The sequence below is a fragment of the Nakamurella aerolata genome, assembly GCF_013002705.1.
Classification (GTDB): Bacteria; Actinomycetota; Actinomycetes; order Mycobacteriales; family Nakamurellaceae; genus Nakamurella; species Nakamurella aerolata.
In genome coordinates this window covers 1-115,343 of sequence record NZ_JABEND010000002.1, presented here as the reverse complement: position 1 = coordinate 115,343, position 115,343 = coordinate 1, and the positions used below count along the sequence as shown (strand labels likewise).

The 115,343-nt window shown below is 68.2% G+C and carries 89 protein-coding genes, 2 tRNA genes, 1 other RNA gene, 5 pseudogenes, 1 riboswitch and 1 other annotated feature (1 of these 99 running past the window's edge); of the genes and pseudogenes, 36 read left to right on the top strand and 61 right to left on the bottom strand.

Going from position 1 to position 115,343, the window contains the following annotated elements; genetic code table 11:
* From HKD39_RS03760 to HKD39_RS03745, 4 genes are all read left to right on the top strand, one after another.
* On the top strand, positions 1-966 hold the 3' end of the coding sequence (locus HKD39_RS03760) for a transglycosylase domain-containing protein (protein WP_246232086.1). It extends 1,365 nt beyond the left edge of the window; only the last 966 of its 2,331 coding nucleotides appear in the window; the start codon falls outside the window, past its left edge; the stop codon is at positions 964-966.
* 1 nt (position 967) lies between these two features.
* Positions 968-1,849, top strand: coding sequence for a metallophosphoesterase (locus HKD39_RS03755; RefSeq protein ID WP_171198518.1), 882 nt, complete (start codon positions 968-970; stop codon positions 1,847-1,849).
* A 114-nt stretch (positions 1,850-1,963) separates the two neighbouring features.
* The gene (locus tag HKD39_RS03750) at positions 1,964-2,941 is read left to right on the top strand and encodes a hypothetical protein (RefSeq protein ID WP_171198517.1); all 978 of its coding nucleotides are present in this window, start codon (positions 1,964-1,966) and stop codon (positions 2,939-2,941) included.
* Between the two features lie 147 nt (positions 2,942-3,088).
* Entirely contained in the window at positions 3,089-3,265 is a 177-nt protein-coding gene (locus HKD39_RS03745) for a hypothetical protein (protein ID WP_171198516.1), read from the top strand.
* 100 nt (positions 3,266-3,365) lie between these two features.
* Here HKD39_RS03745 and HKD39_RS03740 read toward each other — a convergent pair.
* Both HKD39_RS03740 and HKD39_RS03735 read right to left on the bottom strand, forming a co-directional pair.
* A tRNA-Pro gene (locus HKD39_RS03740) sits at positions 3,366-3,442 on the bottom strand.
* Positions 3,443-3,535: 93 nt separating this feature from the next.
* Positions 3,536-4,690, bottom strand: a complete 1,155-nt coding sequence (locus HKD39_RS03735; protein ID WP_212753917.1) for an LURP-one-related family protein — start codon at positions 4,688-4,690, stop codon at positions 3,536-3,538.
* A 171-nt stretch (positions 4,691-4,861) separates the two neighbouring features.
* On the opposite strand from HKD39_RS03735, the gene HKD39_RS03730 reads away from it, so the two are divergent.
* From HKD39_RS03730 to HKD39_RS18620, 4 genes are read left to right on the top strand one after another with little or no spacing between them, the layout of a single operon-like run.
* On the top strand, positions 4,862-5,701 hold the full coding sequence (locus HKD39_RS03730) for a fumarylacetoacetate hydrolase family protein (RefSeq protein ID WP_171198514.1): 840 nt from the start codon (positions 4,862-4,864) through the stop codon (positions 5,699-5,701).
* On the top strand, positions 5,698-7,647 hold the full coding sequence (locus HKD39_RS03725; RefSeq protein ID WP_171198513.1) for a prolyl oligopeptidase family serine peptidase: 1,950 nt from the start codon (positions 5,698-5,700) through the stop codon (positions 7,645-7,647). The genes HKD39_RS03730 and HKD39_RS03725 overlap by 4 nt, the downstream gene beginning before the upstream one ends.
* A complete protein-coding gene (locus HKD39_RS03720; RefSeq protein WP_171198512.1) occupies positions 7,644-8,747 on the top strand; it encodes a hypothetical protein in 1,104 nt (367 codons plus the stop codon). The genes HKD39_RS03725 and HKD39_RS03720 overlap by 4 nt, the downstream gene beginning before the upstream one ends.
* The gene (locus HKD39_RS18620) at positions 8,744-9,808 is read left to right on the top strand and encodes a mycothiol transferase (RefSeq protein ID WP_212753915.1); all 1,065 of its coding nucleotides are present in this window, start codon (positions 8,744-8,746) and stop codon (positions 9,806-9,808) included. Before HKD39_RS03720 ends, HKD39_RS18620 begins: the two co-directional genes overlap by 4 nt.
* Positions 9,809-9,812: 4 nt before the next feature.
* Here the strand turns inward: HKD39_RS18620 and HKD39_RS03710 are convergent, their stop codons facing one another.
* The 8 genes from HKD39_RS03710 to HKD39_RS03675 all read right to left on the bottom strand — a co-directional run bounded on the left by HKD39_RS03710 (position 9,813) and on the right by HKD39_RS03675 (position 19,192).
* On the bottom strand, positions 9,813-11,522 hold the full coding sequence (locus tag HKD39_RS03710; RefSeq protein ID WP_171198511.1) for an AMP-binding protein: 1,710 nt from the start codon (positions 11,520-11,522) through the stop codon (positions 9,813-9,815).
* Between the two features lie 84 nt (positions 11,523-11,606).
* Positions 11,607-12,695 carry an aspartate-semialdehyde dehydrogenase gene (locus HKD39_RS03705; protein WP_171198510.1) on the bottom strand — a complete coding sequence of 363 codons (1,089 nt, stop codon included), beginning with the start codon at positions 12,693-12,695 and terminating at the stop codon, positions 11,607-11,609.
* Between the two features lies 1 nt (position 12,696).
* The gene (locus tag HKD39_RS03700; protein WP_171198509.1) at positions 12,697-13,977 is read right to left on the bottom strand and encodes an aspartate kinase; all 1,281 of its coding nucleotides are present in this window, start codon (positions 13,975-13,977) and stop codon (positions 12,697-12,699) included.
* A 164-nt stretch (positions 13,978-14,141) separates the two neighbouring features.
* Positions 14,142-14,798 carry a hypothetical protein gene (locus HKD39_RS03695; protein ID WP_171198508.1) on the bottom strand — a complete coding sequence of 219 codons (657 nt, stop codon included), beginning with the start codon at positions 14,796-14,798 and terminating at the stop codon, positions 14,142-14,144.
* Entirely contained in the window at positions 14,795-15,589 is a 795-nt protein-coding gene (locus HKD39_RS03690; protein ID WP_171198507.1) for a hypothetical protein, read from the bottom strand. The genes HKD39_RS03695 and HKD39_RS03690 overlap by 4 nt, the downstream gene beginning before the upstream one ends.
* Positions 15,590-15,690: 101 nt before the next feature.
* Positions 15,691-17,172: an ABC transporter substrate-binding protein gene (locus HKD39_RS03685; protein ID WP_171198506.1), complete on the bottom strand. Its 1,482-nt coding sequence runs from the start codon at positions 17,170-17,172 to the stop codon at positions 15,691-15,693.
* 92 nt (positions 17,173-17,264) lie between these two features.
* Positions 17,265-18,155, bottom strand: a complete 891-nt coding sequence (locus HKD39_RS03680; RefSeq protein WP_171198930.1) for an ABC transporter permease subunit — start codon at positions 18,153-18,155, stop codon at positions 17,265-17,267.
* Positions 18,156-18,187: 32 nt separating this feature from the next.
* Positions 18,188-19,192 (bottom strand): carbohydrate ABC transporter permease, encoded by a 1,005-nt coding sequence (locus tag HKD39_RS03675; protein WP_212753912.1) that lies wholly within the window; start codon positions 19,190-19,192, stop codon positions 18,188-18,190.
* Positions 19,193-19,660: 468 nt separating this feature from the next.
* Here HKD39_RS03675 and leuA point away from each other — a divergent pair, with 468 nt between their 5' ends.
* The 5 genes from leuA (at position 19,661) to HKD39_RS03650 (ending at position 24,044) form a co-directional block, all read left to right on the top strand.
* Positions 19,661-21,523 (top strand): 2-isopropylmalate synthase, encoded by a 1,863-nt coding sequence (leuA, locus tag HKD39_RS03670; protein WP_343074580.1) that lies wholly within the window; start codon positions 19,661-19,663, stop codon positions 21,521-21,523.
* A 91-nt stretch (positions 21,524-21,614) separates the two neighbouring features.
* Complete coding sequence (locus HKD39_RS03665; RefSeq protein WP_171198505.1) at positions 21,615-21,914, top strand: cupin domain-containing protein; 300 nt, start codon at positions 21,615-21,617, stop codon at positions 21,912-21,914.
* A gap of 12 nt (positions 21,915-21,926) precedes the next feature.
* Positions 21,927-22,076 (top strand): DUF664 domain-containing protein, encoded by a 150-nt coding sequence (locus tag HKD39_RS19255; RefSeq protein WP_171198504.1) that lies wholly within the window; start codon positions 21,927-21,929, stop codon positions 22,074-22,076.
* 426 nt (positions 22,077-22,502) lie between these two features.
* Entirely contained in the window at positions 22,503-23,426 is a 924-nt protein-coding gene (locus HKD39_RS03655; RefSeq protein WP_171198503.1) for an Fpg/Nei family DNA glycosylase, read from the top strand.
* Positions 23,427-23,438: 12 nt separating this feature from the next.
* Positions 23,439-24,044: a uridine kinase family protein gene (locus tag HKD39_RS03650; RefSeq protein ID WP_171198502.1), complete on the top strand. Its 606-nt coding sequence runs from the start codon at positions 23,439-23,441 to the stop codon at positions 24,042-24,044.
* Positions 24,045-24,047: 3 nt separating this feature from the next.
* On the opposite strand, the gene HKD39_RS03645 is transcribed toward HKD39_RS03650, so the two are convergent.
* Complete coding sequence (locus tag HKD39_RS03645; protein ID WP_171198501.1) at positions 24,048-24,728, bottom strand: MFS transporter; 681 nt, start codon at positions 24,726-24,728, stop codon at positions 24,048-24,050.
* A gap of 34 nt (positions 24,729-24,762) precedes the next feature.
* Positions 24,763-25,287, bottom strand: a pseudogene (locus HKD39_RS20740) (MFS transporter); the annotation flags it as partial.
* Positions 25,288-25,480: 193 nt separating this feature from the next.
* Between HKD39_RS20740 and HKD39_RS03635 the strand changes: the two are divergent.
* Positions 25,481-26,068, top strand: a complete 588-nt coding sequence (locus tag HKD39_RS03635; protein ID WP_171198500.1) for a TetR/AcrR family transcriptional regulator — start codon at positions 25,481-25,483, stop codon at positions 26,066-26,068.
* Positions 26,069-26,115: 47 nt separating this feature from the next.
* Here the strand turns inward: HKD39_RS03635 and HKD39_RS03630 are convergent, their stop codons facing one another.
* The 5 genes from HKD39_RS03630 to HKD39_RS03610 all read right to left on the bottom strand — a co-directional run bounded on the left by HKD39_RS03630 (position 26,116) and on the right by HKD39_RS03610 (position 30,250).
* On the bottom strand, positions 26,116-27,120 hold the full coding sequence (locus HKD39_RS03630; protein WP_171198499.1) for a sugar phosphate isomerase/epimerase family protein: 1,005 nt from the start codon (positions 27,118-27,120) through the stop codon (positions 26,116-26,118).
* A 57-nt stretch (positions 27,121-27,177) separates the two neighbouring features.
* Complete coding sequence (locus HKD39_RS03625; protein ID WP_171198924.1) at positions 27,178-28,293, bottom strand: Gfo/Idh/MocA family protein; 1,116 nt, start codon at positions 28,291-28,293, stop codon at positions 27,178-27,180.
* A 146-nt stretch (positions 28,294-28,439) separates the two neighbouring features.
* Positions 28,440-29,042 (bottom strand): recombination mediator RecR, encoded by a 603-nt coding sequence (gene recR / locus HKD39_RS03620; protein WP_171198498.1) that lies wholly within the window; start codon positions 29,040-29,042, stop codon positions 28,440-28,442.
* Between the two features lie 2 nt (positions 29,043-29,044).
* Positions 29,045-29,551 (bottom strand): YbaB/EbfC family nucleoid-associated protein, encoded by a 507-nt coding sequence (locus HKD39_RS03615; RefSeq protein WP_171198497.1) that lies wholly within the window; start codon positions 29,549-29,551, stop codon positions 29,045-29,047.
* A gap of 54 nt (positions 29,552-29,605) precedes the next feature.
* Complete coding sequence (locus HKD39_RS03610) at positions 29,606-30,250, bottom strand: hypothetical protein (RefSeq protein ID WP_171198447.1); 645 nt, start codon at positions 30,248-30,250, stop codon at positions 29,606-29,608.
* Positions 30,251-30,347: 97 nt separating this feature from the next.
* On the opposite strand from HKD39_RS03610, the gene HKD39_RS03605 reads away from it, so the two are divergent.
* Both HKD39_RS03605 and HKD39_RS03600 read left to right on the top strand, forming a co-directional pair.
* Positions 30,348-31,010, top strand: coding sequence for an N-acetylmuramoyl-L-alanine amidase (locus HKD39_RS03605; RefSeq protein ID WP_212753908.1), 663 nt, complete (start codon positions 30,348-30,350; stop codon positions 31,008-31,010).
* A gap of 23 nt (positions 31,011-31,033) precedes the next feature.
* A complete protein-coding gene (locus tag HKD39_RS03600; protein ID WP_171198496.1) occupies positions 31,034-32,575 on the top strand; it encodes an FMN-binding glutamate synthase family protein in 1,542 nt (513 codons plus the stop codon).
* Between the two features lie 115 nt (positions 32,576-32,690).
* Here HKD39_RS03600 and HKD39_RS03595 read toward each other — a convergent pair whose 3' ends face one another.
* The 5 genes from HKD39_RS03595 to HKD39_RS03575 form a co-directional block, all read right to left on the bottom strand.
* A complete protein-coding gene (locus tag HKD39_RS03595) occupies positions 32,691-33,716 on the bottom strand; it encodes an oligopeptide/dipeptide ABC transporter ATP-binding protein (RefSeq protein ID WP_171198923.1) in 1,026 nt (341 codons plus the stop codon).
* A 206-nt stretch (positions 33,717-33,922) separates the two neighbouring features.
* A complete protein-coding gene (locus tag HKD39_RS03590) occupies positions 33,923-34,978 on the bottom strand; it encodes an ABC transporter ATP-binding protein (protein WP_171198495.1) in 1,056 nt (351 codons plus the stop codon).
* 17 nt (positions 34,979-34,995) lie between these two features.
* Positions 34,996-35,958 carry an ABC transporter permease subunit gene (locus HKD39_RS03585; protein ID WP_171198921.1) on the bottom strand — a complete coding sequence of 321 codons (963 nt, stop codon included), beginning with the start codon at positions 35,956-35,958 and terminating at the stop codon, positions 34,996-34,998.
* A gap of 25 nt (positions 35,959-35,983) precedes the next feature.
* Positions 35,984-36,991, bottom strand: a complete 1,008-nt coding sequence (locus HKD39_RS03580; RefSeq protein WP_171198494.1) for an ABC transporter permease — start codon at positions 36,989-36,991, stop codon at positions 35,984-35,986.
* Between the two features lie 127 nt (positions 36,992-37,118).
* Positions 37,119-38,978, bottom strand: coding sequence for an ABC transporter substrate-binding protein (locus HKD39_RS03575; RefSeq protein ID WP_171198493.1), 1,860 nt, complete (start codon positions 38,976-38,978; stop codon positions 37,119-37,121).
* Between the two features lie 341 nt (positions 38,979-39,319).
* On the opposite strand from HKD39_RS03575, the gene glyA reads away from it, so the two are divergent.
* Positions 39,320-40,669, top strand: a complete 1,350-nt coding sequence (glyA, locus tag HKD39_RS03570; RefSeq protein WP_171198492.1) for a serine hydroxymethyltransferase — start codon at positions 39,320-39,322, stop codon at positions 40,667-40,669.
* 77 nt (positions 40,670-40,746) lie between these two features.
* Here the strand turns inward: glyA and HKD39_RS03565 are convergent, their stop codons facing one another.
* Positions 40,747-41,511 carry a DNA alkylation repair protein gene (locus tag HKD39_RS03565; RefSeq protein WP_212753906.1) on the bottom strand — a complete coding sequence of 255 codons (765 nt, stop codon included), beginning with the start codon at positions 41,509-41,511 and terminating at the stop codon, positions 40,747-40,749.
* Positions 41,512-41,622: 111 nt separating this feature from the next.
* Positions 41,623-41,745: riboswitch (SAM riboswitch) on the top strand.
* A gap of 123 nt (positions 41,746-41,868) precedes the next feature.
* On the opposite strand from HKD39_RS03565, the gene metB reads away from it, so the two are divergent.
* Positions 41,869-43,203 (top strand): cystathionine gamma-synthase, encoded by a 1,335-nt coding sequence (gene metB / locus HKD39_RS03560; protein WP_171198491.1) that lies wholly within the window; start codon positions 41,869-41,871, stop codon positions 43,201-43,203.
* Positions 43,204-43,379: 176 nt separating this feature from the next.
* Here metB and HKD39_RS03555 read toward each other — a convergent pair whose 3' ends face one another.
* From HKD39_RS03555 to pulA, 9 genes and pseudogenes are all read right to left on the bottom strand, one after another.
* Positions 43,380-46,826, bottom strand: coding sequence for a LamG-like jellyroll fold domain-containing protein (locus tag HKD39_RS03555; RefSeq protein WP_171198490.1), 3,447 nt, complete (start codon positions 46,824-46,826; stop codon positions 43,380-43,382).
* Between the two features lie 67 nt (positions 46,827-46,893).
* Entirely contained in the window at positions 46,894-47,964 is a 1,071-nt protein-coding gene (locus HKD39_RS03550; protein ID WP_425488419.1) for an ABC transporter permease, read from the bottom strand.
* A gap of 5 nt (positions 47,965-47,969) precedes the next feature.
* A complete protein-coding gene (locus tag HKD39_RS03545) occupies positions 47,970-48,947 on the bottom strand; it encodes an ABC transporter permease (RefSeq protein ID WP_425488418.1) in 978 nt (325 codons plus the stop codon).
* Positions 48,948-48,970: 23 nt separating this feature from the next.
* On the bottom strand, positions 48,971-50,638 hold the full coding sequence (locus tag HKD39_RS03540) for a sugar ABC transporter ATP-binding protein (RefSeq protein WP_212753903.1): 1,668 nt from the start codon (positions 50,636-50,638) through the stop codon (positions 48,971-48,973).
* An 84-nt stretch (positions 50,639-50,722) separates the two neighbouring features.
* On the bottom strand, positions 50,723-51,991 hold the full coding sequence (locus HKD39_RS03535; protein ID WP_171198488.1) for an ABC transporter substrate-binding protein: 1,269 nt from the start codon (positions 51,989-51,991) through the stop codon (positions 50,723-50,725).
* A 373-nt stretch (positions 51,992-52,364) separates the two neighbouring features.
* Entirely contained in the window at positions 52,365-53,132 is a 768-nt protein-coding gene (locus HKD39_RS03530; RefSeq protein WP_171198487.1) for a DeoR/GlpR family DNA-binding transcription regulator, read from the bottom strand.
* A gap of 381 nt (positions 53,133-53,513) precedes the next feature.
* On the bottom strand, positions 53,514-56,486 hold the full coding sequence (locus tag HKD39_RS18615; RefSeq protein ID WP_343074578.1) for a DNA polymerase III subunit gamma and tau: 2,973 nt from the start codon (positions 56,484-56,486) through the stop codon (positions 53,514-53,516).
* 68 nt (positions 56,487-56,554) lie between these two features.
* Positions 56,555-57,564: pseudogene (locus HKD39_RS20275) on the bottom strand (DUF4073 domain-containing protein).
* A 135-nt stretch (positions 57,565-57,699) separates the two neighbouring features.
* Positions 57,700-63,585, bottom strand: a complete 5,886-nt coding sequence (gene pulA, locus HKD39_RS03515) for a pullulanase-type alpha-1,6-glucosidase (RefSeq protein WP_171198486.1) — start codon at positions 63,583-63,585, stop codon at positions 57,700-57,702.
* A 270-nt stretch (positions 63,586-63,855) separates the two neighbouring features.
* Here pulA and ffs point away from each other — a divergent pair.
* Positions 63,856-63,952, top strand: an RNA gene (gene ffs / locus HKD39_RS03510) — signal recognition particle sRNA small type.
* Positions 63,953-64,046: 94 nt separating this feature from the next.
* On the opposite strand, the gene HKD39_RS03505 is transcribed toward ffs, so the two are convergent.
* Genes HKD39_RS03505 through HKD39_RS03480 form a run of 6 tightly spaced genes read right to left on the bottom strand, consistent with a single transcriptional unit; the run spans position 64,047 to position 71,370 of the window.
* A complete protein-coding gene (locus HKD39_RS03505) occupies positions 64,047-65,777 on the bottom strand; it encodes a DUF885 domain-containing protein (RefSeq protein ID WP_171198485.1) in 1,731 nt (576 codons plus the stop codon).
* Positions 65,777-66,613, bottom strand: a complete 837-nt coding sequence (locus HKD39_RS03500) for an ATP-binding cassette domain-containing protein (protein ID WP_171198484.1) — start codon at positions 66,611-66,613, stop codon at positions 65,777-65,779. Before HKD39_RS03500 ends, HKD39_RS03505 begins: the two co-directional genes overlap by 1 nt.
* Positions 66,610-67,557, bottom strand: coding sequence for an ABC transporter ATP-binding protein (locus HKD39_RS03495; protein WP_171198483.1), 948 nt, complete (start codon positions 67,555-67,557; stop codon positions 66,610-66,612). Before HKD39_RS03495 ends, HKD39_RS03500 begins: the two co-directional genes overlap by 4 nt.
* Positions 67,554-68,549, bottom strand: a complete 996-nt coding sequence (locus HKD39_RS03490) for an ABC transporter permease (protein ID WP_171198482.1) — start codon at positions 68,547-68,549, stop codon at positions 67,554-67,556. Before HKD39_RS03490 ends, HKD39_RS03495 begins: the two co-directional genes overlap by 4 nt.
* Positions 68,546-69,499, bottom strand: a complete 954-nt coding sequence (locus HKD39_RS19225) for an ABC transporter permease subunit (RefSeq protein ID WP_171198481.1) — start codon at positions 69,497-69,499, stop codon at positions 68,546-68,548. The genes HKD39_RS03490 and HKD39_RS19225 overlap by 4 nt, the downstream gene beginning before the upstream one ends.
* A 5-nt stretch (positions 69,500-69,504) precedes the next feature.
* A complete protein-coding gene (locus HKD39_RS03480; protein ID WP_171198480.1) occupies positions 69,505-71,370 on the bottom strand; it encodes an ABC transporter substrate-binding protein in 1,866 nt (621 codons plus the stop codon).
* A gap of 235 nt (positions 71,371-71,605) precedes the next feature.
* Here HKD39_RS03480 and HKD39_RS03475 point away from each other — a divergent pair.
* Positions 71,606-71,695: transfer RNA gene (locus HKD39_RS03475), tRNA-Ser, on the top strand.
* A gap of 189 nt (positions 71,696-71,884) precedes the next feature.
* Here the strand turns inward: HKD39_RS03475 and HKD39_RS03470 are convergent.
* The 6 genes and pseudogenes from HKD39_RS03470 to HKD39_RS03445 all read right to left on the bottom strand — a co-directional run bounded on the left by HKD39_RS03470 (position 71,885) and on the right by HKD39_RS03445 (position 77,566).
* Positions 71,885-73,077 (bottom strand): IS3 family transposase gene (locus tag HKD39_RS03470; protein WP_171198479.1). Its coding sequence is split into 2 segments (ribosomal slippage): positions 71,885-72,790 and positions 72,793-73,077, totalling 1,191 coding nucleotides; the frame shifts between segments, so codons are not numbered across the junction.
* A gap of 450 nt (positions 73,078-73,527) precedes the next feature.
* A pseudogene (locus tag HKD39_RS20270) lies at positions 73,528-73,887 on the bottom strand (DoxX family protein).
* A 4-nt stretch (positions 73,888-73,891) separates the two neighbouring features.
* The gene (locus tag HKD39_RS03460) at positions 73,892-74,491 is read right to left on the bottom strand and encodes a TetR/AcrR family transcriptional regulator (protein WP_171198478.1); all 600 of its coding nucleotides are present in this window, start codon (positions 74,489-74,491) and stop codon (positions 73,892-73,894) included.
* 116 nt (positions 74,492-74,607) lie between these two features.
* Positions 74,608-75,399 carry a helix-turn-helix transcriptional regulator gene (locus HKD39_RS03455; RefSeq protein ID WP_171198477.1) on the bottom strand — a complete coding sequence of 264 codons (792 nt, stop codon included), beginning with the start codon at positions 75,397-75,399 and terminating at the stop codon, positions 74,608-74,610.
* Positions 75,396-76,772: an MFS transporter gene (locus tag HKD39_RS03450; RefSeq protein WP_171198476.1), complete on the bottom strand. Its 1,377-nt coding sequence runs from the start codon at positions 76,770-76,772 to the stop codon at positions 75,396-75,398. The genes HKD39_RS03455 and HKD39_RS03450 overlap by 4 nt, the downstream gene beginning before the upstream one ends.
* A complete protein-coding gene (locus HKD39_RS03445; protein WP_171198475.1) occupies positions 76,769-77,566 on the bottom strand; it encodes an alpha/beta fold hydrolase in 798 nt (265 codons plus the stop codon). The genes HKD39_RS03450 and HKD39_RS03445 overlap by 4 nt, the downstream gene beginning before the upstream one ends.
* A gap of 482 nt (positions 77,567-78,048) precedes the next feature.
* Between HKD39_RS03445 and HKD39_RS03440 the strand changes: the two genes are divergently transcribed.
* Together HKD39_RS03440 and HKD39_RS20265 are read left to right on the top strand one after the other, a co-directional pair.
* Entirely contained in the window at positions 78,049-78,588 is a 540-nt protein-coding gene (locus HKD39_RS03440) for an HD domain-containing protein (protein WP_212753899.1), read from the top strand.
* Between the two features lies 1 nt (position 78,589).
* Positions 78,590-78,763: pseudogene (locus HKD39_RS20265) on the top strand (ATP-binding protein); the annotation flags it as partial.
* A gap of 278 nt (positions 78,764-79,041) precedes the next feature.
* Here HKD39_RS20265 and HKD39_RS03435 read toward each other — a convergent pair.
* Both HKD39_RS03435 and HKD39_RS03430 read right to left on the bottom strand, forming a co-directional pair.
* On the bottom strand, positions 79,042-79,452 hold the full coding sequence (locus HKD39_RS03435) for a GlcG/HbpS family heme-binding protein (RefSeq protein ID WP_171196587.1): 411 nt from the start codon (positions 79,450-79,452) through the stop codon (positions 79,042-79,044).
* Positions 79,453-79,583: 131 nt separating this feature from the next.
* Positions 79,584-79,895 carry a putative quinol monooxygenase gene (locus HKD39_RS03430; RefSeq protein ID WP_068102119.1) on the bottom strand — a complete coding sequence of 104 codons (312 nt, stop codon included), beginning with the start codon at positions 79,893-79,895 and terminating at the stop codon, positions 79,584-79,586.
* A 107-nt stretch (positions 79,896-80,002) separates the two neighbouring features.
* Here HKD39_RS03430 and HKD39_RS03425 point away from each other — a divergent pair, with 107 nt between their 5' ends.
* Positions 80,003-80,944, top strand: coding sequence for a GlxA family transcriptional regulator (locus HKD39_RS03425; protein WP_171198474.1), 942 nt, complete (start codon positions 80,003-80,005; stop codon positions 80,942-80,944).
* A gap of 208 nt (positions 80,945-81,152) precedes the next feature.
* On the opposite strand, the gene HKD39_RS03420 is transcribed toward HKD39_RS03425, so the two are convergent.
* A protein-coding gene (locus tag HKD39_RS03420; RefSeq protein WP_171198473.1) for an IS3 family transposase occupies positions 81,153-82,411 on the bottom strand; the annotation gives its coding sequence in 2 pieces (ribosomal slippage) (positions 81,153-82,117 and positions 82,117-82,411; 1,260 coding nt in all).
* Positions 81,996-82,127 (bottom strand) — a sequence feature (AL1L pseudoknot). It overlaps the preceding gene by 132 nt.
* Before the next feature lie 354 nt (positions 82,412-82,765).
* Between HKD39_RS03420 and HKD39_RS03415 the strand changes: the two genes are divergently transcribed.
* From HKD39_RS03415 to HKD39_RS03380, 8 genes are all read left to right on the top strand, one after another.
* Positions 82,766-83,950 carry an ROK family protein gene (locus HKD39_RS03415; RefSeq protein ID WP_171198472.1) on the top strand — a complete coding sequence of 395 codons (1,185 nt, stop codon included), beginning with the start codon at positions 82,766-82,768 and terminating at the stop codon, positions 83,948-83,950.
* Positions 83,951-84,041: 91 nt separating this feature from the next.
* The gene (locus tag HKD39_RS03410; RefSeq protein ID WP_171198471.1) at positions 84,042-85,334 is read left to right on the top strand and encodes an extracellular solute-binding protein; all 1,293 of its coding nucleotides are present in this window, start codon (positions 84,042-84,044) and stop codon (positions 85,332-85,334) included.
* Between the two features lie 189 nt (positions 85,335-85,523).
* Complete coding sequence (locus HKD39_RS03405) at positions 85,524-86,360, top strand: carbohydrate ABC transporter permease (protein WP_246232026.1); 837 nt, start codon at positions 85,524-85,526, stop codon at positions 86,358-86,360.
* Positions 86,357-87,199 carry a carbohydrate ABC transporter permease gene (locus HKD39_RS03400; protein WP_171198469.1) on the top strand — a complete coding sequence of 281 codons (843 nt, stop codon included), beginning with the start codon at positions 86,357-86,359 and terminating at the stop codon, positions 87,197-87,199. Before HKD39_RS03405 ends, HKD39_RS03400 begins: the two co-directional genes overlap by 4 nt.
* Positions 87,196-88,800, top strand: coding sequence for a glycoside hydrolase family 66 protein (locus HKD39_RS03395; RefSeq protein ID WP_171198468.1), 1,605 nt, complete (start codon positions 87,196-87,198; stop codon positions 88,798-88,800). The genes HKD39_RS03400 and HKD39_RS03395 overlap by 4 nt, the downstream gene beginning before the upstream one ends.
* Positions 88,801-88,846: 46 nt before the next feature.
* A complete protein-coding gene (locus HKD39_RS03390; protein ID WP_171198467.1) occupies positions 88,847-91,447 on the top strand; it encodes a glycoside hydrolase family 66 protein in 2,601 nt (866 codons plus the stop codon).
* Entirely contained in the window at positions 91,444-93,276 is a 1,833-nt protein-coding gene (locus HKD39_RS03385; RefSeq protein WP_171198466.1) for a glycoside hydrolase family 13 protein, read from the top strand. The genes HKD39_RS03390 and HKD39_RS03385 overlap by 4 nt, the downstream gene beginning before the upstream one ends.
* 36 nt (positions 93,277-93,312) lie before the next feature.
* Complete coding sequence (locus HKD39_RS03380) at positions 93,313-94,239, top strand: LLM class F420-dependent oxidoreductase (protein WP_171198465.1); 927 nt, start codon at positions 93,313-93,315, stop codon at positions 94,237-94,239.
* A gap of 98 nt (positions 94,240-94,337) precedes the next feature.
* Here the strand turns inward: HKD39_RS03380 and HKD39_RS03375 are convergent, their stop codons facing one another.
* The gene (locus tag HKD39_RS03375) at positions 94,338-95,336 is read right to left on the bottom strand and encodes a phosphotransferase (protein WP_171198464.1); all 999 of its coding nucleotides are present in this window, start codon (positions 95,334-95,336) and stop codon (positions 94,338-94,340) included.
* A 189-nt stretch (positions 95,337-95,525) separates the two neighbouring features.
* Here HKD39_RS03375 and HKD39_RS03370 point away from each other — a divergent pair, with 189 nt between their 5' ends.
* Entirely contained in the window at positions 95,526-96,089 is a 564-nt protein-coding gene (locus HKD39_RS03370; RefSeq protein ID WP_171198463.1) for a hypothetical protein, read from the top strand.
* 55 nt (positions 96,090-96,144) lie between these two features.
* The gene (gene gluQRS, locus HKD39_RS03365) at positions 96,145-97,083 is read left to right on the top strand and encodes a tRNA glutamyl-Q(34) synthetase GluQRS (protein WP_171198462.1); all 939 of its coding nucleotides are present in this window, start codon (positions 96,145-96,147) and stop codon (positions 97,081-97,083) included.
* A gap of 33 nt (positions 97,084-97,116) precedes the next feature.
* Here the strand turns inward: gluQRS and HKD39_RS03360 are convergent, their stop codons facing one another.
* Positions 97,117-98,646: a helix-turn-helix domain-containing protein gene (locus HKD39_RS03360; RefSeq protein WP_171198461.1), complete on the bottom strand. Its 1,530-nt coding sequence runs from the start codon at positions 98,644-98,646 to the stop codon at positions 97,117-97,119.
* A gap of 147 nt (positions 98,647-98,793) precedes the next feature.
* On the opposite strand from HKD39_RS03360, the gene HKD39_RS03355 reads away from it, so the two are divergent.
* The gene (locus HKD39_RS03355; RefSeq protein WP_343074573.1) at positions 98,794-99,567 is read left to right on the top strand and encodes a queuosine precursor transporter; all 774 of its coding nucleotides are present in this window, start codon (positions 98,794-98,796) and stop codon (positions 99,565-99,567) included.
* A 30-nt stretch (positions 99,568-99,597) separates the two neighbouring features.
* Here HKD39_RS03355 and HKD39_RS03350 read toward each other — a convergent pair whose 3' ends face one another.
* Together HKD39_RS03350 and tgt are read right to left on the bottom strand one after the other, a co-directional pair.
* A complete protein-coding gene (locus HKD39_RS03350) occupies positions 99,598-100,248 on the bottom strand; it encodes an HAD-IA family hydrolase (RefSeq protein WP_171198460.1) in 651 nt (216 codons plus the stop codon).
* 24 nt (positions 100,249-100,272) lie between these two features.
* Complete coding sequence (gene tgt / locus HKD39_RS03345) at positions 100,273-101,526, bottom strand: tRNA guanosine(34) transglycosylase Tgt (protein WP_171198459.1); 1,254 nt, start codon at positions 101,524-101,526, stop codon at positions 100,273-100,275.
* A 129-nt stretch (positions 101,527-101,655) separates the two neighbouring features.
* On the opposite strand from tgt, the gene HKD39_RS03340 reads away from it, so the two are divergent.
* The gene (locus HKD39_RS03340; protein ID WP_212754103.1) at positions 101,656-102,219 is read left to right on the top strand and encodes a DUF6328 family protein; all 564 of its coding nucleotides are present in this window, start codon (positions 101,656-101,658) and stop codon (positions 102,217-102,219) included.
* 17 nt (positions 102,220-102,236) lie between these two features.
* Here HKD39_RS03340 and HKD39_RS03335 read toward each other — a convergent pair whose 3' ends face one another.
* From HKD39_RS03335 to HKD39_RS03295, 9 genes are all read right to left on the bottom strand, one after another.
* Positions 102,237-104,420: a glucosidase family protein gene (locus HKD39_RS03335; protein ID WP_171198458.1), complete on the bottom strand. Its 2,184-nt coding sequence runs from the start codon at positions 104,418-104,420 to the stop codon at positions 102,237-102,239.
* The gene (locus HKD39_RS03330; protein ID WP_171198457.1) at positions 104,417-105,406 is read right to left on the bottom strand and encodes an acetylxylan esterase; all 990 of its coding nucleotides are present in this window, start codon (positions 105,404-105,406) and stop codon (positions 104,417-104,419) included. Before HKD39_RS03330 ends, HKD39_RS03335 begins: the two co-directional genes overlap by 4 nt.
* A 2-nt stretch (positions 105,407-105,408) precedes the next feature.
* The gene (locus HKD39_RS03325) at positions 105,409-106,746 is read right to left on the bottom strand and encodes an enolase C-terminal domain-like protein (protein ID WP_171198456.1); all 1,338 of its coding nucleotides are present in this window, start codon (positions 106,744-106,746) and stop codon (positions 105,409-105,411) included.
* 23 nt (positions 106,747-106,769) lie between these two features.
* The gene (locus HKD39_RS03320; RefSeq protein ID WP_171198455.1) at positions 106,770-107,549 is read right to left on the bottom strand and encodes an SDR family oxidoreductase; all 780 of its coding nucleotides are present in this window, start codon (positions 107,547-107,549) and stop codon (positions 106,770-106,772) included.
* A gap of 63 nt (positions 107,550-107,612) precedes the next feature.
* On the bottom strand, positions 107,613-108,374 hold the full coding sequence (locus HKD39_RS03315) for a carbohydrate ABC transporter permease (protein ID WP_343074609.1): 762 nt from the start codon (positions 108,372-108,374) through the stop codon (positions 107,613-107,615).
* Positions 108,375-108,504: 130 nt separating this feature from the next.
* Entirely contained in the window at positions 108,505-109,437 is a 933-nt protein-coding gene (locus tag HKD39_RS03310; RefSeq protein ID WP_171198453.1) for a carbohydrate ABC transporter permease, read from the bottom strand.
* Between the two features lie 9 nt (positions 109,438-109,446).
* Entirely contained in the window at positions 109,447-110,955 is a 1,509-nt protein-coding gene (locus tag HKD39_RS03305; RefSeq protein ID WP_212753896.1) for an ABC transporter substrate-binding protein, read from the bottom strand.
* Positions 110,956-111,042: 87 nt separating this feature from the next.
* Positions 111,043-112,437, bottom strand: a complete 1,395-nt coding sequence (locus HKD39_RS03300; RefSeq protein ID WP_171198452.1) for a DUF4185 domain-containing protein — start codon at positions 112,435-112,437, stop codon at positions 111,043-111,045.
* 383 nt (positions 112,438-112,820) lie between these two features.
* Entirely contained in the window at positions 112,821-113,579 is a 759-nt protein-coding gene (locus HKD39_RS03295; protein ID WP_171198451.1) for a FadR/GntR family transcriptional regulator, read from the bottom strand.
* Between the two features lie 300 nt (positions 113,580-113,879).
* On the opposite strand from HKD39_RS03295, the gene HKD39_RS03290 reads away from it, so the two are divergent.
* Positions 113,880-114,890: a putative sulfate exporter family transporter gene (locus HKD39_RS03290; RefSeq protein ID WP_171198450.1), complete on the top strand. Its 1,011-nt coding sequence runs from the start codon at positions 113,880-113,882 to the stop codon at positions 114,888-114,890.
* Positions 114,891-115,113: 223 nt separating this feature from the next.
* Here the strand turns inward: HKD39_RS03290 and HKD39_RS18610 are convergent.
* A pseudogene (locus HKD39_RS18610) lies at positions 115,114-115,343 on the bottom strand (hypothetical protein); the annotation flags it as partial.

Below are 115,343 nucleotides of genomic sequence, written 5' to 3'. Positions count from 1 at the left end.
TCGCCGAACACCACCTTCGTCGAGCTGCAGGATCAGGTCGGCCTCGACAAGGTGGTGCAGATGTCGGTGAAGCTCGGCCTGCGCGGGTACACCCTGCCCGCGGGTGAGATCACCCCGCAGTTCGCCGGGGCCGGCACCGACTACGCCGCCGAGGTGGTGCGGCAGAAGATCGCCTCGTTCTCGCTCGGCGTCACCCCGGTCAGCCCGCTCGAGCTGGCCAACGTCGGGGCCACCCTGGCGTCCGAGGGCATGTGGTGCCCGCCGACCCCGGTGGACAGCGTCACCGACGCCGCCGGGAAGATCACCCCGCTGAACCTGGCGCAGTGCGAGCAGGCCGTCCCCGCCGGCCTTGCCAACGCGTTGGTGGAAGGCATGCAGGGCGACCTGGCCAAGCCCCAGGGCACGGCGCATGCCCAGGCGCAGAAGGTGAACTGGACCAGGCTGGCCGGGGCGAAGACCGGCACGACGCAGGACTACAAGTCGTCGGCGTTCCTCGGCTTCACCCCGCAGTACGCCGGCGCCGTGGTGATCTGGGACTACCTGCCCAAGCCGCAGTCGATCTGTGCACGAGCGATCGACTCCGAGGGCAAAACAGTTGAGCAGCTGCACTCCTGCCCGCTGTCCGACGCCGAGGACAAGAAGCTCGGCATGGCCGGCGGTTCGGTGCCGGCCGCCACCTGGCTGCAGGCGATGACGGCGCTGCACAAGGGTTTGCCCGAGCAGCCGTTCGGCCAGCCCGATCCGCAGTACCTGACCGGATCCTCCAAGAACACGGTGCCTTCCGTTGTCGGCATGAACATCACCCAGGCAACGCAGCAGGTGCAGGCCAGGGGCTTCAAGGTCAGCACGGTCGCGAACTCGCGCTCCGGCGGCGCCATCAACACGGTGGTGGGCCAGAGCCCGCAGCCGAACTTCGCCACGGTCGCAGGCGCCACGGTGACGCTGCAGGTCGCAACGGGTAGCTGAGGTGCGGTTCAGACATCTCGCCGGCGCCGCGCTGGGCGCCGGGGCACTCGCCACCGGCTGGGCCTTCGGCGTCGAGCCACGGCTGTACACGCTGCGGCGGATCACCCTGCCGCTGCTGCCGCCGGGCAGCTGGCCGATCCGGATCCTGCACCTGACGGACCTGCACCTGCTGCCGCGGCAACAGGACAAGATCGACTGGGTCGCGGCGCAGGCCGCGCTGCAGCCTGACCTGGTGGTGCTGACCGGCGACACCCTCTCGCACCGCGACTCGGTGGCTGCCGCCGAGCGCGCGCTCGGCGGTCTGCTGGACCGTCCGGGGGTATTCGTCCGGGGCAACAACGATTACGTCGCACCGATTCTCAAGTCGCCGCACCATTATTGGTTCGGCAGCAGCCCGCGCCGGGCGCGCACCCCGCTGCCGTGGCGGGAGCTGAGCTCGATGCTCACCGGACACGGCTGGATCGACCTCGACAACGCCACCACCGAGCTGGACGTGCACGGGCAACGCGTGCAGCTGGCCGGGGTGGACGATCCGTACACCCGCCGCGATCGCTACCCGCTGATCGCGGGGCAGGCCGACCCGGACGCGGTGCTGCGGGTCGGGGTGATGCACGCCCCTGAGCCGCGCGTGCTCGACGCCTTCGCCGCGGACGGCTACGAACTGCTGCTGGCCGGGCACACCCACGGCGGCCAGGGTCGGCTGCCGTTCGTCGGTGCGCTGACCTCCAACTGCGGCCTTGACCGCTCCCGCGCCCGCGGGGTGTCCCGCTGGGGTGTCGGCTCGACGCTGCATGTGTCCGCCGGGCTGGGCCACAGTCCCTACATGCCGCTGCGGTTCTGCTGCTTCCCCGAGGCGTCGCTGCTGACCATCACAGCCGGCTGAACGCACGGATTCGGCGGAACGAGCTGCGCAGGCGCAGCCGGCAGAAACGCTTCTCACCCGCCGAGGTTCAGCCTGGCGGCTACTTTGGTCGAGGCGGGCGCCGAGGTTTGACCGATGTCGAGGTCACCCGGCTCGGGCGAACATCGGCCGGTGAACTCCGATCTGGACCGCTCAGGGGTCGCCATTGTCGGCGCGAACACCGGCCGGCTCCGCGACCCGCTGGCCCGGTTCCTCACCCCGGCGCTGCTGATCATGACGTTGTACTGCGCGGCTTATGCGCAGGTATCCACCCTCGAGGCGCATCGAAACTGGGCGACGACGGCGGCGTTCGGCTATGTGGCTGCCGCGCTTGGCTGGCTGATCTCACGGCGGCCGGCGGTTCCGGTCGCGATCGCGGCCTTCTTTGCTGTGCTGCTTCCGGCCGGGCTGTTGCTGCAGCGCGGGATGGCCATGCCGGAGGTCGCGGTGGTGCAGGACGCGGCAGATCGGTTGCTGCATACCGGAAGTCCCTACGCTGCCCGGCCCGAGTCGCTCGACGAGGTGAACCCGTACCTTCCGGTGATGGCACTGTTAGGGCTGCCCGCGGCGCTGGCCGGGCGAACATTCTGGACCGACCCGCGGCTGTTCATCGCGACGATCACCGTGGCCGCGATCGCATGTGCTTGGTTGCTGCTGCGGCCGGCGGGCGGCGGCACCGCGATACCCGGCCGCGGTTGGTGGCTGCCGACGGTGCTGGCGCTGGTCAGCCCGCTCGGCGCGATCGCCCTCACCCTGAGCGGCGTGGACCTGCCGGTGGTCGCGGCGGGCGTACTCGGACTGGCGCTGGTGGCCACCGACCGGCGGCCCGCGGGCGCGGTGGTGCTGGCGCTCGGCTGTGCCGTCAAGTGGACGTGCTGGCCGATCGCGGCGGTGGCCATCGCGATGGCCGTTGCCCGCGGCGGCCGGCGCGCTGGGCTGCGGCTAGCCGCGGCGACGGCCGGCGGTGCGGTGGCGCTGTGTTTGCCGGCGCTCCTGGCGCGCTGGTCCGCGACACCCTGCTGTTTCCGGTCGGGGCGGCCGGCATTGCTACCCCCGCGGGCGATTCCCTGCTGACCGCCCTCTTCCCGGCAGCGGGTTGGCTGCCGCCGCTGGCCATGGCGGTGGTGGCGTCAGCGCTGCTCGCCTTCGGTGTGGCGACGCCCTCCGCGCACCTTCGCGGCCGGGGCGCAGCTGGCTGCCGGTGGACTGAGCCTGCTGTTCTTGATCGCACCGCAGTCCCGGCCCGGCTACTTCGTGATACCGCTGGCACTGCTCGGCGTGACCTGGTCCGGCCGCCTGCTGCTGGGTGGCGGCGCTTCGCGTGCCGGCAGCGATCGCGCTTTTGACCGAAAGTGGCTTCTCGTCGCGGGAACCGCCGCTGGGCCCCGCGTGGAGTGATGAACGAGAAGCCAATTTCGGCCATTTGACCTCTGATCTATGACCGTCTCGTCAAATCGCAAGTGGGGCCCGCGAACAGCATGCGGGCCCCACTTGCGATTGGTCGGGGTGACAGGATTTGAACCTGCGACCTCTTCGTCCCGAACGAAGCGCGCTACCAAGCTGCGCCACACCCCGAAGACCGGATCGAGTCTATCCGATGCCGACCGGTGCTCCGCACCAATAAGCGCCGGCCTGCAGCGCCGGTGCGGACGCGCACCGCGGCACCGCTCAGCCGAAGCCGCGCGAGTCCTGCTTCAGGGCGGTGTCCACGCACAGCGCCGCCGCAACGGCCAGCGCCTTGAGCGGCCCGTCCAGCTGGGGATCCAACTGCACCAGGTATTTGTCGGCGGTGGTGAACATGGTGGTCAGCACCCCCTCGAAGGTTTTGGTGATGCGCCCGCACTCGCGCCCGGACGCGTCCTGGATGTGGAAATCCCACGCGATCCAGTTCTCGGCGTTCAGCGACCCGACGTCGGCGCCCCCGGCCTCCAGCCCGAACCGGATGCGGCCAAACACGTTGCGCTGCACCAGCCGACCGATCTCACTGCCGTCCGGCGCCTGCACCAGCAGCGTCGATTTGAACACCTTCGCCGGCCTGGTCAGCAGCAACAGCACCTGCCCCGAGGCATCGCGCACCTCCAGCCGGTGGGTGAGGAACTGGTCGTAGCTGGAGACGAACCGGAAGGCCTTCTTCAGACCGGACTGCCCCACCTGCACCACGCGCCCGATCACCGCGCCGTCGGTGCCGTACACGTCGTACTCGTTGGTCAGCTCGATCAGCTTCCGCTTCTGCGAGACAACGAACGTGCTCTCGGTGAACACGTTCCGGCCGCCGGAACCTGGCTGCCCAGAAGGCCCAGCCTGCTGCCCGTACGACGGTGGGGGCGGGGCTGCCGGCGCCTGCCCTACCCCGGCAGCGGCCGGCGGATAGCCCTGGTTCGGCGGCGTACCCGCCTGGTTGGTGAACCGCCCGGACCGCTGCGGAGCCGATTGCTGCGGGGCCGGCTGCCGCGGTGCCGGTCGCTGCGGGGACGGATACTGTGCCGCCGCCGGATACTGTCCCGGCGCCTGAGACCGGGCCGCACCGCCGGAGGCTTCGTTGACGAACTGGCCTGGACGCGCCGGTTCCGGTTCCGGCTCCGGTGGCGGCGCCCCGCCGAATCGCATGCGACCGCCGTATTCGGATCCGGCGACGTGCTGGGTGGACTGCTGCCGCGGCTGAGCGGCCGGCGCAGGGCGGGGTGCCGACGCGGCCGACGGTGACGGATCGGCGGCCGGCCGCACGTGCGCCGTCCACGACGCACCGTTCCACCAGCGCAGCATCGACTGCCCGCCGGCCTCTCCGTTCGGATCGGGGTACCAACCAGCGACGGGATTGCTCACTCCGCCAGTGTGGCAGCGCGATCGGCCCACCGGGTGCGGTACCGGCGGAATCTCGCGATGTGGGTCTGGAATCATGCACTGGGCACCCGCGCCGACGCGGCAGCGTCGGGTCGGTGCCGGGTCAGGCGAGAGCCAAGCGAGGGCCAAGAGAACTCGGCGAGAGGACGCACAGTGCAGTTGCAGCGCATCGGAGAACTCGGGGCCGAACGCCCCGTCGCGGTCCACAACGGGCAGGTCCGCGACCTGTCCGGGCTCACCGCCGACATCGACGGCGAGTTCCTGGCCTCCGGCGGCATCGCCGCGGTGCGCGAGCGGTTCGACAGCCTCCCCGAGATCGACATCGCCGGCCAGCGCATCGGTGCACCCCTCGCCCGCCCGCAGGCCGTGTGGTGCGTCGGCATGAACTACGCCGCGCACGCCGCCGAGTCCGGCGCCGAACCGCCGAAGGTCCCCGTGCTGTTCTTCAAGACCCCGAACACCGTCATCGGGCCGGACGACGAGGTGCTCATCCCCCGCGGTTCGGTCAAGACCGATTGGGAGGTGGAGCTGGCGATCGTCATCGGCAAACGCGCCGCCTACCTTGAGTCGGTGCAGGACGCCTGGGATCACATCGCCGGTTACGCGGTGTCCAACGACGTGTCCGAGCGCGCCTTCCAGCTGGAGCAGTCCGGCGGGCAGTGGTCAAAGGGCAAGTGCTGCGCCACCTTCAACCCGCTGGGGCCGTCGCTGGTCCCGGCGGACGAGGTCGACCCCGGCAATCTGCGGCTGCAGAGCTGGGTGAACGGCGAGCCGCGGCAGGATTCCAGCACCGCCGACATGATCTTCGACGTGCCGACCATCGTTCACCACCTGTCGCAGTACGCGGTGCTGGAGCCGGGCGATGTGATCAACACCGGCACCCCGCAGGGTGTCGCACTGTCCGGCCGGTTCCCCTACCTGAAGGCCGGCGACGTGATGGAGGTCGAGATCTCCGGTCTCGGCAGAGCTCGCCAGGTGTGTGGGCAGGCTTGAGCACCGAGCAACCGGACAGCACCGCCGAGTTCCCCGCGGCGACGGTGCCGGACGCCGCCCTGGACGACAGCGCTGCCGAAAAGCGTTGGCGGCAGCGTTTTCTCGCTACTCGTCATTCGATGCCGCAGCCGGTTCGGGACAATCCGCAGCGCGCCGTTTTCATCTCGAACGCCACCGGTGTCTACGAGCTGTACTGCGCAGAGCTCGGCGGGGCGACGCCGGAGTACTGGCAGTGCACCGAGCGCGAGGACGGCACCACCCTTGGCACGCTGTCCGCGAACGGCATGGGGTTGTGGTGGTTCGACGACGACGCCGGTGATGAGTTCGGCAGCTGGATGGCGCAGCCGTTCGGTTCGCCCCCTGGTTCGGCCGGCGAAGCGCTGCCGGGTGTCGCTCCCGGATATCCGGCCGGCCTCGAGGTGGGGCAACGGGTGGTGCTGGCCGGTTTCACCGACGACGACGGCACCCGTATCCACGCCCGCCGCAACGGTGGCGACATCGAAGTGGTCTACCGCAACGCCGCGGACGCCAGCGTCGCGGCGTTGTCCCGCGATGAGTCGCTGTGGGCGCTCTCGCATTCCGAGCGCGGCGACGTGCGGTACCCGGCGATCCGGGTGCTGGCGATCGGGACCGGGTCCGGCGAGCAGGCCGACGGCCCCGGCACCGTGGTCGGCGAACTCGACGACGGTGACGGAAAAGGCTTGTACGCCATCGAGTTCTCGCCGGTGCCCGGCGACAACCGGCTGCTGGTCGGGCACGAGCGGCGCGGCCGCGACGAGCTGCTGATCTGGGATCCGGTTGACGGGCAGGTCAGCGAGTTGCCGATCGACCTGCCCGGCCAGCTCTCCGGCGCGTTCTCCGACGACGGCACCGCGGTGATCGTTGTCCACCAGCACGAGGGCCGCAGCGAGCTGTTCCGCTACCACTTGACATCCAAGGCGCTGCACCGCATTCCGACCCCGGCCGGCGTGCTCGACACGGCGGTGGCCCGGCCCGACGGCGGAGTCTGGTACCGCCACTCCAGCGGGGCCCAGCCGGCCGCCAGCTACGCGCTCGCCGGGCCGGTCGCGCTCGGCTTGGAGTCCGGAGCTCCCACCCGGCTGCTGGATCCCCCTGGCGAGCCGGCCCCGGAGTCACAGCCGCTCACCGACCTGTGGGTCGACGGCCCCGGTGGCAGGATCCACGTCTTCGTGGCCACGCCGCCCGGCGAGAATCCGTTGTCGGCCAAGGGATTCACCAATACGCCGCGGCGGGCGGCGTTTCTGGTGCACGGTGGGCCGGAAGACGTGGACGACGACAGCTTCGACGCCGAACGCGCCGCCTGGCTGGACGCCGGATTCACCGTTGTGCAGGTCAATTACCGCGGCTCGTCCGGGTACGGCAGCCAGTGGCGCGACGCGCTCAGCGCCAGGGTCGGGCACACCGAACTCGCCGATCTGGCTGCGGTGCAAGACCATTTGATCCGGTGGGGCGTGGTCGACGCCGAACAGTGTGTGCTGGTCGGCGCATCCTGGGGCGGCTTCCTGACGCTGCTCGGCCTCGGCGCTCAGCCCAGCCGTTGGGCCGTCGGGATCGCCGGCGTCCCGGTGGCCGATTATCCGGCCGCCTACCAGCAGGAGATGGAGCCACTGCGCTCGTACGATCGCGCGCTGTTCGGCGGTTCTCCCGACGACGTGCCGGACAAGTACATCGACTCGTCGCCGCTGAGCTGGATCGAACAGGTGCGGGCACCGCTGGCCGTGCTGTTCGGTCGGAACGACCCGCGCTGCCCCGCCGGCCAGGTGGAGAACTACCTGCACGCATTGACCCGGCAGGGCAACGATTTTGTCGTCTACAGCTACGATGCGGGCCACGGCAGCATGGTGGTGGACGAGCGGATCCGCCAGGTCGCCCTCTCCGTCCGGTTCGCGCTGGACAAGCTGCGCGAAGCTGCCAGGAGGTCGTGAAGATCGGCACCGGCCGCCGGTCGGCAGCACTGGCCGCCGTGCTCGTGGTGGTGTTGGCGGGGTGTCGCGGCGTCACCCCCGCCGACCCGAGCAGCGGGAGTGACGCCACCGCACCGGGCACTACGCGGGCGCCGGCACCGCCGAGTTCGCCGCCGCCATCGGGATCGACGCCCTCCAGCACCATCAGCTCGCCGTCCGGCTCTCCGTCGCGATCGTCGGCCGCCGTCGCCGGCACAGCGCCGGCACCGCAACCGAAAGTAGCGCTACCGCCGGCTGCCGGCAGCGAGATCTCCGGCATCGCTGCCGGCGCCGACCCCGGGGTACTGCTGGTCGCCGACGACGGCGCCGGACCGCAACCGGTCACCGCGGTGCGGCCGGACGGCACGTCGCTGGCCACGGTCACCCTTGACGGCGTCGATGCCAGCAACATCGAAGCCCTCGCCGGCGCACCGTGCGGCGCCGGCGCTGCGGAGCGGTGCCTGTACATCGGCGACATCGGTGAAGCCCGAAGCACCGTCACCGTCTACCGCGCGCCGATGCCGTCCGCGCCGCAGTGGCGGGCCGCTGCCGAAGCCTGGACCTACCGCTATCCCGCGGGCCCCGATGGCGTCCGCCGGCGCAATGCCGAGGCGTTGCTGATCGCCCCGAACGGCGATGTGCTGATCATCGACAAACCGGCAACCGCCGGTGGAAAGGTGCTGCCACATCGGGTTTTCCGTGGTGCCCGCGGAGGTGGCGAGCTGCAGCTGGCCGGGAGCTTCACCCCGCCACGGCCCACGGTGCCGCTGCAGTCCCTCGTCACCGGGACGGTGGTCACCGATGCGTACTACGGCGCCGGCACACCGGCTATGCCGGCTCGGGTGTTGCTGCTGACCTACGACCAGGTGCTGCAGTACACCGCGCCCGGTCCCGGCGCCGACCCCGCCGAGTTCTACCGCTGGCCGGTGCGGCGACTGTCGATGCCGGACGCCGATCAGGCCGAGGGCATCACCGGGCTGGACGACGGCTGCGGATATGTGGTGGCGTCCGAGGCCGGCCCGCTGGCACAATCCTCCACGCTGGCCACGGTCAGCTGCGCCGAGACCAAGGAGCCACCGTGATCGTGTTGCTGTCCGGTATCCCCGGTGCCGGGAAGTCCAGCGTGGCAAGGGAACTGGCCGATCGTTCGCCCCGCTCGGTGCATCTTGAGGGCGACCGGATCGGGTCCGAGTTCGTCGTCAACGGGCAGGTGCCGCCCGGTGGTGAACCGGCGGCGGAGGCGGACGCGCAACTGGCCGTGCGACGCCGGAACACCTGCGCGCTGGCCAACAACTACGCCGCCGCCGGGTTCGACGTCTTCATCGACGACATCGTGCTCTGGCCTGGCCTGCTGCAGACCTACCGGGAACTGCTCGACCAGCCGCTGCACTTCGTGCTGCTGGCACCGAGCCTCGCGGCCGCCGAGCGCCGCGATGCGGACCGGCACAAGCAGGTGTTGCAATTCTGGCGCGGCATGGACGCCGAGCTGCGCGGCTGGACCGATCAACCAGGGCTGCGGCTGGACACCAGCGATCTCACCGTCGCCCAGACCGCCGATGCGGTCAGCGCCCAGCTGGGGTCGGCGCTGCTGCCGGCGCCGGCCCGCGCCGCAGCCGCCGAACCGCAACGCACTGACCCGCCGCTGCACGGGTCCGAGTTCGACACCCTGCTCGGGTTTCTCAACTTCCACCGAGACACCTTGCGCTGGAAGGTCTCCGGGCTCACCACCGAACACTTGGCGACCCCGCATCCGCCGTCCGACCTCACCCTCGCCGGCATGCTCGGGCACCTGACCTACGTCGAGAACTATTGGACCCAAGAGGTTCTGGACGGCCAGGGCCAGGCCGAGCCGTGGGCGAGTGTCGACTGGAGCGTCGACGCCGATTGGGATTGGCACAGTGCCATCGGATCGGGCGGCGCGGAACTGCTCGACGCGTTCGGTGCGCAGAACACCGACACCGACAGCAGACTGCGCGCCGCCTGGCAGGCCGGCGGTGGCGATGCGCTCTCCGCCAAGGCGGACCGGAGCGGCGAGCACTTCTCGGTGCGTTGGATCATGGTGCATCTGGTCGAGGAATATGCCAGGGACAACGGCCACGCCGATCTGATCAGGGAGTCGATCGACGGTCTGACCGGCGAGTAGAAAACTAGTCCTGAACCAGGTCTTCCCAACGGAACTCGCCGTCGACGGGTGCGCCGTCCGGATGCAGGTGTTGCTCGCGTCCACGTAGTTCCACCCGGCGGATCTTGCCGGAAATGGTCTTCGGCAGGTCGGTGAACTCCAGCCTGCGGATGCGCTTGTACGGTGCCAGCTGCTCGCGCGCGTAGGCCAGAATGTCGCGGGCGGTGTCCGCGTTCGGCTGGTGCCCGTCGGCCAGCACCACGTACGCCTTCGGCACCGCCAGCCGCACCGGATCCGGCGATGGCACCACCGCCGCCTCCGCGACCGCTGGATGCTCGATCAGCACCGATTCCAGTTCGAACGGCGAGATTCGGTAGTCGGAGGCCTTGAAAACATCATCGGCCCTGCCAACATAGGTGATGTATCCGTCGTGGTCGCGGGAGCCGACGTCGCCGGTGTGGTAGTAGCCGTCCCGCATGGCTTCCGCGGTGCGCTCTTCGTCGCCGAAGTAGCCGGGCGTCAGGCCCAGCGGGCGGTGGTCAAGGTCGAAACAGATCTCGCCCTCGTCGGCGAGTTCACCGGTGGCAGGGTCGATCAGCACAACGGGGTAGCCGGGCAGCGGGCGGCCCATCGAGCCGTCCTTCACCGGTTGGCCCGGCGTGTTGGCCACCGCCAGCGTCGTCTCGGTCTGGCCGAACCCGTCGCGAATGGTGACGCCCCAACCTTTGCGGACCCGGTCGATCACCTCGGGGTTCAGCGGCTCGCCCGCCGCGATCGCCTCGCGCGGCGGGGTGGCCAGTTGCGAAAGATCAGCCTGAATCAGCATCCGCCAGACCGTAGGGGGCGCACAGAAGGTGGTGACGCCGTGCTCGCCCATCACCCTCATCAGTGCCGAGGCGTCGAACCGGGTGTAGTTGTAGATGAACACGGTGGCGCCGGCCAGCCACGGCGCGAACACGTTGGACCATGCGTGTTTTGCCCATCCGGGGGACGAGATGTTCAGGTGCACGTCGCCCGGCCGCAGCCCCACCCAGTACACCGTCGACAGGTGTCCGACAGGGTACGAGACGTGGGTGTGCTCCACCAGCTTCGGCAGCGCCGTCGTGCCCGAGGTGAAGTACAGCAGCAGCGTCGAGTCGGCCGCAGTAGGGCCGTCCGGCTGGAACTCGACCGGCGCGTTGTGGGATTCGGCGAACGCGTGCCAGCCGTCAGGGGTGTCGGCGCCGACGCTGATCCGCACCACCGAGTCGGGCACGCCCGAAAACCCGGCGGCGTCCTGCGACCGGGCGACGACGTACTGGGCGCCGCCGCGGGAAACGCGGTCGGTCAGGTCGGCAGGCGCCAGCAGCGTACTCGCCGGGATGATCACGGCACCGAGCTTGATCGCGGCGAGAATCGTTTCCCACAGCTCGATCTGGTTGCCGAGCATCAACACGATGCGCTGCCCGCGCCGCACCCCAAGCGCACGCAGATGGTTGGCGAGTTGGTCAGACCGCTGCGACAGCTGCTGGTAACTGGCCGATGTCACCGAGCCGTCTTCTTCGACGATGGTGAGCGCGGGCCGATCCGGATGTTCGGCGGCGAGCACGTCGAACCACTCAAGACCCCAGTTGAACTCGGTCAGCTCCGGCCAGCGGAAGTCGCGGACCGCGGCGTCGAGATCTTCCCGTCGGTCGACCAGCAGCGTGCGTGCGCCCAGTACGGCGCCGGTGCCTGCGGTGTGTTGAGCGGTCATCGTCGTCCTCTCACGAAGTCCCAGCGGCGCCCGCTGAACCGAGTTGAACCGAGCCGGGCCGGGTGAGCCGATCTGCCGAATTGCTCAGACCAGTTCGGGGGCAATCAGTTCGGCGATCTGCACGGCATTCAGCGCTGCACCCTTACGCAGGTTGTCGTTGGACACGAACAGCACAAGACCCCGGCCGTCCGGCACACTCTGGTCCACCCGGATCCGCCCGACGTACGACGGATCGGCACCGGCGGCCTGCAGCGGCGTAGGCACCTCGGCCAGTTCCACCCCAGGTGCCTGCGCCAGCAGCTCCCGGGCCTGATCGGGGCTGATCGGCTCACCGAACTCCGCGTGCACCGCCAGCGAATGCCCGGTGAACACCGGCACCCGCACGCAGGTGCCGGCGACGGCCAGCGCGTCGATCTCCAGGATCTTGCGAGACTCGTTGCGCAGCTTCTGTTCTTCGTCGGTCTCGCCGCTGTCGTCGTCGACGACGGAGCCGGCCAGTGGCAACACGTTGAAGGCGATCGGCGCGACGTACTTCTTCGGTGCCGGCATGGCGACGGCCGCACCGTCGTGGGCCAGCTTGGGCGCGTCGGACCCTACCGCCTGCACCTGACCGTCCAGCTCCTCGACGCCCGCCAATCCCGAACCCGAGACCGCTTGGTAGGTGGCAACAATCAGCCGCTGCAGCCCCGCAGCGTCGTGCAGTGGCTTCAGCACGGGCATGGCCGCCATCGTCGTGCAGTTCGGGTTGGCGATCAGCGCACCGGAACCGGCGTCCCGCCCGGCCCGCACCGCTTCGATCGCCCGCTGCCCGTTCACCTCGGACACCACCAGCGGGTAGTCCGGGTCCTTGCGCCAGGCGGATGAGTTGTCGATCACCACGATGCCGGCGTCGACGAAACGCTTGGCGTGCTCGCGGGATGCACCGGCGCCGGCCGAGAACAGTGCGATGTTGATGCCGGAAAGATCAGCGGTGGCAACGTCTTCGACGGTGATCTGCGCAGGGCCACCGGCGCCGTCCCACGGCAGTTGCTTGCCCGCGGACCGCGCTGAGGCGAAGTATCTGATGGTGGCGACCGGAAAATCGCGCTGCGCCAACACTTCCCGCATCTTGGCACCGACCTGCCCGGTGGCGCCGACCACCGCGACGTGCAGACCCCTTGAATCGCCAGCCATCTCAGATCCCCGATCCGGCGTAGACCACGGCCTCGGTGTCGCCACCGAGGTCGAAAGCGGTGTGCAGTGCGCGGACCGCGTTGTCCAACTCGGTATCCCGCACCAAGACTGAGATGCGGATTTCCGAGGTGGAGATGATGTCGATATTCACGTCGGCGGTGGCCAGCGCCTCACAGAAGGTGGCGGTGACGCCTGGATGCGAACGCATGCCGGCTCCGATCAGCGAGACCTTCCCGACGTGATCGTTGTAGATCACCTGGTCGAACTCGATCTCGCTCTTGCGTGCCTCCAGCGCCGACACCGCGCGTGGGCCATCGGCTTTCGGCAGCGTGAAGGTGATGTCGGTGCGACCGTCCATCCCGGCCGAGATGTTCTGCACGATCATGTCGATGTCGATCTCGGCGTCGGCAATGGTGCGGAAGACTTTCGCCGCGACGCCGGGATGGTCGGGGACGTTGGTCACCGTGACCTTGGCCTCGCTGCGGTCGTGCGCGACGCCGGTGATCAATGCCTGTTCCACCGCAATCTCCTTTGCTGACTGGTCGGCAATGGTGCCGGTGACCAGGGTTCCCGCCTGGTCCGAGTACGACGAACGAACATGCACCGGCACTTCGTAGCGCCTGGCGTACTCGACGCACCGCAGCATCAGCACCTTGGCGCCGGACGCGGCCATCTCGAGCATCTCTTCGTAGCTGATGGTGTTCAGCTGCTGGGCATCCGGGACGATCCGCGGGTCGGCGGTGAAGACGCCGTCAACGTCGGTGTAGATCTCGCAGACGTCGGCGTCCAGCGCGGCGGCCAGGGCCACCGCGGTGGTATCGCTGCCGCCGCGGCCCAGCGTGGTGATGTCCTTGGTGTCTTGGCTGACGCCCTGGAACCCCGCGACGAGCGCGATGGCACCGTCGTCCAGCGCCGCCTGGATGCGCCCGGGCGTCACGTCGATGATGCGGGCCTTGCCGTGCGCGGAGGTGGTGATCACACCGGCCTGCGACCCGGTGAACGAGCGCGCCTGCGCCCCGAGCGCCGAGATCGCCATCGCCACCAGGGCGTTCGAGATCCGTTCGCCCGAGGTCAGCAGCATGTCCAGCTCGCGGGCCGGGGGTACGGGGGCGACCGCCTGCGCCAGAGTGAGCAGCTCGTCTGTGGTGTCGCCCATCGCTGAGACCACGACGACCACGTCGTTGCCGGCCTTGCGGGCGGCGACGATCCGCTCGGCGACGCGCTTGATGCGCTCGGCCGACTGCACCGACGATCCGCCGTACTTCTGGACGATCAGGCTCACCGCACGCCTCTCCGTTGGCAGTCACGAAAGGGTCGGGGCCAGCGGGCTGGTGAGCCGACCCCGATGGAAGCTCCAGCTTACTGGGCGGACGGGGCGCTTCCACGCACACCGGGCTCCCAACATGTGGGAGCCGTGTATCGACTCCTGGAACCACGCCGCCCGGTTCAGGAGTCCAGGTCGAGCAGGGCCGCTTTGCCGCCCTCCAGGTTCAGGTAGAGCTGCGAGTTCACTAGGCCGGCGCCGGCGATCCCGCCGTCGGTCCCGGTCAGTGCCGCCATCGCCTCCACCATCGCGCCCTGCGCCAGCCCGACGGCCAGCGCCTGGCCCTGCGTGTTGAGTTCTTCCCGCGCCACCGTCCTGGCTGCCGGGCTCAGAGTGCGGTCGCGGACCTGCACCCTGAGCTCGTCCCTGCGCTTGGCGAGCCCGGCCAGTTCCCAGTACATCGGGCCGGACTGGCGGGCGAGCGCGACGATCTGCCTGTTGATCTCGTCGTCGGAGAGCAGCACGGCACGTCCGGAGCGCAGTTGCCGTCCCAGCCGAGAGGTGCGCGGCACCAACCACTTTCGCCAGGCGAAGCCGCCGAGCAGGCCGAGCGGGACCAACAGCCAGCCGATCCAGACGGAGGCCGGACCCAACAGGTAGCTGGCGCCGAGCGCCAGACCGGCGAGAAACCCGAACCCGGCACCGCGAGCGGGATAGTTGTAGCGGTACTCGCTCTGCTCGGTGAGTACCTCACCGGGGGCGGCCACCACCCAACGTGCCTCGTCCTCCGCTTGCAGGATTCCCGGCTCGATGCGCAACACCTTCGCCTGGTACCTCATGGCTCAGGCACCCGCCGGCCACCGCCGGCACTGGGCCCGACGTCCGCGCACCAATCACGGACGCTGCGGGCGCTGTCCTTGCTGGCGTTGTCGAGATCCGTTGCGACCCTGCGCATCTGTTCCGGCGTCACTTCCAGATCTCCGGCCGCGGTACCGGTGGCCGGCGCGACCCATTCGGCGATGCGCCGCAGGTTGGCCGCCTGCCGCGCGTAACCGGCGGCGACGGCGAGTTGCCTGGCCCGCTGGAACGCCTCGTCGCCGAGCCGGTCGTCGCCGGTCAGCGCCGCGGCTCTGGCCACCTCACCCAGCTCGGCCACGCCGATGCGGCGCCCGTCCAGCACCACGATGTCGTCCTTGGCGATCCGGCGCCGCGTCTTGGTCGGCTCGTGCAGCACCGGCTTGAGCAGGCTGATCGCCACCAGGATCAGCAGAAAGGCGATGCCTGGCAGGGCCCATGCCCTGGTCTGGGCGGCTGGTTCCATCCCGGCATCGCCGGCACGGGTGACGGTGATGATGCCCCAGACGAACCAGGCCGGCACCAGCACCACCGAGGCCGCGCAACCGAGGTAGTAGCGGCCGGTGCCCGAGGCGATGTGCACACCCGGCCGGGCGATGAGCCGGCCGCCGCGCGGGTCGGCGAACGAGCCGAGCAGGTAGGTGTTGTCCAGCCACCTGCCGATCGGGCCGCCGTCGTGTGGTGCGCGCGCGGCCCGCCGGGCGCGCGGCGAACCGGCGCGCGGCGAACCGGAGCGCGGCGAACCGGAGCGCGGCACTCCCGCTGACTGGCCCACGGCCTCACTCTAAGAGGCGAACGGCGCCGTCAGGGGGAGTTTCGCGACCGACGACGTCCGGTCGGGGCCAGGGCGCCGGCCACCCCGGGTCGCCGCAGCGATCAGAGGTTGGGTTCGACGTCGCTGGCGTACATCTGCTCCAGCTTGGCCTTGAGCCCGTCCATGCTCTGCTGAACCGATGCTTGCTGGGTCAGGATCGCGGCGCACGCCTTGGCCATCTCCTGGTCGGCGCCGGGGATGAACACCCTGGCGTTGTCCTGCACCCTGGTGACGGCCAGCTGATCGATCGCGGTCTTGGCCAACGGATTTGCCTTGACCAGCCCGGAGATATCGGCGTCGGTGCGCACCGGCAGGTACCCGGTGGCTTGCGCGAACTTGACGGTGTTCTCCGGGTTGGTGGCGAACTTGATGAACATCGCCGCCGCCAGCTGGTTCTCCTTTGGCACTGAAGCGGTGATGCCGAGTCCGGAACCGCCGGTCGGGCAGACCGGCGACTGGCTGACCGACCCGCCGGGAAGGAAGCCGACGCCGAGATCGAACTTGGCCGCCTTCTGCACGCCGACCAGGCTGCCGGTGGAACCCAGCGTGGCGCTGACGGCACCGGCCGACAGGTCGTCGGTGGCGGACTTGCTGGAGACCCCTGACCACTTGCCCTTGTACACCGCGTCCTGCAAGAACTGCAGCGCCTGCACGGATTCCTTGTCGGCGCAGGTGATGTCGAAGGTGCCCTCCTTGGACCAGCCGCCGCCCTCGCCCCATAGGTTGTTCTGGAACGTCCAACCCGCGTAGTCGGCCAGCGCGGGGAGCTGGAACGCGTTCTGCGCGCCGGTGCCGGCGGCCTGCAGCTTCACCGCCCACTCGGCGAATTCCTGCCAGGTCTTGGGTGCTCGGTCCTCGAGCCCGGCCTTCTTCCAGTGCTCCTTGTTGTAGTAGAACAGCGGGGTCGACCTGGCGAACGGAACGGCCCACTGCTCGCCGCCGTACTGATAGTCCTTGATCAGACCCTCGCGATAAGCCGCGGTATCCAGCTCGGCGGCCGCCAGCACGTTGTTGAGCGGCAGAATCGACTGGCTCATCCGGTACCGGAACCACCACACGTCCGACAACACCAGCAGATCCGGCAGGCCCTTCTTGGCCTGTTGGGCCGCCTGGAACTTGGTGGCGATCTCCTCGTAGTTGCTCCCGGCCGTCACCAGCTTGACCGTCACCCCTGCCCCGGAAGCGTTGAACGCCTTGATGATCTCGTTCTCGACGTCGGCGGAATCACCAGGGTGGTTCGACCAGAAGGTAATGGTGGACGCCGGTTTCACCCCGGCGAACTCTGCTGCGTCACCGGCGGAGCCGGCACTGGAACCGGCGCTGGAGCCGGCACCGCTGCTCCCCGCCGGCGCGCCGGCACCGGCTGCGGCCGGGCCTGCCGTGCTGGTGCTGCTGGAGCTCGATGCGGTGCTCGGACCGCCGCAGGCCGCCAGCGCGATGCTGCCGGCACCGAGACCGGCAAAGCTGAGGAAGCGTCGACGATTGAGCCCTCGCTGTGCCAGCTGCGCGCGGGTCAACGCCTGCTCGAACTCGGGGTTGGTCATGGGGTCTCCATCGGTTGTTGGGGCTGTGAGCTCGGGTTGAACCGCACAGGGACAGCAAGGGTGTTGGGGCAGGAGAGATCGGTGATCGGTGGCTACTTCACCGCGCCCTGGGTCAGCCCGGCGACGATGAAGCGTTGCAGCGCAGCGAATATCACCATCACCGGGACGATCACCATCACCGCCCCGGCCATCAGGATCGGGTACGACGAAGCGTCGCCCTCGATGTTCTTGAGCTGGGTCAGGCCGACCGGCAGCGTCATCCGCGCCGGGTCGGTGGTGATCACCAGCGGCCAGATGTAGTCGTTCCACTCGGTGACGATGGTGACCAGCGCGACGGTGGCGATGGTCGGGGTGGAGATCGGCACCACTACCCGCAACAGCTTGGTGAAGTGCCCGGCGCCGTCGATCTCGGCGGCCTGCAGGATCTCCGTCGGCAGCGAGAGAAAGTGCTGCCGCAACAGGAACGTGCCGAATGCGGTGCCAAGGCCGGGAAGGATGATGCCCCAATAGGTGTCGACACCGCCGAGGTCGGCGATCAGGATGTAGTTCGGCACCAACGCCACCTGCGGCGGCACCATCAGCGCCACCAGCATGAAGACGAAGATCACGCGCTTGAACGGAAACCGCACGAACGCCAGTGCGTAGGCGGTGGTGATGGCGAGCAGCACCTTGATGCTGGCCCCGATCACCGTGACGATCGTCGAGTTCAGAAACAGCCGACCGATGTCGATCTTGGTGCCGGCCTCGCGATAGGCGTTCAGGCTCGGGTGCTGCGGCAGCAGCACCAGGTTCTGGGTGACCACCTCGGACGGCGCCTTCAGTGAGCCGATCACCATCCACAGCAACGGCAGGGCGATGATCGCGGTGGCCAGAATCAGCGGGAGGTAGCCGGTGGCGATGGCGGCCAGCAGGTTCTGCCGGCCGAGCGGACCGTCCCGCCGTTGCCGTTGCCTTGCCGGCGGTGCCGCACCGTCGTCGGTCACTGCATCAACGCCTGCGGCAGGCACAACCACGGTCACGAGTAGTGCACCTTCCGCTCCAGCAGCGTCAGCTGGACGACGGTCATCACCAGCAAGATCCCGAACAGAATGGTGGCGACCGCTGCCGAATAGCCCGCGCGGTTGTAACCGCCGAATGCCTGCAGGTAGGCGTCGTACATCAGCGTGGTAGTGCCGTTGCCCAGCGGCGTCATGATCCGGATCAAATCGAAGGCCTGCAACGAGTTCAGGATCGAGGTGAGCAGCAGGAAGAACGTCGTCGGCGATAGCAGCGGCAGCACCACCGAGAAGAAGGTGCGTACCCTGCCGGCACCGTCGATTGCCGCGGCCTCGACCAGGTCCGCCGGTACCGCCTGCATCGCGGCCAGGTAGATCACCGCGCAGTAACCGGTGTTCTTCCAGATGTAGACGATGATCACCATGGTCAGCGCGAGCTTCGGGTCGTTGAACCACTGCGGGCTGGTGCCCCCGAACCCGCGGATGATCGCCCCGAGCAGGCCGGTGACGGGGTCGAAGATGAACACCCACACCAGACCGATGCCAACCCCGGAGAGCACGAAGGGCGCGAAAATCGTTGCCCTGGCGAAGGTTCGACCACGCAACGGACGGTTCAGCACGGTGGCGAGCCCGAGCCCGAGAATCATTGCGCCGCCGACGGTTGCCACCGTGAAGATCGCGGTGGTCCACAACACCTGCAACGACTCGGGATCGGTGAAGAACTCTCGATAGTTGCCCAGCCCGACCTTGCTGGCGGTCGGGCTGCCAAGGGTCCAGTTCAGCGTCGAGTAATAGATGTTGGTGAGCAGCGGACGGTACGTGAACGCCGCGATCAGCAGCACGTTCGGCAGCACCAGCAGCAGGAAGATCGGGAAGTCACGCCGGCTCCGGGCGCTGAGCAGCTCAGCGGTGCGCCGCCGCCCTGCCGGTTTCTGCCGCGGCGGCGGATCGGCAGCCCGCCGCGCGCTCCGCGTCCGGCTCGACCCGGGCCCGGCCGACTCCGCGTCGGCCACCGTGACACTCAACCGCGATCCTCCGTTGCTCGACCGTCCCCGGTGCGTCCGAGGCGTCAGGAACGACGGGCCCGGCGGAGCAAACGTCCACCCGGCAGGTTCCCGCCGGCGGGCGGTGACGCAACGCCGGGGTGAAGCCACGGCGAACAGCCGGTGATTGCGGGGCCCGAGCGGGCCGGGGGTGTCGCGACGCGGGAGCGAGCGGTAGTCTGCTCTCCGTGGCGCGCCTGACGGCGCCGTCGGCCGTAGCGGCCGGCGGCCTGCTTCTTATCGGCCGCGACGGAGCCTGACCCGGCCGATCGACGACGGTCGCCCGGGAAGCCGGCCCCTCCGTCGCGGCGCTTGTGGCGCGCTCATGTTGCGCCTGCCGGTCCCGGAGAGCTCCGCCTTCTTCTCTCCGTTCGCGTTGCGCCCCTGAGGTCAGCAACGCCAGCCCGATTCGACCGCAGAACAGGATTCGCCGTGAGAACCCCAAGCAGCGTGAGCACCCCAAGCAGCTCGAGCACCAGCAACGTTCGTCAGCCCACCGGCCCGGTACCCGCGGGGCAGCCGGCCTGGAACCGCCAGCGCGGCAGCCACATGCCGGTCAACCGCTACACCCCGTTCGAGCCCATCGATCTACCCGATCGCACCTGGCCGAACAAGGTGATCGACACCGCCCCGCTGTGGTGCGCGGTGGACCTGCGGGACGGCAACCAGGCACTGATCGACCCGATGTCACCGGCCCGCAAGCGCAAGATGTTCGAGCTGCTGGTGGCCATGGGCTACAAGGAGATCGAGGTCGGCTTCCCCGCCGCCAGCCAAACCGACTTCGACTTCGTCCGCGAGATCATCGAGCAGGAGCTGATTCCCGACGATGTCCGCATCCAGGTGCTGACCCAGGCCCGGCCGGAGTTGATCGCCCGCAGCTATGAGGCGCTGGAGGGTAGCCACTCCGCGGTGGTGCACCTGTACAACTCGACATCGACGCTGCAGCGCCGGGTGGTGTTCGGCATGGACCGCGCCGGGATCACCGGCATCGCCACCGCCGGCGCCGAAGAGGTGTTGCGCTGGGCCGACAAGTACCCGAAGACCGACTGGCGGTTCGAGTACTCCCCGGAGTCGTACACCGGCACCGAACTGGAGTACGCGGTCGAGGTCTGCAATGCGGTATCGGCACTGTGGGAACCCACTGCCGACCGGCCGATGATCGTGAACCTGCCGGCCACCGTGGAAATGGCCACTCCCAACGTTTATGCCGATTCCATCGAGTGGATGCATCGGAACCTGGAGCGGCGCGACGCGCTGATCCTCTCGCTGCACCCGCACAACGACCGTGGCACCGGGGTGGCCGCGGCGGAGCTGGGCTACCAGGCGGGCGCCGACCGCATCGAGGGCTGCCTGTTCGGCAACGGCGAGCGCACCGGCAACGTCTGCCTGGTGACGTTGGGGCTCAACATGTTCAGCCAGGGCGTCGATCCGCAGATCGACTTCTCCGACATCGACGAGATCAAACGCACCGTCGAGTACTGCAACCAGCTGGCGGTGCCGGAGCGGCACCCGTACGGCGGCGACCTGGTGTTCACCGCGTTCTCCGGTTCACATCAGGACGCCATCAACAAGGGCTTCACCCACCTGCGGACCGACGCCGAGGCCGCGGGGGTGCCGGTGGACGAGTTCCGTTGGCAGGTGCCGTATCTGCCGGTCGATCCCAAGGATCTGGGCCGCAGCTACGAAGCGGTGATCCGGGTCAATTCACAGTCCGGCAAGGGCGGTGTCGCCTACGTGATGAAGACCGAGCACGGTCTCGACCTGCCGCGCCGGCTGCAGATCGAGTTCTCCAAAGTGGTGCAGGCGCAGACCGATTCCGAGGGCGGCGAGGTGTCGCCGGAGGCGATGTACTCGGCGTTCTCCAACGAGTACCTGTGGCGCACCAGCCCGTTGGAGTTCATCAGGGCCAGGGTGGAGTCGCCCGACGACGCACCGGAGACAGCGCCCGATGTGGTGACGGCCCGCATCGTCGAACACACCGGTTCCGGCGCCACCGAGCGGGAGATCACCGGGTCGGGGAACGGCCCGGTGGCCGGGTTCTGCGCCGCTCTCGGTGAGATCGGTTACGACGTCAGGGTTCTCGACTACGTCGAACACGCCATGTCGGCCGGCGGCGACGCCCGCGCCGCGGCCTACCTGGAATGCGCCATCGACGGCCAGGTGCTCTGGGGCGTCGGCGTCGATTCGTCCATCGTCGTCGCCTCGCTGAAGGCCGTGGTGTCGGCCATCAATCGGGCCGCAGCGGCCGGTGCGCAGCTCGGGCCGGACGCCGGGACCAGCACGGTGACCGTCTCGGCAAGGGCCGGCGCCTGACCATCACCCGGCTGAAACCTCCGATGGAGCGAACCTGATGGAGCGAATCAGAGTCGATCCTGTTGTGCTGCAAAGCTTTGGCAGCCACGGGGTGCGCATCCAGCACCTCGTGGCGCCGGACTCCGAGGCAGCGCCGCGGCGGATGGTTTCCGACGGTCCTGCTGCCATGGTCGTCGCCGAATTCGACGCCGGCGGCACGATCGGTCAGCACCCGGCGACGGGAAGCCAGCTCTTCATGGTGGTCACCGGCACCGTCGTGGTCACTGCGGGCGACGGTGAGACTGCCGAGCTGACACCGGGTTCAGCGGTGCTGTTTTTCGGCGGCGAGGAGCACACATCGACGGCGGCGGAGCCATCCACGGTTGCCATCCTTGAGTGGCCGGCCGAATAGGCGCCAGATTTCGTGCTCGCCGAGCGCACCACCGATCCTGAGTACCTGGTGAACCGGCGGCGCCGGCTGGTCGACATTCTGGAAGAGAACTTGCTGCACACCGGCCAGACGTCGATCGTGAGGGAGGCCGTCGACGGATTGGTCGGCAACGACCCGCCGTGATTTCCGGCGACGCCGAATAGACAGCAGCCACGGGAAAATCCGGCGTCTCGATGCGCCGAACCGGATACCGACCTGCGCAAACAAGGATCGAGCCGCCGATTTTTCGCCGCGGTACCTCAGCGTGGTCGGATAGCGCACCGTGGACGCCGGGGCACCGTCGGGCCGGGACGTGGGCTCTCGGCAGGAAAAATGTGCGCCTGGAATCGCATTGCCGCAGGTCGGATTTCGGTTCGACGCGTCCAACCGCCGATTCTTCCGCTCAGCGGTGCGCCGGAACGGTGCCGACGCCGCCTCACTCAAATTAGCGACGCTCGACACACAACCCCGGCCGATGCCAGGGACACCGGCACCGGCGAGTCCGCGGTCTGCCCGATACTGGGTGGGTGACACTGCTGGCCAAGCGTTCGCCGATGCCCAGGACCCACCGTGCCTGAGGGCCACACCCTGCACCGGCTCGCCGCGGCGTACCGCGAGGCGTTCGCCGGGCGGGTGACCCACTCGTCCAGCCCGCAGGGACGTTTTGCCGCTGAGGCTGCACTGCTCGACGGCAGGGTCTTGCTGGACGCCGAGGCCTATGGCAAACACCTGTTCTGCCGGTTCGACCCGCGACCGGGTGCCGCTCCGGCAGACGCGACCGCACCGATCGTGCATGTGCACCTCGGACTGCTCGGCAAGGTGCAGTTCGAGCGGTTCACCGAGCAGCCGCCGGAGCCGGTCGGTGCGCTGCGCTGGCGGCTGCTGGCCGATCCCGCCGAGTCAGCCCAGCCCGGCGAGCCCGAGACGCTAGGCGTGGCAGCGGATCTGCGCGGGCCGACCGCTTGCGAGCTGGTGACCCCCGACCAGGTGGACGCGCTGCTGGCCAGGCTGGGTCCCGACCCGCTGCGCTTCGGCATCGACCCGCTCGCCGACCCCGACAGGGGCTGGCAGCGCATCCGTCGTTCACCCACCCCGATCGCAGCATTGCTGATGGACCAGAAGGTGGCGCCCGGGGTCGGCAACATCTACCGGGCCGAGGTGCTCTACCGACACCGGCTAGCACCCATGACGCCGGGAAAGCTGATCAAACCTGCTGAATGGCAGGCGATCTGGGACGATCTGGTGACCCTGATGCGGCAGGGCGTGGAGACCGGCCGCATCGACACCGTACGTCCTGAGCACGAACCGGCGGCGATGGGCCGGGCCCCGCGCGAAGACCGGCACGGCGGCGAGGTGTACGTGTACCGTCGCGCCGGCCGGCCGTGCCTTGTCTGTGGCACGCCGATCCGGCTCAAGGAACTTGCTGGACGAAACCTGTTCTGGTGCCCCAAGTGTCAGCAGGTTGGCGCTCGCCGCAAGACCCGTGCGACCTGACCGACGACAGCCGTGAGCCCCCACCAACTTGAGCCAGGCACCGTGCTCACCACCATCGCCGGACGGGTGGTGGCGCTGGCCCAGCGGGGCCGTCCCGTGGTGGTCGCCGTCGACGGGCCGTCTGGTTCCGGTAAGACCACGCTGGCCAGCGGTCTGGCCGCCGAGTTGGCCGGGAGCTTTCCCGACGACGAGGTCAGGGTCTTCCACATGGACAACATCTACCCCGGCTGGGACGGCCTGGCGCAGGCGGCACCGCTGCTTGTCGCGTGGGTGCTGAAACCCCTGCGCCGCAGTGCATCCGCCGACCGGGCACCGATCCGCTGGCGGCGCTACGACTGGATCGCCGGTGGTTACGCGGAGTGGCACAGCTGGCAGGTTCCTGCGGTGCTCATCGTCGAGGGGGTGAGCTCGGGCGCAGCTGTCGCCGCCGACTACCTTGACCTGCTGGTATGGGTGAGCGCGCCGCAACCGTTGCGCTACCGGCGCGGCATCGAGCGGGACGGCGACGCCTACGCGCCGCACTGGCACCGCTGGCAACGGCAGGAGGACGTGGTGTTCGCCCGGGACCGGACCGCGGAGCGGGCCGACTTCCAGGTGGACGGCAGCAGGCCCTGGTAGCGGTTACCAGCGTTCGGCCGCCGTACCGGGCTGCCCGGGCTCCTCCAGCGGCGGCATCGGCACCGGCGCGTCGATCACCACCATCGGTTCGGCGGGTACCGCGGTGACGCCTGGCTGGTCGGAATCCGTTGCCAGCGCGCTCTTGTCCGCGCGCCGCAGGCCGGGCAGCACCCCCAGCGCCACCAGCAGCGCGCCCACGGCGCAGCCCGACAGCACCAGGTAGGCAAGATGCGGCCGAACGTGATCGGAGACGTAACCGGCGGCCGGCATGGACAACGCCAGCCCGAGGCCGATGCCGGAGCTGGCCCAGCCCATCGACTCCGAGAGCCTTGACGCCGGAACGATCCGCTCGATCAGCGCCATCCCGGAAATCAGGCTGGGGGCCACCGCCAGCCCGGCGAGGAACAGTCCGACCGCCGTCGCCCACAGCGACGGCAGCACCGCCAGTGGCGCCGACACCACGGCCAAGCCACCCACCGCGAACAGCAGTTGCCGGCGCAGCGAGATCTGCAGGTTCAGCGCACCGAACACCAAGCCGGACACCAACGACCCGAACGAGTACAGCGCCAGCAGCAGCCCGGCCATCCCCGGTTGCCCCTCCGCCTTGGTCACCGCGACGGTTGTCACCTCGAGCGAGCCGAACACCCCGCCGAGCAGGACCATCACGGCGAAGATGCCGTCCACCCCCGGGCAGCAGGATGGCGGGGCGCCCGCCGGTCTGCCGGACGGCGCCGGTGGGGGTCGGCTGGGTGCCGACCTGACGCGCCAGCGCCAACCCGCCGACCGTCACGGCGACCAGGCCGAAGATCAACGCGGCCGACGGAAACAGTTGCAGCGCCAGCACTGTCGCCAGCGGCGGCCCGACGATGAAGCACACCTCGTCGATCAGCGACTCCCACGCGAACGCGGTACGCAGCTGCGGCGTACCGGAGAGTTGCTTGGACCACCTGGCCCGCACCAGGGAACCGATGCTGGGTTGGGTGCCGCCGGCAACCACCGCCAGCAGCAGGATCGGCCAGTTCAGCTCGGTGTAGACGCCGAAGAAGATCATCAGCAGCGTCACCGGCACATGCACCAGCAACTGCAACGGCAGCACCCGGCGCTGGCCGAGAGCATCGGTCAGCCGCAGGATCTGCGGTGCGATCAGCGCCGCCGAGACCGCGTACACCGCGGCGATCAGGCCGGCCAGCCCGTACGAGCCGCGCACCGCCGAGATCAGCAGCACCGCGCCGACACCCGTCATCGACATCTGCAGTCGCGCAAAGGCCGCCGCTGCGGAGAACCGAGCGGCACCGGGGTGGCGGAGAACCCGAAGGTAGGGGCCGAACATGCCTGACATGACGAGCGTTCACTTTCGATCTGCTGACGGAGCCGGCGGCAACGCTGAACACACCGACTGGCCGGACGTAAACCGTCCAGCCGGTATAGTGTGACACATGAGCGGCGACACCCGCGATCGGATTCTGGATGCGCTGCGCCGTCTGTTGGCTCGCGGCGGCGCCGCCGAGGCCACCCTGGAGAACGTGGCGGCCGAGGCCGGCGTCTCCAAAGGTGGCCTGCTGTACCACTTTCCATCCAAGGATGCGTTGTTCCGCGGCCTCGTCGAACGCACCAGGGACTCCGTCGCCGCGGAATGCGCCGCCCTGAACTCGGCCGGCACCCAAGACGTGACGGCCGCCAAAGCAGCTGTCGTCCGGGCGTACCTCGAGTACACCGCTCCGCGCGACGAGACCGAGCGCGGCTTCATCACCGCGCTCATCGACGCGGCCCGCCGACCCGGCAGCGGCGGCGGCAGGACCGACGGCGCCGAGACGGACGACGATCTCTCCGGCCTGTTCGCTGAGATTTTCCAGCCGTGGATGGACATGATCCGCTCGGCCGTTCCCGACCCGGTACTGGCGGAAGTGATCCTGCAGACCGGGAACGGCTGGTACCTGAGCTCGGTCTGCGGTCTACCCGCGCCGGATCCGGCGGTGTTCACCGCCGCCGTCGACCGGCTGGTTGCCCAAGCCACTCAGCACTAACCATCCGACAGCGTCAGCCACTCAGCAGCACCAGCCGGTGCGGCGGCTCAGCGGTTGGAGAAGGCGCTGTCGAAGGCGGCTTCCGGCGCGTCGAACAGTTGGCTGCGGACGAACTCGAGCGCCTCGGGGGCGCCGACCAGGCGGTCCATGCCGGCGTCCTCCCACTCGATGGAAATCGGGCCGTCGTAGCCGATGGTGGTGAGCATCCGGAAGCAGTCTTCCCAGTCGACGTCGCCGTGGCCGGTCGAGACGAAGTCCCAGCCGCGCCGCGGGTCGGCCCAGGCCAGATGCGAGCCGAGCACGCCGCGGCGGCCGTTGCCCCAGCGCACCTTGGTGTCTTTGCAGTCGACGTGGTAGATCCGGTCGGCGAAGTCTTCGATAAAGGTGACCGGATCGATCTGCTGCCACACCATGTGCGAGGGATCCCAGTTGAGCCCGAACGACTCCCGCCGGCCGATGGCCTCCAAGGTCCGCTGCGTCGTGTAGTAGTCGTAGGCGATCTCGGAGGGATGCACCTCGAGCGCGAACCGGATCCCGTTTTCCTCGAACACATCCATGACCGGATTCCACCTGTTGGCGAAATCCTCGTAGCCGGCGTCGATCATCTGCTGCGAGGCCGGCGGGAACATCGCAACGTACTTCCAGATGGACGAGCCGGTGAAGCCGACAACGGTGGAGACGCCCAGCGCGGCAGCGGCTTTCGCCGTCACCTTGAGCTCGTCGGCGGCACGTTGCCGCACCCCCTCCGCATCGCCGTCGCCCCAGATCTTGGCCGGCAGAATGCCCTGGTGCCGCGCGTCGATAGGATCGTCGCAGACCGCCTGCCCCGTCAGGTGATTGGAAATCGCATACACCGACAGGTTGTTGCGTTCCAGCACCTCGCGCTTCGCCTTGACGTAGGCAGGATCCTCTGCCGCCCGCCAGACATCGAAATGGTCTCCGCTGCAAGCGATCTCAAGTCCGTCGTAGCCCCACTCCCCGGCCAGCCGCGCCACCTCCTCGAACGGCAGGTCGGCCCACTGCCCGGTGAACAGGGTGATCGGTCGGGTCATCGGTGACGCTCCTCGGTGTCGATGCTCGGGAATCGATGGTCTGGTTCGGCGCGATCGTCAGCTGAGCTGTTGCCAGCCGCTACCGGCCGCCGCGCTGCGTTCCACCGCGTCCAGCACCTGCTGCACCCGCAGCGCCTCGGCGAAGGTGGGCGACGCGGGGCGCCCGGTCGCGATCCCGGTGACGAAGTCGGCCATCTCGTGCACAAACGAGTGCTCGTAACCGATACCGTGCCCCGGCGGCCACCAGGCACCGGCGTACGGATGCTCCGGCTCGGTGACCAGGATCCGGCGGAAACCAGCCTCGGTGGCCGGATCGGCATTGTCGTACCACCACAGGTCGTTCAGCGACTCGAGGTCGAACGCCAGCGAGCCGCGTTCGCCGTTGATCTCCAGCCGCAGGGAGTTCTTGCGGCCCACCGCAAATCGTGTTGCCTCGTAGCTGGCCAGCGCGCCGCCGGGGAACCTGCCGACGAACACCGCAGCGTCGTCCACCGTCACCTGGCCGGTGCCGGAACCGTCGGCCAGCGGCCGGGTCGGCACGAACGTCGTGGTGATGCCGCTGACCCCGGTGAGCTGCTCGCCCATCAGGTACTGGGTGAGATCGACGATGTGCGCGCCGATGTCGCCGAGCGCGCCGGAACCGGCCCGGTTCTTGTCCAGCCGCCACACCATCGGCGACTGCGGGTCGGCAATCCAATCCTGCAGGTACTGCGCCCGCACGTGATAGATGCGGCCCAGCCGGCCCTCCGCGATCCACTGCCGGGCCAGCGCGGTGGCCGGCAGCCGGCGATAGTTGAAGCCGCACATGGCTTGTACCCCGCGGGCGGCAGCGCGTTCGGCGGCGGCCACCATCTGCTCGGCCTCGGAAACCGAGTTGGCCAACGGCTTCTCGCAGAGCACGTGTTTGCCGGCGTCGAGCGCGGCGATGGCGATCTCGGCGTGGGTGTCGCCCGGGGTGCAGATGTCGACGACGTCGATGTCGTCGCGGGTGAGCAGGGTTCGCCAGTCGGTCTCCACCGAGTCCCAGCCGAACTCGTCGGCGGCGGCGGTGACCCCGGCACGGTCGCGCCCGACGATGGCCCGCATCTCCGGCCGCAGCGGCAGGTCGAACGCCCGGTGCGCCATCCGCCAGCCCACCGAGTGGGCCTTGCCCATGAAGGCGTAGCCGACCATGCCGATGCCGAGTGTGCGTTGGCCCTGCGCTGGTTGCGGTGGATTCGCGGTGTGCTCCGTCACCGTTCCATCTTGACCGATGGACGCAGGCGGCCGGCGGCCGGACCCCGCCGCCGCTACCCGCCGGGGCGCGACCAGCGGCAAACTCAGGCGTCGACGGCGCGGCGACCGGAGAACGCGCGACCCAGCGTCACCTCGTCGGCGTACTCAAGGTCGCCGCCCACCGGCAGCCCGGACGCCAGCCTGGTGACGGTGAGGTCGGGGAAGGTGCGCAGCAGCCGCACCAGATAGGTGGCGGTGGCCTCGCCCTCGAGGTTGGGGTCGGTCGCCAGAATCACCTCGCTGACGCCGGGTTCGGCGATCCGTTTCAACAGCTCTGCGATGCGCAGCTGATCGGGCCCGATGCCGTCGATCGGCGAGATGGCACCGCCGAGTACGTGGTAGCGGCCGCGGAACTCGCGGGTGCGCTCGATCGCGGCGACGTCCTTGGACTCCTCCACCACGCAGATCAGACCGGCGTCGCGGCGCTGGTCGCCGCACACCTTGCACAGCTCACCCTCGGCGACGTTGCCGCAGACCGTGCAGAACTTGACCTCGTCCTTCACCCTGCGCAGCGCGGTGACCAGCCGGTCGATGTCGGCCGGATCGACGGTGAGCAGGTGAAACCCGATGCGCTGAGCGGATTTCGGGCCGACGCCAGGGAGCCGGCCGAGTTCGTCGATCAGCTCCTGAACGGGACCTTCGTACAACGTCAGTCCCTACTCCCGGTGCCCGGTGCGCCGCCGCGGGCGGAGTCGGTGCCGGGTGCGGACTGGCCGGATGCGGGCTGGCCGGGGGCCGGCTGACCCGGCACCGCGCCACCCAGCTCGGCCGCGCCGCCGGCGTCGATCACCGCGGAGCCGGGCGCCCCGGCCGCGGCCGGGTCGAGGTCGCCGAGCCCGAGCGAGCCGAGGTCGAAACCTCCGGCGGCCTGGCTCATCAGCTGCTGGGCGCGTTCCTGCGCCTGCCGGTTGGCATCGCGCACCGCGGCGACGACGAGGTCGCCGAGAGTCTCCACATCGTCAGGGTCGACGGCTTTGGGATCGATGGTGACGCTGGCCAGCTCACCCTCGCCGGTGACGACGGCGGTGACCAGACCGCTGCCGGCACTGCCGGTGATCTGCTCGTCCGCCAGCGACGCCTTGGCCTGCTCCATCGCCTGCTGCAGCTGCTGCGCCTGCTGCATGATCTGGCCCAGATCGGGCATTCCTGGCTGCATGGGTTCTCCTGACGACGGGGCCGGCCCGGAGGGTTTCCGGGATGCGAATTCAGGTTACTGGTGTGCCCCGCCCCGACGTGTTGACCGAGCTCCGGCGGGTTTGTTTGGCACTGTTGGTCCTATGCATGCCCGCTCGCGCTCCGCTTCCGCACCCGCTCGGCCCGATCGGCCCCAACCCGGCAGGGCAGCGCGCTCCGGGTCGCGGCGCCGGCTCGCGGCGACGGGTGCCGCACTCGCCGCCGCCGCGCTGGTGCTCACGGCCTGCGGCAGCTCGCCCGCTTCCGACGTGTCGAGTCCGTCTCCGGCGACGCAGAGCAGCCCGGCCGGTCCGAGTGCGGCGCCGCCGAGCGCCCAGGTCACGCTCCCGATCAGCGGTGCGGCGTCCGCGCCCAGCTCGTCGGCTCCCAGCTCATCCGCCCCGGCGTCGTCCGCGGCTGCATCCTCCGCACCAGCTTCGTCATCGGTTTCGTCGGCGTCGCCGGCGTCATCGTCAGGGGCTTCGTCAACCGCGAAGCCGTCCAGCTCGGCCCCGTCCGCCACCTCGTCCCGCTCCTCCGAGTCGGCGTCGGACAAGACCACCGGCGCGACGTCCAGCAAGTCATCCGGCGCCCGCACCACGGGCGAGACAGCGTCCACCACCGGCAGCGAGGACCACTCCGGTGACGGCACCGGGTCGGCGACCAGTGCGAAAACCACCACGAGCAAACCCGCCTCAGGCGGCGATGCCGGCGGCGGCAACGCCGGACCCACTACGGCGCAGGGCAACTCCGACGGCGGCGCCGCCATGGGGTCGAGGATGACCAAGAAGGTGGTGGTGATCGATCCGGGGCACAACGGTGCCAACCAGTTCAACCCGGACATCATCAAGCAGCAGGTGCCGGCTGGTAACGGCACAACGAAGGACTGCAACACCACCGGCACGCAAACCGCGGGCGGCTACCCCGAGTACACCTTCAACTGGAACGTCGCCAACAGGCTGAAGGATCAGTTGCAGGCCAAGGGCATCACCGTTGTCATGACCCGCGACTCCAACGACGGGGTCGGCCCGTGCGTCGACAAGCGGGCACAGATCGGCAACGACGCCAACCCGGCCGCGGTGATCTCCATCCACGGCGACAGCACCGAGAACCAGCAGGGTAACGGCTTCTACTCCAGCCTGGCCGAGGGCGCTCCCGGCGGCGCCAAGGTGGCGGGACAGTCGCTGCGGCTGGCCAGGGATCTCAATGCCGCGATCAGCGCCTCCGGCGTCATGTCGACCGCCGACTACATCGGCGAGAACGGCATCCTCACCCGCAGCGACCTTGCCGGCCTGAACCTGTCAACGGTGCCGACGGTGCTGCTAGAGCTGGGCAACATGTCGAACGCGACCGACGCCAGGATCATGACGTCGGAGGCGAACCAGAGTGCCCTGGCCGACGCGATCGCCAAGGGCACCATCAAGTACTTGATCGGCCAGTGACCCTGCTGCCATAGTTCCCAGCTATGCGCTTGTCCAGGGCGGCGAAGATCGCCGCGGCACCGGTCGCGGCCGCGGCAGCTGTTGCCGCGCACGATGTTTCCCAGCGCAAGCATGCCGTGCTGCGGAACTTCCCCGTCGTCGGGCATCTGCGCTATCTGCTGGAGAAGCTCGGCCCTGAACTCCGGCAGTACATCGTCGCCGGCAACGACGAGGAACGCCCGTTCAGCCGCGACCAGCGGCGCTGGATCTACTCCTCCTCCAAGCTGGAGAACAGCTACTTCGGGTTCGGCACCGACTGCGACGTCGAGTACCTGGCCGGCTACCCGATCATCAAGCACCGCACCCTGTCTCCGATCGGCCCCGACACCGCTCAGCACACCGACGAGAACGTGGTTCTGCCATCGGCCAAGGTGCTCGGCGGTCCGCGCGGCCGGGCGAAAGCGTTTCGCCCGCAATCGATCGTCAACATTTCCGGGATGAGCTTCGGGTCGCTGTCGGGTGCGGCGGTGACCGCGTTGAACACCGGTGCCCGGCTGGCCGGCTGCCTGCAGGACACCGGCGAAGGAGCGCTGGCCCCGTACCACCGGCAGGGCGGCGATCTGGTGTTCCAGATCGGCACCGCCTACTTCGGCTGCCGCGACCAGGCCGGCCGGTTCGACCTGCAGCGGCTCAAGGACCTGGTGGCGTCGGCGCCGGTGCGCGCTCTCGAAGTCAAGCTGTCGCAGGGGGCCAAGCCGGGGCTCGGCGGCATGCTGCCCGCCGCCAAGGTGACCGATGAGATCGCCCGGATCCGCGGCATCGCCCCGGGAATGGACTGCGCCAGCCCGTCCCGACACACCGAGTTCGGCACCGTCGACGAGTTGCTGGATTGGGTCGAGCTGCTGGCCGCCGAGACCGGGCTGCCGGTCGGGATCAAGTCGGCCGTCGGCGATCTGGAGTTCTGGCAGCAACTCGCCGCCGCCATGCAGGACGGCCGGCGCGGCGTCGACTTCATCACCATCGACGGCGGCGAGGGCGGAACCGGCGCCGCCCCACTGGTTTTCACCGACACCGTCTCGTTGCCGTTCCGCACCGGGTTCGCCCGGGTGTACCGGACGTTCGCCGAGGCCGGCATCACCGACCGAGTGACGTTCATCGGGTCGGGCAAGCTCGGTCTGCCTGCCAATGCGGTGGTGGCGCTGGCGCTCGGGGCGGACATGATCAACGTCGGCCGCGAAGCGATGATGGCGATCGGCTGCATCCAGGCGCAGCGCTGCCACACCGACCACTGCCCCACCGGCGTAGCCACCCAGAACCGTTGGCTGCAGCGCGGTTTGGACCCGGCCGACAAGTCGGTGCGGGTGGCCAACTATCTCAAGGCGCTGCGCCGGGATCTGGTCAAGGTGGCTGAGGCCTGCGGGGTGGCCCACCCCGCGCTGATCCCGATCACCGACATCGAGCTGATGGACGGCGAGAGCCGCAGCACCCCGCTGCACGTGGTGCACGGCTACCAGCCCACCTGGGGACTGCCGTCCGCCGCCGATCGGGCTGCCCTGCTCGATGCCATGACCATCCCCGGCAGCTGATCGCTGCTCACACCGCCTGACCATCCAGTGGCTGAGCGCGGTCCACAACGCAAACGGCTGTGGCATCGGACCGTCGCGTCGCCTTGGTACCGGACGACGCACGGCCCGGGCCGGTTCAGACCAGTTCCAGCTGCTCCGCATTGGGTTTGAGCTCCCCCGAAGCGATCTCGGCGGCGTAGTGGCACGCGACCCGGTGGCCGGGCTTGAGCTCGGTGAGCACCGGCCGCTCGGTGTCGCACAGGGTGGGCTGGCGCCACGGGCAGCGGGTGTGGAACCGACAGCCGGACGGCGGGTTCACCGGAGACGGCAGGTCGCCACGCAGCACAATCCGTTCCCTGGTGTCCTCCAGCACCGGATCGGGCACCGGTACGGCCGACATCAGCGCGCGGGTGTACGGGTGCAACGGCTCGGCGTAGATGTCGATGGAGGGAGCTTCCTCCACCAGCGAGCCGAGGTACATCACCCCGACCCGGTCCGAGATGTGCCGCACCACCGCAAGATCGTGGGCGATCACGATGTAGGTGAGCCCGCGCTCGGACTGCAGGTCAGCGAGCAGGTTCAGCACCTGAGCCTGCACCGAAACGTCCAGCGCCGAGACGGGTTCGTCGGCGACGATCAGCTCAGGGTCGACACTCAACGCCCTCGCGATGCCGATGCGCTGGCGCTGGCCGCCGGAGAACTCGTGCGGATACTTGCGCAGCGAGTTGGCCGGCAGGCCGACGTCGGACAGCAGCTGCCGCAACCTAGCGTTGGCCTGGGCCTTGTCCTTGACCAACCCGTGGGCGCGCATGCCTTCCAGCAGAATGGATTCAACGGTCTGCCGCGGATCCAGTGAGCCCAGCGGGTCCTGGAACACCATCTGCATCCGGCGCCGTTCCTTGCGCAGCGCCTCACCGGTGAGCGAGGCGATGTCGGTGCCACCGAACAGCACCTGCCCCTCGGTTGGCTCCTCCAGCCGCAGAATGCCCCGGCCGAGAGTGGTTTTGCCGCAACCAGATTCGCCGACAAGGCCATAGGTCTCGCCTGGTTTGATGGCCAGCGACACCCCGTCAACCGCGTACACGTAACCGACGGTGCGGTCGAACAACACGCCTCGTTTGATCGGGAAGTGCACCTTGAGGTTGTTCACCTCGAGCAGCACGTCCTCGCCCGCCGTCGCTGCCGAGGCTTCAGCCGCCCCGGCCTCGCCCGCCTCGATCTCGGCCTCGCTGGCCGCCTCGGTCTCGCCGAGGTCGGTGACGTGCAGATCCTTGATCCGCTGCTGCTGCGTCGGTTCATGCGACTCCACGGCCTCAACCTCGCTGTCCCGATCGCGATCTGGGACTTCTTGCGGTGACTGCGGTTCGGTCACGACAGCTGTTCCTTGTTCGACGGCGGGGGGATCGGCGAGGTTGCCATCTGTTGCACCGCGGCGGCGCCGACCGCCTCCGGCTCAACAGGGTTGAAGCACCGCAGCAGGTGATCTCGTCCCACTGGCGCCGGCTTGAACTCCGGCGACTGCTGCCGGCAGTCGCCGATGGCATTGCTGCAACGGGGCGCGAACGCGCACGCCGAGGCCCAGGGGATGTTGTCCGAGACCGAACCGGGCACCGGGTGCAACCGTTCGCCCGGCGGGGAGTCCAACCGCGGGATCGACGCCAACAGCCCGTTGGTGTACGGATGTTGCGGGTGGGCGTAGATCTCGTAGCGATCGGCGCGCTCAACGGTCCGCCCCGCGTACATCACGTTCACCTCGTCACACAGCCCGGCGACCACCCCGAGATCGTGGGTGATCATGATCATCGCGGTGCCGTGCTCGTGCACCAGAGTGTCCAGCAGCGAAAGGATCTGCGCCTGGATGGTGACGTCGAGGGCGGTAGTGGGCTCGTCCGCGATCAGCAGCCGCGGCCGGCACGCCAGCGCCATCGCGATCATGGCGCGCTGCCGCATGCCGCCGGAGAGCTGATGCGCGTACTCGTGCAGCCGGCGGGTGGGGTCGGGAATGCCGACCTGATCGAGCAGATCTCTCGCCTCGTTCTCGGCCGCGGCGCCGCGCATGCCGCGATGCCGCTTGAGCACCTCGGTGATCTGCAAACCGATGGGCACCACCGGGTTCAGGCTGGACAGCGGGTCTTGGAAGATCATCGCCAGGTCGGCGCCGCGTTTGTCCCGCATTTGCGACATCGGGATGCGCAGCAGATCGGTGCCGTCGAAGTCGACGACCCCGCCGATCGTGTTGCCGCGCTTGGGCAGCAGTCGCATGATGGCAAGGCTGGTCACCGACTTGCCACTGCCGGACTCACCGACCAGGCCGACGATCTTGCCAGCCTCCACGTCGAAGCTGACACCGTCGACGGCGTCGAACGGCGCCAACCCGCGGCGCTTGAACTTGACCGAAAGGTCTTGGACCGAAAGCAAAGCCATCGCTCAGCGTCCCTTCGTCATCGGCGGTTCTTCGGGTCGAGAGCTTCCCGCAACGATTCGCCGAGCAGCGTGAATCCCAGTGCTACCACCACAATGCAGCCGGCCGGCCAGAACGCCAGCGCCGGGTAGGAGTCGATCTTTTGCTGCGCCTCACCGAGCATCTGACCCCACTCCGGAGTCGCGACGTCCTGTGACCCTAGGCCGAGGAAGGACAGTGCCGCCGCGTCGATGATGCTGACGGCCACCACCACGGTGGCCTGGACGATCACCGGGCTCATCGAATTCGGCAGCATGTGCCGGAAGACGATCGGTGCCCTCCGCACCCCAAGTGCCCGCGCGGCCAGCACGTGGTCGGTGCCGCGTTGTGCCAGCATCTGGCCGCGCAGCAACCGGGCGAACACAGGTATCTGCACCACCGCCACCGCGATGATCACACTCCATTGACTCGGGGTGGTGAACAGAGCGGCAATGGAGATCGCCAGCAGCAGACCGGGAATGGAGAGCATCACGTCCACGACCCGCATCACAACGGTGTCAACGACCCCGCCGAAGGCGCCCGCAAGGGTGCCGAGAATCATCCCGCCGGCCAGGCCGATGGCGGTGGCGAAGACGCCGACCAGCAGCGTCTGCCGGCTACCGAGCACCAACCGGGAGAACTCGTCACGGCCCAACAGGTCGCCACCGAGCGGAAAGCCCGGCTGCGGGGGAGCCAGCTGGTTGCGCGACAGCCGGGTCTGGCTGCGCAGCAACAGCTGTCCGGGGTCGTGCGGGGCAATCAGATCGGCAAAGATCGCCAACAGCAGGAATAGCAGCACGATAATCGCGCCGACCCAGAAAACCGGAGACACCCGCAGCCGCCGCCAAGCGTCGGCAATGATGGAGCCGCCACCCGATTTGGCGTCCTCGGAGTCGAGCAGCGCGGTCGACGCCGACCCGCCGCTGGCGGCCAGCGCGTCGATCCGCTCCTTCTTACGGTCCATCACCATGATGTGCTCACCTCCCCTTTCATCGCGTTCTGATGCGCGGATCGATGAGCGCGTACGACAGGTCGACCACCAGGTTCACCAGCATGTAGGTGACGGCGGAGGCCAGCACCAAGATCTGCAGCATCGCGTAATCGCGGTTCTGGAAGGCGATCTGGGTGGCTTGGCCGAGGCCCGGATAGGCAAAGACGGTCTCGGTGAGCACCGCGCCGGCCAGTAACGCGCCGACTTGGAGCCCGGTGACGGTCACTACCGGCAGCATCGCATTGCGCAGGATGTGGCGGCGCCGGATCACCGAGGTGGTAAGGCCTTTCGACTCCGCGGTGCGCACGTAGTCCTCGTTCTGCACGTCGATCACGCTGCCGCGGGTGATCCGGAAGATCACCGCGAACGGAATGAAGCCGAGCGCGATCGCCGGCAGAATCAGGTGTTTGAGGGCGTCCCAGGCGGCGTCCCATTCCCTGGTGATCAACCCGTCGAGGACGAAGAAGCCGGTGACCCTGGTGGCGTTGATGTCGCCCTGCCGGCCACTGTCGGGCAGCCAGTGCAGCTTGACGGCAAAGACGAACTTCAACAGGTACGCAAGGAAGAAGACGGGGACGGCAACGCCGAGCAGCGAGACCACAACGCCCGTGCTGTCCAGCAGGCTGCCTTTCCGCCGGGCGGCGAAGTAGCCGAGCGGGATCGCCAGCACCAGCGCGAAGATCAGCGCGGCGATCGTCAACTCGATGGTGGCCGGCAGCCGGTGCCAGAACACCTCAAGGGCAGGAACGCCGGGTTCGACGAAACCGGAGGTACCGAAGTCGCCCTGAACGATGCGGCCGAGGTACTTCAGGTACTGGGTCCAGATCGGCTGGTCCAGCCCCATGGCGGAGCGCAGCGCGGTCCGCTGCTCCGGGGTGCAGCGTTCGCCGCAGATGGCGCTGTCCGGGCCGCCCGGCAGCAGCCGGAGCCAGAAGAACAGCAGCAGCGAAAGGATGAGGAGCACCACGACCAGCTGGGCCAGTCGTCGCACGATGTATCTGAGCAAACCGGCGACCTCTTTCGTCAGCCTTACCCGACCAAGGGAGCCCAGCAGCTGCTGGGCCGGGCGACCGGACCGGGCGGAGACTGCAAGCGCTGCAGCACATCCGCCCGGTCCCGGCGCTGTTCAGGTACTAGCCCTTGGTGATGATGGCGTGGGTGTAGTCCTCGTCGGTCAGCGGCGACGGCACGATACCGCTGACGTTCTTGGCCACCACCAGTGCCGGCGGCGACGACGAGATCGGCACCCCCGGCATGTATTCGCTCATGATCTTCTTGTTCAACGCGACGTAGGCAGCGTCCCGCTTGGCCTTGTCGGGAATCGAGTCGGCGTCGGCGATCTCCTGGTCGAACGTCTTGCCCCACGGGGTTTCGAAAGTCGCGAAGTCGTTGGACTCGGAGGAGAAGAAGCTGCCGATGAAGTTGTCAGGGGTGTTGTAGTCGCCGGTCCAGCCCAACAGGAACAGGTCGGGCTTGCGTGCGGTCACCCCGTCGAGGTAGCCACCGTTCCACGGTTTGGAGGTGACGTTCAGCTTGATGCCCACTGCCTCGAGATCCTGCGAGAACGAGGTGAACACGTCCTTCGGGTTCGGCATGTACGGGCGGGTCACCTCGGTCGGCCACCAGAAGTTCAGCGTCAAGTTCTGCTGCCCGGCCTCGGCGAGCAGCTGCTTGGCCTTCTCCGGGTCGTACGGATACTGCTGCACGTCCGGGGTCCAGCCGTCAACCGTCTTCGGGTACCACTCCTGCGCCACCTCGGCGCCCTCCGGCAGCTGGGAGGCGACAAAGTCTTCCCGGTTGAGCGCGTAGGCGATCGCCTGGCGCACCTTGAGATCCTGCAGCGCCTTGTTGTTCTTGAAGTCGAAGCCCAGGTACATGATGTTGAACGCCGGGCGAATCAACAGGTTTGCCGACTCCTTCAGCGAGTCCCAGTCGGCCGGGTTCGGCAGGTCGTAGCCCTGGATGGTGCCGGCCTGCAGCGCCTGCTTGCGGGCGGTCTCGTCCGGGATGATCTTGAAGACCAGCTTGGCTACGGTGGCCTTGGGGCCCCAGTACTTCTCGTTGCGCACCAGCGTGATGGTGCCGTTGGTGCGGTCGTAGGCCTGGAACAGCATCGGACCGGTACCAGTCGGGTGGGCGGTGGCGTAGGCCGGGTAGGTGAACGCCTCGCCGGATTGCTTGACGTCGTTGGCCTTGTACTTCTTCAGCGCGGTCGGCGACTGGATCGAGTACGACGGCAAGCTCAGGATGGCCGGGAACTTCGAGGTGAACCGGTTGATGGTGATCACCGCATTGTCGCCATCGGCCTTGCAGGACTTGTAGATGGACGGAACTTCTTTGCCGGCCGAGTCCTTCTGCCCCTTGAAGCCGCCCATGTTGCTCGACCAGTACTCGGCCTGCACCGCACCGGCGCCGGTCTGCGAGTACATCCGGTCGAGGTTGTAGCAGACGGCCTCGGCGTTCAGCGGGGTGCCGTCGGAGAAGGTCACGCCCTTGCGGATCTTGAAGGTCCAGGTGAGACCGTCGGGGCTGGAGGTGTACGACTCGGCCAGCTGAGGCTCAAGGTCGGCGGTACCCGGCTTGGAGCGCACCAGACCCTCGAACATCATCCGGGCAGGGCGGAACGTCTCACCGTCGGTGCCGTACAGCGGGTCGAACATCTCGGGAGCGCCGGCGGCGGCAAAGGTGAAGGTGGCGTTGAGGTCGGCGTTCGCCGGAATGTCGGCGGGCGCTGCCGCGCCGCCGGATCCGCTGGGGGCGGCGCCGCCCGCTGCCCCGGAACCGGCGGCACCGGAACCTGCGGCACCGGAACCTGCAGCCGGGGTCCCGGCGGGACCGGACTCGCCGGCAGCTCCGGCGTTACCGGTGTCTTGAGTGGTGTTTGCGTTGCTATTCGAATCGCTGCCGCGATCGGACTGAGCACAGGCAGCGGTGGTGACCGCCAATGCGGCAGCAATGCCCACCGCGGTGAGCCGCCGTCGACGCACAGACATGCTTCCTCCATTCGGTTTGGTTCCGCGCTGCCCGGACGCACATCCGGGCATCCGTCGGTGCCGTATCAGGCGGCACCGACAGCCGCGGAGATTCGCTCAACCTAGTGGGCAACCCGGCACCTGCCTACCCCCGGCCGTCCGTGTCATCCGATCGTTACGATGAGTTGCGGCGGCTGCCCACGGTCACCTCCAGCGCCTCCTCGCTGGCAGCTTCTCGACGCTCAGCTGGCAGCTTCTCGCCCCGGTGAAGCCGAGCCCGGCCCCGGCGGCGGTGTCCGAGCAATCCGACGTCCGCCCCAAGCCAAGACCCGATCTGCAGGCTCTGACCAGGAGAAACGCACATGACGACTTCGACAGCCGACAATTCCAGCACCACCGCACCGGGCCCGGAGGGCTCCACCGACGCCCCGTGGCCAGGGCTCGACGCATCGCTGGCGCAGGCGGACCCGCAGGTGTCGGCATTGATCGGGCAGGAGCTGAACCGCCAGCAGTCCACCCTCGAGATGATCGCCAGCGAAAACTTCGCCCCGGTCTCCGCCATGCAGGCCCAAGGCAGCGTGCTGACCAACAAGTACGCCGAGGGCTACCCCGGCCGCCGCTACTACGGCGGCTGCGAGTTCGTCGACGAGATCGAGCGGCTGGCGATCTCCCGGATCAAGTCGCTGTTCGGTGCCGGTTACGCCAACGTGCAGCCGCATTCCGGCGCCCAGGCCAACGCCGCGGCCATGCAGGCGCTGATCAAACCGGGTGACACCATCCTCGGGCTGTCGCTGGCGCACGGCGGTCACCTGACGCACGGCATGAAGATCAACTTCTCCGGGTTGCTGTACAACGCCGTCGCGTACGAGGTGTCCAAAGAAGACCACAGGGTGGATATGGAAGCGGTGGCCAAGATGGCTCGCGACCACAAGCCCAAGCTGATCATCGCCGGTTGGTCGGCCTACCCGCGGCAGCTGGACTTCGCTGCGTTCCGGGAGATCGCCGACGAGGTGGGCGCCTATCTGCTGGTGGACATGGCGCACTTCGCCGGGCTGGTGGCGACCGGGCTGCACCCGTCGCCGGTGCCGCATGCCCACGTCACCACAACGACGACGCACAAGACCCTTGGCGGCCCGCGCGGCGGCGTCATCCTCAGCAACGACGCCGACCTGGCGAAGAAGATCAACTCTGCGGTGTTCCCCGGGCAGCAGGGCGGCCCGCTCGAGCACGTCATCGCGGCGAAGGCGGTGGCGTTCAAGATGGCGGCCGATCCGTCGTTCACCGAGCGGGCGCAGCGCACGGTGGCCGGGGCCGCGGCACTGGCGGACCGTTTGTCGCAGGCCGACGTGGCCGACGCCGGTGTGCAGGTGCTCACCGGCGGCACCGACGTGCACCTGGTGCTGGTGGATCTGCGCGACTCGGAGCTGACCGGCAAGCAGGCCGAGGATCGGCTGCATTCCATCGGCATCACGGTGAACCGCAATGCGGTGCCGTTCGATCCGCGCCCGCCGATGGTGACGTCGGGTCTGCGCATCGGCACCCCGGCGCTGGCCACTCGCGGGTTGGACGCTGCGGCGTTCGCCGAGGTGGCCGACATCATCGCCGAGGCGCTGAAGGCGCCGCCGGGCGAACTGGACACCGCGGTGGCCGGCCCGTTGCGGGCCCGGGTGACGGCGATCGCCGACAAGTTCCCGCTGTACCCCAATCTGTAGCCGGTTCCGGCAGACCGGTGCCCGGTCGATTCGGTGCTGCTGGGTTCAGCGACGGCCGGCGGCGGCCGGTGGCGCGGTCAGGGCGGGTCGGCCGGCAGGTTCTTGAGTGCCTCGCGCCGGGACAGCGGCGACAGCGTGGCCGGTGCGGCCCGTCCGGGCTTGGCCGGGCCGGAGCGGGTGCTGAGCCGGTCGACCTCGGCGCGCACCCACGCCGGGTCGGTCTTGGCGTACTCGCGCAGCGCCCAACCGATGGCCTTGCGGATCCAGAACGAGTCGTCGCCGAGGTTGGCAATGATGGCGTGCCGCAATAGTTTCCGGTCGGTGCGCTCGCGATGGCGGAGTTGCGCAAGGATGGCGGTGCGGCGCAGCCACAGCTCCGGGTCGCTCGCCCACCGTTCGACGACGGGGCGCACCGCCGCCGGGTCTTCGCGCAGCGCGGTACCGACCAGGTGCGCGGCGATCTCGTCGACGAAATCCCACCATGCGCCGGTGACGATCAGCTGCCGGTACAGCGGCAGCGCCGCAGCGTCCTGCCAGCGTTCGGCACTGGGGTGCCTGGCGAAAGCGATGGCGGCGTAACGCTCCTCGCGATGGCCGGCCCCGTCCCAGATGGCTCGGACCCCCGCCTGCCACTCCGCCCGCGAGCTGGGAGCGAAACAAGCCAGCAGCGGCTTGAGGGCCGTGCGCAGCACCGGGTTCGGCACGCCCCAGTACGGCATCGCCGACTTCATGTAGGCCCGCTGCTGCTCGGCGCGGGCAGGATCGGCGTGCGCCGCGATGGCAGCGCGCACCTGCGCGGCCAGCGGGCCGGCACTCCGAGTCAGGTCACCATCGCCCGTCACCCGCAGCACTCTAATCCGATCGTTGATTCCGACCACCGCGTACCAGCATGTGAGAACACGTTGTCGATGGTTGGACAGCGCCAGGGGCCGGTCGGGTATGGTCGGCGACGAAATCCATCAAGACCGGCAGAGGGACAGGCCCGTTGAAGCCGGGGCAGCCTGCCGAGGGGTAACCCGCGGGAAAGGTGCCAAATCCTGCGGCGTGCGGATGTTTCCACGGCCGGAAGATGGAATTGCGGTAGACGGGCCGTTCGCGGATCGCCGCCACCGCAAGCTCTTTCGGTTCTTGGACGCTTCCCCTCTCTCGCGCCGGCAGGTACGGCCGCTCGAGAACCTGGGAAAGGCGATGTACCGCTGATGACGCTCCCCCGCTCCACCTCCGGCTCCCCGGCCACCGCCGCACCGCAACAGCAGGGTGGCCTCAGTGCGCTCACCAGGGCCATCAGGGCCGGCATCGACTCCGACCCCAGCCAGGGCTCGGTGGCGCCGCCGTTGTTCCTGTCGAGCAACTACTCCTTCGCCGGTTTCGACCAGCCGCGTCGTTACGACTACACCCGCTCGGGCAATCCCACCCGCGACGTGTTGGCCGACGCCTTGACGGCGTTGGAGGGCGGGGCCGGTGCCACCGTGTGCGCCACCGGAATGGGCGCTATCACCGTGTGTCTGAACGCGCTGTTGTGTCCCGGCGACAAGGTGTTGATCCCGCACGACTGTTACGGCGGCACCTGGCGGCTGTTCGACTCGCTGGCGGCGCGCGGGCATTTCGTTGTCGAGACAGTGGATTTCAGCGATCAGGACGCGGTCGCCGATGCGCTGGCCGGCCAGCACCGCCCGGTGCTGGTCTGGCTGGAGACACCGTCCAACCCGCTGCTGCGGGTCACCGACGTTGCCGCGGTCGCCGCGGCTGCGCACGCGGCGGGGGCAATCGTGGTGGCGGACAACACCTTCCTCTCGCCACTGTTGCAGCAGCCGCTGCAACTCGGTGCCGATCTGGTGGTGCACTCCACCACCAAGTACATCAACGGGCACTCCGACGTGGTGGGCGGCGCCGTCGTCGCCGGCACCGCGGAACTGGCCGAGCAGATCTCGTGGTGGGCAAATGTCTTGGGGCTCACCGGTTCCCCGTTCGACAGCTACCTCACCGTCCGTGGCCTGCGGACGCTGCACACCCGGCTGCGCGCCCATTCCGAGAACACCGACGCGGTGATCGCCGCGATCGGTGAGCATCCTGCCGTTACCGCCGTGCACTATCCGGGGCTGGTGAGTCACCCCGGCCACCGGATTGCCGCGCGGCAACAGCAGGGCTTCGGCGCGATGCTCTCCATCGAGCTGGCCGGTGGAGAAACCGCGGTGCGCGCCTTTGTGGACGGGCTGCGCTGCTTCTCGCTGGCAGAGTCGTTGGGCGGCACCGAGTCCCTTGTCGCGCACCCCGCCACCATGACGCACGCATCGATGTCCGCCGAGGCGCGGAGGCTGGCCGGCATCGGCGACGGCCTGCTGCGTCTTTCCATCGGTATCGAAGCAGCCGAAGACCTGGTTGCCGATCTGCTCGACGCCCTCGATCGGGCGGCAGCCGCGACCGCACCGGCGCCGGCTGACCGGCTCGGGACGAGCACGCCGGTCGACGAAGGGACGAGCGCGGGTACCGCCACCGAGGCCGAGCTGTCGCGTCCGCAACTGTTGCGGATCTGATTACTGTTCGCCGGGCGTGCGCCCGCGCCCGGCCGGCGCTGCAGGCTACGAGCCGCTCGTCGCCACACCGGGTCACCGAGCGGGCCGCTGCTGCTGCACGGGCCGCAGCGCCGACCACCGCGGGCGCTGGGCCCGCGGTGGTCGGCGCTGCCAATTGAGCCGTTGCGATTCTGCGGTCAGCCCGCCAGAGCGGCCACCTCCGGTGCGGACAACGCCCGGTTGTACAGGCGCACGGTGTCGACCGCGCCGGCCAGGAAGTCGACAGGGTCGGAGTCCCACTGCGCCCGGCCGAAGGTGACCGCTCCGGTGCTGGCGGATGTGCCGAAAGCTGTTGCGCTGGCGGCCTTCACACCGTCGACGTACAGCGTCAGCGTTCCGGCCACCGCGTCCCGAACGCCGACCAGGTGGTACCAGCGTCCGGTGCTGACCGGTCCAGGGGCGATCGCCCTCGGGCCGTCCGGAATGCTGAACGCCCAGCCCCGCGCCGGGCCGCTGTACTGGAGAAAGAAGGGGCTCCGGCCGTCGTAGGCCTCGGTCGCGACCGCGGTGGCGTAGGTGTTGCCGGGCAACGTGTCTGCCCGCACCCACGCCGCCACCGAATAGTTTCCGGTGGTGTCGAGGGCGACCGGGGTAGCGGTAGCCTGATCGTCGCGTCCGTCCAGCCGCAGCGCGGAGCCGGACTTCCCTCGGGTGAGGGCGGCGCCGCCGGCAAGTTTCGCTGGCGGTGTTGCACCGATGCCTGGACTCTGCTCGCCGGACAGCTGGTCGAAGTTCCAGCCGGCCACCGGGGCCCGCTGACCGGCCGGTGCCGGTGCACCCGAACCGGCCGCGATCAGCGCCAGATTGATCTCCCTCACCCGCTTCTCGTCCATCTTGGAGACGCGCCTGTCGTAGGTGTAGAAGCCGTTCACCTCACCCTCGAGGTCGGTCAGCTGGGTGTACACCGAACCGGACAACTTCTCCCGGGCCAGGCCGATCAGCTTCGCGGTGTTGCCGACGTACGCATCGGTGAGTTCCTTCGACGAGCCAACCTCGCCGTAGGGGTTGACCGAGCCGCCGGGCCAGATGTGGCCGGCGACCGACAGCGAGAAACCGCCGTGTTCACCGTCGATCGCCGCCCTGGTGGCGTCGGGGCTGGGGGCGGCGGGACCGGTGTACTGGTGCCAGTCGATGATGTCGCCGACCTTGCTGTCGCCGAGCGACTGGCAGCAGTTCATGCCGGAGTGCACGTTGAGCAACCTGGACGGGTCTTGTTGCTTGATGTTGCGACCCACCCGCGCGGTGTCGTCCAGGTTCCACTCGCTCCAGCCCTCGTTGAACGGTATCCAGCCGATGATCGAGCTGAACATCGAGTGCTGGTCGATCATCGTCCTGAGTTCCGATTCCCATTGATCGGTAACGCGTTTGCTGGTCGACTCGGCGTTGCGCGAGGTGAAGGCCGATGGCATGTCCTGCCAGACCATCATGCCGATGCGGTCGGCGTAGTAGTACCAGCGCGCCGGTTCCACCTTGATGTGCTTGCGGATGGTGTTGAAGCCGAGGTTCTTGGTCTGCTGGATGTCCCAGGCCAGCGCCTGGTCGGTGGGCGCGGTGTAGACGCCGTCCGGCCAGTAACCCTGGTCGAGGGTCGAGAGCAGGAAGGTCTGCTTGCCGTTGAGCACGATCCGGTTGGTGCCGTTGATCTTTCGCACGTCGATCGACCGCAGGCCGACGTAGCTGCCGACGGTGTCCGTGCTGGTGGCGCCGTCCTTGGTGGAGCTGAGCACCACTCGCAGGTTGTACAGGTTCGGGCTGTCCGGCGTCCACCGTTTGGCGTTCTTGATCGGCAGCACCACATCGGTGTTCGCCTTGCCCGTCACCGTCGCGACGTCGCGGCTGTTGCCGTCGGAGGCGGTCACGGTGACGGTGGCGTTTGCGTCCGCGGTGGCGGATTCGGCCTTCACCACCACCGCATCATCTGAGTCGGACAGCTTCGGGGTCAGCTTCAGCGAGTCGATGCTGGCCGCCGGAACCGGCTCCAGCCATGCGGTTTGCCAGATGCCGGACGCCGGGGTGTAGAAGATGCCGCTGGGGTTGCGTGACTGTTTGCCCTTCGGTGTGTCACCGGTGGTGTCGGTGACCCTGACCACCAGCTCGTTCGGCCCACCCACCAGTGCGTCGGTGATGTCGAAGCTGAAGGAGTCGTAACCGCCGGTGTGGCTACCAACCGGCTTGCCGTTCACCAGCACCGCCGTCACGTTGTCGACCGCGCCGAAGTTCAGCAGCACCCGCTGGTCGCCGGCGCGCCAGCCGCGCGGCACCACGAAGCTGCGGTGGTAGGCAAAGTTGTCGTAGTGCTTGTTCACCTTCGACAGCAGCGACTCGATCGGGTAAGGGACCACCACCTTCGCCGCGCCGGTCCAGTTGGTCGGCAGGGGCGCGTCCGCGGATGCCAGCGGGACGAAATCCCAGGTGCCGTTGAGGTTCTGCCACTGCCTGCGGGTGAGCTGCGGTCGCGGGTACTCCGGCAGCGGTCGGTCGGCGTCGACGTCGTCCGCCCACGGCGTGGTGAGCCGATGGGTCGAGCCGTTCTTCGCCATCAGGTTGAACGCCGGTGCCGGACGGCCACCCGACGTCAGCGAACCCTTTCCGTCGTAGGCGATCCGCACATTGGCGCCGGCGACCACCGGCGCTCCGAGAGTGATGGTCAGCTGCCCGTCCTGTGGACCGGCAGCCAGCTCGGCGATCGGGTAGCTCTTCCCATCGACGCTGACGGTCAGGTGATCCGCCAGCCCGTCAAGACCACCGACCGTGCCGTCGGCAAAGGTGATCACGGCGGTGCTGCCGTCGGCACCGACCTCCGCGCTCGCGCCGTACGGACGCCAGCCGTCCGGCAGCCGGAACGCCGAGGCCGGAACCACCTGCTTGGCGACACCGGCGTTGGCCGACTGCCAACTCAGGTGAATGTTGGCGCCGCCGATGGCCTGGAACAGGTCGAACCGGATCGGTACCGGCACACCGGCTTCCAGCCGTACGGTGCGGGTCGCCGTCTGCTCGATGTCCCATTGGTTGACCCAGAAGTCGATGAGTTGGTCGGCGGCCGCCCCCGAGTAGGCGCCGGCACCGACCCACAGCCGGAACCCGTTGTCGCCGATGGCGGAGAAGGTGTATTCGCCGGTGGCCGGCGCCGTCACGGTCCCGGTCCAGCGCACCCCAACGTTGTCGGTCCGACCGGTCAGGGATCGGTAGATCGGCACCATGTTGTCGATGTCGATGGCCTGATCGACAACGGTGATCGCCAGATTCTGAGGTTCCAGCTCCCAGGTGTCGGTATTGCTGATGCGGTAGTAGTCGCCGCGCAGGCCGCTGTCTGGCGACGCTGCCGCCGGCTGCGCCTCGGTGGCCGCGGCGGGCGCCGGGCCTCGCGCGTCGGTCTGCGTTCCCACCTCCGAACGCGCTTGTGCTTGCGGTGATTGTTGTTGTGCCGACAGCGATGTCGGCGCCGCTGGCGCGGCGGCTGCTGCGGGGGCAGCACCGAGCGCAGCGATGCCGAGGCTCGCCGCGAGCAGCCCGGCGAGCACCGGCCGCAGCGTTCGTCGGCGCCGGCTGCCGGGCGGGGACGGATGAGGTCGTGACGCACTCATGAGAGATTCCACCTTTCGGGTCGGGTAACGGGGATTCGCTCTCTGCGGTGACGAAGCTGTGGGCCGGTCAACCGTCCCGTAGGTTCTGCGCCCTGGTCAGCAACGCCTGGACAACAACGACGACGGCAAGGAACGCCCCGGACACCACCATCTGCACGGAGGTGTTCAGCGTTCCGATCTGGTTGATGACGTTGAGGATCACCTTGAGCAGCAGCACGCCGGCCAGGGTGCCGATCAGGCTGCCGGCACCGCCGACCAACAGCGTGCCGCCGATCACGACGGAGGCGATGGCGTCCAGCTCCCAGCCGACGCCCTGGGTCGGCACACCCGAGATGGTGTAGGCCGCATTCAACGCACCGGCGAGGCCGGCCAGCAGTCCGCAGATCAGATAGCTGGTGATCTTGATGCGGGCGACCGGCAGTCCCATCAGGGTGGACGCCGACTCGCTGCCACCGACGGCGAACAGCGCCTGGCCGCTTTTGGTGCGCTGCAGGTAGATCCAGCCGACAACGAACACCGCGACCATGAAGTACACCGGCAGGTAGATGCCGAACACCTTGCCGTGGCCGAGCTGCGCGAAGGTGTCGTTCCAGCCGACCTTGTAGACGGTTTTGCCTTCGTCGGTGAGGGCGAGTGCCAGGCCGCGCGCCCCGAGCAGCCCGGCCAGCGTGACGATGAACGGCGGCATGCCGAACCGGCCGATGAAGGTGCCCTGCACCAGACCGATCAACCCGCACACCGCCAGCGGAACCGCGAAGGCCGGGAGCACGCCGTAGCGCGAGGCCCAGGCCGCGAGCACACCGCCGAGGGCGTACACCGACCCCACCGAAAGGTCGATACCGCCGGAGATGATCACCAGCGTCATGCCGACGGCGATGATGCCGAGTCCGGACGCCTGGAACAGGATGCTCGCCACGTTGTCGAAGGTCGCGAAACCGGGAAAGGCGAAGCTGGCCACCAACACCACCAGCGCCAGCAGGATCGGCGCGCCCTGCCGTTGCAGGAAACGGGCGACCCGTTCACCGGCGCCGCTGCCCACCCGCTCCGGCGAATCGGCGACGTCGGCGGGCCGGCTGATGTGGGCGGTCTCGGCCGCCGCGCCGGCGGCGGACCGGTTGCCGCCGTTGGGCTTTTCCAGCGACGTCATCTGCGGGCGCCTCCCCGGTCGCGCTGCACGTACACGGCCAGAATGATGATCGCCGCCTGCACCATCTGGGTCGACGACTCCGGCAGGTCGTGCTTGATCAGGGTGGCCGTCACGATCTGCATCAGCAACGCACCGGCAACGGTGCCGAGCACCCTGACCCGGCCACCGGTCAACGGGGTGCCGCCGACGACCACCGCGGTGATCGCCGACAGTTCCATCAGCAGGCCCTGGGTGGATGGTGTCGCGGCCTTTTGGTAGGCGGTCAGCAGTACGCCGGCGATGGCGGCCAACAGGCCGGACAGCAGGTAGACGGTGATCAGCGTGCGCCGCACCGGAAGCCCCGCCAGCCGCGCCGCATCCGGGTTCCCGCCGATCGCCACCACCCGGCGGCCGAAAACCGTGCGGCGCATGAGAAATCCGACGATCACCGCGAGCACGGCCGCGACCAGCACCACGATCGGGACTCCCAGCACGGACCCGGTGCCGAGGTTGTTGAACTCGGGCGAGGAGATCTGCCGGAACTGCCCCCCGAGCAACAGTTGCGCCACCCCGCGCAGGCCGACCAGCAACGCCAGGGTCGCCACGATCGGCTGCACCCCGATGCTGGCCACCAGCACACCGGCGAACAGCCCCGAGGCGATGCCACCGAGCAGCGCGACCGCAATCGCCACCGGAACTCCGTACCCGAGGTACAGCGGTATCAGCGCACCGGCCAGCGCCATCACCGCGCCGACCGACAAATCGATGCCCTCGGTACCGATCACCATCGCCACGCCAAGCGCGACGATCATCACCGGGGCCACCTGCACCAGCTGTACCCGCAGGTTGTCGAGGGCCACGAAGTTGGGCGTTGCCGCGATGTTGAAGATGATCAGCACCAGCAGCGCGACGTACACCCCGTAGTCACGGATCCATCCGATCCGGCGCGCCCGACTCTGTCGCTCCCGCACCGCATCGGCGGCCCGGTCCGGCAGCTGCTCTGGCACGGTGGGCGCGGTCACCGTTGCTCCTTGGTGCGTTCGGCCGGTACCGGTAGGTCCGCTGCCGGCACGGCCGCGTCCGGTACGTCCGCGGCCGGCTCGGGAGGCGGGTCCGGGTTTGCCGCCGGCTCACCGGAAAGCAGGGTGAGCAGGGCGTTCTCGGTGACGGCGTCGCCGCGGAGTTCGCCGACCACCCGGCCGTCTCGCAGCGCAACGATCCGGTCGCTGCCCTCGATCAGTTCTTCAAGTTCGGACGAGATCAACACCACCCCAAGGCCTTCCGCCGCGAGCTCGGCAACCAGCGCCTGTACCTCGGCTTTGGCGCCGACGTCGATGCCACGGGTGGGTTCGTCCAGCAGCAGCAGCTGCGGCGACAGGCACAGCCAGCGCGCCAACAGCACCTTCTGCTGGTTGCCGCCGGACAGCTCCGACACCTTCTGCTCAGGGCTGGATGCCTTGATCCGCAACCGTTTCATGAAGATGTCGACCACCGCACGTTGCCGAGCGGTGCTGACCACGCCGCCTTTGGACAGCCGCGGCATGGCCGCCAGCACGATGTTCTCGCGCACCGACAGACCGGGGATGATCCCGTCCGCCTTGCGGTCTTCGGTCAGCAGCGCGATACCGGCGCCGATGGCCACTGCCGTCGAGCCGTTGCGGATCTTGCGGCCGCGGACTCGCACCTCGCCGGCGTCGAGCTTGGTGGCACCGGCGATCGCTCTGACGGTTTCGCTGCGGCCGGCCCCGAGCAAGCCGCCGAGCCCGACGATTTCACCGGGTGCCACCGACAGGTCGATATCGGAGATCTGGTGCCGCTTGGACAGTCCGCGGGCATCGAGCAACTGTTCCGCGGCGTCCGGGTCGGCGCCGGAACGATCGTCGAATGCGGTGACGCCCTGGCGCTGCACCTGTGCGATGTCGCGGCCCAGCATGTGCGAGATCAGTTGCAGGCGTGGCAATTCCGAGATCTTGCCGGTGTGCACCACCGCGCCGTCGCGCAGCACGGTGACCTGTTGGGCGATGCGGTACAGCTCGTCGAGCTTGTGGCTGACGTACAGCACCGCGATACCGCTGGCGGTGAGCTGTTCGATGACGCCGAACAGTTTCGCCACTTCCCGCGGCTCCAGCGACGACGTCGGCTCGTCCATGATGACGACCTTCGCCTCGGTACTGACCGCCCTGGCGATCGCCACCATCTGTTGGGTCCCGGTCCCAAGACTGCGCAGCGGCCGGCGCACGTCCACCGTGACGCCCACCTGCGCCAGCAGTCGCCGAGCCTGCGCGTTCATGGTTCTGAAATCGACAAGGCCAAGCCGGTTGCGGGGCTCGCGGCCGAGAAAGACGTTGCGGGCAACGGAGATCAGTGGAACCAGGTTGATCTCCTGGTAGATGGTGGAGATGCCGGCGAGCTGGGCGTCCAGCGGGCGGGCAAACCTCACCTCGGCGCCGTCGTACTCGATGGTCCCGGCGTCCGCGCGGTAGACCCCGGTGAGCACCTTGATGAGCGTCGACTTTCCCGCGCCGTTCTCGCCGACCAGCGCATGCACCTGCCCGGGCAACAGCTCGAGCGAGACGTCGGCGAGCGCCGCGATTCCACCGAACGTCTTGGCGATGTGCCGCACGGACAGCACCGGACGGTTCACGTTCGCCGCGGCCGAAACCTCTTGCGGCTGCGTTGAACTCACAGTCGATCCTTCTCCTCGCCGCTGTCGACGGTGGCTGCCACCGAGCCGGGACGGCGAGCTGCCGCCCAGGGCTCTGCGGCGGGATCAGTACGCGCCGGCCAGTTTCTGCTTGGCGTTGGCTTCGGTGTACTCGGTGTCGGAGATGACGATGTTCTGACCGACCGGCTTGCCCTCGGCAAAGGCCATGGCGGTCTGGAAGGCCAGCGGCCCGAAACGCGGGTTGGACTCGATGACGGCGTTGTACTTGCCGTCGACGATCAGCTGCACGGCATTCCTGGTGCCGTCCACCGACACGATCTTGACGGCATCACCCGGCTTCTTGCCTGCGGCCTCGAGCGCGTTGACCGCACCGATGCCCATCTCGTCGTTCTCGGCGTAGATGCCGTTCAGATCGGGCTGCGACTGAATCAGCTGCTCGGTGACCTGCTGTCCCTTGTCCCGCGCGAAGTCGCCACTCTGCTGGGCAACGATCTGCAGGTCGGGAGCCTTGGACTTGACCTGATCGACAAAGCCCTTGGTGCGGTCGTCGGTGACGTTGTTGCCGGCGGCGCCGAGCAGGATGGCCACCTTGCCCTTACCGCCGGTGGCCTCGATCATCTGGTCGGCCGCGCGTTTGCCCTGCTCAACAAAGTTGGAACCGAGGAACGACACATAGTCTTGGCATGCGCCCATGTTGACCTTGCGGTCGACGGTGATGATCGGCACGCCCTTGTCCTTGGCGGCCTGGAAGGCCGGCTCGAGTCCGTCGGAGTTGAGCGGGGCCACGATGAGCAGCTTGACGCCCTTGTTGAGCAGGTCCTGGATGTCGGAGATCTGCTTGTTCAGGTCGGTCTGGGCGTTGGTGGCCTCCAGCTTGATGCCCAACTTGGCGGCTTCGGCCTTGATCGACGCCGTCTCGGCGATGCGGAAGGGGTTGTCCTCCTTCTCGGACTGCGAGAACCCGACGGTTGCGCCCTTCAGGTCGAACGGCTTGAGCCCATACTGCTCGATGGTGCAGGTGGGTCCCTGGTCGCCGCCCTGCACCACCTGACTGCCACCGGCAGCGCCGCCAGCTGCTGACGAGTCGCCGCCAGAAGCGCTGGGCGCCATGGAGTCTGCGCCGGAACCGGCTGCCGCCCCTTCGGAACCGGCTGCGGCTCCGTCGGACCCGGCGGTCGCGCCGGCGGCCCCTGCGGCGGAGCCGGTGTCGCCGCCGGTCGGTGCGGCGGTGGCGGTGCCGGTGGACGACCCGCCCGATCCGCTGTCCTCCGACTTGGCGCAGCCGGAAACGGCAACGGCGAGCGCCAGCGCGAGCGCGCCGAGCAGGCGGGCGCGGCCGCGAGTGCCACGAGTAACGGTGTGGGAAAGCGTCATTGCATTCTCCATTCGTCCCCGGAGCGGCTCCGATCCGGATGACGCAACAATCTGCCAGCACCGGTCAAACAGTGTCAAGACCAAACAGAAATGATCTGACAACGTTGACGTAAACATCCCATGTCAATAGCCGGTTTGCCGCAGTTCAGGTAGTTTTTCATGCTTTGTTCGCCGGTACATCCGACCACTGTGCTGCCGCGTTCTGCTTGGTCAGCCCGGCTGGTCGCCCCCACTTCTGGCTCGCCGGCGTCGATTCAGCAGCCGACGCCGGAGTCGATTCAGGAGTCGACGCAGCGGCCGGCTCAGGGGTCACGTCAGGTCTCGATGGAGAAGTCGACGGAGCGGCCAAACCTGGGGCGGCTCAGGGGTCGACTCAGGGGTCGACAACGTCGACGTCGATCCCGGCCTGCTGCAGCGCGGCAATCTGCTCGCGGGACACTCTGGCGTCGGTGATCACCCGCGCGATGCCGGCGGGCGGCACGGTCTGCACCAACGCGTTGACGCCCACCTTGGTGTGGTCGGCGAGCACCACCACCTCGGCGGCGGCCGCGGCCAGCGCGCGATCCATGCTGGCGACGGTGGCGTTGGGCGTCGACAACCCACGATCGGCGGACAACCCGTTGCCGGACAAGAACAACCGGCCGGCATGAATGGTGGCCAGGCTCTGCTCGGCGGCCGAGCCGACCAGTGCGAGCGTGCTGCTACGCAGCAGTCCGCCCGTCATCGTCACCTCGACGCCGGTGCCTTCGGCGAGAATCTGTGCCACCAGCAGGGAGTTGGTTACCACCGACAAGCCCTTGCGGCGCTGCAGTTCTCGGGCAACGGCCATAGTGGTGGTACCCGCGCCGATCAGCACCGCATCACCGTCGGACACCAAGCTCGCGGCCCGGGCGGCGATGGCGCGCTTTTCCGCCTCCGCCACCCTGGTCTTCTCCAGAAAGCTCGGTTCGCGGTGAAACTCCTGCACCGCCACCGCGCCGCCACGAGTGCGGCTGAGCAGGCCCTCATCGTGCAACCGCTTGAGATCCCGCCGCACGGTGACTTCCGAGCTGTCAACGGCATCCGCGAGCGCGCGCAACGAGGCCGCGCCGTCCCGGTTCACCATCAGCAGGATGACGCGGCGCCGCTCGGCTGAGATCATCCGCGAAGGCTAGTGTGATCGGTTTCGGTCTGCAATGAACCGCTTCGGTCAACACCGATCAGTCGGCACGATCCGGTCCGTCCCACGCGGAAGGTCGGCCCCTCCGCCCGGACCAGGATTGTGTCGGCAGCGGGCGGCGCGGTCAGCGGCGCGGAGAGATGCGCGGTCGAACCCGCGCTGCTCCAGCCGGCGGAGCAGCGTCGAGGTGGTTCGGGCCGCTGCCAGATTAGGCACTGCGTGATCGGCCACTGTGTGATCGGGCAACTGCATGTTCGAGCACTGCGGTACACGGGCGGAAAAATCGGCGTCCCGAATGGAGTTTCCGCAGGTGGGCCACTGCGAAGTGGCATCGAGGCGCCGATATTTCTCCTGGCGCTCTCCTCAGTCGCCGAGGTCGAGCTTTCGCGCACCCAATTCGCTGGCCAGCAGCTCGATTGCAGCCTGCTCCGGGTCGTGCACAACGGCCGGTCGCTGTGGGTCAGGGTTGTTCCAGTCGTCGGGGACGTCGTCCGGCAGGTCACGCTCCCAGTCGTCGGGGCCCGGCCCGGCGCCGAGCCCGGCGCTGCCGCGGCCTCGACTGCTGGACGGCCGGGATCGAGCGGGTTCGCCGGCGTCGCCGTCGGCGGCGTCGTCGCCACCGGAGCGCGACCGGCCGGCGGCCGGGCTCCGGCCGTGCATGCCCGGCCGCCTGGCCCCCGCCTGCGGCTGACCTGCCCCCGACTGTTCGGACTGCTGCCGCGGGTGCTGGCCGCCGGCGGGCGCTGACGGACGCTGTTGCCCCTCACGGCGGCCCGGCCCGCGATAGCCGTCGTCCGGTGGGGCGTCCTCCGGGTCCGGCTCAGGGGGGAGCGGAGTGTCGTCGGAGTCGGGGCCAGGGGCGGCCGGGCGAGCGTCAGATTGCCGGCGTTGCGCTCGCGGTGGGCGCACACTGGCCGGGTCGGGCTGGGCTGTCGGTTGCTGAGTGGTCGGCTGCTGGGCGGAACCCCCGGCCTGCCGCGAACCCGTTGCTGCGCCTCGGTTCTCGGCTCCACCGGCTTCGCACCGGATGGTCCAGTCGACGCCGAGAATCTCGTTCAGTGCGGCGCTCAGCAGATCGGCATTGGCCGCCTCAACGACGCGTTTGGCCATTCCGGCGTGCGGCATGGTCAGCACCAGGGTGTTGCCGTCGACCGCCGCCACCGTTGCCGACTCCAGCAGGATCTGCGTGGTGCGCCGGCGCCGCTTGACGGCCTCGAGCACCTCGGACCACACCTTGCGCACGTCGGTGACGCCGATGCCGCCGGGCCGATCGGCCGCTCGGTCGGTCGAAGTGGTTGCGGCGGAGGCGATTTCACCATCGGCAGCGGCGACGCCATCGGGGCCGTGCCGCTGCCCAGCGGCAGCCGACGCGCCGTCACTCCGCGGTGCCGCTGCCGCGGGGGTCGCGTCAGTGTTGTCCGAAACGCCGCTGTCCGAATCGCCGTTGTCCGGGTCGTTATTGTCTGAATCGTCGTTGTCCGAGCCGTCGGCCTGCGGCCGTGCCGCAGGCGCGGGGCGGTCGGACCGCAGCGTCGGCGGGGGCGGCAACAGCGATCCGGGTCGCTGCGGGGCGGCCTGCCCGGCGCTGACCGCAGCGGCGCGACCGGTCCGACTCCGCTCTGCCTGTTCGGGCGCTGCCTGTTCGGGCGTTGCCTGACCGCGTGCTGCCTGGCCACCACCTGCTTGACCGGGCGCTGTCCGGCCACGCTCTGCCTGTTCGGGCGCTGTCTGTTCCCGCGCTGTCTGTTCCCGCGCTGCCTGTTCCCGCGCCGCGTGATCAAGCGGTGCCTGCTCACGGTCTGCCTGGCCACGCTCTCTCTGATCATGCTCTGCCTGATCACGCGCTGCCTGATCACGCGCTGCCGGACGCTGACCTGCCGGACGCTGCCCGTCGGGCACGCCCACCCCGGCCGGCGGCCCGCTCGCCGGGGCTTCGGCTGCGCCGCCCACGGTGGCGGGAGTCGCGCGGCCGTCCGAGACCTGTTGCCGCGCACCGCTTCTCGGGTGCGCACGCTCGTCCGTCCCGACTCCCGCGGCCCGGCCGGTAGCCGATCCCGCTGAAGGTTCCGCCGGCGTTTCCGGCGACGATTCCTGGCCGGCCCGCGAGCCGGACGGGGCGGCGATCGAAAGGCGCCGCTCCATCCGCTCCAGCCGCTGCAACAGCCCCGCAGAGCCCACCGGGTCGCCAGCGCCACCGAAGCTCCCCGACCCGCCGGGGCCGCCCACAACGGCATCGACGGCGGGCAGCAGCATCCGCGCGCACATCAGCTCGAGCACCAGCCGCGGCGCGGTGGTGCCGCGCATATCGGTAAGCCCGGTGTGCACCACATCGGCCATCCGGCTCAGGGTGGCCCGGCCCAGCCGCTCAGCCTGCGCTGCCATCGCGGCGAGCTCGTCGTCCGGGGCGTCGAGCAGGCCCTTCTCGGCGGCGTCCGGCACCGCGTCGAGGATCAACAAATCGCGAAGCCGCTGCAACAGATCGGCGGCGAACCGGCGCGGGTCGTGCCCGGCCTCCACCACCTTGTCGACGGCACCGAACACCGAGGCACCGTCGTCCGCGGCGAGCGCGTCCACCATCTCATCCAGCAGCGCCGCATCGGTGACGCCGAGCAGCGCGACCGCGTGCGGATACGTCACCCCCTCGGGACCGGCGCCGGCCAGCAACTGATCGAGCACCGAGAGCGAGTCACGCGCCGAGCCGCCGCCTGCCCTGATCACCAGCGGGTAGACCGCCGGATCGACGGTGACACCCTCATCGGCGGTGAGCCGCTCCAACAGCCCACGCATGGTCTGCGGCGGGATCAGCCGGAACGGATAGTGGTGGGTGCGCGAGCGGATGGTGGTGAGCACCTTGTCCGGCTCGGTGGTGGCGAAGATGAAGACCAGGTGCTCGGGCGGCTCTTCGACAATCTTCAGCAGGGCGTTGAAGCCCTGCGTGGTGACCATGTGCGCCTCGTCGATGATGAACACCCGGTACCGCGACTCGGCCGGCATGTAGAAGGCCCGGTCGCGCAGCTCGCGGGTGTCTTCGACACCGCCGTGGCTGGCCGCGTCCAACTCGACAACATCGAGCGAGCCGGGGCCCTCCGGTGCCAGCGCGATACAACTCGGACACTCGCCGCACGGATCGGGCGTCGGACCTTTGACGCAGTTCAGGCTGCGGGCAAGGATCCTCGCGCTTGAGGTCTTGCCGCAGCCGCGTGGACCGGAAAACAGATACGCATGGTTGATCCGGCCGGCGGCCAACGCCGTCCGCAGCGGTTCGGTGACGTGCTCCTGCCCCACCACCTCGGCAAATGTTGCCGGACGGTACTTGCGATAGAGAGCCAGCGCCACACGGCGAGGGTACGTGCCCGATCCGACAGCCACCACGGCCACCGGCTGAACCGAGTTCGCCGCCGGCGCTACTGGGTGATGGACAGCGGGATGCGCACCTGACGGATCCACTGCCCCTTGGCGAAATCGCGGGCCTTGATGGTCACCCAGCGCAGGTCGACCTCCACCTGCAGCCCCTGGTTGAAGGTTCCGCCGACGGACACCTCGCCCCCGGTTCCGTTGTCGCGCCAGCCCACCTCGATGGCGCCGGTGTTGATGACGTGGAAGCCGTACAGGTTGGCGGTACCCGGCACCACCCGCTGCACATACCAGTCGGAGAGCTCAAGGTCCCAGTGGGTGTGTCCGGTGAACAGGAAAACATCGCGGTACCGGCCGAGCAGTCCGAGCAGCCGGTCGGCCTGCAGATAGTCGTTGAGATACAGCTTGTTCCTGGTGCCGGACACCGTGTTCGGCAGCGGGTGGTGGCTGATCACCATCACCGGACGGCGGCGCCGCGCCCAGTACGCCAGCCGGTCCTCCAGCCAGGCGAACTGTGCCTCGCTCATCCACACCTCGTCCCACAGCTTCGCATCGTGGTAGTGCATGTACTTCTCGGTACCGATGGACAGCACCGGGATACCGCCGAAGGAGTGCTCGGCGTAGATGGTGTTGCGGCCGGCAAAGTTGTAGAAGCTGCGGAACAGCGACTCTTCGGTGGTGCCGTTCGGCCAGGTCTCCTGCGCCAACTGGTCGGGAGTCTTCCACTTCGGTACGTAGAACTCGTGGTTGCCGATCGACCATGCGAGGTCTTGGGGACCGGCCCGGCATCCACCGCGGCCTGCACCTGGGCGTACTCGAAGTCGTACCCGCGCGGGGTGATGTCGCCGGCAATCGCCAACCCGGCACTGGCCGGGTTGATGGTGGCCATGTCTTTCAACGCCACCGCAAAGTCCTTCAGGTCGCCCTGAATGTCGCTGATCACGTTGAAGCTGGTGCCTCGACCACGGTTCTCGGCGGCAGCGGCGGGCAGCGCGGCACCGGCCGCCCAGGCCGCGGCGCCGACCGCGGAAGAGGTGAGTAGCGCACGGCGAGAAGTCATCAGATCTCCTACGGGTCAAGGGATATCACGGTCCCTTGGGTGGCGGGCCCAGTCGGCAGAGTGACAGTAGGAGGGCTACATGAACGACACCCGACCGCCACATGGCGGCCGGGTGTCGTTGTGGTCCGGGGCGGCTCAGCTGCGCGGCTGGACGAACACCGCGACCGTGCGCGGCGGCACCGTCACCCCGCTGGCCGAGACGCTCGACCGCTTGACCACCGGGTCACTGCCCCCGGCCTGCACCGGGCTGAGCCGCAACCCGCCGGCCTGCGGCACCGGCACGGTCTGCTGTTGCGGGGATGCGTTGAACACCACCACAATGCGCGCGGTGCGCTGATCCACCGGCGCTCCGACGCGATCGTCCAGCTGCATGGCGATCACCCCGGACGGGGTGTTCGGCCCCGCCGTCAAGAAGCTCAGCTTCTGCTGGATCTGCGCAGCGGTGCCGAGACGGAACAGCGGCGAGGAGAACCGCAGCTTCAACAATTCCTGGGCCTGTGCGGTGGCCGACGCCATCGCTGCGGCGTCCGGCTTCAGCGCCGGGTTGGCCAGCAACGGCCGCTGGTAGTCCCACTTGGCCGAGTTGTCCGCGGCCAGCGGCAACCCGGAGCCGAAGGTGTTCTGCTGCCCGGTCCAGTCGACCCGGTTGAACCAGTCCCCGGAGTTGTAGCTGTTGCCGTCGAACGACTTCGACCGCAACAGGTCGGTGCCGGCATGCCAGAACGACGGCGCCTGGCTCAGCGTCGCGGTCGCCAGCGACACCGTGTTCATGCGCGCCCGATCGGCCATCGGTGTGTCCACCGGCAGCTTGTAGGCGAGCGCGTCGTACAGCGTGTCGTTGTCGTGCGCGTCGACATAGTTGATGGTGTCGGACGGCTGCTGGGCATACCCGGTCGGAGCGCCGTTGTAGTCGATGTCTTTGCCTTGCACCAGCTTCCCTGCGGCGTTGACCAGCTGGTAGTCGGCCAGGTTGCCGGTCAGTGCGACCTTGATGCGGTCGGTGTCGGCCAGCAAAGCGGCACGCTGCTGCGCCGGCGTTCCGTTGGCGCCGCTGTTGTTCGGGTCGGTGAGCAACCCGGTGCCGAAGCCCTGCTTGCCAGGGTTGTCGTCGAACGGCGAACCGCCGCGGACGCTGTCGCGGAGCCGGTCGTTGAAGGTGCCGATCCCGGTGCCGCCCATGTTGAGCTGGGTGGCCTGCTCGAACCTGGCGTTGTCGGCGACCTCACCGAAGTTCCAGCCCTCGCCGTACAGATAGACCTTCTTGCCGTCCACCCCGTCCCTGGCCGGGGTCAGCCGGTCGAGGGCGGCGCGGACGTCCAGCAGCGTCTGCTTGGGCATGTGCCCCATCAGGTCGAACCGGAATCCGTCGACCTTGTACTGCTTGGCCCAGGTCACCACCGAGTCGACGGTGAGCTTGTTCATCATCATGTGCTCGGTTGCGGTGTTGGCACAACAAGTCGAGGTTTCCAAGGCGCCGTCGGCCGAAAGCCGGTGATAGTAGCCGGGAACCAGCTTGTCAAGGACCGACTTGTCGTCCTGACCCGAGGCGCTGGTGTGGTTGTACACCACATCCATCACCACCCGGAGCCCGGCGTTGTTGACGCCCTGCACCATCTGGCGGAACTCAAGGGTGCGGGACGGCCCTTCCGGATTGGTCGCGTACGAGCCCTCCGGCGCGGTGTAGTGCAGCGGGTCGTACCCCCAGTTGAAGGCGTCGGACTCGACCACCGACCCGACGCAGCGTTGCTGCTGTTCGCCGGCCGGATCGGCAGCGGACAACGCCGGCAGGTCACACGGCGGGTTCCGCCAGGACTGCTTGTTCTCGTTGACGGTGGCAAAGTCGAAGGCCGGCAACAGGTGCAGGGTGTTCATTCCGGCCTGTGCGAGTGCCCGCAGGTGCTTCATCCCGTTGGTGTTGGGGTTGGTGAAGGCCCGATAGGTGCCGCGTTGGTCGGCGGGAACGCTCGGGTCGGTGGCCGAGAAGTCGCGGATCGAGAGTTCGTAGATGCTGGTGTCCGACGGCTGCGGCAACGCCGGTTTGCGCTGCCCCGCCCAGCCGCTCGGCGTCAGCGCCGGATCGTTCAGGTCGGCCAGCACCGATGCCGTTGAGTTGGTGGTGAGCGCCACCGAGTAGGGGTCGGTCACGGTGTTGGTCACCACCTTGTCAAGGCTGGGGACGTACACGGTAGCGGCGAACCGATAGTGCGCGTTCTTCCACTGCGGCTTCCCGACGGTGAACCACACCCCGTCGGTGCCACGCCGCATCGGTACCGACTGCTGCTCGCCACCGACCGGGGTCACCAGTAGCGCGACCGACCTCGCGGTCGGCGCCCATACCGAAAGCCGCGGCACCCGGCCCTGCCAGACCGGACCGAGTGTCGCGTCAGACGCCTTGCCGTACAACGCATCCAGCAGTAGCGGCAGCTGCACGCCGGACGCGTCCAGCAGGGTGCCGTCGCCGGCGAACGCGGCGACCGCGACCTGGCCCGAGCTGATCCGGCGCAGCAGCTCCTTGTCCCTGGTGACGTAATCCGGCAGCCGGAGCGCCTGGTAACCAGCCAGATTCGGGTGGGCGGCAAGCACGCCGGCCGGCAACCCGGCCGGGTCCCGAGTGAGCGGGATCCACTGTCCCTGAGTGAGTCCGGTGCGGTCGATACCCATGCCGCCGTCGGCCGCGTAGTACAACCGGTACTGCAGCGTCTGCGGCGGGTTGGCCGCGTCGCCGACCTTCCAGCCCAGCAGCTCGGGAGAGATCCACTGCCCCTTGGCCTTGCTCAGGTCGGCTGCCGTTGAAGCGCTCGCGGACACCGTCAGCACGTGGGTGCTGGCGACGTACGAGAAGGTGACGATCGACCCGGCTGACACCGTGTAGCCGATGTTCGCACCACCCGGCTCGCCACCGGCGCCGTAGTTGACGTCCCAGGAAAGACCTTCTGCCACCTTGGTTTCGTAGCTGCCCGGCGGAATCTTCGAGGTGGAGAAGGTGTAGACGCCGTCGCCGTCAGGATCGGTGAGCCAGGGCCGCAGGCAGTCCGGTGACCAATCGGCGGCGCACCCCAGCTCGCTCTGCGCCGAGCCCGGCGCGGTGACGATCGGTCCCTGGGCGTCCGAGGTGACCACATGGCTGCCGGGGTGGTAGTAGAACGTGACGCGGCCGCTGGCCGGGACGGTGAGCGAGATGTTGGCGCCGTTGGCTGCGCCGCCGGCGCCGTAGTTGACCGTCCACGAGTCGTCGATCGCCACCTTGTACTGGAAGGTGCTCCCGGCGGGCAGGGTGAAGGTGCCCTTCCAAATGCCGGAAGCGGCGTCCAGCTGCAGATGCGCTGCGGCGCAGTCAGGTTGCCAGTCGGCGCTGCAGCCCATCTCGGAGTTCAGGTCGCCGGCGACGGTGACCGAGGTGGGTTGGGTGGCCGGTGGGTCGTTGACCGCCTCGCCGCCACTGGCCGGCGGTGCCGGTGGGGTGCCGACGACGCCGCTGCTGGACGCCGCCGCCAGGTTGCCGGAGTGGTCGCGCAGCACCGCCCGGTACTCGACGACGGTGCCGTCGGCGACACCGGACAGGTCGGGCATCACCCGGTACGGCGGGTTGTCGTCGACGCCGAGCGGCCGCCACCCGGTGGTGCCTGCCGGCCGCCAGGCGAAGCTCACCTGGTTGAACCCGCCGGCCGGCACCGCCACGCCGACGGGGCTGCGGTCGCCGACAACGGCGCCTGGTGCCGAGGTGAACACCGGTTGCGGCGCCGCCTTGCTCCTGGCCAGTTTCTGGTCGGCCCGGTAGACAACGGTGCTCAGCGGCGGCACCGTAACGGTGAACTGGCCACCGCGACCGCTGCGGACGGTGTCGGCGGCGCCGTCGCCGCCGAAAATGGCCCGGTAGTTGGTGTTCGGGTTGTAGACGGCGAAGCTGACCTGCTTGGCGGTGTCGGCGTTGTTGGCGGCCACCGCGTACTCGCGCTGCTCGCCGGCGTCGATCCGACTGACCGCGAAGACACCAGCGCTGCCGGACGAATAACGCGGGATCTGGGCGCCGCCGGCGAGCGCCGGGTGCTGCTGGCGCAGCGCCGACAGCTCGGAGATCTCTTGGTACAGCGGCGCTTTGGTGTTGAAGTTGTCGGTGGCGGTGCTGCCGGTTGAGCCGATCAGCTTGTCGTCGTTGTACCCGGCGACCTTGCTGGCGAACATGTCCTGACGCGCGGCCTTGTCGCCGCCGTCGCCGGTGAAGCCCTGCTCGTCGCCGTAATAGGTGATCGGCTGGCCGCGGGTGAGGAACATCAGCTGCTGCACCAGCTGATCGCGTTGCAGCAGTTCGGCGTCGGAGAACTTGCCGCCGGAGTTCAGGAAGTAGCCAATGCGCCCCATGTCGTGATTGCCGAGGAAGGTGGGCAGCGCGTAGGCGTTCGAGTCGGTGTCGGTGTAGTAGTCGTCGGCGGCGTACAGCTCGGCCAGCGAGCTGGTGGGCTGGCTCAGGCCGAAACCGGTTGCCCTCGACTGGAATCCGAAGTCGAGCGTGGCCGGCAGTTTGGCCGTTGTGGTGTAGTAGGCCATCTTGCGCGGGTCCGATTCGTAGACCTCGCCGAACTGGAAGAAGTCGGGCTTGCCGGCGTCGGCTGCGGCCTTGTTGACGGCCGGGATGAACTTCTGCCAGAACTCGGTGTTGACGTGCTTCACGGTGTCGATGCGGAAGCCGTCGACGCCGAACTTGGCCCAGTACGAGTAGATGTCGATCATGCCGTCACGCACCTCGGGCTGTTCGGTGAACAGGTCGTCGAGGCCGGAGAAGTCGCCGTACTGGTCGCCCTCGCTACCGTCGAAGGCGGCGTTGCCGCGGTTGTGGTAACGCAGCGGATCATTCAGCCAGGCAGGAACTTTGACCTTGTCGTCGTCGGGTTCGCGGAACGTCGGGGTGTACGGGAACGACTGCAGGTTCAGCGCGGGGAAGGTGTTGCCGGCGGCATAGTCGCGATCGTCGAAGGGTTTGCCGGCCGCGTCCCGGTAGGGCGAGGTCTTCTTGTCGATGTAGGCGTAGTTGCGCTCGGGGCCCTGCTGATAGTCGATGACGTCGGCGGTGTGGTTGGTGATGATGTCGAAGTAGACCTTCATCCCCTTGGCGTGGGCCGCGTCGATCAGCCGCTTCATGTCGGCGTTGCCGCCCAGGTGCGGGTCGATCTGGGTGAAGTCGGTGATCCAGTATCCGTGGTAGCCGGCCGAGAGTTCGTTGCCGCTGCCCTGCACCGGCCGGTTCTTGAAGGTGGGGGTGAGCCAGATTGCCGTGCTGCCAAGGCCTTTGATGTAGTCCAGCTTGTCCATGACGCCCTGCAGATCGCCACCGTGGTAGAAGCCGGAATTGGTCGGGTCGAGCCCGGTGATCTGCCTGGCCTGCGTCGGCGTACTTCCCGGTGGCACCGGGTAGCCACCGGTGTCGTTGGCCGGGTTGCCGTTGGCGAACCGGTCGGTCATCGCGAAGTAGAAGCGGTCGCTCGAGTTGCGGCGCAGCGAGGTGCCGGCGATGGCGCGGTCCTGCGCGGTGACCTGATCGGACGGCAGGCTGGTGGGGGTCATGCTGACCAGGTGGGTTTCCGGGTCGTACCGGAAGGTCAGCCGCGCCGCACCGGCCAGCACCAGCGGGATGTTGTCGCCGCCCTCGACGCCACCGGCTCCGTAGTTGGTGTCCCAGGAATGATTGATCGCGACCTTGAATTCGTACTTCCCGGCCGGGAGCTTCCAGTCGGCGGTGTAGCTACCGTCCGCGGCCTTGGTCAGATCGGTGGCGGTGCAGCCCGGCTGCCAGTCCTGGCCGCAGCCCAACTCGGACTGCAGTGAGCCGGCGATCGTCACGCTGCCCGGGGCCGCTGCCGACGGACCCGGCGCCGGCGCCGCGGCCCTGGCGGCGGGGGTGGCGGGGGCGGCCGGGCCGGCCGCTGCGGTGGCGGCGCCGGGGAGCGCCACCACCATGGCAGTGGCGGTCGCCAGAGTCAGCAGGGCCGGGCGGGTGCGACGACGACGGCGCGGGTTGCTGCGCATGATTCTCCGGTCTCGAGTGCGACAGTGCGAATGACTGCGGTGCGAATGACTGACGGTGGGGCTGACGGCGATACCTGCCCCCGCGCGGGCGTCGCCGTCTCGTCAAACATTGATCGATTCAGTGACCGTAGTCACCAAACGTGCGGCAGGCAACCGCCCGCTCGCTGTTTGTCCCGAACGCGACGTTCGGCGGACGGCACCCCCTGGCCCGCGGCGGCCGGCCGGGGACGTGGCTGCGGCTCGGGGCGGCACCGGGCGCCGGTATGCTGGTTCGAGGACCCCCGCGGCGTCCATCTCCTTAACTCCCCCAGGGCCGGAAGGCAGCAAGGGTCCGGGAGCTCTGACGGGTGCGGGGGTCCGCTTGTGTCTCCGGCGGCGCGGGTCGGCTCGGGTCAGGGTTGCGGGTCGGCTGGGGTCAGGGTTGCCGATCGGCTCGGGTCAGGGTTGCCGATCGGCTCGGGTCAGGGTTGCCGGTCGGCGAACGGTGAGCGACCGCCGCCGGCGATGAACTGCCGCACCTGCTCCTGCAAGACCGTCAGCGGCACCGATCCGGTGGCGAGCACGCAGTCGTGGAAGGCCCTGATGTCGAACCGCTCGCCGAGTGCCTGCTCGGCTTCGGCGCGCAGTCGCCGGATCTCCAACATGCCGAGGTAGTAGGACGCGGCCTGGCCCGGCCAGGTGATGTAGCGGTCGACCTCGGTGGTCACGTCGTGCAGGCTCATCGCGGTGTGACCGCGCAGGTACTCGATCGCCTGTTCCCTGGTCCAGCCGAGCAGGTGAATGCCGGGATCGATCACCAGCCGGACCGCCCGCCACATCTGGAAGCTGAGCATTCCCATGCGCTGGTAGGGGGTTTCGTAGATGCCCATCTCGTCGCCGAGGCGCTCGCAGTACAGCGCCCAGCCCTCGCCGTAGGCGGACAGGTAGCTGAGTCGGCGAAAGTCCGGCAGCTCGAGTTCCTGCGCGAACGGGATCTGGAACGCGTGCCCTGGCGCCGCTTCGTGCAGGGTGAGCGCCGGAATGGAGTGCAGCGGCCGGGCGCCGAGATCGTAGGTGTTCACCACGTAGCGGCCCGGGCCGCCCCGGCCGGCGGTGTAGGTCGGCGCCAGCTCGGGTGGCGGCTCCTCGATGCCGAACCGCCGCCGCGGCAACCGGCCGAACCAGTGCTGCGCGACGGCGTCGAACTTCTTGCATTCCCAGGCAGCCAGGTGCAGCAACTGTTCCGCGGTGGTGGCGAAGAACTGCGGATCGGTGCGCATGAACTCCAGCAGTTGGGCGACTGCGTCGTCACCGGTGTAGCCGAGTTCGGCGGCGATGGCCGTCATCTCGGCCTCGATCGCGGCGACCTCGTCCAGCCCGATCTGGTGGATCTGCTCGCCGGTGAGGTCGGTGGTGGTGTACTCGCGCAACTGATCCGCGTAGAACTGCTTGCCCTTGGGAAGGTCCGACGCCGCCGGACTCTCGCCGAGCTGTGGCAGGTACTCAGACGCCAGATACTCGCTCAACCGTCCGAAGGCCGGAATGATCTGCTCTGCAACGATTCTCAGCCCCTCGTCGACGGTGGACCGATCCATCCAGCCGGCCTGCTGGGCGGCCAGCAGCGGGACGGCAAACGGGGTGTCCGCCGGGTCGCTGGCCTGTGCCACCGCGCGGGCCGTCGCGTCCCGGCCCGCCATGCTGGCTCGGCTCGGTGCGAAACCGCGGGCCAGTCCGCTGCGCAGATCGTCGACCCTGGCATCGACGTAACCCGCGACGCCGCGCAGCATCTCAAGGTAGGCAGGGACCTGGTCCGGCGCGGAGAACCGGTCAGGAACGCCGCCGGTGAGGTTGGTCCAGAAACCGGTGTCGGAGTTGGCTGCCCACTGGTAGCTGCGGTGTTTGGCATTGGCCAACTGGATCTCGACCTGAAAGCGGAACACCTCAAGATCGACACGTTCGCGCGGGCCGAGGGTGGCGAGATCGAGCGTGTCCAGCTCGGCGAGGATGTCGGCCCACTGCTGTTGCGCACCCGCTCGCGCTGCGGCGCTGGTGTCCGGCAGCTGGAACCGCTGATCAGAAGGCCCGTCCTCGTCGAGAAAGCCCGAGCCCTCGAGCCGGCGGCGCATCGACCACTCGCTGTCGATCAGTTCCGAGAGTCGTTGTGCGGCAGGCGTCACCGGCGCGGCGGTTGCGGCTGCGGGAGTTCGGTCCATCAGGTCCTGCCGGTTTCGGGTGCGGCCTGCCCGGCGGCGGCCGCACGTTGGTACTTGATCTGGGGTACCGCGGCGAGCAGCGTCCGGGTGTACTCCTGCTGCGGGTTGGTGAAGATCTGTTGCCTGTCGCCGGTTTCGACGATCTTGCCCTGGCTCATCACCGCGATGCGGTGCGCTATTTCCCGTACCACCGCAAGGTCGTGGGTGATGAACAGATAGCTGTAGTGATCCTGTTGCTGCAGTTCCCGCAGCAGCTCAAGCACCCTGGCCTGCACCGAGACGTCAAGGGCGGACACCGCTTCGTCGCAGATCACCACCGACGGCTCGACGGCGATGGCCCTTGCGATGCCGATGCGCTGTGCCTGCCCGCCGGAGAACTGGCTCGGAAAGCGCTGCGAGTGATCGGGATTCAGGCCGACCCGCTCCATCAGCTCCTTGACGCGTGCCGTCCAGCCGCCGGCCGGTTTGGGCAGATCCAGGTAACGCATTGGCGCGCTGATGATCTGCTCGACCCGGTGCCGCGGGTTCAGCGACGAGAACGGGTCCTGGAACACCACCTGTACCTGACGACGGAACTCCCCGAGCCGGCGTCCGGCGTACTGCCGACCGCCGAGCTCGACGGTGCCGTCGCTCGGGGTGATCAGCTGGGCCAGCATCCGGGCGGTGGTCGATTTGCCACTGCCCGACTCCCCCACCAGCGCAAGGGTTTCGCCACTGTGCAGCTCCAGCGACACGTCGTCCACAGCGGTGAACGTCTCGGTGCGGCCGAAGCTGGCCCTGCGGCTGAACCGGCGAGTGAGGTTCTTGCCGGCCAGCACCGGGGCGTTGCCGCTCATGGCTGCACCGCCTTCTGCTGGCGTTGTTCGCCCGGTGTCGGCAGTGTCGGCATCGGCCCTGACATCCGCGGGGTGGAATCCAACAGCATGGCGGTGTACGGATCCTGCGGCTGGGTGAAGATGGCTTCGGTGCTGCCCTGTTCCACCACCCTGCCGCGCTGCAGCACCACCAGGCGGTCGGCCACCTGGGACACCACCGCGAGATCGTGGGTGATCAACAGGATTCCGGCATTGCTGCGCTGCTGCAGCTCCGCCAGCAGCTGCAGAATCTGCGCCTGCACGGTCACGTCCAGCGCAGTGGTTGGCTCGTCGGCGATGATCAAATCCGGTTGGCAGACAATGGCCATCGCGATCATGATCCGCTGCCGCATGCCGCCGGAGAACTGATGCGGGTAGTCGTGCACCCGCCGGTGCGCGTCGCGGATGTGCACGGTCTCCATGGCGTCGGCGGCCACCGCCATCGCCGCCCGCCGCGATCCACCGCGATGGATGCGGTAGGCCTCGGCGATCTGGTCACCGACGGAGTAGAACGGGTTCAACGACGACAGCGGATCCTGGAACACCATGCCGACCCGGTTGCCCCTGATGGTTCTGAGCATCCGGTTCTTCGCGCCAAGCAGCCGGGTGCCCTCCAACGAGATCGCGCCTGCGGTCCGCGACCCCGGCGGCAACAAGCCGAGCACCGACAGCGCCGTCAGCGACTTGCCCGATCCGGACTCGCCCACCAGACCGACGGTCTCGCCCCTGCCCACCGACAGCGAAACCCCGTCGAGGATCTGGTTTTCCGCTGTCTTGCGGCCACGGCGATCGTCGACGGCCGGGGGACGGATCCACAGGCTCAGCTGGTCGATGCTGAGCAATTCGGCGGGCGTGTTGGCCTGCCACTCGGCCTTCTTGCTCAGTTGCGGCTTGCTCAGTTGCGGCGGCGTCTCTTGGCTGCTCATCTGGCCGCCACCCGCACTCGTGGGTCCAGCACCGCGTAGAGCAGATCGACCACGATGTTCATCAGCACCACCGCGGTGGCCGCCAGCAGCGTCACACCCATGATCACCGGCTGGTCGTTGGTGCCGATGGCGTCCCTGGCGAGCTTGCCGACGCCCTGCAACCCGAACACCGATTCGGTGATCAGCGCACCGCCCAGCAGCATCGCGAAGTCCAGCCCGACGATCGTCACCAGCGGGGTCAGCGCCGGCCGCAGGGCGTGCTTGCCGATCACCAGGCGTTCCGGCAGCCCCTTGGCGCGTGCGGTGCGAATGTAGTTCTCCCCCAAGGTATCCACCATGTTCGCCCTGGTCAGCCGCGCGAAGGTGGCCGAGTACATCAGGGCGAGCACGATCCAGGGCAGCAGGTACGAGAAGAACCAGCTCTGCGGGTCCGAGATCGACGGGTCGTTCAACGGGAACGGCAGCCACTGCAGCTTCACCACGATCACGTACTGCAGCAGCAGCGCGACGAAGTAGTTCGGCAGGGCGATGCCGGCCAGTGCCGCCGTCATCGCGGCCTTGTCCCACCAGCTCCCGCGGAAGACCGCACTGATCACCCCGCCGATGGTGCCGGCGATCACCCACAGCACCAGCGATCCGATGGCCAGCGACAACGTCACCGGCAACCGGGAGACGATCATGTCGGTGACGTTCTGCCCGCTCTGGAAGCTGTAGCCGAGGCACGGCGCCGAGCAATACACCGCGGTCGGTCCTGATCCGATGGTGCGGCCGGCAAAGATGCCGCCGGCGAACTCGAAGAACCGCGGGAAGAAAGGTCGATCGAGTTCCAATGTTGTGCGGATCTGGGCGATCCGGTCAGGGGTGCAGTTCTGCCCGCAGATCTGCGCCGCCGGATCGGGGCTGAGCGCAAAGAAGATCCAGTACGTCAGCAGCACGACAACCAACAGGGTGAACAGGGCGAAACCCAAGCGCCGCAGCAGGAACCAGATCATCGGCCGCCGCTCCGCGGGTCGATGAGCAGTTGCAGCCGGTCTCCCACCACCATGAACGACAGCACCGTCAGGGTCAGGAAGGCCCCGGGAATGATGAAGTACATCGGGTCCTGGGTGAACCAGCTCACCGCCGACCAGATCATCTGGCCCCAGGACGGCGCAGGTGCGACCAGACCGATGCCCAAGAAGCTCAGCCCGGCCTCGGTGCCGATGTAGCCGGGCACCGCCAGGGTGGCCAGCACGATGATGGTGCCGGCCAGGTTCGGCAGGATCTCGGAGAACACCACCCTGGTGCGGCTGGCGCCGGATGCGATGGCCGCCTCGGTGAACTCCCTGCGCGCCAACGACATCGTCTGCCCGCGGATCACCCTGGCGATGTAGGGCCACCCGAACAGGCTCAGCACGATGATCAGCATCAGGTGCCGGTTGACGTCGGGCAGCGCCGAGATCAGCGCGATCATGAAGATCAACGACGGGAACGCCAGCAGCAGATCCATCAGCCGGGAGATCACCGTGTCGACCTTGCCGCCGACAAAGCCGGCGATCATGCCCAGCGTCGTCCCGAGCACCACCGTGATCGCGGTCGCGGACAGCGCGATCAGGAACGACGAGCGCGCCCCGTAGACGATGCGGGCGAAGATGTCTCGTCCGTTCTGCGGCTCAACGCCCAGCCAGTGTTCTGCACTGATCCCACCCAATGCGCCCTTGGGCAGGCCGCCGAGGTTCGGGTCGAGCGCGGCGTTGTTGAAGCTGTACGGGTCGTTACCGGTGATCGCGGTGACCAGCGGCGCGAAGATCGCCAGCAGCGCGATCACCACCAGATAGCCAAGGGCCAACGCCGCACCCCAACTGCCGACGACGCCGCGCAGCAGGCTCAGCAGGCCGAGCTTGCGCGGTCTCTCGGCGGCGTCGAGGGGTTCCGGCGGGGCCGTAGCACTCGGCGTCGTCACCGCTGCTACGCACCCGGGTCGATCAAGCCGACCGATGAATAGTCGATGTAACCGGTTGTGCAGGCGCAGGCAAAGACGTTACCGACATTGCTGCCGACGGTTTGCAGTGGGGTCAGCCACAGCATCGGCACCACCGGCGCCAGCTGCATGATCTCCTTGTCCAGCTTGGCGTACTCGGCGTTCTGCGCGTCGGCGTCGGTGAGCTTGGCGATGTCGGCGAAGCGCTTGTTGATCGCCGGGTCGTTGAGCATCGAGCCGTTCTGGTTGCCGGTCTTGGTGATCCTGGTCCCGTCGAACAGTGGCGACAGCAACGGGTACCCGTTCAGCCAGGACGAGCACCAGCCCGTCACCTGGATCGGGCTCTGCTGCGCTGGCGTCTGGATCACGTCGTAGTAGGTCGAGGAGTCCAGCGGCTTCTGCTTCACCTTGATGCCGACCTTGCCGAGGGAATCCTGCAGCGCGTTGGCGAAGCCCTGCCACAGCGGCAGGCCGCGGACGTCCATGCTCAGCTCGAATCCGTCGCCGACGCCGGCCTCGGCCAGCAACTGCTTGGCCTTGGCGATGTCGCCGGCAGAGTTCTCCGAAGGATAGAGATTGAAATCTTCCTTCTCGGGGACCCCGGGCAGCAGCATGTCGTTGGCCACCAACGCCATCTGCGGGCCGCCGGCGGCGGTGATCAGCGCCTGCTTGTCCACGGCGTACTGGATGGCCTGCCGCACCTTGACGTCGTCCAGCGGTTTGACGTCGGTGCGGATGTTCATGAAGTAGGTGCAGCTCGGCAGGTCGCGGACGATCCGGCTGCGGGTCTGCGGGTTCTGGATCTGCCCGACGCTGGAGGGCTGCAGCGGATCGGTGGAGGCCGCGATGACGTTCTTGTCGTTCGCCTGGCCGGCCAGCATGCGCTGGTCCAGCGCGCTGCCGTCGATGCCGAACTGGAAGACGAACGCGTCGGGGTAGGCCGGCCGGGTCGGGTCGGTGGCCGGGTCCCAGTTGGGGTTGCGTTCCAGCTCCACCTTGACGCCGGGATTGTTGCTCTTCAGCTGGTACGGACCGGAGCCGTAGACGTTGCTGTCCAGGTAATCCGCGCTGGGCACCTTGCCCTTGGGGAACGGCGTCAGCGGGCCGCTTCCGGTGAGTTCGAAGAACGACGGGAACGGCCGGTTGAGCTTGAAGACGATGGTCTTGTCGTCCGGTGTGGTGATCGAGTCGAGGCCCTTCGGGTCGGCGTAGGCGCCCTTGTACTTGTCCGCGCCGACGATCAGCTGCTGCAGCTCGTCGTTACCGATGTTGTTCTTGGGGTCGAGCGCGCGCTCGAACCCGTACTTGAAGTCCTGCGCCTTGATCGGCGTGCCGTCGGAGTACTTGATGCCGTCTTTGAGGGTGAAGGTCCACTCGGTGGCGTCGGCGTTCGGCTTGCCAAGGTCGGTGGCAAGGTCAGGCACCGTCTCGGTGCCGACGTCGCCCGGCCCGCGCTTGTTGGTGGTCAGACCGCGGTAGATCAAGTTGTAGAAGTTGTTGACGTTGCCGTCGTTGCCGCGGGCCGGGTCGAGGTGCGAGAACGGGCTGGAACCCAGCACGGTGACGGTGCCGCCCTTCTTGGCGGCCGGACCGCGCACCACGAAACCGTTCTGGTCGAACTGCGGCGCCCCCGATGCACCGGACGCACCGCTCCCCGGCGCCGCACTGCCGGACCCAGCGCTGCCGCCCGCGGCCCCGCCCTGGGCGGCAGGCTGGGTGTTGCCACCGGCCGGTGCCCCCTGGCCCGCCGGGCCCGACCCGCCCTTGACGCCACTGCAGGCCGACAGCACCAGTGCTCCGGTGGCGGCCACGACAACGAAACCGACTCTGGCTCGACGCTGGGGTGCTGGCATGGCGGACAGAGTAGCCCCCGATCGCCCACCGGGCCGAGAGGCCGAGCGTGTGTGGTTCGCTGCCGCTGCGCGCAGCCACGCTCACCATCGGTGACGCCGGCGCGCCAGCGCGGGGATGCTTGCGCCAAGCGGCGCCGGCTCGTGATCGCCGGCGCCGGCCCGGTCGCCGGCCGGGCAGGGCTTGGCGGGATCTCGGCGGGATCGGACCCCTGCGGAATCGGCTAAACTCTCCCGCGGAGGATTCGACTAGCGGCCTATGTCGCACGCTTGGAAAGCGTGTTGGGTGTCACAGCCCTCACGGGTTCAAATCCCGTATCCTCCGCCACCAGAAGCGCCCCTGACCTGCGGAAACACCGTAGGGAAGGGGCGCTTCGTGGTCACCGGGAACTCGGCCGAGCACGCTGGTGGTGCCCTTTTTGGTGCCCTTTTCGACGATCCGAGCGCACGGAGCGACACGGATCGGGACGCATCCGAACGGGTCTCGGGACTGCTGCACGATCGGGTGACAGGTGGGTCACGCAGCCTGAGTGGCTGGCGTGGTCATGATTGCTTCGTATTCGACGGGGGTCAATCGTCCGAGGGCGGACTGCCTGCGGCGTCGGTGGTAGGTCCTCTCGATCCAGGTCACGATCGCGATCCGGAGCTCTTCGCGAGTGGCCCAGGCACGGCGGTTGAGGACGTTCTTCTGGAGTAGGGCGAAGAAGCTCTCCATGGCGGCGTTGTCACCCGCGGCGCCGACCCGGCCCATCGATCCGACCATGCCGTGACGGTTGAGTGCACGGACGAATTTCCTGGAACGAAATTGCGATCCTCTGTCCGTGTGGACCACGCATCCGGCCACGTCACCGCGCCGCGCGACGGCATTGTTGAGCGCCGCGACCGCGAGCCGGGACTTCATCCTCGAGTCGATGGAGTAGCCCACGATCCGGTTGGAGTAGACGTCCTTGAACGCGCACATGTAGAGCTTGCCTTCACCGGTCCAGTGCTCCGTGATGTCGCCGACCCAGAGCTGGTTCGGACCCTCCGCGTTGAACTCGTGACGGGTCACGCCGTGCGTGTCAACGAAGGCGCACAGGTCGTCGTGGACCGGCGGGCCGGGCTTGTTCGCCTTGCCCTTCTTGGGCTTGCCGAACACGCTCCACCAGCCGTTGGCGGAGCAGATCCGCCACGCGGTCCGCTCCGCCATCGCTTGGCCGGCATCGCGGGCCTCGTCGACGAGGAACCGATAACCGAACTCCGGGTCGTCGTCGTAGGCGTCGAACAAGGCGTTCGCGCGGTAGGCCTCGACCAGTTCGGCATCGGTGACCGGTTGGGCGAGCCAGCGGTAGTAGGGCTGGCGAGCGATCTTGAGCACCCGGCACGTCACCGAGACGGGGATCCCGTCCTCGGCCAGCTCGCGGACGAGCGGGTACATCATTTTCCCGGCAGGTTCGCCTGCGACAGATAGGCGGCCGCCCTGCGGAGGACTTCCACTTCTTGCTCGAGCAGCCGGTTGCGGCGCTTGAGCTCACGCAGTTCGGCGTTCTGGTCCTCGGTCATCCCGGGCTTCACGCCGTCCTCGACATCGGCGCGGCGCATCCACGAGTTCAACGTGGTCTGGTGGATCCCGAAGTCCTTCGCGATCTGGTCGAGCGGGGTCTTCGGGTCCCGGCTCCTGGCGACACGAACCACGTCGTCACGGAACTCGCGGGGGTAGGGCTTGGGCACAGCGACATCCTCTCAAGCCTGCCCATCGGGCAAGCCAGGTCAGTTGTCACCTATCCGTGCAGCAGTCCCACGCAGCGTGGCGTTGCGTCGCGACCTGGCTACGGCTCGGAGGGGCGCGATCGTCTCGTGCGTTGGCGGACTACGGGAGCTTGGACGCGAGGACATCTATCGAGGAGCGCCCTGTCCGACTGCTCAGTCTCGTTGACGAGCGAATCAGTATTGCCTCGGACGAAGAAATCGACAGTGCCGTCCTAGCTCGCTCGGGTGCGCGGAGCACACGCCGCTGAAGGTTCCCGAGCAGCTACCTCGTGATGCGGGACCTCGTTGGATCGGCTTGACGCTAACTGGAGAGCGGGGGAAGCCCTGGAGCTCGCCCCGTACAGGTGCTGAGCCAAGGTGAACCAGCGCCCGCAGCCGACGTTGGGGCGCACACCTCGGAGTATCCGCCGCTCAGACCGCGAACGAGAGAACGAGGACTACGATAGAGAGTGCGAGCATGCCGAGGCAGTTGAGCCAGAACGCCTGCCCAGTGAAGCGTGCACGGATATGCGCGGTGGCGGCGCTGAGAAAGTAGACAATGACGCCGGTGTTGGCGGCCAGAGCGATGCCGGGAATCCAGATCCCCGCGATGAGCCCGATCACGGCAAGCGTCTTGATGACGATGAGAGTCTACCACCACTCGCGGGGGAAGCCCACGCCGTTCAAGCAGTCGCGGATGAACTTCGGTGGGCGCAGAGACATCGCCGCGTCGCTGAACAGAGCGAGGGCGAGAATAGCCGGAGGCCACCACGGGTCCGGGGTAAGGGGCATTGGGTCACTCCTTGCAGATGCTGATCGCCGCGAATGATGTTCGGAGGCTGTCTGTGAGGCGGGACGGATCGGCCAGGCCGAGTGCAGACCAGGTGAAGAGCGTTCCCACGTAGGCGGCATACAGTGCCTGCGCCTTGGCTGGTGCGTCAGCCTGCGAGGTGCACCCGTGCTCGGTTACCGCGGTGGCGAACTCTTCGACGAGTCGGTCGGTCAGTTCAGTGAACAACGACGAGGAATGATTTCCGGATACCAGAATCGATGCGTACGACCGTGCCAACTCGGGACTGCCCGTGAACATCGCGACGAAAGGTTGGACCAGAACGCTCAGGCGCTGAACGCAGGAGTCAGAACCATTGACGCTCAACTGGCGGTCTCTGCCGGCGCGCCGGCCGTGCTCGTCCGCCACCATGGCGTCGAAGATGCGCACCAGCAGCGCGTTCTTATCGCCGACGGCCATCACCGTCCCGGCGCTGACGTCAGCTGCTTCAGCGATGTCTCGCACTGTTGTTGCAGCGAACCCTCGCTCCCGGAACAACCGGCTCGCGGCCGCGAGGACACGCAACTGCGTTGCGTGTTTGAGTTGCTCACGCAATGAGGCTGCCATTCGCGACCTTTCGATGAACGCGTTCACTGAACGTGTTCACGATATCACGATGCCCGTCGCAGATCTGGCGCGCAACGTCATCCCGCGAGCGCCAACAACCTGCCGGCCAGCAACACTTAGATGTCGCCGGTGACCGAGTACTCGAAGGCGATGAGGCGCTGACAGGTGTGGACGTCCACCGTGACGTGGGCCTGCAGTGCTGAGCCGTTGTTGCTGGCTGTCCAGATCTGCTTGTCGCGTCCGTCGTAGACGTGCTGGGCATCCCACGCGCGCTGAAACTCGCCGCTGTGGTCCATCAGAGCGCTCACCAATTGCTGGCCGCGTGGGTCTCCGGCGAGGTCGCGGCGAGTGACGGCCGCGCGCAGTTCGCCCGCCTGCGCTGCGGAGTACGCATCGCGCTCATCGGCGGGGAAGGCGGCGCGTACTGGCCTGTGGCAGAACCAGTGCTCGTAGACGTTGGCGCGGCGCAGCCCCTCTGCGACGACCCAGGGGAACAGGCGATCTGCGGCGGAGTTCTGGGCGAGCACGTCGCCGAGGTCATTGACGACCTGGGCAGGGACATCGTCGAGGTTGTCCATCAGGAACCGCAGCCCGGGCGCAGGCGAGTCCGCCTGGGTGGCTTCGGGCGCGGCGCGGCCGGTTAGCCTGTGCAGGTGCGCCCGTCCCGCAGCGGTCAGCTCGAGTGCGTCGGCCAAGGCGTCGGTGACGGCGGGGGAGGGCATCGACGCCGCTCGGCCCTGCTCCAGCCGCGTGTAGTAGTCCACCGAAATGGTCCCAAGGGCCGCAATGTCTTCTCGCCGCAGGCCCGGAGTCCTGGCGCGGCTGCGCGGCGGCGCGGGCAGTGCCTCGCGCCGAGCGCGCAGGAACTCACCGAGCTGTTGGACGCGGCTCGGGCCTTTGACGGTCATCGGAGAAGCCTACGTCCGCAGCGACCCGCAACGCCGCTGAGTAACAGGAATGCCGCGCCGATGGCCAGCGTGAGGACGACGCCCAATTGTGGGGCGCTGGTGGTCGCGGTCGCCTGCACGCACAGAGCCGCGACTGCGAGGCCGACCGCGCTGCCGACCTGCTGGCCGGTGCCGGCCAGGCCGGTCGCCACGCCCTGGTCGGCGGGTGCGACACCGCTCCCGGCGAGAGCGAAGATGGAGGTGTACGCGACTCCCTGAGCCACGCTGGCGATCATCAGCGCGAGCAAGAGCACCGGTAGAGGCGCGGTCACCGCGGCCGCGACCCCGGCCAGTCCCACGCCTCCGGCGATCATGGCGGCGCGTGACACGGATCGGGGGCTGTGGTCGTGCAGGAGCCGGTTGGCTAGTGCCGAGCCGAAGATGCCGCCGACTGATCCGGGGATGAGCGCAGCGCCTGCCAGCAGCGGGGAGATCCCCCGGATGGTCTGGAGGTCGAGCGACAGCAAGTAGTAGACGGTGCCGAACGCGCCCATGAAGACGGTCCCCCGGATGGTCGCGGCCAGGACGTCGGGGACCGCGACCACCCGCGCGGGGACCAGGTTGAACCCGGTTCGCGCGGCCAGGGCCCGCGCCGCGCAGGCAGCGGTCGCGGCAGTCACGAGCACAGCCCAAGTCTGCGATCCCAGTCCCCACGACCCGGCTCGTAGCATGAGCAGGCACGCCGATGCGGTGACGATCGCCGCTGCCGCAGAGCCGACCCACGACGACGCGCTGATCCCATGACGGGCCGCGTCCCGCGGGCTCGCAGGCCCCACCGGGCCGGCCACCGCTCGCCGCGCGGCCAGCAGCGTCGCCAGGACCAGTGGGATGTTGACCAGCATGACGGCACGCCAGCTGGTGAGCTGGGTGAGGAGTCCGCCGAGGACGGTGCCTGCGATCAGGCCGCCCGACCCGGCCGCTGCCCACACCGACACCGCACGTTGTTTCGCGGCAGTGCGGGTGTAGTGCTGGTGGAGCATTGCGAGCGTGGCCGGGAACAGGATGGCCGCGCCCAGCCCCTGGCCGACGCGCCCCGTGATGAGCACCGGCAGGCTGGGCGCGAGACCGCCGGCCACGGAACTGAGCCCGAACAAGCACAGACCCATGGTGAAGCAGCGTCTCGCGCCGTAGGCATCGGCGAGCCGACCGCCGAGCAGAAGGAACCCGCCGTAGGCGACAGCGTAGGCCGCCGCTACCCACTGTGTATCGCCGACCGATGCGTGCAGCGCCGTCTGGATGTGCGGGATCGCGAGGTAAATGATCGTGAAGTCCAGCGACGTGATCGCCGAGGACAGCGCAAGTGCGACGATCGGTGGGAGCGACCGGGGAGTCACGGCTTGCTGGGAAGCGCGACGGCGAAGTTTGAGACCAGCGCGGTGAACTCGTCCGGTCTCTCGAACGTCATCACGTGCCCGCTTTCCAGCGTGGACGTGCGACTGTCGGGTATCAGCCGGGCGAGGGCGGCGACGGCGTGCGGAGGGATGGTCGCGTCGTGGCGGCCGGCGATCAGCAGCGTCGGGACGCTGACTCGCTGCGCGTACGTGGTGACGTCGATGCGCGAACCCAGCCGGATCTGCCGCATAAGCGCGGAGTTCGGGGCCAGGTTCGGCACCAGAGCCTCGACCTCCGCATGGGGCATCCCGGCCAAGTGCGCCGGACTGAACCCGGTGAGGGTGGAGAACCTGCCGAAGGCATCGGCGTCGGAGGCCGTCCGTAGCCACACGTCGTACAGCAGGGACAGGTAGGGGTCGTCTGCTGTCTTGGCCCAGCCGGCCGCCACCACCAGGCCGTTCACCCGATACGGCGCTGCGGCCGCGACGGTGACGGCGACGGGGCCGCCCAGGGAGAATCCGAGGACGACGAAGTCCGACATTCCGCTGGCATCTGCGACTCCAAGGACCTGCGCGGCCAGCAGTTCGACCGTGAGCTCGGCGTCGCCGTCTTCGACGACTGGCGTTCCGGAAAGGTCCGGCATCACGACTGTGAAGGACTTCTGCAGCTCGCCGAGCAGATGCCCGAAAGCGATATTCGCGCCTGGCCCGGTGCCGTGGACCAGGACCAGACCAGGTCCGTCGCCGGCCTGCTCGTAAGGGATACGGACTCCGTCCACCGTGGCCATAGATTTCATGTGTGTCTTCTTTCCCTAGTCGCGTCGTATCTATGGACAGCGTCCGGAATTCGCTCGGGGGCAACCAGGCCCGCGTTGTCCTGGGACAACTTCGCCCTGGCTACGAGCGTCGACGTCGTGCGAGCGTGCGTTCGGCAATTACTGCTTTCGTGGAGGGGGATCGGCATGCGGGTGCTCGTAGCCGGTGATAGCGGTGTACTGGGGCGTTGTGTGAGCCCACGGCTGGCTGAGCGCGGCAGCGACCTCGAGCGGCGTGGAGCACGTCGTCGACCAGGGGTACGCCAGTTGGAACGGCGAGCAATCCGGCGGCTGGGTCAAGGCCGAAGACGCTCCGCTGGAGCCGATGGATGTTTTCAAGCGCAGTGGGAGTGGAACACGCGATGAAAGAAGAATGGCCAATGCAGATGAAAGATGTTGCGCCTCCGAGCACCCCCGTGGCTGCGGCAGCGTCCCGACTGGCGGGTGACTACCACAGTGCCGCGATGCTCAATCACGCCATGCGGTCCTGGTATTGGGCGCGCGGCATTGCAGCAATGGAGTGCCGGACCGGCTTCGATGAGGAACTGCTCCTTGTCGCGGCACTACTTCACGACTTGGGCACTACAGAGGCGTTCGACAATCATACGCTGTCCTACGAGGAAGCAGGAGGCCACGCCGCGGTCGCGCTGACCGCCGGGGCAGGGTGGCCGAAATCAAGGCGACAGCGCGTCATGGAGGTGATCGTGAGGCACAACTGGCCGTCGGTGGACCCCGAAATGGACTTTGAGGGCTACCTCCTCGAATCGGCCACAGGGCTCGACATCACCGGGGCGCGATCCGATGTCCTCTCCGCGAACTTCGTCGATGAAGTCCTCCACGCGTACCCGCGCCTCGGCGTAGCGCAGGAGTTCACGGCGTGCGTCACCAGTCAGGCGGAACGAAAACCATCTACCGCCGCGCACCGCATCGTCGGCAACGGCCTCGCCGAGAAAATGCGCGACCATCCGTTCGAGCGACGCCGCCACGTCGAGTCGGACCTGTGACGGAGACCGAGGGGTCGGCAAAACCCACCTCGCAGTCGGGCTCGGGATCAAAGCCGCCTAGGCCGGGCACCGGGTGTTATTCGCGACCGCGACCCAGTGGGTCACCCGCCTGAAGGACGCTCACCAACGCGGCCGGCTCACCGAGGAACTCGCCAGGCTACGTCGCTATGGACTCCCACTCCGGCACAAAGGGGTCCGTTCTACTTCGGCGTCAACAGGGTGACCCAGCACAGGGCGAAGAGCGACTCAACTCGCCGAGACCGACCTACACGTCAGGTCGTACGAGGAGCGACACATGAGGTAGTACGCGGACAGACGTCGGCCGCCATGATCTCGGGTGCTGCGCCGAGGAGGTGCTGGTTGGCCGTCAGGTCCGAGCCGTGACCGTCTACGTCGACGACGCACGCATCCAGCCCCGTGCCGGCCGGGGGCCGGGTTCGGTGCGGGTCGGTCTCAGAAGGCGCTGGCGGCGGCTTCGGCGACGGCCTGGTCTTGGACGCCGGTTCCTCCGCTGACGCCGACGGCGCCGACGACCTGGCCGTCGCGCTCGAGCGGGATGCCACCGGCGAAGATCATCACCCGACCGTCGTTGGAGGCGTGGATGCCGTAGAACTGCTCACCGGGTTGGGCGAGGTCGCCGAGGTCTTTGGTGGCTGTGTCGAACGCGCGGGCCGTGAAGGCTTTGTTGATCGAGATGTCGATGCTGCCCAGCCACGCTCCGTCCATCCGTACGTGAGCGACGAGATTGCCGCCGGCATCGACGACGGCGATGTTACTGGGCTGACCCTGCGTGCTGGATTCAGCTTCTGCTGCCGCGATGACACGTTTGGCGTCGTCCAACGACAATGTAGGAATAGATAGCATCAATTGCTCCTTCGAATGTGGCGTGCGCTTTGTGGCTCGAGCCGCTCCAGAGCCGCCCGTTGGTTTGCCTGTTGAGTTTGTGACCGACAGCGCTCGTGTTGTGCTTCGCGTTGCGAACGTGCGTGGGCGGACTACGGGAGCTTGGACGCGAGGACGTCGGCCGGCAGGATCTCGGGTGCTGCGCCGAGGAGGTGCTGGTTGGCCGTCAGGGCTGCGACGATGGCGCCGTTGGCGTGGGCGTCGCGAGCGGCCTCGTCGGGGAATGCATCGAAGATCCAGAAGGTGTCGGCGTGGGTCCTGACCGCGAACCAGACAATCGTTCCTACTTCTTCGTTGGCGAGGGCGACAGCGCCGGCGAGCAGATCGGCGAGCGCGTCGTGCTGTCCATCGGCCGCGACGATCTTGGCGACGAAGGCATACGGAAGTGATGCGGGTGTGGACATGAGGGACTCTCCTTGACGTCGGGGTTCTTCGTGGGACGAGTTCAGCGTATGACGAGCAAGGGCATGTGAGAAGTGGCGTATACGACAGTATTGCTATTGTTCACGCCATGCGTATCGGACTCATCGCGATCGACGGCTGCTTCGGTTCGGCTGTCGCGTCGGTCATCGACATCGTGCGGGTGGCCGACGGAGCCCGCGGCGATGTCGACCCGCGGATCGACCCGATCGAACTCGCCATCCTCGGACCGAAACGGAGAGTGACCACGACGGCATCGATGACCCTGTCGGTGGACCACCCGCTGTCGGAGTCCGCAGAGTTCGACGTGGTCGTCGTCCCTGCGCTTGGAACCCTCACGGCCGCCGCTACCAACGACGCCCTCCAGAGCCGAGATGCTCGTTCGGTCATCGCCTCGCTCGGGCGCCTCGACGACGCGACCACCCGGATCGCCGCGGCGTGCACCGGCGTGTTCGCTGTCGCCGAGACCGGACGGATGGATCATCGGCGGGCGACGACCAGCTGGTTTCTGGGGCCGGAGTTCCTGAAGCGCTATCCGACCGTCGCCCTCGATCTCGACACCATGGTCGTGGTCGACGGGAACCTCGTCACCGCCGGCGCCGCGTTCGCCCACATCGACCTCGCGCTCTCACTCGTGCGATCGATCAGCCCCGACCTGGCCCAACATGTCGCCAAGCTCCTCATCATCGACGAGCGTCCGTCGCAGGCGGCCTTCGTCGCCTACGAACATCTCCGGCACGAGGACCCGATCGTCGTCGAGTTCGAACGCTTCGTGCGCGCCCGCCTGGACGAACCGTTCAACGTCGCCTTCGTCGCGCAGTCACTCGGCACCAGCCGGCGCACCCTCGAACGACGAGTCCGTGCGGCGCTCAACCTCACTCCGCTCGGCTTCGTCCAACGGCTTCGCATCGAACGAGCTCGGCACCTCTCAGCAACCACGGACCTCACCTCCGCCGAGATCGCGCTACGGGTCGGCTACGCGAACGCCGAGACTCTGCGCTCCCTCCTGCGCAGGGAGCGACGCCGTTCCTGACCTATCGCCATGCCTGTAGCCGGTGTCCTAGTGCTCGACTGGAACCACCTCTCAGCACGTCGCGTCGACGCTCCTGCGTCGCCCCTGGACGACCCACTCGACACGCCCGCAGCACAGGCCATGTGACGTGTCCCGGCTTCCCGGACGGTCGGGGTCGGGTGGCTGTGCTGTCGCTGAACCGTCCTGGATTGTCCGGAGGGTGGGTTAGTTACGCCGACTCCCGGGCGGGGCCGGCGGTGGTGCGGTCACGGTAGCGCTGTTCGTACTCGATGGGCGGGGTGTAGCCGATCGAGGAGTGCAGCCGGGTCGTGTTGTACCAGTGAATCCAGCGGGCGACTTCCCACTCGACCTCGGCCCGCGAGGTCCAGGTCCGGTCCCGGGCATTGATCGCCTCGGTCTTGAGCAACCCGATCGTCGATTCCATCAGCGCGTTGTCCAGCGCGTCACCCACCGTCCCGATCGAACCGGCGATCCCGGCATCGATCAGCTCCTGGGTGAAGGCCAGTGAGGTGTACTGGCTGCCGGCATCCGAATGATGGACTAAACCCGTTGTAGTGAAACGGATATCATCTCGGCGGCGGATGTACAGTGCCTGTTGCAGAGCGGCGGTGACCAGAGCGGTGTGCCTATTGGCCGCCACCCGCCAGCCCAGGATCCGCCGTGAGTACACGTCGGTGACCAGCGACACGTAGCAGAACCCGGCTAGCGTCCACACATACGAAAAGTCCGCCACCCACAGCTGGTCCGGCCGCACCGGCACTGTCCAGCCACGCTTGACCAGATCGGGATGGCGCACCGCCGTCTGGTCGCGGCGGGTGGTCGTGGTGTGGTGCCGGCCGCGGACCGCGCCGTGGATGCCGGCGATGCCCATCAGCCGCCCGACCTGGTCCCGGCCGACCTGGTGGCCGGCGTGCCGTAGCGCATGCCACATCTTGCGGACGCCGTAAACCGACCAGTTCGCCCGATGGACGTCGACCACCGCGTTGACCGCGCAGGCCTCGTCCAGTACCGCCTGGCTGACCGGCCGGGCGAGGTGGTCGTAGTAGGTGGACGGCGCGATCTTCATGCCGTGCTCGGACAGCACGGCACAGATCGGCTCGACGCCGAACCGGTCCGGGTATGCGCTGATGTAGGCCACCATCACTTGAGTCGGCGGTCGAGCTCCGCCTGAGCGAAAAACGCGCTCGCGGTCTTCAGGATCTCGTTCGCCCGTTCCAGCTCGGCGACCCGCCGCTTCAACGCCCGCACCTCTTCGGAATCAGCCGGACGTGACACCCCCGGCCGGGTCCCCGCAGCCCGCTCACCGGCCTCGACCCAGTTCCGAATCGATGCCTCGTTGACATCCAACACGGCACCGACCTGGCGACGTGCTTCACGCTTGGACTCGCCATACCGCTCCAGCCGGTCCGAATACATCCGAACCGCCCGATCACGAGTCTCCTGATCGAACTTCCTCGGTGCAGCCATGGATCCCAGTCTCCCTTGCTAGAACCCCACCCTCCGGGAGAACCAGGACGGTTCAGAGGTGCTGTCGGTTCGCCTTGAGAGCGCACGAACCGACCAACGAACCGACGTTGACGTCACGTTCGACGGTCCAGGCCGCAGAGCGGCGCGATGTCCGCCAGCAGGCAAGTCACCTACCGCTCCGGCTGGGCCCGTGCACGCTGTGGTGCCGCCTGCGAGGCCACGGCCAACCAGAACTCGATCGGCGCCAGCCTCGAATAGGTCGGGCCGGCTCCACCGTCACCAGATAGTTACTTGACGAAATTTATCAAGTGCGCCATGCTCAGCTCGTCGGCACAACCAAGGACGGTGGTGGGCATGTCACAGGCGACGCAGCATCCGCCGACCGAAGTGCGTACTGGCACTGCGGGCCAGGTATTTACCTCCATCCTCACCACCGGGCCTGTCTGTCGCCGGGATGTCGCCAACGCCACCGGCCTTTCCCAGGCGTCGGTAACCAAGCTGGTGAAACCGATGCTCAGCGCCGGTTACATCGAGGAGATCGCCCCGATCACCGCCGGTCCCGGCCGTCCGCAGATCCCGCTGCAGGTGATCCCGGAACGGCAGTTCTCGATCGGCGTCAAGGTGATGGCTACCGAGGTAATCGGGGTGGTGATCGATCTCGGTGGAAACCAGTGTGCTGCGGTCAGACAGCCTGTCGACGGCACCGATCCGGACGAGGTCGTCGGCACCGTCACGGCCCTGGTCGCCCATCTGCGCGAACGGGTTCCGCAGGCTCGCGAGCGCACCTGCGGCATCGGCGTCGGCATCGGCGGCCACGTCGACAACGCCACCGGCGTCGTTCGCTTCTCGCCGAGCTTGCGCTGGCCCTCCGTTCCACTGGCCGGACGACTGACAGCGGCGACCGGCCTCCCGGTCACCGTCGAGAACGACGTCAATTCCCTTGCCCTGTCAGAACAATGGTTCGGTGCCGGCCGCGGTGTCGACTCGTTCGCCGTGGTGACAGTTGGCGCCGGAATCGGTTGCGGGCTGGTCATCGACGGGGACCTGTGGACCGGCGTCAGCGGCGCAGCCGGCGAGTTCGGACACATCAGGGTGGCTGCCGACGGCGCCCGCTGCGACTGCGGCCGGGTCGGCTGCGTGCAGGCGGTCGCGAACGATGAGGCCATCGCCCGGGCAGCCGAACACGCTGTCGGGCAACCGATCTCCTCCGCCGCCGAGGCCTACCGGCTGGCGACGGCGGGGTCCGAACCACTCAAGGAGGTCTTCCGGGAAGCGGGTCGCGCACTCGGTCGCGGCCTTGCCGTACTGGTGAACCTGATGAACCCGGCCCTGGTGATCCTGTCCGGTGAAGGCGTGCACTCGTCCCCGATCTGGACCGACGCGGTCCGCGAGCAACTGACGGCGGATGCGTTCTCGTCGATCGCGATGGACTGCGAGTTGCTCGTCCGGCCACTGCCGGACGAGGCATGGGCGGCCGGCGCCGCCGTCGGCATGCTGCGCCGCAGCGTCCTTGGCTCCCTCGGCAGGCTCGGTACCTGAACCCGACGCCCCGTGGGCGGCCGCCTGCTAGCTACCCGAACACATCGCCCCAACCGATCGTCCACATCCGCATCTGTAGCGAGGAGCTCTCATGTCCCACCGCCTCTCCCGCCTCGTCGCCACCACGGCGGCGGCCCTGGTGCTGGCCGCCTGCGGTTCCGATCAGAAACCGGCGTCCCCCGCGCCCGGGTCGTCGGACTCCACGGCACCAGTCACCCTCACCTTCTGGGGCACCTACGGCAACGGCGGCAATAGGACCCAGACCGACGTACTTCAGAAGTCGCTGATCCCGGCTTTCGAAGCCGCGAACCCCGGCGTCAGCGTGGATTACGTGGACGTCCCGTACGACTCATTCCTGCAGAAGCTGGAGACCTCGGCGTCGGGCGGGCAACTGCCGGACCTGATCCGGGCCGACCTTGGCTGGGTCCCGAGGTTCGCCGACGACGGGGCCCTCGAACCGTTGGACACCGCCATGCCGAACTTCCAGAAGTTCGCGGACAAGACCTACCCAGGCTCGCTGGCGACCAACAAGTGGGAGGACCACTACTACGGGTTGCCGCTGGACACCAACACCCGGGTGCTGATCAGTAACCCGGAGGCACTGGCGAAGGCTGGGCTGAGCAAGCCGCCGAAGACAATCGAGGAGTTGGTCGCGGCTGGACCGAAGCTGGCTGAGCAGAACGTTTCCGTCTTCGCAGACAGCGGCCTGCAGACCTGGAACGTGCTGCCATGGATCTGGTCGGGTGGCGGCTCACTGACCGACGAAAAGCTCACCACCGCAACGGGTTACCTGGACAGCCCGGAGACCGTGGCGGCGGTCCAGATGCTGGTGGACCTGTACCAACAGCAGGCCATCCCGAACCTGATCACCGGCAACAAAGGCGGCACCCCGACCTCGGACGGCCTGCCCAAGGGCAGCTACGCGACCATCCTGGACGGGCCATGGATGGCCGGCGTGTGGTCCGGCCAGTATCCCGACTTCGAGCCCACCTACTCCCCGATGCCGGAGGGCAAGGGCGGTTCAATCTCGGTGGTGGGCGGCGAGAACATCGTCCTGACAGCGGAATCGCCGAACAAGGACGCCGCGTTGAAGTTCATCGAGTTCACCCAGGGCGAGCAGTTCCAGCTGGAGATGGCCGCCACCGGCCAGATGCCCAGCGTGGTCGGCCTGGGGGACGCGGCGGCCAAGAAGTACCCGGAGCTGGCCCCGTTTGCCGAACAACTCAAGACCGCGCGTTCGCGGCCAGCCGTCCCGGACGGGTCGAAGATCGACACCATCCTCAATGACGCGCTCACGCAGGCCTTCACCGGGAAGGCGAGCGTCAAGGATGCCCTGACCGAAGCAGCCAAGCAGATCGACCCTCTGCTGTCGCCCTCCTCCTGACCCGCCGATTCCCGCCGACGAATCCGATCGGACCATTTCAACCATGACGTCGACCTCGATGACACCGAACCGATGACCGTCCTCGATCGGCCGCCGGTGCGTGCAAGCGCCCCCGTGCCCCGCACCGCTGCCCGTGCCCGGCGGCCCCGGGGTGCCGGCCTCACGCCGTGGTTGTTCCTGGCTCCCGGCATGATCCTGTTCCTCGCCGCCATCATCTATCCGATGATGCAGGCCTTCCAGATGAGCTTGTACGACTGGAAGGTGCTCAAGGGACTCTCCAGCGAGTTCCTCGGATTCGACAATTACCGCAGGGCTTTCGACGATCCGATCTTCTGGCGAGCGCTCGTCAACAGCGGCGTGTACATGGCGATAACGGTGCCGATCCAGGTGGTTCTCGGCTTGCTGGTTGCGATCCTGCTGAACCGGAAAGCACCGGCCCGGGCCCTGTTCCGGGTGCTGTTTTACCTGCCGGTAGTGACCAGCTGGGTGGTGGTCTCGCTGATGTTCAAGTACCTGTTCGCCGACAATGGCGTCATCAACTGGGCGCTCCGCGATGTCACCGGGCTGACCGACGGGAACATCTCCTGGCTCGGCGACCGGTGGACCGCCATGGCCGCCATCTCCGTGCTGGGCATCTGGAAAGGCGTCGGTTGGTCGATGATGATCTTCCTGGCGGCACTGCAGGGAGTCCCCCGCGACCTGGAGGAATCGGCGGCCGTTGACGGCGCCGGGGCGCTCGCCCGATTCCGGGCCGTCACCCTCCCGGCCATCTTCCCGGCGCTGGCTTTCGTGGTCGTAATGCTGGTGATCGGCGGCTTCAACGTCTTCACCTCCGTGCTGGTGATGACCGACGGTGGACCGGCCCAGCAGACCCAGGTGTTGCTGACATACATGTACCAACTCGCGTTCGCCGATGGCGAGTACGGCTACGGCGCAGCGATGGCGGTACTGCTCACCATCGCCGTCTTCATCATCTCGATCCTGCAGTTGCGGGCCTTCCGCGGCCGGATGGGCAGTGCGACATGAGCGCCCTTGTCACCGGCAGCAGGGCCGGCACGGCGGCACGGTGGGGGCTGCTGGCTGTCGGCTCGATCGTGATGGTGCTGCCGTTCCTGTACATGCTGTCGACCTCGTTCAAAGAGCAGACCTTTGTCCTGACAATCCCGCCGCAGTTCATCCCGCAGCCGGCGACCCTGCAGAACTACCGGGACGCCTGGGGCACCCAAGGATTCCCCCGTTACTTCCTCAACTCGCTGGTGGTGACGGTGCTGTCCACCGCGGGGTCACTGCTGATCAGTTCGATGATGGCGTATGCCTTCGCCCGCTTTCGTTTCCGCGGCCGCGAGGTGCTGTTCCGGGTGCTGCTGATCGGGCTGATGGTGCCGACGATGATGCTGATCATCCCGCAGTTCCTGCTGGCCAAGTACCTCGGTCTGCTCGACTCGATGGCTGGCCTCGTCGTCTTCTACATCGCCGGCTCCCTGTCGCTGAACACGTTCCTGCTCCGCGGCTTCTTCGCCGAGATCCCCGCCGAACTCGAGCAGGCGATGGAAATGGACGGGGCCGGCCCGGTCCGCCGGTTCTTCCAGTTGATCCTGCCGCTGTCCCGGCCGGCGCTGGCCACGGCGACGATCTTCTCGTTCCTGGCCAACTGGGACGAGTTCGCCTGGGCGCTGACCATCATCACCACGCCGGAGAAGAACACGTTGCCTGTTGCCATCAATCTGTTCCACGGCCAGAACTCCACCCTGTGGGGCCTGGTGTTCGCCGCCTCGGTCATCGCGATCATCCCGGTGATCGTCATCTTCCTGGCATTCCAGCGGCACTTCGTGCAGGGCCTGACCTCCGGGGCGGTGAAGGGATGACGATTCCCGCCTCGCCGGCGGACCCGGTGCTGCTGCCGACCATGGCCCGGTTCGGTCCCGACGAACCGGTGCTCATCGAGGTTCGGGGTGTGCGGGTCGACGCTGAGCTGGTGACCCACGCACTCGGCGAAACCGTTGGCCGGCAGCCGGTCCAGCCACTGACAGACATCGGAGTCCTGCCCGTCGGCGGGTACGGCATCGAACTCGTCGACGCTTCAGGGGTGGTGCTGGCCAGAACCGCAGTCGAGGTTGCGCCGGCCGGCGCCCCGGTACAGCGGTACGGCTTCGTGGCCAGCTTCCCGCCCGGGCGGCGGTGGGACCCGGTGATTGACAATGTACGGCGACTGCACCTGACCGACATCCAGTGCTACGACTGGGCATTCCGGCATGCCGACCTGGTCGGCGGCGGAGAGGTCTACGACGATCCGCTGGGCCAGCCGATCTCCCTGGACGCCGTGCGGGATCTGATCGGTCGGCTGGCGGCAGCGGGCAGCCGAGCCATCGGGTATGCCGCCGTCTATGCGGTGGGCAACCAGGAGTGGGACGACTGGCGGCACGCGGCACTGTTGGCTGCCGACGGCAATCCTTACGGCCTCGGCGATTTCCTCCGAATCGTCGACCCGGCGCACGAGCAGTGGCTCGCCCATCTGCGGGCCGACCTGAGCGTCGCCGCGGAACTGGGCTTCCACGGCTTCCACCTGGACCAGTACGGCTACCCCAAACACGCCGTTCGCGCCGACGGTATCGCCGTCGACGTTGCCGAGAGCTTCTCCACCATGATCGCCGTCGTGCGCGCCGAGCTGCCCGATCACCGGCTGATATTCAACCAGGTCAACGACTTTCCGACCTGGCGCACCGGCGCGGTCGAGCAGGACATTGTCTACGTCGAGCCATGGGCGCCGTCGACCACCTTGCAGCATCTGGCCGACATCGCCACCTCGGCCGCTGCGACTGCCCCCGGGAAACCGGTAGTGCTAGCCGCCTACCAGCATCTCTATGACGACGTCGACGCCCGGATTGGAGACATCGCTACGGCGCTCACCATGGCCACCCTGGGGGCACACGGCGCTACCCAGCTCCTTGCCGGCGAGGCCGACCGGGTCCTGGTGGATCCGTACTACGTCCGCAACCACATCGCCGAGCCATCGACCACCGATCTGCTGGCCCGCTGGTACGACTTCCTGGTAGAGCACGGCGAACTGCTGTTCCCCGCCGGACCGGACGTGACTCGGTCGATGGCCGGGCGGTACAACGACGATCTGGATGTGGAGTACCACGACACACCGGTCAGTGAGCACGCCGCCGCCGGTGGCGTGTGGCGAATCATCCGCCGAGTCGGCCACCGCTACGTGGTGCATTTGATCAACCTGACCGGACAGCCGGACACCGACTGGGACGCCGCCAGGGCAACCCCCAGCGATCCTGGTCCCGGGACGCTACGGGTCCGCCGGTTCGGGCCCGGACCGCTGCGGGTCCGGGCCGCGGATCCGGACCGCGCACCGCGGCTGGTCGATGTCGCGGTGACCGACGACGGCGGGTGGTCCTGCGCCGAGCTTCCCGCTCCGCGGATCTGGCAACTCGTCGTCGTCGAACCCGCTTGAGCACGTTCCGACCCGCCCCTGCTCCACCGAACGAGAGGCACAACCCATGGGCCGCCTGCGGTATCGCCGACACCTGAACCTCGCCCTCGCAGTTGCCACCGCCGCCATCGTCGCACCCGCGGTCGCATCCGCGGCCGGCGCCGCGCCCCCGACGACCGGGGACCGGTCGGTCGCCGCTGCGACCGTCACGGTCGGCGACGCCTACGTCGACCTGCCCCGATACGCGCCGGGCCAACCGGTCACCGTCTCCGCCGACCTGTCCGCCGCCGGCGGAACCTGGACCGGCCCGGTCACCTTCACAGTCACACACCTGGGAGAGCCGGTGGCCACCGCAACGGTCACGGCCACCGCCGCCCCAACCACCACAGCGAACTGGACGTTCACGCCGCCGGCCGCCGACTACCAGGGTTACCTGGTGCAGATCACCGCGGGCGGGGCCACCGCGTCGGCGGCGGTCGACGTGTCGTCGGACTGGACGGTTTTCCCGCGGATCGGCTTCCTGTCCGCCTATCCGGCCGGCCTGACCCAGGCCCAGGCCGACGCCCAGATTCGGCTGCTACAGCGCAAATACCACCTCAACGCCCTGCAGTTCTACGATTGGATGTGGCGGCACGACAAGCCGATCCAACGCGATGCAGCCGGCAGCCTGGCGACCACATGGACCGCATGGAACGGTGATGTGATTGCGCCACAGACGGTTTCCCGGTATATCACCGCCGCACACCAGCAGAACGTCGCGGCACTGCCGTACTCAATGTCCTACGCCGCCCTGAACAATTACCAGCAGGTGTCGGGCTTGTCCGACGACTGGCGGCTCAAGTATGCCGACGGCACCCCGTGGGATTTCGAGATGATCCCTGGCGCGAATTTGTACATGTTCGATCCGGCGAACCCCTCATGGCAGCGCCACATCACCGCGCAGTACCGGGACCAGGTCGACACCATGGGCTTCGACGGGGTGCACGTCGACCAGCTCGGCGACTGGGGCGCGATGACCGACTGGGCAGGCAAGCCGGTCGACCTGCCCGCCGGCTTCCGCTCGCTGCTGCAGGCATCCGACCGAGCCCTTGCAGGCTCGGCGGGAACGGTGGTCGGGATGAACGCGGTAGACGGATTCGGTTCCGACGCGATCGCGACCAGCGGTGTTGTTGACTACCTGTACACCGAACTCTGGGACCGGCACGAGAAGTACCTGGACGTTAAGGCGCTGCTCGATCGGCAGCAACGGCTGTCCGGCGGCGAATCCCGGGTGATCGCCGGGTACCTCAACAACCACGACAACTCCGGGCCGCGGTACGAGGCCGAGCAGGCCGTCCTGTCCGAGACGCTCGGCACCAACACCAACCACTCCGGATATACCGGGCCCGGCTTCGTCGACAAGTTCGGCACCGTCGGCCAGCGGGTCGAGTTCACCGTCACCGCCCCGGAAACCCGGCGCTATTCGCTGAACTTCCGCTACGGCAACGCCACCGGCGCGGTCGCCAGCAGAACGGTCAAGGTGGACGGCACGCCGGTGGGAACTGTCAAATTCCAGCCGGCCGGGTCGTGGGATACCTGGAAACTCCCGCAATCGATCACCACCCGGTTGACGGCAGGACAGCACACGATCACCCTGGAGCTGACCGCCACCGACACCGGGTTCATCAACCTGGACAGCCTTGTGCTCGGCGAGTTCGACCCGACGTCGGTCAAGCTGGCCAACGCTGCATTCGCCGCCTCCGGCGCCTCGGCGATCGCGATGGGACAGGACGCGAATATGCTGTCCAACCCGTACTTCCCGGACTTCTCCAAGCAGTTGAGCAATGACCTGGCCGGCTGGATGGAGGGCTTCTACGACTTCACCACTGCGTACGAGAACCTGCTCTATGGCCCGGATGTGTACTCCATCGACTCCGGTCGCCAGGTGGTGACCGTCGACGGGATCGCCACCAGCGGCGCCGCCGAGCCAAACACGGTGTGGGTCAACGCGAAACGGTCGGCCGACCACGACGTGATCCAGCTGATCAATCTGCTCGGCAACGACGATCGGTGGCGGCCGAGCGGCAAGACAACGCCACCGGTTCAGCGCGATCTGAAGGTCAGGTACTACATCGGCCCTGACCTGCAACCAGGCGACCTGCGGGTCGCCTCTCCCGACCGCGACGGGGGCCGCAGCACAAACCTGCCCTACGCCGTCGGCACCGACTCCGCCGGACGCTACCTTTCGTTCACCGTGCCCGAACTGCGGACCTGGGACATGCTCTATCTGGAGCGCGAGTTCGCCACTCCCGCCGGTGGCCGCTACGAGGCCGAGACTGCGGTTCGCACCGGCGTCACCGTCGGCACCGATCACCCCGGCTACACCGGATCCGGGTTCGTCGATAATTTCGCCGCCCCGAACACCGGAGTTACTACGACAATGAGGGCGGCCGCAACCGGTGAGGCAACACTGCGGATCCGTTACGCCGCACCGACTACCACCACCCGCACGCTAGCGGTGGACGGAGCCACCTCGATCCCGCTCACCCTGCCTGCGACTGGGAGTTGGGACACCTGGGCCACCGCCACCGTCCGGTTTCCACTGAAGGCCGGGCTGCACTCGGTCGTCCTCTGGCACGGCGGCACGGATTCCGGTGCCGTGAACATCGATCACCTGGAGCTGGCATGACGACCGAAACGCCCGACACCGCAGTACCGGACACCGCAGGATTCGGCGCGACGGCGCCGGCCACCGCGCTGCGGGAACCGGGCGGTCCAGACACCTGGTGGCAGCGCGCCGTGGTCTACCAGATTTACCCGCGCAGCTTCGCCGACGCCAACGGCGACGGCATCGGCGATCTGCCCGGTGTGATCTCCCGGCTGGACTACCTGGCCGAACTGGGCGTCGACGTGGTGTGGTTATCGCCGTTCTACCCGTCCCCGCAGGACGACAACGGTTACGACATCAGTAATTACACTGACGTCGACCCGGTGTTCGGCACCCTCGCGGACTTCGACGCCCTGGTGGCCGAGGCGCATCGCCGCGACCTGCGGGTGATGATCGACGTCGTCGTCAACCACACCTCCGATGAACATCCCTGGTTCGTGGAAGCGATGTCCGGCAAGGATTCCGCCAAGCGGGACTGGTACATCTGGCGGCCCGCTCGACGCGGGATGACCCCCGGCTCCCCCGGCGCCGAACCGAACAACTGGGGCTCGGCGTTCGGCGGGTCGGCCTGGCAGTACGACGAGGCATCCGGCGAGTACTACCTGCACATCTTCTCCCGCAAGCAGCCGGACCTGAACTGGGAGAATCCACGGGTCCGGGCGGCGGTGGCGGACATGCTGCGTTGGTGGCTGGCCCGCGGGGTGGACGGATTCCGGCTGGACGTCGTGAACTTCCTGTCCAAGGTGCCGGGACTGCCGGATGGGATCGTCGGCTCCGGCTCCCGGTTCGGTGACGGCGCCCCCTTCTACACCTGCGGCCCGCGGATCCACGAATACCTGAACGACCTGCATGACACGGTGTTCGGGACCGCGCCGACGCCGCTGCTCACCGTCGGAGAGATGCCCGGCGTCACCGTCGACGAGGCGATCAGGTTCACCGACCCCCGGTCCCGCGAGGTGGACATGGTCTTCCAGTTCGAGCATGTCGGGTTGGACCACGGAGATCACAAGTTCGACCCGCAGGAATTGGACCTGCGCGAGCTGAAGGCGAGCCTCGGCCGCTGGCAGACCGCGCTGGCGGGCGTCGGCTGGAACAGCCTGTACTGGAACAACCACGACCAGCCGCGGGTGGTCTCCCGGTTCGGCGATGACGGCAAGTACCGAATCGAGTCCGCCAAACTGCTCGGCACCGTCCTGCACCTACACCGGGGCACGCCGTACGTTTACCAGGGCGAGGAGATCGGGATGACGAACGCCCCGTTCGCCGGCCGCGCCGACTTCCGGGACATCGAATCGATCAACCATTACGACGAGGCGATCGGCGCCGGCGTGCCGGAATCCGATGTCCTGACCGGACTGCGGGCCTACGGCCGGGACAATGCCCGCACGCCGATGCAGTGGGATGGCGGGCCGGGCGCCGGATTCACCGCTGGGACACCGTGGATTCCGGTCAACCCCAACCACATCGAGATCAGCGTCGACCAGCAAAGGTCCGATCCGGACTCGGTGTTCCACCACTACCGCGCGCTCATCGCGCTGCGCCACTCCGAGCCGGTGATCACCACCGGAACGTTTCGCATGCTGGTGCCGGATCACCGGTCGCTGTACGCGTTCGTCCGCGCATCGGAGCAGACGTCGCTACTGGTGGTGGCGAACTTCTCCGGTGAAAACCTGGAACTCGACCTGCCCGAGTACGCCGAGCATGCGGCCGGTGAACTGATCCTGCGGAACTACCCGGACGACACCGGCACGTTACTGCGACCCTGGGAGTCGCGGGTGTACCGGCGGCGGCTGGGCAATGGGATCGACTCCGGTGCAGGCCGGAAGGTCGACCCGGAAGACCTGGCCTGACGAGCCCTGGTGGGAAGCTTCTGATCTGATAGCGATATGGACTTCAGGATCTTCACCGAACCGCAGCAGGGCGCCGACTACGCGGATCTGCTGCGGATGGCGCAGGCCACCGAGCAGCTCGGGTTCGACGGGTTCTTCCGCTCCGACCACTACCTGGCGATGGGCGTCGACGGCGCACCGGGGCCGACCGACGCCTGGCTGACGCTCGCCGCGCTGGCCGTGCAGACCGAGCGGATTCGGCTGGGCACGCTGGTCACCTCGGCCACCTTCCGGCTGCCCGGGCCGCTGGCGATCTCGGTGGCGCAGGTGGACCGGATGAGTGGCGGCCGGGTCGACTTCGGCCTCGGTGCCGGCTGGTACGCCGCCGAGCACACCGCCTACGGCATCGGATTCCCGGACACCAAACAGCGCTTCGAGGTGCTCAGCGAACAACTGGCGATCATCACCGGGCTGTGGGCGACACCGGAGGATGAGACGTTCTCCTACTCCGGCGACATTTACCAGGTGGTGGACTCCCCCGCGTTGCCCAAGCCGATCCAGCACCCGATCCCGGTGATCATCGGTGGCGGCGGCAAGCGCCGCACCCCGGCGCTGGCCGCGCAGTACGCCGCCGAGTTCAACTCCGCCTTCGCACCCGCCGACGAGGCCGGGGTCAGATTCGAGCGGGTGCGGGCGGCCTGCGCCGCGATCGACAGGGACCCGGCGTCGATCGTGATGTCCGCGGCGGAGACGGTGTGCGTCGGCCGCGACGACGCCGAGTTCCTCCGGCGGGCCGACGCGATCGGCCGCGACCCGCGGCAGCTCCGCTCGGAAGCGTTGGGCGGCACAGTGTCCGAGGTGACCGACAAGATCGGCGCGCTCGCCGACGCCGGTGCCACCCGGCTGTATCTGCAGGTGCTGGACCTGACCGACCTCGATCACCTCGAACTGGTCGCCGAGGTCAGCAACGCCGTCGGCACCTGAGCCGGCGATCGAAGCAGATTCCGCCGCTGGCAGCGCCACCCGAAGGGGCAAACCCTGTACGTGACAGACGGAATCGGCGAGGTCGTCACCTGGCTCGATCACGTCACTGACGCGGAGTACACCTCCTGAGGCGCTGCCAGCACCTCACGCGCGGACACCGCCCAACCGGCAGGGTCGCCGCCCGGCGGCGCCAGCCGCGCCGAGTACCAGGCCACCAGCGGCCGCAGCCAGGCTGACTCCGCCGCCGTCAACGGCGACACCGCCTGATAGCCGGCCAGAAACGTCCCGTGCACCTCGGGGCTGACCGGCGCCCAGTGGTGGTAGACGGTGCCGAGCAGCGCGGCCGACCGCGCGAGCTCCACCACCCTGTGGTCCAGTCTGGCGTCGTCGAAGTCGATCACCGCGACCACCTCGGAGCCACGGCACAGCACGTTGGCGGCGCGAAAGTCGCCGTGCACCAACTGGATCGGTGTGTCCGGTTCGATCGGCGACGCCGCGACCACAGCGCCAAGGGCGCCCACCACGTCGGCAGGAACATGCCGCGGCCCCGATGCCAGCCAGGAGCGCAGCTGCGCCGACAACGAGATCGGTGCGGACAGTTCCGGCAGGTCCGCCGGTGCCGACTCAGCCAGGGCGCGGTGCAGCCGTGCCAAGACCTGCCCGGCGGCGCGCACCTGCTCGGCGTCGCCGACGTCGAGGTGAGTGCCGTCGATCCGCGGCTGCAGGGCGATGGATGCCGAGTCGATCTGCACCTGCACCTGGCCGTCGCGGGTGGGTACCGGTGCCGCGACCGGCAAGGCCTGCCGGCCCAGCCGGCTCGTCACCTCGGCGAGCGCGCCCAGCCGCGGGAAGTGCGCGCTTGCCGCCGACCACTTCGCCACCATCGGGCCGGCGTCGGTCTCCAACAACGCCAAGGCGTTTCGGTCGCTCAGCATGATCCGCGCGCAGCCGCGCAGCCGCACCGCCCACCGCTCCCGCAGCAGCTCCGACAACCAACCGACCGCCGCGGCGGCGTCGGCGAAGCCGAAGCGGCGCGGCAACTCCTCGGCCGGGTCCGCCGATTCCCACAGCATCGCCAACTCGGGCTGGTCGTTCACCCCCGCATTGCACCACGCACGTCCAACGACACCGCGGGCGGCGGCGAACCGCGGGCGCCGCTGGCACCGCGAACCGGTTCGATTACCCGGGAAACAGGGGTCGCACTACCGATACCGGCGACCGGGCGACCGGCTCAGGCTGAGGCGGTCCGTGAGAGCCACGGACAGCTGAGCGAACTGGAGCCCGTCATGTTCACACTTGCCAAGCCACTGGCCGCCTCCGCGGCGGCCGTCGCACTGGCGCTCGCCTCGGTCGCCGCGCCGGCGCAGGCCGCCACCCCCGGCGGTCACCCCGCCGGCCCGCCGGTGAGCTTCTACAACGACAAGAGCCCGGACCTGCAGATCAAGGGTGCCACCGGCCTGTACCGGTGCTCCGACAGCAGAAGCACCATCGACCACCGCGACACTCCTTTCGGCACCCTGTATCTGTTCCGCAGCAAGCGATGCCACACCTATTGGACGACGTTCGTGGTCAATGCGACGTACGCCGGCCGGGTCGGTGTCGACCGCAGCTGCCAGTACCAACTGGCCGCCGACGTGATCACCGCCGACGTCGACTACCGCTACCGCGACGACCTGGCCCCGATCCGCCGCCGGCCCTTGACGCTCCACTCCGGCCGGGTGTTCCAGACCAAGATGGCGGACGGGCTCAAGACCGGATACCAGGTCGTCAAGGCCCGCAGCGTGATCCGGCATGTGGCCAGCGGCACCACCATGAGCGTGCAGAAGACCGGGCCCTTCGAGCTCTGGTAAGCGGTCGTCCGGGCGCCCTTTGACAACGTGGCGCCGGACGGAGCACCGTCGGGGGATGCCACAGCGGTCCGCTCCCGAACGCCGCGCCGGCCGGTACGCGCCGAGCCCGTCCGGCGACCTGCACCTGGGCAACCTGCGGACCGCGCTGCTCGCCTGGCTGTTCGCCCGCTCGGAGCGGCGTCCGTTCGGCATGCGCATCGAGGACCTGGACGAGCGGTCCCGGCCGGGTGCGGCCGATCGGCAGTTGGCCGATCTGGCCGCGCTCGGCATCGACTGGGACGGCGAGCCGCTGGTGCAGTCGGAGCACCGCGAGGTTTACGCGGCGGTGATCGATCGGCTCAGCGCGCATGGCCGCACCTTCGAATGCTTCTGCTCCCGCAAGGACATCCTGGCGGCGCCGACGGCTCCGCACGCACCGCCGGGCGCGTATCCGGGGACCTGCCGGGACCTCACCGACGCCGAGCGAGCACGCCGGCGCGCCGAGGCCGATCGACCGCCGGCGATCCGGCTGCGCAGCGACGCCACCGAGTTCACCGTGCACGACCGGCTGCACGGCGACTACACCGGCACCGTCGACGATTTCGTGTTGGCCCGATTCGACGGCACCCCCGCCTACAACCTGGTGAGCGTCATCGACGACAACGCCCAGCGGGTCGGCCAGGTGGTCCGCGGGGATGATCTGCTCCCATCGACGCCGCGCCAGGCGTACCTGGCGACGCTGCTGCACCTGCCGGTGCCGGAGTACGCGCACGTGCCGCTGGTGCTCGGGCCGACCGGACAGCGGCTGGCCAAGCGGGACGGCGCCGTCACCCTGGAACAGTTGGCCGCCAAGGGTACTGACGCCGGCGCCGTGCTGAACGCCTTGGCCGTCTCGCTCGGGCTGGCCGCGCCGGGCGAGCGGGTGGACACCCAAGCCTTGCTCCGCCGGTTCGACCCCGACACGCTTCCGACCGAGCCGTGGACCGCTCCCGCGGCACTCACCGGCGCCGGCTGACCGGCTACCGGGAGCAACGCCCAGTCACTGACCTCACCGGTCGCGGAAGACTTCGATGTTGGCGCCCAAAGCATTCAGCCGGCCGTCGAGGTTCTCGTAGCCGCGGTTGATCACATAGATGTTGCGCAGCACCGATACTCCCGGGGTGGCCAGCATCGCCAGCAGCAGCACCACGGCGGGTCGCAGCGCCGGCGGCGACATCATTTCCGTTGCCCGCCAACGGGTCGGCCCGCTGATCAGCAGCCGGTGCGGGTCCATCAGCTTCACCCTGGCGCCGAGCCGCTCCAACTCGGTGAGGTGGATGGCCCGGTTCTCGTACACCCAGTCGTGGATGGTGGTCTCACCGTCGGCGCAGGCGGCGATGACGGCGAAGAACGGCAGGTTGTCGATGTTCAACCCGGGGAACGGCATCGGGTGGATCTTGTCCTTGGCCGCGTGCAGCCGGGACGGATGGGTGGTGACGTCGACCAGCCGGGTGGCTCCGTTGGCCGCCAGATACTCCTCGCCGACGGTGAACGAGGCGCCCATCGACTCCAGCACCGCCAGCTCGATCTCCATGAACTCGATCGGAACCCGCTTGACGGTGATCTCCGACTTGGTGACGATGCCGGCGGTGAGCAGGCTCATCGCCTCGATGGGATCCTCCGACGGGAAGTACTCGACATCGGTGCGGATCTCCGAGATGCCTTGCACGGTCAGCGTTGTGGTGCCGATGCCGTCGATCTGCACGCCCAGCTTCCGCAGGAAGAAGCACAGATCCTGCACCATGTAGTTGGGGCTGGCGTTGCGGATGACCGTGACGCCCTCGGTGCGGGCGGCGGCGAACAATGCGTTCTCGGTGACGGTGTCGCCACGCTCGGTGAGCACGATGGGCCGGGCCGGGCGGACGTCCGGGGTCACCGTCGCGGTGTATTTGCCGGCATGGGCCACCACGTCGAGGCCGAAGGTGCGCAGCGCCTGCAGGTGCGGCTCGACGGTGCGGGTGCCGAGGTCGCAGCCACCGGCCATCGGCAGCGAGAAGGCCCCGAACTCGTGCAGCAGCGGGCCGAGGAACATCAGGATGGTGCGGGTCCGGCGGGCGGCGTCCTCGTCGATGGCGGCGAGGTCGAGCCGGCGCGGCGGGCGGATCTCCAGATCGTCCGTCCCGGGCAGCCAACGGCAGTTGACGCCGATCGAGGAGAGCACCTCGACGATCCGGTTGACCTCCTCGATCCGGGCCAGGCTGCGCAACGTGGTGGTGCCCTTGTTCAGCAGCGCGGCACACAGGCACGCCACTGCGGCGTTCTTGCTGGTCCGCACGTCGATGGAACCGGACAGCGGGCGGCCGCCCTCGATCCGCAGGTTCAGCGGGGCGTTGCTGGAGACGGTGACCACCTCGGTGCCCAGCGCCTCACCGATGCGAGCCAGCATCTCAAGGCTGAGATTCTGACGGCCCTGTTCGATGCGGGCGACGGCGCTCTGCGAGGTATGCAGCGAACGCGCCAGATCGGACTGGGTAAGGCTTTTGTTCCGGCGAGCGGCCCGGATCAGGGTGCCCACCTGGCTCAGATACTGGTCAACCATGTTGAGCACCATAACTCACATGTGAGATATCAGGAGGCTCCATGCCGGGGCGTGTTCGTCCTGAGCGGCGCACCGGAGCCGGCGGAGCGTCCCTGGCGCCGGCGCCGAGTTGATCACCGGCCCGCGCCCGCGACACAATCGCCAGCCGTGACAACTCCCCGTTCCCTTTCCCCGCTGACTGCGCGCCGGCGACGCCGTGGCGGCGTGGTGCCAGGCAGCCTCGACAGCCGAGCGGCATACGCGACAGCGGGGACGATGTTCTATCCGATGCTCGCCGGGATCTTCTGCACCCTGCTGCTGATCAGCAACATCGGCGCCACCAAGGGCATCGAGTTCGGGCCGGTGCTGACCGACGGCGGCGTTTTCGTGTTCCCGCTCACCTACGTGATCGGCGATGTGATGACCGAGGTGTACGGCCTGCGGGCGGCGAGGCGGGTGATCCTGCTGGGTTTCGTGATGCTGCTGCTGGCCAACCTGGTGTTCTGGCTGGTCAGCATCTCCCCCGGTGCGCCCGGCTACACCGGCCAGGATGCGTTCGACACCATCGTCGGCGTCGTCCCGCAGATCCTGTTGGCCGGCATCTGCGGCTACCTGATCGGCGAGTTCCTCAACTCGTATGTCATGGTGAAACTCAAGGCCCGCAACAAGGAGAACAAGCTGTGGCTGCGGGCGCTCAGTTCCACTGTGGTAAGCGAGTTCTTCGACACCCTGACGTTCTGCCTGATCGCCGGGCCCGCCATCGGCATAACCGGCTTCAAGGATCTGGCCAACTACACGCTGCTCGGCTTCGTGATCAAGGTCGCGGTGGAGGCGGCGTTGCTGCCCGTCGTCACGGTGCCGGTGATCAACGCGATCAAGAAGCGCGAGCCCAGCTACCAGTCGGCACTGGCAGCGCAATCACCGCCGGCCGCCGGCACCTGAGGCGGATGGCCCCTGGGGCCCGGCGGTGGCTCAGTAGCTGACGACGACGCCGGCCCGGTCGGCGGAAAACTCCACTTGCGTCAGGTCGGTGATGGTTGGCACCCCCAGCTCGCCGATCTCCGGATGGGTGGTGGTCAGTGCGATCACCGGCATACCAGCGGCCCGCGCCGATTGCACCCCGGCCGGCGAGTCCTCGAACGCGACGCATTGCGCCGGCTCGGCACCAACGGTCTTGGCGCCCAACAGGAACGGCGCCGGGTCCGGCTTGCCGACGGCGACGTCGTCGGCGGTCACCAGGTGCCGGGGCAACGGCAGCCCGGCGGCGTTGATCCGGGCCAACGCCAGCCGCCGCGGGCCGGAGGTGACGATCGCCCATCGATTGGTCGGCAACTCGTCCAGTGCGGTCAGCGCACCCGGGATGGGAACAACATCGCCGGTGTCGGTGGCCTCGCCGTCGATCATGAACTGCCGCCACTGTTGCACCTGCTCGGGCGTGAAATCCGGCCGCAACCGGGCCAGCACCTGCGGCACCGGGATACCGTGGATCCACGGCTGTACCTGCGGCCACGGCACCCCGATCCCGTCAGAAAGCTTGCGCCAGTTGCGTTCCACGCTTCCGGTGGAGTCGACCAGCGTCCCGTCAAGGTCGAACAGCACGGCGGCGACAGAGATGTGCGGCATGCCGCTAGCCTGCCACGCGCCCGCTCAGCTGATTCTCCCGGCGTAGTAGCGGTCGCGGAAGGTGCCGGTCACTTCGTAGAAGGTGCCGGCGTCGATGCTGTCGCGGATGCGGTCGACCAGGGTGATGATGAACCGCTCATTGTGAATGGTGGCAAGGGTGGCGAACAGTCGCTCACCCGCCTTGTGCAGGTGGTGCAGGTAGGCCCGGGTGTAGTGCGCGCAGGTGTAGCAGTCGCACTCGGCGTCCAGTGGCGCAAAGTCGCGCCGGAAGCGGGATGCCGTCACGTTGTAGCGGCCGTCGCGGGAGTAGATGGCGCCGTTGCGCGCCACCCGCGAGGGCGAGACGCAGTCGAAGGTGTCGGTGCCGGCGGCGATCGCGACGATGATGTCGTCCGGCTCCGAGATGCCGAGCAGGTGCCGCGGTTTGTCGTCAGGCAGCTCGTCGGCGCACCAGCCGACGATGGTGCCGAGGTTCTCCTTCTCCAGCGCCCCGCCGATGCCGTAGCCGTCGAACCCACGACCGGACGTGTTGGAGCGCAACGCTTCCAGCCCGCGTACCGCATTGCGCCGCAGGTCTTCGTACTGGGCACCCTGGATCACCCCGAACAGCGCCTGGTACGGCTTGCCTGCACGCTCGAGGGTCAGCCGGTCGTGCTCGTCGAGGCAGCGTTGGGCCCAGAGCCGGGTGCGCTCCACCGACGCTTCCTGGTAGCCGCGGGTGTTCATCAACGTGGTGAGCTCGTCGAAGGCGAACATGATGTCGGCGCCGAGCTGGTGCTGGATCTGCATCGACACCTCAGGGGTGAATCGGTGCGTTGACCCGTCGATGTGCGACTTGAAGGTGACGCCGTCGTCGTCGACGGTGGCCATCCTGGTCTTGCCCGGCGCGATGATGTCGTCCGACTGCATGCCGTCGGTGGACATCGCCAGTACCTTCTTGAACCCGACACCGAGGCTCATCACCTGGAACCCGCCGGAGTCGGTGAAGGTCGGCCCCGGCCAGTTCATGAACGCCCCGAGGCCGCCGGCGGCGTCGACAATGTCCGGCCCCGGCTGCAGGTACAGGTGATAGGCGTTGGCCAGCACCGCCTGGGCGCCGGCAGCATCCACCATCTCGGGGGTGAGCGCTTTCACGGTGGCCTTGGTGCCGACCGCGATGAACGCGGGCGTGCGGATCTGGCCGTGCGGGGTGCTGATGACGCCGGTGCGGGCTCGGCCGTCACCGGCCCGGGTGGCGACCTGGAAGCCGAAGTCGGTCTGTTCGGTGCTGACACTCACCCGACCATCCTGCCTGCTCGGCGCCGCGGCACAGCGGCGGTGTGGTGGGGAGCCGCAACGGGGACGCGGGACGGTGCCCGGTGCCGGCTGCGCTGGCGACGGCCCGCCCGGATGCGTCAGGATGCCTGGGTGAACACCGATCGCGCCGACGATTCGGCACGTCCCCGCCCTGCCGAGGTGGAGGGCGACGCGAGCGAGTACGGCGGCTACCGCCGCGACGAGAGCACCAGCGAGCGGCTGGACCGCAACTTCTCCGAGCAGCTGCAGGAGCTGCGGGTGGCCCAGGCCGGTGTGCAGATCCTGTTCGCGTTCTTGTTGTCGCTGGCGTTCCAGGCGCGGTTCACCGAGCTCGACGGTTTCGAGTTGGTGCTGTATCTGGTGACGCTGGTGGCGGCCGCGCTGGCGGTGGTCTGCTTCACCGGGCCGGTGGCGGCGCACCGGTTGCTGTTCCGGCGCGGCGTCAAGGATTTTCTGGTGCGCTACACCAGCCGGATGGCAGTGGCCGGCCTGAGCTTTCTGGCGGCTGCCGTGCTCGGCGGGGTGATGCTGGTGGTGGACGTGCTGCAGCCGCGCTGGCTGGCCTTCACCATCGGCGGCGGGCTGTTGGCCGTCGGGCTTGTGGTCTGGGTGCTGATCCCGATGTCCATTCGGCGGCGTACCAGCGATCCCGACCCGGTGGGGCCGGCCCGCTGACGGGAACCGCCTTCGGCTCAGTTCCGGCGTGCCCCGGTAGCGTCCACCGTCCAGGTCTTGCCTTGCACCACAAGGTTTTCCACCTTGGCGCCCGGGTCGAACGCGGCCAACACGTTCTTGCTGTTTCCTACCGTGCCGTCGAGGTCCACCTCGATGCCGAAGACGCCGGTGAGCACCAGCTCGCACCAGGCTCCGGCCGACGAGCAGGCCCAATCGATCAGGTAGGGCGGCTGGGGTGGGGTCTTGCGGGCACCGCCTGAGACGGTGGGTGCCGCCTCCTCGACAAAGTGCGCCTGTCCCGGCGGCCCCTGCCTTGTGGTGCGGGCCAACCCGTCGATCCACTCGGCGACGGTCTCCGGGTGGCCGAGGGCGATCGCCGCCCTGGCGCTGTCGGCCGGCCAGGCCGGGTAGGCGCCGTTCCACTGGTGGTCTGCCCGCACCGAGTAAGCGGCGTCGGGATCACGCGGGCTCAGCGCCCGCATCCAGGACGGGGTGCGAAGCTCGCGGACGAAGAAGCCGACCATCTCGGCTGCGGCGCCGGTGGGCAGGTCCTCCGGCATGGTGGTGCCGATGGTGGCGAAGTCGTAGCAGTGCCGGACCGGGCGCACCGTCCCGTCCGGCCGCCCGACGGTGAAGATTCCCTCCCCCGCAACGTATCTGCCCCGAACCAACGCTGCCAGCGCATCGGCCTCGGCGCGCAGTCGGGCGGCGTCGGCCGGACGCGCCTGGTATTCGGCGACGTCGGCATCGCGGCGCAGGCACCACACGTTCGCGCCCTGCAGGCTGGCCACCTCGTGCACATAACTCGGTACGCACTCGAGCAGGTTGTCGATTCCGCCGTAGTCGGCGAGGCCGCTCGGTCCGCGGCGTTGTTGCCAGGCGTGCGCCCAGTCGTCAAGGTGCGCGGCCAGCGCCTTGCGGTCGCCGTCGGCCGCCGCCAGCTCGGCGTCCAGAAAGCCGAGATCGCCGGTGTAGCGCAGATAGTCGTTGACCAGCCTGGTCATCGCGTAGTGGTTGACCGAGTACCAGTAGCCGACCGGACCGCCGGTCAACCACTCGGTGCCGAAGTGCTTGTTGATGTCCAACCCCACCCAATGCTCAAGGTGCCGGCGCATCACCGCGGGGTCGAGCAGCGCGTGCACCTGGCTGGACAGGCTGTAGTCCCAGATGAAGGTGGTGGTCTGCCAGTGTCGCGGCATCAGGGTGTCGTAGCTGCGGCCGAGCACGCTGGCGGGGTTGTCGCGCCGGAACCACAACACCCCCATGGCGCCCCACCAGTACAGCGTGCGCAGTGCCGCGTTGGTGGTGTGCAGTACCGGCAGTGACCCGGAGAACTCGTCGTTGTCCGGCGTGAACATCGCGGCCAGCTCGCGGTTCCAGGTGTCGGTGCTGGCGCGCGAAGCGCCGGCCGGGTCGGTCATCAACCGCTCGAAGGTGGCCCGCACCAACGCTTTACCGTCGCTCTGGCCGGCTGAATCACGGTTGGTCGCTATCGCGTAGCCGTACCAGAGTTCAGCGGTCTCGCCCTGCTCCAGCTGCAGCCGGTACCCGGTCATGCTGGGAACCTCGGCGGTCAGCGGGCTGGCGCCGGCGGCATCGGTGACCAGCCACTGCGCCGAGACGGCCGAGCCGTCGGCGGGCGTGCCGAGCAGCAACACGCCGTCACGGGTGAGGATGTTGCCGGCGCTCGGGGCCAGCGGGCTCGACCAGGCCTTGGTGATCGGCTCGGTCCAGCCACCGCCGGCGTGCACCACAGCCGAATCCAGCGACAGCGCCACCTCGACGTCGCGCCGGCCTTGGTGGTTGGTGACCCGGATACGCTGCAGCACAGCGGCTTCACTCGGTGGGCAGAAGGTGTCGGTCTGCACCGTGCAACCCCCGGCGGACAGCTCGCGCAGCACCCGGTCCGGCCGCCACTGGCAGCGCACGGGCTCGCCGTACGAGCGGGCCAGCCGACCGTCGAGATAGAGCTGGCCGGTGATGGTGTCGCCGGTGGAGACCGGTGGCACGTTCAGGCTGCGGACGGCGGTGATGTCGTGATCGACCTGGACAACGGCAAGGTGATTGGTGAGCCCCGGCGGGTTGATCATGTCGTCGTAGTGGTCGACGATCACCGCCGAAGCGAAGTCGTCGACGGTGGGAAGCGTTGGCGGCCCTGCACTCTCGCTGGCCGCGACCGGTGCGGTATCGGTGCTGCTCATGCTTGGCCAGGGCCTCCGCCGTTGCCGCCGAGCTGCTCGCCGACCCACTCCACCCATTGTTGGTCTTCGAACGCGCGGCCGGCCTCGTGACCGTTGTACGGCCAGACGATGACGTTGGCCGGGTTGGGCAGGTTATTGATGGCACCGTAGATGCCCGACGGCGGGCAGGTGATGTCTTGCAGCGCAACGCTGACCGTCACCGGGCAGTCGATCCACGGGGTGAGCAGCGCACAGTCGACGTAGGCAAGCACGTCGAGCACCGACGGATCGCGGTGCACCGACAGGTACCGGCCGAGCTGCGCGTACGGTTCCGCCGCGGTGATCTCGAGGTTGCGGTCGATACCGCACATGAACGGCGCCCGCGCCGCCGAGCAGGCGGCCCGCGGATTCAGCGCGGCGGCGGCCAACGCCATCGCACCGCCTTGGCTGTGACCCACCACCGCGACGCGGCTCGGGTCGACGCCTGGCAAGGCGGCGGCAGTGTCGATCGCCAGCGCCGCATCGGTGTACAGCCTGCGGTAGTAGAGGTTTGCCGGGTCGTCGACCCCCCGGGTGAGGTAGCCGTCTGCGGCCGGGACGCTGCCGTGCGGGTCGGCGGTGTCCCCGGTGTTCCACAGGCTGCCCTGGCCGCGGCTGTCGACCACAAGGTAGTGGTAGCCGTGCGCCGCCCACAGCAGCCGTTCGTGCACCAGCCCGCGGCCACCGCCGTAGCCGAGGTACTCGACAACGGCCGGACGCGGTGACGAGTCCCAGCCGGCGGGCCGCAGCCACCACGCCTTGATCGGCTCACCGCCGAAGCCGGTGAAGGTGACGTCGGAGGCATCCAACGCCGTCATCCGGTGCTGCGCAGGGGTGATCACCGGCTCGCCGGCGGCCGCCCGCGATTCGGCCAGCGTGGTGTCCCAGAACTCGCGCAGATCCCCCGGTGGCGTCCGCGGGTACCGGTATTGCTCCAGCTCGGCGAGCGGGAGATCGAAAAGCGGCACGTTCAGTCCTTCCGGCTCATTCTTCGGTAAGAGGATTGCAGAGCATCTGGGACGCCCGCGGCTGCGGGGTCGGCAAAATCGGCGTTGGGCAGCAATGGATACCAGTCCGGCCGGCCCGGGTCGCGGTCGTAGGGATAGTTGCCCAGCTCGCGGTACAACTCGGCATACTCGGCCACCTTGTCGGCGTCCAGCTCGACGCCGAGGCCGGGGCCGCTGGGGACCGCGACCTTGCCGTCGGCGTAGTCGAGTTTGCCGCCGGCGATCACGTCGTCGACCAAGTGGTGGTAGTGCGCATCCGCGGCGAAGGTGAGGTTGGGCAGCACCGCCCCGAGATGCAGCATGGTGGCCAACTGAATCCCCAGCTCACCCGAGGAGTGCACCGCGACACCCAGTTGGAAGGTCTCGCACACCCCCGCCGCCCTGATGCACGGCCGGATCCCGCCCCAGAACGTGGTGTCCAGCAGCACCACGTCGACGGCGGGATCGGCAATATTGGCGGCGAGCTGTTCAAAGTTGACCACGATGGTGTTGGTGGCCAACGGGATCGCGGTGTTCTGCCGCACCCGCCGCATGCCGGACATTCCCCAGGTCGGGTCTTCCAGGTAGTCGTTGGGCAGATCGGCGATGGCGCCGGCGAACCTGATGGCCTGCTCGACACTGAGCGCACCGTTCGGGTCGTAGCGCAGCATGTCACCCGGCAGTGCCTGGGCCAGGGCGCGGTAGCACTCCAGCTCGTAGTCGGTGGGAAACACTCCGCCCTTGAGCTTGTGCACCCGGAACCCGTTGCGCTGCTTCAGCTCCTGCGCGTGCTCGACGAGTTGCTCGGCGGTGCGCACCTCATCGGAGTCGTCCGGGCCCGGATACCGGAAGAACAGGTACGAGGCGAACTCGACCTGGTCGCGCAGTCGTCCGCCCAGCAGATCGGCCACCGACACGTTCAGCTGCTTGCCGAGCACGTCGAGGCAGGCGAACTCGACTGCCGCGAGCAGCTGGGTGCGGTTGTTGTAGAGGCTTGCGGTCGGGTTGGCGATCATGAACCGCAGCGCCTCGGTGCGGGCCGGGTCGTGCCCGATGAGGTAAGGACGCAGCGCGCGGACGGCTTCTTCGGCGCTGGCGCCACCACCCCCGAGCTCGCCGACACCCACGGCACCGTCAGCGGTCTCCACCTCGACGATGGTGCGGACGAACCGTCCCCAGTGGGTGCCGTTGCTGTGTCGCAGCGGGGCCTGCAGCGGCACCGTGACGGTGGTTGCCCTGATGTCGGCGATCGGGGCTCTGCTGGGCGCGCCGGGCAGCTCGATCCCCGCGCCGGCCCGGTCGGACCTGCTGTGCTGTGCCATGTTTCGGCTCTTTCGTTCGGCGTTCATTCGGGCAGCTTCACGGCTTGCCCCGCGGTGAGACCGCCGTCGACCGTGACGGCGGTGCCGGTGACGAACGACGCCCGCGGCGACAGCAGGAATTCGACCACCTCGGCCACCTCGTCGACGGTGGCCACCCGGCCGAGCGGGTGGGCGGCGCCCCACTGGGCGATCAGCTTTTCGGCGCTGGTCTCGGTGCCGGCGAACCGCTCCGCCGCCCAGCGCAGCATGGGGGTGTCCACCGAACCTGGGCAGACGGCATTGGCCCGAATACCCAGTGGCGCATAGTCAATGGCCATGCCGCGCATCATCGACACCAGGCCGCCCTTGCTGGCGGCGTAGGCCACCACGTTGCTCTGGGTGATGTAGGCCTGCACCGAAGAAACCAGCACCACCGCTCCGCCGGCACCACCGGCTCGCAGCAGCGGATCGGCGTAGTGCGCCGCCAAGAACGCACCGCGCAGGTTGACGTCGAGCACCTCGTCGAACTGTGCCGCACCGGTGTCGCCGACCGTGCCGTAGCGCTGGATCCCGGCGGCGCAGACCAGCCCGGCCAGCGCGGGAGACCACTCCGCCGCCAGGGCGAAGGCCGCTTCCAGCTGCTCGGGGTCGGCGACGTCGGCCACCGCGCCGGCAATACCCGCGGGCAGCTCGGCGGACCGGTCGATCCCGAAAACGGCGTATCCCCTGGCGGACAGCAGTTCCGCGCAACCGCGGCCGATACCGGCGGCCGCTCCGGTGATCACCACCGCGGGAGCGGCGGCATCGGTGTTGTGCTGGTTCATCGTTGGCAACTCATTCGTGTCGGGTAGGTGACGGGCACTCGTCGCAACAGCTCACCAGGCTGGTCAGAATTGGCCAAGCGCCATGCCCTTGGTGAAGGTGCGCTGGGTGAGCAGGAACAACACCACCGTCGGCAGCGACACCAGCAGACCACCGGCCAGCACCACCTGCATGGTGGACCCACCGTAGGTCGACTTCATCGCGACCAACGCCGTCATCACCGGACGGACGTCGTCGGAGCGGGTCAGCGTGAGACCGATCAGCAGGTCGTTCCAGATCAGCGTGGCCTGCAGCACGAAAACGGCGGCAAGCGCGCTGATGGACATCGGTAGGTAGATCCGCCAGAAGATCCGCATCGGGCTGGCACCGTCCACCCCGGCCGCCTCGAAGATCTCCCTGGCGATGCCCGAGAAGAAGTTGCGCATCACGAAGGCGGCGAACGGGATGGTCAGCACCGTGTAGACGATGATCATCCCGATCCGCTTGTCGTAAAGCTCGAGTTGCACCGACCAACGGAACAACGGCATCAGGATCATCTGCAGCGGAACAACGGTGGCCGAGAAGATCACGACGAACCAGGCGAAGCCGTGCCGCAGCCGGAGCGCGACGATCGCGTAACCCGCTGCGGCACCGATGATCACCGCCAGCGCCGGCGACACAATGGAGTAGATCGCGGTGGAGAGCAGACCGTCGCCGAGTTGCCCGACGTTCCATGCCTGCTTCATGTTCTCGACCAGCCCGCCGAGCCCGACCGGCTGCCACACCCCCACGGAGCCGTACTGATCGGAGGTCTTGGCGGCGTTGGCGATCAGCAGGTAGACCGGCATCAACCAGAGCAGCCCGAACACGATCAGCACTACCCTGCGGATCACCCCACCGACGCCGAGGCGTCGCCGCGCCGGTGCCGCCGGCGCGGTGCGGGCGGACGTGGCAGCAGCGTTGAGCGTCGCCGTCATCTCAGTTCACCGCCTTCGCCTCGGACAGTTGCCGACGCAGGTACAGGCCCGCTGCGACAACGGTGATCACCGTCAGGAAGACCGCTATCGCCGCACCGGACCCCCATTTGAAATCAATGAAGGTTCGCTTGTACATCAACAGCGCCAACGTTTGTGAGGTGTTGCCGGGGCCGCCCTGGGTCATCGCCCACACCACGTCGAAGGTCTTCAGGCTGCCGACGATGGCCAAACCGACCACGACCGTGGTGAGTGGCCGCAGCATCGGCCAGTAGATGTGCCGGAACAGTTGCCAACCGGTGGCGCCGTCGAGTCGAGCAGCCTCGACCGGGCCGGGCGGGATGGATGCCAACCCGATCCCGAACAGCAACGCGTTGACGCCTGCACCCTGCCAGGTGGTGGCCCCGATCATCACCCAGGTGTTCAGCGGTGAGTCGATCAGCCACTGCAGGTCGGCGCCGGGCAGGTGCAGAAAGCGCAGCGCCTGGGTCAGCGCGCCGTCGGTTTGCAGGATGAACGTCCACACCACGCCGACGGCGACACCGGAAATGGCGTAGGGCAACAGGAACGGCAACCGGTACCAGAACGATCCGGGCAGCCCGTGCACCAGCAGCGCAAGGGCAAGCCCGATGCCGACCGGCAGCGCAATGGTGCCGACCACCCAGTACAACGTGTTCAGCATGGCGGTGCGCATATCGGCGTCGCTGAACATGTTGGCGTAGTTGTCGAACCCGACCCAGTTGGCGTTGCCCAGGCCGGTGTAGTCGGTGAAGCTCAGGTACCCGGTCCACAGAAAGGGCAGGTAGAGCACCAGCGTCACCAGCAGCAGCGCCGGAGCGGCGAACCCGCCGGCCTGCGCGGCATACCGATTCCGCTCGCGACCGGTCGCGGATTTACCCGCCGACGGCGGCCCGGTGGAGGTAAGGGTGGTCGTCATCTGCGTTGCTCAGCCCTGAGAGTTCCAATACTGGTCGGCCGCCGCCTGGATCTTCTGCAGCATCGGCATGGAATCCGCGGTCGGTTTGCTGACGAACTCACCGAATGCCGGATCCGCGACGTTGTAGATCGGGGTGGGAGTGGCTTCCAGCCAACGCTTGTGGATCTGCCACTGCGGGAGATCCTTCAGCAGACCAGCCAGCGCCGGGTCCTTCACCGGCACCTGCGGGTTGAACGAGATGTCGCCGCGCTTGTCCGACCATGCGGTTTGCGCCGGCACCCCCATCCACCACGAGCTGTAGGCCAGCGCGGCCTTCTCGTTCGCCGAGCCGGCACCGACGCAGAGCGGTCCGGTCTCCAACGCCATCTGCTGCTTGCCGCCGGCGACGTTCGGCAGCGCGAACACGCCGTAGTCACTGTCGGACTTCATCCCGACGCTGGTGAGCTGGCCGGTGAAGAAGGTGCCGAAGTAGGCCATCGCCACTTTGCCGGTTTTCAACAGGGTTTGCGGATCGGTCTGCACCCCGGCATCGATGAAGTCTTTGTTCTGCTCCATCTGGTACCACTGCTTCATGGCGTTCTGTACCGGCGCGTCGGTGTACTTGGTCTTGCCGGTCTCAAGACCGGCGTAGGCGGCGGGATCTCCGCCCATCAGCAGGGCCTGGAACCAGGCGAAGGAGAAGATCACGTTCATCTGGTGCAGCGGGGTCTGGCCTTTGGCCCGCAGCGCCGCGGTGACCTTGGTGAACTCGTCCCAGGTCTTCGGCGGGGTGACGCCGGCGTCGGCGAACGACTTCTTGTTGTAGTACATCACCCAGTAGGCGATGTTGAGGGGAACGCAGTACTGCTTTCCGCCGTAGGTGTAGTTGTCGATCAGCCCGTCCGGCACGTAACCGGCGGTGGTGGCGGCCTTCCAGATGTCGGTGGTTTCGGCGACCAAACCCTTGTCCACCAACGACTTCAGTTGATCGCCGGTGTGCCAGGTGAACAGGGTGGGCTTCTGGTCGGTCTGGAAGCCCTGCATGATGAAGGCGTTGTACTGGGTCGGGTCGGAGTAGCCGGTGACGGCAACCGACAGCCCGCAGTTGTCCTGCGAGGTGGCGTTCATCGACTCGAGGTCCGGCTTCCACGCGGCCTTGTCGGTGTAGTACTGCAAGGCGCCGTCTGCGCCGACCTTGCAGTCGGGCATCGCCGAGCCACCCGCGGCGCCCGCAGCGCCGGACCCGGCCGCGCCGGAGCCGGTTGAGCCGCCGCCCGCAGCGCCGGAACCCGCAGAGCCGGAACCCGCCGGGCCGGAGCCGACAGCGCCGGAACCAGCCGATCCGGCGCCTGCGGCCGCCGCGCCGGCGGATGGTGAACTCGCGGCGCCGTCGTCCGAGCTGCTGCAGGCACTCACCAGCAGGGTGAGCGCGGCGACGCCGGCCGTGCCCGCCCGCCTCGCGCTGCCGGTCGTGTCCGCCCGTCTCGTCCTGCCGGTCGAAAGGCCGGTGCCGCGACGGTGTCCGATGATGGAAGACATTTCCTCACCTCGTTGTGATCGTCAGAGTTGTTGCTGGTCAAGGGTTGTCGTGCGGATCGCCGCGGATGGGCACGACCCGGTCACTGCTCAGCCGAGCTGCAGGTTGAGCCGGACGAACCGGGGCCGGTAGATCGAGACGTCGGCGTACAGCTGGCTCTCGGACAGGCTGTTGACGTTGTAGGTCAGCAACAGTTCGTCGCCGGTCGACAGGTCGGGATGGATGTGGGCGTTGTAGCCGAAGACGTTCGGGTCTCGGTAGCTGCCGTTCGGCCCGGTCTCCGGCATCCGGTAGAGCACGCCGAGATCGGTGAACGGGCCTTCGGGACGGCAGCTGAAGTAGCCGCGCACGGCGTTGTCGAACGGTACTGCGGTGTCTTGGGTGACGGCGAGATAGCCGCCGCGCCAAGGTGTTACGCTCATTTCGTTCGCGACATGGTCGAGAATGCGAGCCGACTGCTTCTCCGAACCCGACCAGCCCGTACCGGTCCAATACTGCCAGCGGTCGACGGCGGTCAGATCACCGCCGGGCACCTTGGCAAGGTGCAGGTACTTCTCTGCCCCCAGGTCTTCGACACCGTAGACGAGCAGGTCGTCCCCCGCGGGCTGCAGCCAGGCACTCCACTGCACGTTGGCAGCGGACGGCAAGTCGCGCAACGGTTCCGCCGTCCAGCGCGTGGTATCGAGCCGCAGCAGGTGGTTGGAAGCCCAGCGCCAGTCCCAATAGCCAGGCCCGAACCGTTCGAACCGCAGGGCGATCACCGAGAGGGTGCGGCCGTCGTCGCTGGGTTGCGCGGCACCGAACCAATACCAGCTGTTGTTGGTGGACGGCGGCAAGATCGCCTCGGGCCGGTTGGGGGTACCACCGTGCACGGTGCGCAGGCGAATACCGGTGGACCCGGTGGCGCTGGGTTGCTGCGCGGCAGGTTGTTGCACGACAGGTTGTTGCACGACGATGCTGTTGTTGATGAACGGGCTGCTCCGTGGCCGGGAACCGTCCGCCGCCGCGGAGCCGAGGAATGTGTCGGAGAAGATCCAGGCGATGCGGCCGCCGGACAGCCTGGCCGAATAGGTGGAGTCGCCGCCGGACCAGTGGTCAAAACCCGCACCGTTGTTGCCGTATCGGGTGAAAGCCGACGTCAGCGCGTCGTCGGTGCGGGCGGTTGCACTGACCCGGACATCGGTGCTGCAGGCACCTGCGGCCGGCGCGTCCTGCGCGGCGACAGCACCAACCTTTGGGCCGGCGGCGACCGTTGGGCCGGACGCAGCAACCTTTGGGCCGGCGGTGGCGACCCGCGAGGCGGCAGCGACCTTTGGCCCAGCGACAGCAACCGGCGAGGTAGCGGCAGCGACCGGCGAGGTGGCAGCGACCTTTGGGCCGACCGCGGTGACCGGCGAGGTGGCAGCGACCTTTGGGCCGGCTGCGGCGACCGGTGAGGCGGCGGCGACCGGTGAGGCGGAGAAGACCAGGCTGCTCGCGAGCACACCGGCACTGGCGAGCCCGAGCACCGCAGGGCGGCGCGCAGCGATCCCGCGCCGAGCGGTGCTTCCGCGGGTGTTGGCGAACCCACGATGGGCGGCGACCGTCGATGAGCCGGAATGCGGATGCGGGCCGGCGACCGGGCGGGGGTCGGGCCTCGGAGACTGGGCTGCGTCCTCGCAGTCCAACTGGCGGGTGGGGACCATCGGAGATTGGGCTGCGTCCCCGCGGCTCAGCTGGCGGGCGCGTTCAGTCAACCCGCCGGCGCGTCCCGTCAACCCGCGGGCGCGTCCCGTCAGCCCACGGGCGCGTCCCGTCAGCCCACGGGCGCGCCCGGTCAGCTGGCGAGCGCGCCGGGCGCTGCCGCGCGGGCCGGGGTTCAGGAGGCTCAAGTGGGTTCACCGGCCTCGGTGATGGTCGCGAGGACGCCCGCGAGGTGGTCCCGCATCTTGCGCTGGGCCAGTTGCCATCGGCCGCCGGCGATGCAGGCGACCAGCTCGGCGTGCTCGGCATAGTCCTGTTCCGGATCCCCGTGCAGCATAAGGATTTCGGCCTGATCACGGGCGTGCAGCGAGGCCCAGGTGTCCACGGTCTCGGCGAGCACGCTGTTGCCGGTGACGGCGGCAATGGCCTGGTGGATCCTGACGTTCGCTTCGGCCAGGCCGCGGTCGGCGGCAGCACCCAGCGGGGCCGCGGCGCCGATGAAGCTGCGGGCGGTGGCCAGCGCCTCCTGCAGGGCGGCCAGGGCTGCCGGCTCGCGGCGCTGCGCGGCTTGGCCGGCAATGGCCGGCTCGATCAGCAACCGCGCCGACAGCAGTTCCTGCAGCTTCGCCTTGGTGGGCCGGGGCGCCATGGCATTGGCGACGACCAGACGATTGGCGTTGGGCCCCACATAAATGCCGGATCCGTGCCGAAACTCCAGGATTCCCATGCCTTCCAGCCGCCGCAGCGCTTCCCGCATGGTGGGCACCGCTACCCCGAACTGTTCGGCGAGCGGGCGCAGCGCCGGGATCGCGTCGCCGGGGCCGAGCCGGCGCTGACGGATGAGCTCGGCGACGGCGGCGGCCAGGTCGGTGGACAGAGCCGCGCGACGGATGCCGACGATCGCGGCGTCCGCGCCGGCAGCTCCCTCGGGCCGGTCAGACATAAAGTGATCTAATCACATGGTCAATCTGCTGAACAGGGTCCGCGTTGTGCTGAACGAGATTCACGCTGGTCTTGCTTCGACAGCACGAGCCGGCCTGCAGGTAAGGGCTCCAACCCGAGCAGCACGAGCCCCAAGCAGGTCAGGAGCTCGCCAGCGCGCGCCAGTACTCAGGGTTCCGCCTGAACAGCACGAGCCGGTCCGCAGGTCGGGACCTCGCCTGCGCGAGCCGGCCCGCACGTCACGACCTCGGCAGCACGAGCCGGTGCGCGGCTCACTTGCTCGACCGGGCAAGCTGTTCGGGTGTCGCCCTCTCCGACCAGCCCGTCCAGGCGCAGCGCCTTCCTCGCTGTTCTGCCCGGCCTGCTGGCGTGTGCAGCGGCGCTCGGCGTCGGACTGCTGGTGGCGCTCTGGGCTCCCAGCATCAGCCCGCTCACGGTGTGCGTGCTTGCCGGCGTGACCGTCGCGAACTGTGGGCTCGATATCGGCCGGCTCCGGCCCGGCCTGCAGTTCGCCGCGAAACGCCTGCTCCGGTTGGGCATTGTGGTGCTCGGGCTCCGGCTGGCCGTTCCTGACGTGCTGCGTCTCGGGTTGCCGACGCTGGCGGTGATCGTCGGCTGCGTGGCGCTGACCTTCTTCGGTACCCAGGCGCTCGGGCGACTGCTCGGTGTCAATCCTGGCACCAGATTGCTGATGGCGACTGGGTTTTCGATCTGCGGGGCCTCGGCGATCGCGGCGATGGACGGTGTCACCGACAACGACGAGGCAGACGTTGTCACCTCGATTACGATGGTCACCCTGTTCGGCAGCCTGGCGATTGTGGTGCTGCCGCTGCTGCAGCGCCCGCTCGGCCTGAACGACCATCAGTTCGGCATGTGGGCAGGCGCGTCGGTGCACGACGTCGCGCAGACGGTGGCCACTGCGTCGGTGGCCGGGGCGGCGGCGCTCTCCACGGCGGTGATCGTCAAACTGACCCGGGTGGTGCTGCTGGCACCGATGGTGGCGGCAATGAGCTTGTACCGCAGGCGGATCGGCGCTCATGTCAGCGACAAGCGGCCGCCTTTGCTGCCGCTGTTCGTTGCCGGCTTCATCGCGATGGTGGCGTTGCGCAGTACCGGCTGGCTGCCAGCATCGGTGCTCAATGTCGCCCAGCACGTCGAGACGGTGCTGCTCGGTATGGCCCTGTTCGGGCTCGGTGCCGGGGTGCGTATCGGCACGCTGATCCGCACCGGTGGGCGGGCGCTGCTGCTCGGGTTGACGTCGTGGGTGTTGATCGCCGCGGTGGCATACGGTGGCGTGCTGCTGGTCACCTGAGCCGGAGCCGCAGCAGGACCGTCCGAGGCTGGACCGTCCGAATCAAAGCCGTCCGAACCGGAGCGGCTTGGGTCAGCGTGTCCGGCGAAGAGCCTGCTCGATCAGGACGGCGGGAGGTCCGGGGCGCTGCTGTTGCCGCCGTGCTTCTTGGGCGGCGGCGATCGGTCGTGGAGTCCCGACCTCGCGGGTAGTTGGGACGCCGGAGCTGGTGGCTGCGTTGGCATCAGAACGGCGGGATGTCGGGGTCGGGGTCGGGGTCGGAGCTCTGGGCGGCACTTCCCGGCGCTGCGGTTGGCGGTTCCGTCGGTCCGCTTGCCGTCGGTCCACTTGCCGTCGATCCGCTCACCGTCGAATCGTCAGGTGGACGGGGAGTTCTGTCCGGTTCGGTGTTCCTGACCTGCGCATCGCCAGCCTCGGTCACGGCTGGTCCGCTGACGGCCGAGTCGGCCTGGC

Coding starts and splice junctions, on each gene's coding strand:
- HKD39_RS03750 (WP_171198517.1), top strand. CDS start 1,964: ATGTCGAGGTCACCCGGCTCGGGCGAACATCGGCCGGTGAACTCCGAT.
- HKD39_RS03710 (WP_171198511.1), bottom strand. CDS start 11,522: ATGACCGCTCAACACACCGCAGGCACCGGCGCCGTACTGGGCGCACGC.
- HKD39_RS03705 (WP_171198510.1), bottom strand. CDS start 12,695: ATGGCTGGCGATTCAAGGGGTCTGCACGTCGCGGTGGTCGGCGCCACC.
- HKD39_RS03695 (WP_171198508.1), bottom strand. CDS start 14,798: ATGAGGTACCAGGCGAAGGTGTTGCGCATCGAGCCGGGAATCCTGCAA.
- HKD39_RS03685 (WP_171198506.1), bottom strand. CDS start 17,172: ATGACCAACCCCGAGTTCGAGCAGGCGTTGACCCGCGCGCAGCTGGCA.
- HKD39_RS03635 (WP_171198500.1), top strand. CDS start 25,481: ATGAGCGGCGACACCCGCGATCGGATTCTGGATGCGCTGCGCCGTCTG.
- HKD39_RS03630 (WP_171198499.1), bottom strand. CDS start 27,120: ATGACCCGACCGATCACCCTGTTCACCGGGCAGTGGGCCGACCTGCCG.
- HKD39_RS03625 (WP_171198924.1), bottom strand. CDS start 28,293: ATGGTCGGCTACGCCTTCATGGGCAAGGCCCACTCGGTGGGCTGGCGG.
- HKD39_RS03615 (WP_171198497.1), bottom strand. CDS start 29,551: ATGCAGCCAGGAATGCCCGATCTGGGCCAGATCATGCAGCAGGCGCAG.
- HKD39_RS03605 (WP_212753908.1), top strand. CDS start 30,348: ATGACCAAGAAGGTGGTGGTGATCGATCCGGGGCACAACGGTGCCAAC.
- HKD39_RS03600 (WP_171198496.1), top strand. CDS start 31,034: ATGCGCTTGTCCAGGGCGGCGAAGATCGCCGCGGCACCGGTCGCGGCC.
- HKD39_RS03590 (WP_171198495.1), bottom strand. CDS start 34,978: ATGGCTTTGCTTTCGGTCCAAGACCTTTCGGTCAAGTTCAAGCGCCGC.
- HKD39_RS03585 (WP_171198921.1), bottom strand. CDS start 35,958: ATGGACCGTAAGAAGGAGCGGATCGACGCGCTGGCCGCCAGCGGCGGG.
- HKD39_RS03575 (WP_171198493.1), bottom strand. CDS start 38,978: ATGTCTGTGCGTCGACGGCGGCTCACCGCGGTGGGCATTGCTGCCGCA.
- glyA (WP_171198492.1), top strand. CDS start 39,320: ATGACGACTTCGACAGCCGACAATTCCAGCACCACCGCACCGGGCCCG.
- metB (WP_171198491.1), top strand. CDS start 41,869: ATGACGCTCCCCCGCTCCACCTCCGGCTCCCCGGCCACCGCCGCACCG.
- HKD39_RS03555 (WP_171198490.1), bottom strand. CDS start 46,826: ATGAGTGCGTCACGACCTCATCCGTCCCCGCCCGGCAGCCGGCGCCGA.
- HKD39_RS03535 (WP_171198488.1), bottom strand. CDS start 51,991: ATGACGCTTTCCCACACCGTTACTCGTGGCACTCGCGGCCGCGCCCGC.
- HKD39_RS03530 (WP_171198487.1), bottom strand. CDS start 53,132: ATGATCTCAGCCGAGCGGCGCCGCGTCATCCTGCTGATGGTGAACCGG.
- pulA (WP_171198486.1), bottom strand. CDS start 63,585: ATGCGCAGCAACCCGCGCCGTCGTCGTCGCACCCGCCCGGCCCTGCTG.
- HKD39_RS03505 (WP_171198485.1), bottom strand. CDS start 65,777: ATGGACCGAACTCCCGCAGCCGCAACCGCCGCGCCGGTGACGCCTGCC.
- HKD39_RS03500 (WP_171198484.1), bottom strand. CDS start 66,613: ATGAGCGGCAACGCCCCGGTGCTGGCCGGCAAGAACCTCACTCGCCGG.
- HKD39_RS03495 (WP_171198483.1), bottom strand. CDS start 67,557: ATGAGCAGCCAAGAGACGCCGCCGCAACTGAGCAAGCCGCAACTGAGC.
- HKD39_RS03490 (WP_171198482.1), bottom strand. CDS start 68,549: ATGATCTGGTTCCTGCTGCGGCGCTTGGGTTTCGCCCTGTTCACCCTG.
- HKD39_RS03480 (WP_171198480.1), bottom strand. CDS start 71,370: ATGCCAGCACCCCAGCGTCGAGCCAGAGTCGGTTTCGTTGTCGTGGCC.
- HKD39_RS03460 (WP_171198478.1), bottom strand. CDS start 74,491: ATGGCAGCCTCATTGCGTGAGCAACTCAAACACGCAACGCAGTTGCGT.
- HKD39_RS03455 (WP_171198477.1), bottom strand. CDS start 75,399: ATGACCGTCAAAGGCCCGAGCCGCGTCCAACAGCTCGGTGAGTTCCTG.
- HKD39_RS03445 (WP_171198475.1), bottom strand. CDS start 77,566: ATGAAATCTATGGCCACGGTGGACGGAGTCCGTATCCCTTACGAGCAG.
- HKD39_RS03440 (WP_212753899.1), top strand. CDS start 78,049: ATGCTCAATCACGCCATGCGGTCCTGGTATTGGGCGCGCGGCATTGCA.
- HKD39_RS03435 (WP_171196587.1), bottom strand. CDS start 79,452: ATGCTATCTATTCCTACATTGTCGTTGGACGACGCCAAACGTGTCATC.
- HKD39_RS03430 (WP_068102119.1), bottom strand. CDS start 79,895: ATGTCCACACCCGCATCACTTCCGTATGCCTTCGTCGCCAAGATCGTC.
- HKD39_RS03425 (WP_171198474.1), top strand. CDS start 80,003: ATGCGTATCGGACTCATCGCGATCGACGGCTGCTTCGGTTCGGCTGTC.
- HKD39_RS03415 (WP_171198472.1), top strand. CDS start 82,766: ATGTCACAGGCGACGCAGCATCCGCCGACCGAAGTGCGTACTGGCACT.
- HKD39_RS03410 (WP_171198471.1), top strand. CDS start 84,042: ATGTCCCACCGCCTCTCCCGCCTCGTCGCCACCACGGCGGCGGCCCTG.
- HKD39_RS03405 (WP_246232026.1), top strand. CDS start 85,524: ATGATCCTGTTCCTCGCCGCCATCATCTATCCGATGATGCAGGCCTTC.
- HKD39_RS03400 (WP_171198469.1), top strand. CDS start 86,357: ATGAGCGCCCTTGTCACCGGCAGCAGGGCCGGCACGGCGGCACGGTGG.
- HKD39_RS03395 (WP_171198468.1), top strand. CDS start 87,196: ATGACGATTCCCGCCTCGCCGGCGGACCCGGTGCTGCTGCCGACCATG.
- HKD39_RS03390 (WP_171198467.1), top strand. CDS start 88,847: ATGGGCCGCCTGCGGTATCGCCGACACCTGAACCTCGCCCTCGCAGTT.
- HKD39_RS03385 (WP_171198466.1), top strand. CDS start 91,444: ATGACGACCGAAACGCCCGACACCGCAGTACCGGACACCGCAGGATTC.
- HKD39_RS03380 (WP_171198465.1), top strand. CDS start 93,313: ATGGACTTCAGGATCTTCACCGAACCGCAGCAGGGCGCCGACTACGCG.
- HKD39_RS03370 (WP_171198463.1), top strand. CDS start 95,526: ATGTTCACACTTGCCAAGCCACTGGCCGCCTCCGCGGCGGCCGTCGCA.
- gluQRS (WP_171198462.1), top strand. CDS start 96,145: ATGCCACAGCGGTCCGCTCCCGAACGCCGCGCCGGCCGGTACGCGCCG.
- HKD39_RS03360 (WP_171198461.1), bottom strand. CDS start 98,646: ATGGTTGACCAGTATCTGAGCCAGGTGGGCACCCTGATCCGGGCCGCT.
- HKD39_RS03350 (WP_171198460.1), bottom strand. CDS start 100,248: ATGCCGCACATCTCTGTCGCCGCCGTGCTGTTCGACCTTGACGGGACG.
- HKD39_RS03335 (WP_171198458.1), bottom strand. CDS start 104,420: ATGAGCAGCACCGATACCGCACCGGTCGCGGCCAGCGAGAGTGCAGGG.
- HKD39_RS03325 (WP_171198456.1), bottom strand. CDS start 106,746: ATGGCACAGCACAGCAGGTCCGACCGGGCCGGCGCGGGGATCGAGCTG.
- HKD39_RS03320 (WP_171198455.1), bottom strand. CDS start 107,549: ATGAACCAGCACAACACCGATGCCGCCGCTCCCGCGGTGGTGATCACC.
- HKD39_RS03315 (WP_343074609.1), bottom strand. CDS start 108,374: ATGCCGGTCTACCTGCTGATCGCCAACGCCGCCAAGACCTCCGATCAG.
- HKD39_RS03310 (WP_171198453.1), bottom strand. CDS start 109,437: ATGACGACCACCCTTACCTCCACCGGGCCGCCGTCGGCGGGTAAATCC.
- HKD39_RS03305 (WP_212753896.1), bottom strand. CDS start 110,955: ATGTCTTCCATCATCGGACACCGTCGCGGCACCGGCCTTTCGACCGGC.
- HKD39_RS03295 (WP_171198451.1), bottom strand. CDS start 113,579: ATGTCTGACCGGCCCGAGGGAGCTGCCGGCGCGGACGCCGCGATCGTC.